The 115,343-nt window shown below is 50.5% G+C and carries 95 protein-coding genes, 2 tRNA genes and 10 pseudogenes (1 of these 107 running past the window's edge); 54 read left to right on the forward strand and 53 right to left on the reverse strand.

The annotated features are described in order from the left end of the window. Position 1: 1 nt before the first annotated feature. Positions 2 to 77: transfer RNA gene (locus tag NA330_RS18535), tRNA-Gly, on the reverse strand. A gap of 275 nt (positions 78 to 352) precedes the next feature. Between NA330_RS18535 and NA330_RS18540 the strand changes: the two genes are divergently transcribed. Then, positions 353 to 1,093: an arginine ABC transporter substrate-binding protein gene (locus NA330_RS18540; protein WP_000727897.1), complete on the forward strand. Its 741-nt coding sequence runs from the start codon at positions 353 to 355 to the stop codon at positions 1,091 to 1,093. A gap of 61 nt (positions 1,094 to 1,154) precedes the next feature. Here the strand turns inward: NA330_RS18540 and orn are convergent, their stop codons facing one another. Then, on the reverse strand, positions 1,155 to 1,700 hold the full coding sequence (orn, locus tag NA330_RS18545; RefSeq protein ID WP_001271546.1) for an oligoribonuclease: 546 nt from the start codon (positions 1,698 to 1,700) through the stop codon (positions 1,155 to 1,157). Between the two features lie 106 nt (positions 1,701 to 1,806). Between orn and rsgA the strand changes: the two genes are divergently transcribed. The 3 genes from rsgA to mscM all read left to right on the forward strand — a co-directional run bounded on the left by rsgA (position 1,807) and on the right by mscM (position 7,264). Next, positions 1,807 to 2,859 (forward strand): small ribosomal subunit biogenesis GTPase RsgA, encoded by a 1,053-nt coding sequence (gene rsgA / locus NA330_RS18550; RefSeq protein WP_023217926.1) that lies wholly within the window; start codon positions 1,807 to 1,809, stop codon positions 2,857 to 2,859. Positions 2,860 to 2,950: 91 nt separating this feature from the next. Continuing rightward, entirely contained in the window at positions 2,951 to 3,919 is a 969-nt protein-coding gene (asd, locus tag NA330_RS18555; protein ID WP_000934949.1) for an archaetidylserine decarboxylase, read from the forward strand. Between the two features lie 18 nt (positions 3,920 to 3,937). After that, positions 3,938 to 7,264: a miniconductance mechanosensitive channel MscM gene (mscM, locus tag NA330_RS18560; RefSeq protein ID WP_001236749.1), complete on the forward strand. Its 3,327-nt coding sequence runs from the start codon at positions 3,938 to 3,940 to the stop codon at positions 7,262 to 7,264. Between the two features lie 136 nt (positions 7,265 to 7,400). On the opposite strand, the gene NA330_RS18565 is transcribed toward mscM, so the two are convergent. The 3 genes from NA330_RS18565 to epmA all read right to left on the reverse strand — a co-directional run bounded on the left by NA330_RS18565 (position 7,401) and on the right by epmA (position 10,491). After that, a complete protein-coding gene (locus NA330_RS18565; protein WP_001737341.1) occupies positions 7,401 to 7,721 on the reverse strand; it encodes a hypothetical protein in 321 nt (106 codons plus the stop codon). A 64-nt stretch (positions 7,722 to 7,785) separates the two neighbouring features. Beyond that, positions 7,786 to 9,288: a glutamate/gamma-aminobutyrate family transporter YjeM gene (gene yjeM / locus NA330_RS18570; RefSeq protein ID WP_000149872.1), complete on the reverse strand. Its 1,503-nt coding sequence runs from the start codon at positions 9,286 to 9,288 to the stop codon at positions 7,786 to 7,788. A gap of 225 nt (positions 9,289 to 9,513) precedes the next feature. Beyond that, positions 9,514 to 10,491 carry an elongation factor P--(R)-beta-lysine ligase gene (gene epmA, locus NA330_RS18575; protein WP_023242530.1) on the reverse strand — a complete coding sequence of 326 codons (978 nt, stop codon included), beginning with the start codon at positions 10,489 to 10,491 and terminating at the stop codon, positions 9,514 to 9,516. A gap of 322 nt (positions 10,492 to 10,813) precedes the next feature. Between epmA and frdA the strand changes: the two genes are divergently transcribed. From frdA to NA330_RS18600, 5 genes are all read left to right on the forward strand, one after another. Beyond that, the gene (gene frdA, locus NA330_RS18580; RefSeq protein WP_001192954.1) at positions 10,814 to 12,604 is read left to right on the forward strand and encodes a fumarate reductase (quinol) flavoprotein subunit; all 1,791 of its coding nucleotides are present in this window, start codon (positions 10,814 to 10,816) and stop codon (positions 12,602 to 12,604) included. Further along, complete coding sequence (gene frdB / locus NA330_RS18585; protein ID WP_000829509.1) at positions 12,597 to 13,331, forward strand: fumarate reductase iron-sulfur protein; 735 nt, start codon at positions 12,597 to 12,599, stop codon at positions 13,329 to 13,331. The genes frdA and frdB overlap by 8 nt, the downstream gene beginning before the upstream one ends. A gap of 10 nt (positions 13,332 to 13,341) precedes the next feature. Then, entirely contained in the window at positions 13,342 to 13,737 is a 396-nt protein-coding gene (gene frdC, locus NA330_RS18590; protein ID WP_000208749.1) for a fumarate reductase subunit FrdC, read from the forward strand. A gap of 10 nt (positions 13,738 to 13,747) precedes the next feature. Then, entirely contained in the window at positions 13,748 to 14,107 is a 360-nt protein-coding gene (frdD, locus tag NA330_RS18595; RefSeq protein WP_000609650.1) for a fumarate reductase subunit FrdD, read from the forward strand. Between the two features lie 110 nt (positions 14,108 to 14,217). Beyond that, entirely contained in the window at positions 14,218 to 14,751 is a 534-nt protein-coding gene (locus tag NA330_RS18600; RefSeq protein ID WP_001221670.1) for a lipocalin family protein, read from the forward strand. Between the two features lie 16 nt (positions 14,752 to 14,767). On the opposite strand, the gene sugE is transcribed toward NA330_RS18600, so the two are convergent. Next, positions 14,768 to 15,085 carry a quaternary ammonium compound efflux SMR transporter SugE gene (gene sugE / locus NA330_RS18605; RefSeq protein ID WP_000118469.1) on the reverse strand — a complete coding sequence of 106 codons (318 nt, stop codon included), beginning with the start codon at positions 15,083 to 15,085 and terminating at the stop codon, positions 14,768 to 14,770. A 256-nt stretch (positions 15,086 to 15,341) separates the two neighbouring features. Here sugE and NA330_RS18610 point away from each other — a divergent pair, with 256 nt between their 5' ends. Beyond that, the gene (locus tag NA330_RS18610) at positions 15,342 to 15,929 is read left to right on the forward strand and encodes a helix-turn-helix transcriptional regulator (protein ID WP_000912959.1); all 588 of its coding nucleotides are present in this window, start codon (positions 15,342 to 15,344) and stop codon (positions 15,927 to 15,929) included. 30 nt (positions 15,930 to 15,959) lie between these two features. Here NA330_RS18610 and ecnB read toward each other — a convergent pair whose 3' ends face one another. The 3 genes from ecnB to efp form a co-directional block, all read right to left on the reverse strand. Then, entirely contained in the window at positions 15,960 to 16,106 is a 147-nt protein-coding gene (ecnB, locus tag NA330_RS18615) for a lipoprotein toxin entericidin B (RefSeq protein ID WP_000239598.1), read from the reverse strand. Positions 16,107 to 16,213: 107 nt separating this feature from the next. Beyond that, positions 16,214 to 16,348: an entericidin A/B family lipoprotein gene (locus tag NA330_RS18620; RefSeq protein WP_000977687.1), complete on the reverse strand. Its 135-nt coding sequence runs from the start codon at positions 16,346 to 16,348 to the stop codon at positions 16,214 to 16,216. A 60-nt stretch (positions 16,349 to 16,408) separates the two neighbouring features. After that, positions 16,409 to 16,975: an elongation factor P gene (efp, locus tag NA330_RS18625; protein WP_000257282.1), complete on the reverse strand. Its 567-nt coding sequence runs from the start codon at positions 16,973 to 16,975 to the stop codon at positions 16,409 to 16,411. A gap of 40 nt (positions 16,976 to 17,015) precedes the next feature. On the opposite strand from efp, the gene epmB reads away from it, so the two are divergent. Both epmB and NA330_RS18635 read left to right on the forward strand, forming a co-directional pair. Beyond that, positions 17,016 to 18,044, forward strand: a complete 1,029-nt coding sequence (gene epmB, locus NA330_RS18630) for an EF-P beta-lysylation protein EpmB (protein WP_000940486.1) — start codon at positions 17,016 to 17,018, stop codon at positions 18,042 to 18,044. Positions 18,045 to 18,325: 281 nt separating this feature from the next. Beyond that, the gene (locus tag NA330_RS18635; protein ID WP_023242529.1) at positions 18,326 to 19,183 is read left to right on the forward strand and encodes a YjeJ family protein; all 858 of its coding nucleotides are present in this window, start codon (positions 18,326 to 18,328) and stop codon (positions 19,181 to 19,183) included. A 47-nt stretch (positions 19,184 to 19,230) separates the two neighbouring features. On the opposite strand, the gene NA330_RS18640 is transcribed toward NA330_RS18635, so the two are convergent. The 5 genes from NA330_RS18640 to NA330_RS18660 form a co-directional block, all read right to left on the reverse strand. Continuing rightward, positions 19,231 to 19,584, reverse strand: coding sequence for a DUF4156 domain-containing protein (locus tag NA330_RS18640; RefSeq protein ID WP_000558210.1), 354 nt, complete (start codon positions 19,582 to 19,584; stop codon positions 19,231 to 19,233). A 362-nt stretch (positions 19,585 to 19,946) separates the two neighbouring features. Further along, positions 19,947 to 20,270, reverse strand: a complete 324-nt coding sequence (locus NA330_RS18645) for a hypothetical protein (protein WP_023242528.1) — start codon at positions 20,268 to 20,270, stop codon at positions 19,947 to 19,949. Positions 20,271 to 20,274: 4 nt separating this feature from the next. Next, a complete protein-coding gene (ltrA, locus tag NA330_RS18650) occupies positions 20,275 to 21,972 on the reverse strand; it encodes a group II intron reverse transcriptase/maturase (RefSeq protein WP_023242527.1) in 1,698 nt (565 codons plus the stop codon). Between the two features lie 1,091 nt (positions 21,973 to 23,063). Beyond that, complete coding sequence (gene groL, locus NA330_RS18655; protein ID WP_000729126.1) at positions 23,064 to 24,710, reverse strand: chaperonin GroEL; 1,647 nt, start codon at positions 24,708 to 24,710, stop codon at positions 23,064 to 23,066. A 43-nt stretch (positions 24,711 to 24,753) separates the two neighbouring features. Further along, a complete protein-coding gene (locus tag NA330_RS18660; RefSeq protein WP_000027827.1) occupies positions 24,754 to 25,047 on the reverse strand; it encodes a co-chaperone GroES in 294 nt (97 codons plus the stop codon). 275 nt (positions 25,048 to 25,322) lie between these two features. Between NA330_RS18660 and yjeH the strand changes: the two genes are divergently transcribed. Beyond that, entirely contained in the window at positions 25,323 to 26,564 is a 1,242-nt protein-coding gene (gene yjeH, locus NA330_RS18665) for an L-methionine/branched-chain amino acid transporter (protein ID WP_023216535.1), read from the forward strand. Positions 26,565 to 26,622: 58 nt separating this feature from the next. Here the strand turns inward: yjeH and NA330_RS18670 are convergent, their stop codons facing one another. After that, on the reverse strand, positions 26,623 to 27,099 hold the full coding sequence (locus NA330_RS18670; RefSeq protein WP_001267291.1) for an FxsA family protein: 477 nt from the start codon (positions 27,097 to 27,099) through the stop codon (positions 26,623 to 26,625). A gap of 340 nt (positions 27,100 to 27,439) precedes the next feature. Here NA330_RS18670 and aspA point away from each other — a divergent pair, with 340 nt between their 5' ends. The 6 genes from aspA (at position 27,440) to NA330_RS18700 (ending at position 33,243) form a co-directional block, all read left to right on the forward strand. Then, positions 27,440 to 28,876: an aspartate ammonia-lyase gene (gene aspA / locus NA330_RS18675; RefSeq protein WP_000069440.1), complete on the forward strand. Its 1,437-nt coding sequence runs from the start codon at positions 27,440 to 27,442 to the stop codon at positions 28,874 to 28,876. Between the two features lie 114 nt (positions 28,877 to 28,990). Beyond that, complete coding sequence (gene dcuA, locus NA330_RS18680; RefSeq protein WP_000637595.1) at positions 28,991 to 30,292, forward strand: anaerobic C4-dicarboxylate transporter DcuA; 1,302 nt, start codon at positions 28,991 to 28,993, stop codon at positions 30,290 to 30,292. Between the two features lie 120 nt (positions 30,293 to 30,412). Beyond that, a complete protein-coding gene (cutA, locus tag NA330_RS18685; protein ID WP_000887832.1) occupies positions 30,413 to 30,760 on the forward strand; it encodes a divalent cation tolerance protein CutA in 348 nt (115 codons plus the stop codon). Beyond that, entirely contained in the window at positions 30,736 to 32,439 is a 1,704-nt protein-coding gene (locus NA330_RS18690) for a protein-disulfide reductase DsbD (RefSeq protein WP_023242525.1), read from the forward strand. Before cutA ends, NA330_RS18690 begins: the two co-directional genes overlap by 25 nt. 36 nt (positions 32,440 to 32,475) lie before the next feature. Then, positions 32,476 to 33,051 carry a transcriptional regulator gene (locus NA330_RS18695; RefSeq protein WP_001188509.1) on the forward strand — a complete coding sequence of 192 codons (576 nt, stop codon included), beginning with the start codon at positions 32,476 to 32,478 and terminating at the stop codon, positions 33,049 to 33,051. Positions 33,052 to 33,167: 116 nt separating this feature from the next. Then, positions 33,168 to 33,243: transfer RNA gene (locus NA330_RS18700), tRNA-Phe, on the forward strand. Positions 33,244 to 33,322: 79 nt separating this feature from the next. Here the strand turns inward: NA330_RS18700 and NA330_RS18705 are convergent. Further along, positions 33,323 to 33,400: pseudogene (locus NA330_RS18705) on the reverse strand (helix-turn-helix domain-containing protein); the annotation flags it as partial. Positions 33,401 to 33,507: 107 nt separating this feature from the next. Continuing rightward, positions 33,508 to 33,609, reverse strand: a pseudogene (locus tag NA330_RS18710) (hypothetical protein); the annotation flags it as partial. A gap of 548 nt (positions 33,610 to 34,157) precedes the next feature. On the opposite strand from NA330_RS18710, the gene NA330_RS18715 reads away from it, so the two are divergent. Next, positions 34,158 to 36,878: a sigma 54-interacting transcriptional regulator gene (locus NA330_RS18715; protein ID WP_001805434.1), complete on the forward strand. Its 2,721-nt coding sequence runs from the start codon at positions 34,158 to 34,160 to the stop codon at positions 36,876 to 36,878. A gap of 41 nt (positions 36,879 to 36,919) precedes the next feature. Here the strand turns inward: NA330_RS18715 and alsE are convergent, their stop codons facing one another. From alsE to NA330_RS18755, 8 genes are read right to left on the reverse strand one after another with little or no spacing between them, the layout of a single operon-like run. Beyond that, positions 36,920 to 37,600 (reverse strand): D-allulose 6-phosphate 3-epimerase, encoded by a 681-nt coding sequence (gene alsE / locus NA330_RS18720; RefSeq protein ID WP_001651305.1) that lies wholly within the window; start codon positions 37,598 to 37,600, stop codon positions 36,920 to 36,922. 1 nt (position 37,601) lies between these two features. Next, on the reverse strand, positions 37,602 to 38,648 hold the full coding sequence (locus NA330_RS18725; protein ID WP_000869375.1) for a galactitol-1-phosphate 5-dehydrogenase: 1,047 nt from the start codon (positions 38,646 to 38,648) through the stop codon (positions 37,602 to 37,604). A gap of 28 nt (positions 38,649 to 38,676) precedes the next feature. Continuing rightward, positions 38,677 to 39,240 (reverse strand): SIS domain-containing protein, encoded by a 564-nt coding sequence (locus NA330_RS18730; protein ID WP_000201885.1) that lies wholly within the window; start codon positions 39,238 to 39,240, stop codon positions 38,677 to 38,679. Continuing rightward, positions 39,241 to 40,281 (reverse strand): galactitol-1-phosphate 5-dehydrogenase, encoded by a 1,041-nt coding sequence (locus NA330_RS18735; RefSeq protein WP_000866540.1) that lies wholly within the window; start codon positions 40,279 to 40,281, stop codon positions 39,241 to 39,243. Positions 40,282 to 40,334: 53 nt separating this feature from the next. Beyond that, entirely contained in the window at positions 40,335 to 41,207 is an 873-nt protein-coding gene (locus tag NA330_RS18740; protein ID WP_000257248.1) for a PTS system mannose/fructose/sorbose family transporter subunit IID, read from the reverse strand. Between the two features lie 13 nt (positions 41,208 to 41,220). Continuing rightward, entirely contained in the window at positions 41,221 to 41,970 is a 750-nt protein-coding gene (locus tag NA330_RS18745) for a PTS mannose/fructose/sorbose/N-acetylgalactosamine transporter subunit IIC (protein WP_001747728.1), read from the reverse strand. Between the two features lie 52 nt (positions 41,971 to 42,022). Next, on the reverse strand, positions 42,023 to 42,505 hold the full coding sequence (locus NA330_RS18750; RefSeq protein ID WP_000108907.1) for a PTS system mannose/fructose/N-acetylgalactosamine-transporter subunit IIB: 483 nt from the start codon (positions 42,503 to 42,505) through the stop codon (positions 42,023 to 42,025). A gap of 17 nt (positions 42,506 to 42,522) precedes the next feature. Beyond that, entirely contained in the window at positions 42,523 to 42,912 is a 390-nt protein-coding gene (locus tag NA330_RS18755) for a PTS sugar transporter subunit IIA (protein WP_001639590.1), read from the reverse strand. A 372-nt stretch (positions 42,913 to 43,284) separates the two neighbouring features. On the opposite strand from NA330_RS18755, the pseudogene NA330_RS18760 reads away from it, so the two are divergent. The 3 genes and pseudogenes from NA330_RS18760 to NA330_RS18770 all read left to right on the forward strand — a co-directional run. Then, a pseudogene (locus NA330_RS18760) lies at positions 43,285 to 43,719 on the forward strand (integrase core domain-containing protein); the annotation flags it as partial. A 579-nt stretch (positions 43,720 to 44,298) separates the two neighbouring features. Further along, a complete protein-coding gene (locus NA330_RS18765) occupies positions 44,299 to 45,051 on the forward strand; it encodes a non-specific acid phosphatase (protein WP_000842429.1) in 753 nt (250 codons plus the stop codon). 142 nt (positions 45,052 to 45,193) lie between these two features. Continuing rightward, positions 45,194 to 46,239, forward strand: a pseudogene (locus tag NA330_RS18770) (IS256 family transposase). An 88-nt stretch (positions 46,240 to 46,327) separates the two neighbouring features. Here NA330_RS18770 and NA330_RS18775 read toward each other — a convergent pair. Both NA330_RS18775 and NA330_RS18780 read right to left on the reverse strand, forming a co-directional pair. Continuing rightward, a pseudogene (locus NA330_RS18775) lies at positions 46,328 to 47,260 on the reverse strand (DUF1202 family protein); the annotation flags it as partial. Between the two features lie 406 nt (positions 47,261 to 47,666). After that, positions 47,667 to 48,551 (reverse strand): annotated as a pseudogene (locus NA330_RS18780) (IS3 family transposase). Positions 48,552 to 48,667: 116 nt separating this feature from the next. On the opposite strand from NA330_RS18780, the pseudogene NA330_RS18785 reads away from it, so the two are divergent. The 3 genes and pseudogenes from NA330_RS18785 (at position 48,668) to rtsB (ending at position 50,313) form a co-directional block, all read left to right on the forward strand. Beyond that, positions 48,668 to 48,890, forward strand: a pseudogene (locus NA330_RS18785) (hypothetical protein). A gap of 263 nt (positions 48,891 to 49,153) precedes the next feature. Next, positions 49,154 to 50,029 (forward strand): AraC family transcriptional regulator, encoded by an 876-nt coding sequence (locus tag NA330_RS18790; RefSeq protein ID WP_000921669.1) that lies wholly within the window; start codon positions 49,154 to 49,156, stop codon positions 50,027 to 50,029. Next, entirely contained in the window at positions 50,026 to 50,313 is a 288-nt protein-coding gene (gene rtsB, locus NA330_RS18795; protein ID WP_001541332.1) for a transcriptional regulator RtsB, read from the forward strand. Before NA330_RS18790 ends, rtsB begins: the two co-directional genes overlap by 4 nt. Here the strand turns inward: rtsB and NA330_RS18800 are convergent. Beyond that, the gene (locus tag NA330_RS18800) at positions 50,306 to 50,488 is read right to left on the reverse strand and encodes an ATP-binding cassette domain-containing protein (RefSeq protein ID WP_023252989.1); all 183 of its coding nucleotides are present in this window, start codon (positions 50,486 to 50,488) and stop codon (positions 50,306 to 50,308) included. The two genes, rtsB and NA330_RS18800, sit on opposite strands and share 8 nt — an antisense overlap. 19 nt (positions 50,489 to 50,507) lie before the next feature. Here NA330_RS18800 and NA330_RS18805 point away from each other — a divergent pair. The 3 pseudogenes from NA330_RS18805 to NA330_RS18815 form a co-directional block, all read left to right on the forward strand. After that, positions 50,508 to 50,607, forward strand: a pseudogene (locus tag NA330_RS18805) (hypothetical protein); the annotation flags it as partial. After that, a pseudogene (locus NA330_RS18810) lies at positions 50,577 to 50,675 on the forward strand (Ig-like domain-containing protein); the annotation flags it as partial. The pseudogenes NA330_RS18805 and NA330_RS18810, both read left to right, overlap by 31 nt. Positions 50,676 to 50,711: 36 nt before the next feature. Continuing rightward, positions 50,712 to 50,849: pseudogene (locus NA330_RS18815) on the forward strand (hypothetical protein); the annotation flags it as partial. 294 nt (positions 50,850 to 51,143) lie between these two features. Here NA330_RS18815 and NA330_RS18820 read toward each other — a convergent pair. Further along, positions 51,144 to 52,049, reverse strand: a complete 906-nt coding sequence (locus tag NA330_RS18820; RefSeq protein ID WP_001268202.1) for an SdiA-regulated domain-containing protein — start codon at positions 52,047 to 52,049, stop codon at positions 51,144 to 51,146. Positions 52,050 to 52,353: 304 nt separating this feature from the next. Here NA330_RS18820 and NA330_RS18825 point away from each other — a divergent pair, with 304 nt between their 5' ends. Further along, positions 52,354 to 53,754, forward strand: a complete 1,401-nt coding sequence (locus tag NA330_RS18825) for a CBM96 family carbohydrate-binding protein (RefSeq protein ID WP_001727344.1) — start codon at positions 52,354 to 52,356, stop codon at positions 53,752 to 53,754. 83 nt (positions 53,755 to 53,837) lie between these two features. Here NA330_RS18825 and NA330_RS18830 read toward each other — a convergent pair whose 3' ends face one another. From NA330_RS18830 to NA330_RS18845, 4 genes are all read right to left on the reverse strand, one after another. Next, positions 53,838 to 54,431 carry a TorD/DmsD family molecular chaperone gene (locus NA330_RS18830; protein ID WP_001575311.1) on the reverse strand — a complete coding sequence of 198 codons (594 nt, stop codon included), beginning with the start codon at positions 54,429 to 54,431 and terminating at the stop codon, positions 53,838 to 53,840. A gap of 75 nt (positions 54,432 to 54,506) precedes the next feature. After that, positions 54,507 to 55,280, reverse strand: coding sequence for a dimethyl sulfoxide reductase anchor subunit family protein (locus NA330_RS18835; RefSeq protein ID WP_000544929.1), 774 nt, complete (start codon positions 55,278 to 55,280; stop codon positions 54,507 to 54,509). Further along, positions 55,273 to 55,899: a DMSO/selenate family reductase complex B subunit gene (locus tag NA330_RS18840; RefSeq protein WP_000816143.1), complete on the reverse strand. Its 627-nt coding sequence runs from the start codon at positions 55,897 to 55,899 to the stop codon at positions 55,273 to 55,275. Before NA330_RS18840 ends, NA330_RS18835 begins: the two co-directional genes overlap by 8 nt. 13 nt (positions 55,900 to 55,912) lie before the next feature. Further along, positions 55,913 to 58,342 carry a DMSO/selenate family reductase complex A subunit gene (locus NA330_RS18845; RefSeq protein WP_000403482.1) on the reverse strand — a complete coding sequence of 810 codons (2,430 nt, stop codon included), beginning with the start codon at positions 58,340 to 58,342 and terminating at the stop codon, positions 55,913 to 55,915. A gap of 374 nt (positions 58,343 to 58,716) precedes the next feature. Here NA330_RS18845 and NA330_RS18850 point away from each other — a divergent pair, with 374 nt between their 5' ends. The 5 genes from NA330_RS18850 to fumA all read left to right on the forward strand — a co-directional run bounded on the left by NA330_RS18850 (position 58,717) and on the right by fumA (position 64,876). Further along, positions 58,717 to 60,348, forward strand: a complete 1,632-nt coding sequence (locus tag NA330_RS18850) for a sensor histidine kinase (RefSeq protein WP_017465945.1) — start codon at positions 58,717 to 58,719, stop codon at positions 60,346 to 60,348. Next, positions 60,345 to 61,064, forward strand: a complete 720-nt coding sequence (dcuR, locus tag NA330_RS18855) for a two-component system response regulator DcuR (RefSeq protein WP_023203287.1) — start codon at positions 60,345 to 60,347, stop codon at positions 61,062 to 61,064. The genes NA330_RS18850 and dcuR overlap by 4 nt, the downstream gene beginning before the upstream one ends. Before the next feature lie 316 nt (positions 61,065 to 61,380). Then, positions 61,381 to 61,647, forward strand: coding sequence for a hypothetical protein (locus NA330_RS18860; RefSeq protein WP_001530565.1), 267 nt, complete (start codon positions 61,381 to 61,383; stop codon positions 61,645 to 61,647). A 146-nt stretch (positions 61,648 to 61,793) separates the two neighbouring features. Next, complete coding sequence (gene dcuB / locus NA330_RS18865; RefSeq protein WP_000899149.1) at positions 61,794 to 63,134, forward strand: anaerobic C4-dicarboxylate transporter DcuB; 1,341 nt, start codon at positions 61,794 to 61,796, stop codon at positions 63,132 to 63,134. A gap of 95 nt (positions 63,135 to 63,229) precedes the next feature. Continuing rightward, complete coding sequence (gene fumA / locus NA330_RS18870; protein WP_052894882.1) at positions 63,230 to 64,876, forward strand: class I fumarate hydratase FumA; 1,647 nt, start codon at positions 63,230 to 63,232, stop codon at positions 64,874 to 64,876. Positions 64,877 to 64,973: 97 nt separating this feature from the next. Here fumA and melB read toward each other — a convergent pair whose 3' ends face one another. Together melB and melA are read right to left on the reverse strand one after the other, a co-directional pair. Next, positions 64,974 to 66,404 (reverse strand): melibiose:sodium transporter MelB, encoded by a 1,431-nt coding sequence (gene melB, locus NA330_RS18875; RefSeq protein ID WP_000028070.1) that lies wholly within the window; start codon positions 66,402 to 66,404, stop codon positions 64,974 to 64,976. Positions 66,405 to 66,487: 83 nt separating this feature from the next. Further along, positions 66,488 to 67,843: an alpha-galactosidase gene (gene melA / locus NA330_RS18880; RefSeq protein WP_001728428.1), complete on the reverse strand. Its 1,356-nt coding sequence runs from the start codon at positions 67,841 to 67,843 to the stop codon at positions 66,488 to 66,490. A 268-nt stretch (positions 67,844 to 68,111) separates the two neighbouring features. On the opposite strand from melA, the gene melR reads away from it, so the two are divergent. From melR to pmrB, 7 genes are all read left to right on the forward strand, one after another. Continuing rightward, entirely contained in the window at positions 68,112 to 69,044 is a 933-nt protein-coding gene (gene melR, locus NA330_RS18885) for a transcriptional regulator MelR (protein ID WP_000106992.1), read from the forward strand. 232 nt (positions 69,045 to 69,276) lie between these two features. Continuing rightward, on the forward strand, positions 69,277 to 71,544 hold the full coding sequence (gene adiA, locus NA330_RS18890) for an arginine decarboxylase (RefSeq protein ID WP_001651274.1): 2,268 nt from the start codon (positions 69,277 to 69,279) through the stop codon (positions 71,542 to 71,544). 296 nt (positions 71,545 to 71,840) lie between these two features. Continuing rightward, positions 71,841 to 72,602, forward strand: a complete 762-nt coding sequence (locus tag NA330_RS18895; protein WP_001217083.1) for an AraC family transcriptional regulator — start codon at positions 71,841 to 71,843, stop codon at positions 72,600 to 72,602. A gap of 139 nt (positions 72,603 to 72,741) precedes the next feature. Beyond that, positions 72,742 to 74,079: an arginine/agmatine antiporter gene (gene adiC / locus NA330_RS18900; RefSeq protein WP_000093130.1), complete on the forward strand. Its 1,338-nt coding sequence runs from the start codon at positions 72,742 to 72,744 to the stop codon at positions 74,077 to 74,079. Between the two features lie 133 nt (positions 74,080 to 74,212). After that, positions 74,213 to 75,856, forward strand: coding sequence for a phosphoethanolamine transferase EptA (gene eptA / locus NA330_RS18905; RefSeq protein ID WP_000919290.1), 1,644 nt, complete (start codon positions 74,213 to 74,215; stop codon positions 75,854 to 75,856). Further along, positions 75,853 to 76,521, forward strand: a complete 669-nt coding sequence (gene pmrA / locus NA330_RS18910) for a two-component system response regulator PmrA (protein ID WP_000697899.1) — start codon at positions 75,853 to 75,855, stop codon at positions 76,519 to 76,521. The genes eptA and pmrA overlap by 4 nt, the downstream gene beginning before the upstream one ends. A 9-nt stretch (positions 76,522 to 76,530) precedes the next feature. Next, positions 76,531 to 77,601, forward strand: coding sequence for a two-component system sensor histidine kinase PmrB (gene pmrB, locus NA330_RS18915; RefSeq protein WP_001212189.1), 1,071 nt, complete (start codon positions 76,531 to 76,533; stop codon positions 77,599 to 77,601). Between the two features lie 7 nt (positions 77,602 to 77,608). Here pmrB and pmrR read toward each other — a convergent pair whose 3' ends face one another. Beyond that, on the reverse strand, positions 77,609 to 77,698 hold the full coding sequence (pmrR, locus tag NA330_RS18920) for an LpxT activity modulator PmrR (RefSeq protein ID WP_000844399.1): 90 nt from the start codon (positions 77,696 to 77,698) through the stop codon (positions 77,609 to 77,611). 69 nt (positions 77,699 to 77,767) lie between these two features. Further along, positions 77,768 to 79,270 (reverse strand): glycine betaine/L-proline transporter ProP, encoded by a 1,503-nt coding sequence (proP, locus tag NA330_RS18925; protein ID WP_000919710.1) that lies wholly within the window; start codon positions 79,268 to 79,270, stop codon positions 77,768 to 77,770. A gap of 467 nt (positions 79,271 to 79,737) precedes the next feature. Here proP and NA330_RS18930 point away from each other — a divergent pair, with 467 nt between their 5' ends. From NA330_RS18930 to yjcO, 6 genes are all read left to right on the forward strand, one after another. Continuing rightward, positions 79,738 to 80,073, forward strand: coding sequence for a zinc ribbon domain-containing protein YjdM (locus tag NA330_RS18930; RefSeq protein ID WP_000056482.1), 336 nt, complete (start codon positions 79,738 to 79,740; stop codon positions 80,071 to 80,073). Between the two features lie 119 nt (positions 80,074 to 80,192). Further along, the gene (gene yjdN / locus NA330_RS18935) at positions 80,193 to 80,636 is read left to right on the forward strand and encodes a VOC family metalloprotein YjdN (RefSeq protein ID WP_001131303.1); all 444 of its coding nucleotides are present in this window, start codon (positions 80,193 to 80,195) and stop codon (positions 80,634 to 80,636) included. A gap of 151 nt (positions 80,637 to 80,787) precedes the next feature. After that, positions 80,788 to 81,222 (forward strand): aminoalkylphosphonate N-acetyltransferase, encoded by a 435-nt coding sequence (gene phnO, locus NA330_RS18940; protein ID WP_001673662.1) that lies wholly within the window; start codon positions 80,788 to 80,790, stop codon positions 81,220 to 81,222. Between the two features lie 257 nt (positions 81,223 to 81,479). After that, positions 81,480 to 82,388: a lipid A hydroxylase LpxO gene (lpxO, locus tag NA330_RS18945; protein ID WP_000457029.1), complete on the forward strand. Its 909-nt coding sequence runs from the start codon at positions 81,480 to 81,482 to the stop codon at positions 82,386 to 82,388. 365 nt (positions 82,389 to 82,753) lie between these two features. Beyond that, positions 82,754 to 84,901 (forward strand): formate dehydrogenase subunit alpha, encoded by a 2,148-nt coding sequence (gene fdhF / locus NA330_RS18950; RefSeq protein WP_077943751.1) that lies wholly within the window; start codon positions 82,754 to 82,756, stop codon positions 84,899 to 84,901. Positions 84,902 to 85,077: 176 nt separating this feature from the next. Then, entirely contained in the window at positions 85,078 to 85,767 is a 690-nt protein-coding gene (gene yjcO, locus NA330_RS18955) for a Sel1 family TPR-like repeat protein YjcO (RefSeq protein WP_000771454.1), read from the forward strand. A 157-nt stretch (positions 85,768 to 85,924) separates the two neighbouring features. On the opposite strand, the gene gltP is transcribed toward yjcO, so the two are convergent. From gltP to nrfA, 7 genes are all read right to left on the reverse strand, one after another. Then, entirely contained in the window at positions 85,925 to 87,235 is a 1,311-nt protein-coding gene (gene gltP, locus NA330_RS18960) for a glutamate/aspartate:proton symporter GltP (protein WP_000793278.1), read from the reverse strand. A gap of 344 nt (positions 87,236 to 87,579) precedes the next feature. After that, on the reverse strand, positions 87,580 to 88,200 hold the full coding sequence (nrfG, locus tag NA330_RS18965; protein WP_000083245.1) for a heme lyase NrfEFG subunit NrfG: 621 nt from the start codon (positions 88,198 to 88,200) through the stop codon (positions 87,580 to 87,582). Then, positions 88,197 to 90,419 (reverse strand): heme lyase NrfEFG subunit NrfEF, encoded by a 2,223-nt coding sequence (nrfEF, locus tag NA330_RS18970; protein WP_023242452.1) that lies wholly within the window; start codon positions 90,417 to 90,419, stop codon positions 88,197 to 88,199. Before nrfEF ends, nrfG begins: the two co-directional genes overlap by 4 nt. After that, positions 90,412 to 91,368, reverse strand: a complete 957-nt coding sequence (gene nrfD / locus NA330_RS18975; protein WP_023242453.1) for a cytochrome c nitrite reductase subunit NrfD — start codon at positions 91,366 to 91,368, stop codon at positions 90,412 to 90,414. The genes nrfEF and nrfD overlap by 8 nt, the downstream gene beginning before the upstream one ends. Next, positions 91,365 to 92,036, reverse strand: a complete 672-nt coding sequence (gene nrfC, locus NA330_RS18980) for a cytochrome c nitrite reductase Fe-S protein (protein ID WP_001278025.1) — start codon at positions 92,034 to 92,036, stop codon at positions 91,365 to 91,367. Before nrfC ends, nrfD begins: the two co-directional genes overlap by 4 nt. Beyond that, positions 92,033 to 92,599 (reverse strand): cytochrome c nitrite reductase pentaheme subunit, encoded by a 567-nt coding sequence (gene nrfB, locus NA330_RS18985; protein ID WP_000115064.1) that lies wholly within the window; start codon positions 92,597 to 92,599, stop codon positions 92,033 to 92,035. The genes nrfC and nrfB overlap by 4 nt, the downstream gene beginning before the upstream one ends. A gap of 44 nt (positions 92,600 to 92,643) precedes the next feature. Then, on the reverse strand, positions 92,644 to 94,080 hold the full coding sequence (gene nrfA / locus NA330_RS18990) for an ammonia-forming nitrite reductase cytochrome c552 subunit (RefSeq protein WP_023203277.1): 1,437 nt from the start codon (positions 94,078 to 94,080) through the stop codon (positions 92,644 to 92,646). A 431-nt stretch (positions 94,081 to 94,511) separates the two neighbouring features. Here nrfA and acs point away from each other — a divergent pair, with 431 nt between their 5' ends. The 3 genes from acs to actP all read left to right on the forward strand — a co-directional run bounded on the left by acs (position 94,512) and on the right by actP (position 98,670). Continuing rightward, complete coding sequence (acs, locus tag NA330_RS18995; RefSeq protein ID WP_000083877.1) at positions 94,512 to 96,470, forward strand: acetate--CoA ligase; 1,959 nt, start codon at positions 94,512 to 94,514, stop codon at positions 96,468 to 96,470. Between the two features lie 239 nt (positions 96,471 to 96,709). Then, positions 96,710 to 97,024 (forward strand): DUF485 domain-containing protein, encoded by a 315-nt coding sequence (locus tag NA330_RS19000; protein WP_000999620.1) that lies wholly within the window; start codon positions 96,710 to 96,712, stop codon positions 97,022 to 97,024. Then, positions 97,021 to 98,670 (forward strand): cation/acetate symporter ActP, encoded by a 1,650-nt coding sequence (actP, locus tag NA330_RS19005; RefSeq protein WP_023242454.1) that lies wholly within the window; start codon positions 97,021 to 97,023, stop codon positions 98,668 to 98,670. The genes NA330_RS19000 and actP overlap by 4 nt, the downstream gene beginning before the upstream one ends. A gap of 38 nt (positions 98,671 to 98,708) precedes the next feature. On the opposite strand, the gene NA330_RS19010 is transcribed toward actP, so the two are convergent. Continuing rightward, the gene (locus tag NA330_RS19010) at positions 98,709 to 99,398 is read right to left on the reverse strand and encodes an LrgB family protein (protein ID WP_001067096.1); all 690 of its coding nucleotides are present in this window, start codon (positions 99,396 to 99,398) and stop codon (positions 98,709 to 98,711) included. Continuing rightward, positions 99,391 to 99,801, reverse strand: coding sequence for a CidA/LrgA family protein (locus tag NA330_RS19015; RefSeq protein WP_000257347.1), 411 nt, complete (start codon positions 99,799 to 99,801; stop codon positions 99,391 to 99,393). Before NA330_RS19015 ends, NA330_RS19010 begins: the two co-directional genes overlap by 8 nt. 103 nt (positions 99,802 to 99,904) lie before the next feature. Here NA330_RS19015 and NA330_RS19020 point away from each other — a divergent pair, with 103 nt between their 5' ends. Beyond that, on the forward strand, positions 99,905 to 100,792 hold the full coding sequence (locus tag NA330_RS19020) for a LysR family transcriptional regulator (RefSeq protein WP_000354962.1): 888 nt from the start codon (positions 99,905 to 99,907) through the stop codon (positions 100,790 to 100,792). 94 nt (positions 100,793 to 100,886) lie between these two features. Here NA330_RS19020 and NA330_RS19025 read toward each other — a convergent pair whose 3' ends face one another. The 4 genes from NA330_RS19025 to soxR form a co-directional block, all read right to left on the reverse strand. Continuing rightward, the gene (locus NA330_RS19025) at positions 100,887 to 102,533 is read right to left on the reverse strand and encodes a Na+/H+ antiporter (RefSeq protein ID WP_001536604.1); all 1,647 of its coding nucleotides are present in this window, start codon (positions 102,531 to 102,533) and stop codon (positions 100,887 to 100,889) included. Positions 102,534 to 102,682: 149 nt separating this feature from the next. Then, positions 102,683 to 104,032 carry a guanine/hypoxanthine transporter GhxP gene (gene ghxP, locus NA330_RS19030; RefSeq protein ID WP_000106907.1) on the reverse strand — a complete coding sequence of 450 codons (1,350 nt, stop codon included), beginning with the start codon at positions 104,030 to 104,032 and terminating at the stop codon, positions 102,683 to 102,685. Between the two features lie 346 nt (positions 104,033 to 104,378). Next, positions 104,379 to 105,047 (reverse strand): glutathione S-transferase family protein, encoded by a 669-nt coding sequence (locus tag NA330_RS19035; RefSeq protein WP_001651253.1) that lies wholly within the window; start codon positions 105,045 to 105,047, stop codon positions 104,379 to 104,381. A gap of 292 nt (positions 105,048 to 105,339) precedes the next feature. Then, complete coding sequence (gene soxR, locus NA330_RS19040) at positions 105,340 to 105,798, reverse strand: redox-sensitive transcriptional activator SoxR (RefSeq protein WP_000412686.1); 459 nt, start codon at positions 105,796 to 105,798, stop codon at positions 105,340 to 105,342. A gap of 86 nt (positions 105,799 to 105,884) precedes the next feature. Between soxR and soxS the strand changes: the two genes are divergently transcribed. After that, positions 105,885 to 106,208, forward strand: coding sequence for a superoxide response transcriptional regulator SoxS (gene soxS, locus NA330_RS19045; protein WP_000019483.1), 324 nt, complete (start codon positions 105,885 to 105,887; stop codon positions 106,206 to 106,208). Here the strand turns inward: soxS and NA330_RS19050 are convergent. After that, positions 106,196 to 107,797, reverse strand: coding sequence for an EAL domain-containing protein (locus NA330_RS19050; RefSeq protein ID WP_023242455.1), 1,602 nt, complete (start codon positions 107,795 to 107,797; stop codon positions 106,196 to 106,198). The genes soxS and NA330_RS19050 overlap by 13 nt on opposite strands. 561 nt (positions 107,798 to 108,358) lie before the next feature. Between NA330_RS19050 and NA330_RS19055 the strand changes: the two genes are divergently transcribed. Beyond that, complete coding sequence (locus NA330_RS19055; protein ID WP_000719058.1) at positions 108,359 to 108,640, forward strand: YjcB family protein; 282 nt, start codon at positions 108,359 to 108,361, stop codon at positions 108,638 to 108,640. A gap of 277 nt (positions 108,641 to 108,917) precedes the next feature. Here the strand turns inward: NA330_RS19055 and siiF are convergent, their stop codons facing one another. Next, entirely contained in the window at positions 108,918 to 110,984 is a 2,067-nt protein-coding gene (siiF, locus tag NA330_RS19060; protein WP_000358577.1) for an SPI-4 type I secretion system protein SiiF, read from the reverse strand. A 39-nt stretch (positions 110,985 to 111,023) separates the two neighbouring features. Next, positions 111,024 to 115,343: the final stretch of a non-fimbrial adhesin SiiE gene (gene siiE / locus NA330_RS19065; protein ID WP_198884809.1), read on the reverse strand. Its footprint extends 12,363 nt past the window's final position; only the last 4,320 of its 16,683 coding nucleotides appear in the window; the start codon falls outside the window, past its right edge — the gene reads right to left on this strand; it ends in the stop codon at positions 111,024 to 111,026.

Below are 115,343 nucleotides of genomic sequence, written 5' to 3' on the forward strand. Positions count from 1 at the left end.
TTGGAGCGGGAAACGAGACTCGAACTCGCGACCCCGACCTTGGCAAGGTCGTGCTCTACCAACTGAGCTATTCCCGCAAATTTGTTGCTGTCGTAATTCGCATTTCTGCGTCGTTACGGGAGGCGCATTATACGAGAAATCCATTTAGCTGCAAGCCCCTGAACGCATTTTTTCGCGATTTTTGTTTGAATGCTGATTAAATCACCAAACAAGACAAAAAACGAGCAAAGCGTGCGCTATGCAACAAAAAACTTTTCACGCCACGCCTAAAGGCACAGAATCAGAATAGCACCCTGCGCCAAAAAAAGAATAGCACGGTGACCACAACATCCAATTGATATCAGGGATCAAGATGAAAAAAAAACTTATTGTCATGCTGTTAGCCAGCCTCTCCGTTCACGCCGCTTCCGTTTCCGCCAGAACATTACATTTTGGCACCTCCGCCACCTATGCGCCCTATGAGTTTGTCGATGCCGATAATAAAATTGTTGGTTTCGATATTGATGTCGCCAACGCGGTCTGCAAAGAGATGCAAGCGGAGTGCTCATTTACTAACCAGAGCTTTGATAGTCTGATCCCCAGCCTACGCTTCAAAAAGTTTGATGCGGTGATCGCCGGTATGGATATGACGCCCAAACGTGAGCAGCAGGTCTCCTTTAGCCAACCCTATTACGAAGGTCTATCGGCGGTAGTCGTCACGCGTAAAGGGGCTTATCACACTTTTGCCGATCTGAAAGGCAAAAAAGTCGGTCTGGAAAACGGTACAACGCATCAGCGCTATTTGCAGGATAAACAACAAGCCATCACGCCTGTCGCCTATGACAGCTATCTAAACGCCTTTACCGATCTGAAAAACAACCGTCTTGAGGGCGTGTTTGGCGATGTCGCCGCGATTGGTAAGTGGCTAAAAAACAATCCGGATTACGCCATCATGGATGAACGCGCCAGCGATCCTGACTACTACGGAAAAGGGTTAGGCATTGCGGTACGCAAAGGCAACGACGCGCTATTGCAAGAAATTAATGCCGCGCTCGACAAGGTGAAAGCATCGCCGGAATATGCACAAATGCAGGAGAAATGGTTTACGCAGTAATTCAATGGCGGGAGAGCTGCCGGATGAGACGCTCTGGCGTTGCCATCCGGCATGTTACGCCTCACAGCTTAATGAAATGCTCGCGGTAGTAAGCCAGCTCCGCCACCGACTCGCGAATATCATCCATCGCCTGGTGCGTGCCCTGCTTGGTAAAGCCGGCCAGAATCTCCGGCTTCCAGCGGCGCGCCAGTTCCTTGAGCGTACTGACATCCAGATAGCGATAGTGGAAGTAGGCCTCCAGTTCCGGCATATATTTAAACAGAAAACGACGATCCTGACCGATGCTGTTACCGCAAATCGGCGACTTACCCGCAGGCACCCATGTTTTCAGAAATTCAATCGTCGCCAGTTCAGCGTCTCGTTCGCCCATCGTACTTGCCTTAACGCGATCTACCAGGCCGCTGCCGGTATGGGTGCGCACGTTCCAGTCATCCATTAACGCCAGTTGCGCATCGGATTGATGTACCGCAATCGTCGGCCCTTCCGCCAGAATGTTCAGGCTGGCATCCGTCACCAGCGTGGCTATCTCAATAATGCGATCGCGCTCGGGGTCCAGACCTGTCATCTCCAGATCGATCCAAATCAGGTTGTTTTCATCGGCACTCATGCTATTTTCCACCCTTCAGAGGTCACATTCACTGTGACTATATTCATCTACAATTGCGTGTATCATAGATGTTTTGCCCACTATGGGCGACCAGGAGCCAGTACGATTGAGCAAAAATAAACTCTCCAAAGGCCAGCAGCGCCGTGTGAACGCCAATCACCAGCGTCGTTTAAAAACGTCCGCGGAGAAAGCCGACTACGATGACAACCTGTTTGGCGAGCCTGCAGAAGGTATCGTCATTAGCCGTTTTGGTATGCATGCCGATGTGGAGTCTGCTGACGGCGAGGTTCACCGCTGCAATATCCGCCGCACTATCCGTTCGCTGGTGACGGGCGATCGCGTCGTCTGGCGTCCGGGCAAAGCCGCCGCAGAGGGCGTCAACGTAAAAGGCATCGTTGAAGCGGTGCATGAGCGCACCTCGGTATTGACGCGCCCGGACTTCTACGACGGCGTGAAGCCTATTGCCGCCAACATTGACCAAATCGTTATCGTCTCCGCGATTTTGCCGGAGCTGTCGCTGAATATCATCGATCGCTATCTGGTCGGCTGTGAAACCCTACAGGTTGAGCCGCTTATCGTACTCAATAAAATTGATCTGCTGGACGACGAAGGTATGGACTTCGTTAATGAGCAGATGGATATCTACCGCAATATCGGCTATCGCGTGCTGATGGTCTCCAGCCATACGCAGGATGGTCTGAAACCGCTGGAAGAGGTATTAACCGGTCGCATCAGTATTTTTGCCGGGCAGTCCGGCGTCGGAAAATCCAGCCTGCTAAATGCTCTGCTCGGCTTACAGAACGAGATTCTGACGAACGATGTGTCGAATGTCTCCGGTCTGGGTCAACATACCACTACCGCTGCTCGTCTGTATCATTTCCCGCATGGCGGCGATGTCATTGATTCCCCCGGCGTGCGCGAGTTCGGCTTATGGCATCTGGAGCCGGAACAAATCACCCAGGGCTTTGTCGAATTTCATGACTATTTGGGACATTGCAAATACCGGGACTGCAAGCATGACGCCGATCCAGGCTGCGCCATTCGCGAAGCGGTAGAGAACGGCGCTATTGCGGAAACCCGTTTCGAAAATTATCACCGAATTCTTGAAAGTATGGCGCAGGTAAAAACGCGTAAAAACTTTTCTGATACGGACGACTGACAGATACGCTAGGCGTCGTTAGAATCGTCCCCTTTTTTCAGGATACCGGTATAACTGCCGGTTCAGGAACAACAATGGCCTGGAGGCTACCTTGTTAAACTCATTTAAACTTTCGCTACAATACATTCTGCCGAAACTATGGCTCACTCGCCTGGCGGGCTGGGGCGCAAGCAAACGAGCAGGATGGCTGACAAAACTGGTTATCGATCTCTTCGTAAAGTATTACAAAGTCGATATGACCGAGGCGCAAAAACCGGATACCGCCAGCTATCGTACGTTCAATGATTTCTTTGTTCGTCCGCTGCGTGATGACGTACGTCCGCTCAATACCGATCCTAACATCCTGGTGATGCCTGCCGACGGCGTGATAAGCCAGTTGGGTCGTATCGAAGAAGATAAAATTTTGCAGGCCAAAGGCCATAATTACAGCCTTGAAGCGTTGCTGGCGGGTAACTACCTGATGGCGGATAAGTTCCGCAACGGCACGTTTGTGACCACTTACCTCTCCCCTCGCGACTACCATCGCGTGCATATGCCATGCAACGGCATCCTGCGTGAAATGATCTACGTACCGGGCGATCTGTTCTCCGTTAACCATCTGACCGCGCAAAACGTCCCCAACCTGTTTGCCCGCAACGAGCGCGTTATCTGCCTGTTTGATACCGAGTTCGGCCCTATGGCGCAGATTCTGGTCGGCGCAACTATTGTCGGCAGTATCGAAACCGTCTGGGCGGGGACCATTACCCCGCCGCGCGAAGGCATCATCAAGCGCTGGACCTGGCCAGAAGGCGAACATGAAGGGTCTGTCGCCTTGTTGAAAGGCCAGGAGATGGGGCGCTTTAAACTGGGTTCCACGGTCATCAACTTATTTGCGCCGGGGAAAGTGAATCTGATCGCGTCGCTGGCAAGCCTGTCCGTTACCAAAATTGGCCAACCGCTGGCGACGTCGACCGAAACATTCGTCGCGCCGGAGGTAGAACCTGCTCCGCTGCCGGCAGAAGAAATTAAAGCCGAACACGACGCCAGCCCGCTGGTTGACAATAAAAAAGACGACACCTAATCAAGAGAGAATGCTGACGTGCGCCTGATTATCGCTTTTCTGATGGCCTGGTGCCTCAGCACGGGGGCGTTCGCCGCAACGGCCCCCGACGCCAAACAAATCACGCAGGAACTGGAGCAGGCAAAAGCGGCGAAGCCCGCTCAGCCGGAAGCCGTTGAGGCGCTCCAGACTGCGTTAAACGCGCTTGAAGAGCGAAAAGGCTCGCTTGAGCGCGCGAAACAATATCAACACGTTATTGATAACTTCCCTAAGCTATCCGCCACCTTGCGCGCCCAGTTGAATAATCTGCGCGATGAACCTCGCAGCGTACCGCCAGAGATGTCCACCGAAGCGTTAAATCAGGAGATCTTGCAGGTTAGCAGCCAGCTACTGGATAAAACCCGCGAGGCGCAACAGGAGCAGGAGCGCGTCAGGGAGATCGCCGACTCGCTCAGCCAGCTTCCCCAACAGCAAAACGACGCCCGCCGCCAGCTTAATGAGATTGAGCGACGGCTCGGCGCCGCAGGCGGAAGTGCCGCGCTTAGCCAGGCGCAAAGTCTCAATATGCAGGCGGAGTCCGCCAAACTAAAAGCGTTAGTCGACGAACTGGAGTTGGCGCAACTGTCCGCCAACAACCGTCAGGAACTGGCTCGTCTGCGTTCCGAGCTGGCGGAAAAACAGAGTCAGCAATTGGATGCGTATCTTCAGGCGCTGCGCAATCAGCTCAACAGCCTGCGCCAACGTGAAGCGGAACGCGCGCTGGAAAGCACTGAGCTGCTGGCGGAAAACAGCGCCGGTTTGCCGGAAGGCATCGTCGAACAATTTAAAGTCAACCGCGAGCTGTCACAGGCGCTTAATCAACAAGCGCAGCGGATGGATCTGGTCGCCTCGCAGCAGCGACAAGCCACCAGCCAAACGTTACAGGTGCGTCAGGCGCTCAATACGCTGCGGGAGCAGTCGCAATGGCTTGGCGTGTCCAACATGCTTGGCGAAGCGCTGCGCGCGCAGGTCGCCCGTCTGCCAGAGATGCCTAAGCCGCAGCAGCTTGATACGGAAATGGCGCAGCTACGCGTCCACCGTATGCGCTATGAAGAGTTACTCAATAAACAGCCGCAGCTACGGCAAATACGTCAGGCCAATGGACAGCCGCTGACCGCCGAGCAAAACCAGATTCTTGACGCCCAGCTTCGCACTCAGCGCGAGCTGCTCAACTCGTTGTTACAGGGCGGCGATACGCTGATCCTGGAGCTGACCAAACTGAAAGTCTCCAACAGCCAACTGGAGGATGCGCTTAAAGAGGTTAATGAAGCGACCCACCGTTATCTGTTCTGGACCGCTGACGTTAGCCCGCTATCGCTCTCCTGGCCTGTTGATTTGGTTCAGGATTTACGTCGGCTTATCTCATTAGATACGTTTAATCAGTTAGGTAAAGCCAGCATCATGATGCTGACCAGCAAAGAGACGCTACTGCCGTTATTCGGCGCGCTGGCGCTGGTCGGGTTTAGCCTCTATTCACGTCAACACTTCAACCGGTTCCTTGAGCGCTCGGCCTCGCGCGTCGGGAAAGTCACTCAAGATCACTTCTCGCTGACGCTGCGAACGGTGTTCTGGTCGATTCTGGTCGCCTCGCCGCTGCCGGTCTTGTGGGCGACGCTCGGCTATGGTCTACAGGAAGCCTGGCCGTATCCGCTGGCCGTCGCCATCGGTGATGGCGTGACGGCGACAGTACCGCTGTTGTGGGTAGTCATGATTTGCGCCGCTTTTGCCCGTCCTAATGGTCTGTTTGTGGCGCATTTCGGCTGGCCGCGAAACCGGGTAGCGAAAGCGATGCGCTACTACCTGATGAGCATTGGGCTGATCGTGCCGCTCATTATGGCAGTGATCATGTTTGATAATCTTAACGATCGGGAGTTTTCCGGCTCGTTGGGCCGCCTTTGCTTCATCCTGATATGCGGCGCGCTGGCGCTGGTCACGCTGAGTCTGAAAAAAGCGGGCATTCCGCTCTATCTTGATAAAGAAGGCAACGGCGACAACATGGTCAACAGCCTGCTGTGGAATATGTTGATGGGCGCGCCGCTTATCGCGATTCTGGCGGCGGCGGTGGGTTATCTGGCCACAGCGCAGGCGCTACTGGCGAGACTGGAAACCTCGGTCGCCATCTGGTTCCTGTTGCTGGTCATCTATCACGTCATTCGCCGCTGGATGCTGATCCAACGACGCCGACTGGCTTTTGACCGCGCCAAACATCGTCGGGCGGAAATGCTGGCGCAGCGCGCGCGCGGCGAAGAAGAACCGGCGCACTCCTCCAGCCTGGAAGGCGCGGTCGACATCGATGAAAGTGAAATCGATCTTGACGCTATTAGCGCCCAGTCGCTGCGTCTGGTCCGCTCAATTCTGATGCTTATCGCCCTGCTATCGGTAATTGTACTGTGGTCGGAAATCCACTCGGCATTCGGCTTCCTGGAGAATATTTCGCTGTGGGATGTCACCTCTACGGTGCAAGGCGTGGAAAGCCTGGAGCCAATTACTCTGGGGGCGGTGCTCATTGCGATTCTGGTCTTTATCATCACCACGCAGTTGGTGCGTAATCTGCCTGCGCTGCTGGAACTGGCGTTATTACAGCATCTCGATTTAACGCCTGGTACCGGTTACGCCATCACGACCATCACCAAATATCTGTTAATGCTGATTGGCGGGCTGGTCGGTTTCTCGATGATCGGCATTGAGTGGTCGAAGCTACAATGGCTGGTGGCCGCGCTCGGCGTTGGGCTTGGTTTTGGCCTGCAAGAAATTTTCGCTAACTTTATCTCCGGCCTGATTATTTTGTTTGAAAAGCCGATTCGTATCGGCGATACGGTGACCATTCGCGATCTCACCGGCAGCGTGACCAAAATCAATACCCGCGCCACCACTATCAGTGACTGGGATCGTAAAGAGATTATCGTGCCGAATAAAGCCTTTATCACCGAACAGTTTATCAACTGGTCGCTGTCTGACTCCGTTACGCGCGTGGTGTTAACCATCCCGGCACCGGCGGATGCCAATAGCGAAGAGGTGACGCAAATTCTGCTGACGGCGGCGCAGCGCTGTTCTTTGGTGCTTGATAACCCGCCGCCTGAAATCTTTCTGGTGGATCTCCAGCAGGGTATTCAAATTTTCGAACTGCGTATCTATGCCGCGGAAATGGGACACCGTATGCCATTACGCCATGAGATCCACCAATTGATTCTGGCGGGCTTCCGCGAGCACGGTATTGATATGCCGTTCCCGCCGTTCCAGATGCGTCTGGAGAGTCTCGGAGGTAAACAAACGGGGAGAACGTTAACGTCAGCGGGTAAAACCAGCCGCCCGGCGGGGAGTTTGTAGCGCATGATCCGGGCAAGAAATGCCGGATGCGACCCGTCGGGTCTTATCCGGCCTACGGGCCGGCAATTAATCTGTAGGCCCGATAAGCTTGCGCCATCGGGCATTTCATCGCAGCTCACAGACATTTTCGGACTTATTATGCGTCCAGATCGGCAGCAGGCAGGTTAATTTCGCTATAGCGCATTCGAAATAAATCGCCGTAACCCACCAGTTCTCCGCGAAATACGAGGCACCTTATAACATACGCGCAATAAATATCCGACACATGTTTCCACTTATCCTCATCGCGATCCCTTAACGTGCCAATAGTCATTCCTACTACCATCGCAACCTTTCGACGTGCAACATGAACGGAAGAAAGAATAACCTTTTCTATTTCAAGGATATCTTCCGGAGTAAAATTGAGTGCCCTAACCTCATCTTCCGTGATAATCGGGTCTCTCGAACTATCATTCATAATGTTCTCCATCGGGCAATAAACGCCGGATGCGACCCTTGGGGTCTTATCCGGCATACGGTCTTTACTCCGCCGCCCACTCCGGATCAGCGCTCATGCGGCTGCTGTAATTCTGATAAATCGCCATCGCCAGCAGCGAGAAGAAGATCGGGCCGCCGATCATCCACAAGGCGCTGTCCCAATCCCCAGCTTCAATCACCGGCTGGATGATGGTAAAGACGTTGGCAAACGTCACCACCAGCACCACAACACCCGTCGCGACCAGGGTAGAGGCTTTGGTTTTAAAGAGAACAAATGGCCGCTCCAGATCCTGACGCGCTTTAAAGAAGGGAAATGCCAGCGCAAGGAACAGGTATGGCAAGGTCATTGAGACGTTCGCCATCAGCGTGAGTTTGTTATAAAACGCCGATGCGGTGTCACCGCCAAAAGAGACCAGCAAAATAAACAGACTCACAAGCACGCACTGTAGCCACATAGCGGTCGCCGGCATACCGTTAGCGTTCAGTGTCGTCATCGGCGCGGGCCACAACGCTTTTGGCGTCCCCTGAATAATGGCTTTCAGCGGTGAATAGCTCAACGTAAAAAACGCGCCGGTATAAGCCAAAAACATAGAAAGGCCGGTGATACGCGCAAACCAGACGCCCACCGTCATCGCTGCGTCCGGAGAAAGGTTTAACGCGTTACCTAATGTCGTGCCTAAACTCGACATCAAAATGTAGGTAATATTCCCTAAGTTAACGGCGCTATTACTTAATATCTGTTGCCAGTTAGTGCTGACGCCCCATAAAAAGATCGCCAAAGAATAACCAATTGAAATCACAATAGCCGCGAAAACAATACCTTTCGCAAAATTCTTTTCCGGTTTCTCGGTTTTATCCACCAGTCCGCCGACAGCCTCAATACCGCCGTACGCAAAAATAGCAAATACCACAAATGACAACATTGCCAGGCCGGAGTGATAACCCGGATTCGGTGACGAGGTAAAATTAATTTCTTGTGCAAAATGCCCACCATTTAATAACAAAATAGCGACACTCACTAACAATAAAACTAAATTAAGACACATTACGGCAATACCTCCGACCGCCGTAATTCGCGCAATTTTATTGATCCCTCTGGCGGCGACACACGTCACCAGAATCATCCAGCCAACGGCGAGCAGCCCGACAACCTGCGTAGGCTCAAGCCCCGCAATACGCCAGTGCTGCGTCATATCGGCGCCAAAAACAAAAGTAGAAAACGGTACCCAAATTTTTGCCGCCGTACTTACCATCCATATGACATACGATGAAAACCACATAAACGTGCCAATAAACGCGTAACGTGGCCCCACGCTATTATTCATCCACGAATAGATCCCGCCCTCTTCTTTGCGATAAGCGGAACCCATTTCAGCCATCATTAAGGCGAATGGAATAAAAAACAGCAAGGCAGAAAATATATACCACGGGATTGCGCTATACCCCATTAAATAAAACGCCGACGGGCTATTCGCAAAACCAAAAACAGAAGTAAAAATCATCAGGATAAGCCCAATAAGGCTCATCTTTTTTATCGTGTGGGTCATTCAACCATCCCTTACGCTCGAGCGCGTTTGCCAGACGCCGCTCACCGATTGACGCCGCCTTCTTTTTTACAAAGGTCAGCGATAAAAAAATCAACACAGGATTGATACCTAAATGGCATCAAAGTTCCAGCCTTATATTGTGGCAAACAGAGGATAATTGAAAAAATATGCTACAAAATGGCGCTTATTGCGCCATTTTATCTCGCGAAAGAGTGAATTTCAGATTTACGCCCGATCGACCGTAAAAGCAATCACGTCCGCCAGGCTTTCTGCTCCCAGCGCCAGCATCACCAGACGATCAACACCCAGCGCCACGCCGGAACAATCCGGTAGACCGGCGGCCAGCGCATCCAGTAGATTTTGGTCAATCGGCTGCTGCGGCAGACCGCGAGCGGCGCGCTTACGATTGTCCTGTTCAAAGCGCTGTTGTTGCTCACGTGCGTCCGTCAGTTCGTGGAAACCATTCGCCAGCTCAATACCTTTGTAGTACACCTCAAAGCGCTCGGCGACGCGATGATCCTCGGTACTGATTTGTGCCAGCGATGCCTGACTTGCCGGAAAGTGATAAATAAAGGTCGGCTTTTCTTTACCTATATGCGGCTCAACCCCCATCGTGAACAACAGTTGCAGCAACGTATCACGGTCTTCTTCCGTATCGGCGATATTGCTTAAATCAAGCTTTGCCGCCGCCTCACGCAGCAGCGTTTTATCTGCTGATAACGGGTCAATCTCCAGATGGCGCTGAAACGCCTGTTGATAGGAGAGACTTTCCGCGGGTTGACAATCCAGCACTTGCTGAAGCAAATCATCCACTTCATTCATCAGGCGGTACATATCGTAATGCGGGCGATACCACTCCAGCATAGTGAATTCCGGATTATGATGTCGTCCCATCTCTTCATTACGGAAACTGCGGCATAGCTGGAAAACCGGGCCGCACCCTGCCGCCAGCAGGCGTTTCATATGGTATTCCGGACTGGTCATTAAATAGAGGTTCATCCCCTGGGAATGGCCAGGTCCGACGAAACGCGTTTCGAACGGGAACAGATGAATGTCTGTGACCGTCGCCTGACTCATGCAGGGCGTCTCAACCTCAAGCACTCCACGATCGGCAAAGAAACGACGGATTTCCGCCATAATCGCCGCACGTTTTAATAAATTGGGGATGGACGCGCTCGGCTGCCAGGTTGCCGTTTCGCTCATGATTCTTTCTCCAGTTTAAGACAAGGTCACGAAGTCTACTCGCAACGCGCGGGCGAAACAAATTTTGCGCAGGCGTATCGGGAGCCTTCTGGAGGGTAAAAAAAGTGATTTCAGATGGTTTAGTAATTAAATTAATCAAAATCAATGATAATTCATCCCTCTGATACGCTAAAAAAATCGAACACGTCAAATTTCCCTCACATCCCTGAGACTATACTGTTGTACCCATAAAGGAGCAGTGGAAACGCATTCATACTTCGCAGAACCCAGAGGCTTTATCTGGCTGCGCGAGGGTGAAATTACAATAATCTGGAGGAATGTCGTGCAAACCTTTCAAGCCGATCTTGCCATTATAGGCGCCGGTGGCGCGGGATTACGTGCTGCAATTGCTGCCGCACAGGCGAATCCCAATGCTAAAATCGCACTGATCTCAAAAGTGTACCCGATGCGCAGCCACACCGTCGCTGCCGAAGGGGGTTCAGCCGCTGTCGCCCAGGATCATGACAGCTTTGACTACCATTTTCACGATACGGTAGCAGGCGGAGACTGGCTGTGTGAGCAGGATGTCGTGGATTACTTTGTCCACCATTGTCCCACTGAGATGACGCAGCTGGAGCAATGGGGCTGCCCGTGGAGCCGCCGTCCGGACGGTAGCGTTAACGTGCGTCGCTTCGGTGGTATGAAAATCGAGCGTACCTGGTTCGCCGCGGATAAAACCGGCTTCCATATGCTGCATACCCTGTTCCAGACTTCCCTGCAGTTCCCACAAATCCAGCGCTTTGACGAACATTTCGTGCTGGATATTCTGGTTGATGACAACCATGCGCGCGGCCTGGTGGCAATGAACATGATGGAAGGCACGCTGGTGCAAATCCGCGCCAACGCCGTGGTCATGGCGACAGGCGGCGCAGGCCGCGTATACCGCTATAACACCAACGGCGGCATCGTCACCGGCGACGGGATGGGCATGGCGCTGAGCCACGGCGTTCCGCTGCGTGATATGGAATTCGTTCAGTATCACCCGACCGGCCTGCCAGGTTCCGGTATCCTGATGACCGAAGGTTGCCGCGGCGAAGGCGGTATTCTGGTCAATAAAAATGGCTACCGTTACCTGCAAGACTACGGCATGGGCCCCGAAACGCCGCTGGGCGAGCCGAAAAACAAATATATGGAACTGGGGCCGCGCGACAAAGTATCCCAGGCTTTCTGGCACGAATGGCGTAAAGGCAACACCATCTCCACGCCGCGCGGCGATGTGGTTCACCTCGACCTGCGTCATCTCGGCGAGAAGAAACTGCATGAACGTCTGCCGTTCATTTGCGAACTGGCGAAAGCCTATGTCGGCGTCGATCCGGTTAAAGAACCGATTCCAGTACGTCCGACTGCGCACTACACCATGGGCGGCATTGAAACCGACCAGAACTGTGAAAGCCGTGTCAAAGGGCTGTTTGCCGTTGGCGAATGCTCCTCTGTTGGCCTGCATGGCGCGAACCGCCTCGGTTCCAACTCGCTGGCGGAACTGGTGGTGTTTGGTCGTCTGGCTGGCGAACAAGCAATGGAACGCGCTGCTACGGCAGGCGCCGCAAATAGCGCCGCGCTCGACGCCCAGGTTGCCGATATTGAACAACGTCTGAAAAATCTGGTGAACCAGGAAGGCAACGAAAACTGGTCGAAGATCCGCGATGAGATGGGTCTGTCTATGGAAGAAGGTTGCGGTATTTACCGTACCCCGGAACTGATGCAGAAAACCGTTGATAAACTGGCCGAGCTTCAGGAACGTTTCAAACGCGTACGTATCTCCGATACCTCCAGCGTGTTCAACACTGACCTGCTGTATACCATCGAACTGGGTCATGGTCTGAACGTGGCGGAATGTATGGCGCACTCTGCGCTGGCGCGTAAAGAGTCCCGCGGCGCGCATCAGCGTCTGGATGAAGGCTGTACCGAGCGCGACGATGTGAACTTCCTCAAGCACACCCTCGCCTTCCGCGATGCTGATGGCACGACCCGTCTGGAATACAGCGACGTGAAAATCACCACCCTGCCGCCAGCCAAACGTGTTTACGGCGGTGAAGCGGAAGCAGCCGATAAGAAGGAGAAGGCGAATGGCTGAGATGAAAAACCTGAAAGTTGAGGTGGTGCGCTATAACCCGGAAACCGATACCGCGCCGCACAGTGCTTTCTATGAAGTTCCTTATGATGAAACAACATCGCTACTGGACGCGTTGGGCTACATCAAAGATAACCTGTCGCCAGACCTGAGCTACCGCTGGTCCTGCCGTATGGCGATCTGCGGCTCTTGCGGCATGATGGTCAACAACGTCCCTAAACTGGCGTGTAAAACCTTCCTGCGCGATTACACCAACGGTATGAAGGTGGAAGCGCTGGCGAACTTCCCGATTGAGCGCGATCTGGTTGTCGATATGACGCACTTTATCGAAAGCCTGGAAGCGATCAAACCGTACATTATTGGCAACTCTCGCACGCCAGATCAGGGGCCGAATGTCCAGACCCCGGCGCAAATGGCGAAGTATCACCAGTTCTCCGGTTGCATCAACTGTGGTCTGTGCTACGCCGCGTGCCCGCAGTTCGGTCTGAATCCTGAATTTATCGGACCGGCTGCGATTACGCTGGCGCATCGCTATAACGAAGATAGCCGCGATCACGGTAAGAAGGAGCGTATGGCGCAGTTGAACAGTCCGAACGGCGTATGGACCTGTACTTTCGTGGGCTACTGCTCCGAAGTCTGTCCAAAACATGTCGATCCGGCTGCGGCCATTCAGCAGGGTAAAGTGGAAAGCTCGAAAGACTTTCTTATCGCCACCCTGAAACCACGCTAAGGAGTGCAACATGACGACTAAACGCAAACCCTATGTGCGGCCGATGACGTCCACCTGGTGGAAAAAACTGCCGTTTTATCGCTTTTATATGCTGCGCGAAGGCACAGCGGTGCCGGCAGTCTGGTTCAGTATTGAACTGATTTTCGGTCTGTTTGCGCTCAAACACGGCGCGGAATCCTGGATGGGATTCGTCGGCTTTTTACAAAACCCGGTGGTAGTGATCTTAAACCTGATCACCCTGGCGGCCGCGCTGCTGCACACCAAAACCTGGTTTGAACTGGCGCCGAAGGCGGCCAATATCATTGTAAAAGACGAAAAAATGGGGCCAGAGCCAATCATCAAAGGGCTTTGGGTGGTCACTGCGGTAGTCACCGTAGTCATTCTGTATGTTGCCCTGTTCTGGTAAGGAGTCCCGGATGATTAATCCAAACCCAAAACGTTCTGATGAACCCGTATTCTGGGGACTGTTTGGCGCAGGCGGTATGTGGGGCGCGATCATCGCGCCGGTGATCGTGCTACTGGTTGGCATCATGCTGCCGCTGGGGCTATTTCCGGGCGATGCCTTGAGTTTTGAGCGCGTACTGACGTTCGCCCAAAGCTTTATTGGTCGCGTTTTTCTGTTCCTGATGATCGTGCTGCCGCTATGGTGTGGCCTACACCGTATGCACCACGCGATGCATGACCTGAAAATCCACGTGCCCGCGGGCAAATGGGTCTTCTACGGTCTGGCGGCAATCCTGACCGTTGTGACGGCGATTGGCGTTATCACTCTCTAAGTTGCCACGACGCCCTCTTATCTACCCGATAAGAGGGCGTTTTTTCTTTTCCTGCCTCTCATTTTCCCGCCAGGTTCTACACTTAGAAAAAACACTGGAAGGAAAATTTTATGCGCATTCTGCCCGTCGTTGCTGCAGTTACGGCTGCATTTCTGGTTGTCGCCTGTAGTTCGCCTACTCCGCCTAAAGGCGTTACCGTGGTAAATAACTTTGATGCCAAACGTTACCTCGGCACCTGGTATGAGATCGCACGCCTCGATCATCGATTTGAACGTGGGCTGGAACAAGTCACGGCCACCTATAGTCTGCGTGACGATGGCGGGATTAATGTCATCAATAAAGGCTATAACCCGGATCGGGGAATGTGGCAAAAAACAGAAGGCAAAGCGTATTTTACCGGTAGTCCAAACCGCGCCGCGCTCAAGGTCTCTTTTTTCGGCCCGTTCTACGGCGGCTATAACGTGATTGCGCTTGACCGGGAATACCGTCATGCGCTGGTGTGCGGCCCGGATCGCGACTATCTGTGGATACTCTCTCGCACGCCAACGCTTTCTGAGGAAATAAAACAGCAAATGCTGGCCGTCGCGACCCGGGAGGGGTTTGACGTCAATAAATTAATTTGGGTAAAACAATCAGGTTCGTAGCAATATCAGCGACGAATTAATGCGCACTGAGTTTTAGCCCAATGATACCCGCGACGATCAAGCCAAGACTGAGCAAACGCGCCGGTGAGGCAGACTCGCCCAGCAGAAGGATACCGGTGATTGCCGCCCCGACGGCGCCGATGCCGGTCCAGATGGCGTACGCCGTTCCAACGGGCAGCGTTTTCATTGCCCAGGAAAGTAACGCCATACTGATAACCATGGCCGTAATGGTGATAATACTGGGGGTCAGACGAGAAAAACCGTGGGTATACTTCAGGCCGACAGCCCATACCACTTCAAGTAAACCAGCGATTAATAGAATGATCCAGGACATAGCAGGCTCCAGATAATTAATGGGGCCGTCCCCGGTGAGAATAGCGCTTACAGGTCGTCCTGTAACGTATACGGATGAAAAGCCATTCTTGCCTGAGAGAAAATGAATTTCAACCTTTTTATTTTTTTCCGTCTAAAGGCGGGAATTGGCCCTTTTAAGCCGCGTAGTTTTCGCATTTAGCGCCCACAGGAGTTCTCTATGATGGAACGCCTTCTGGGAAAGAAAGTGCTTTATCTACTTCCGGGTGCAAAAAACTATGTTGAAAATTTTAGTGATAGACCGATGCCACTTTACCCGTACGGGCATGGAGGCCTGGCTTAATCACACTGATGTGCTCAGTTCTTCACTGCTGGTATCCGGGATGAATAACCTTATACTGGCGAAAGAACATATTCTGCAATGGAAGCCCCATCTGGTTATCGCTGATTTATATGGTTTTCTCAACGATGCCTTACCCGAGCAGCCTATCAATGCATTTTTTGCCGCCTGCAGGATGACGCCGTTGGTATTATTACAGTCAGGGAATATGCCGTACAGACCGCAATATGCCAGTCATGCGGTGTTATCTAAACACACGCCTTTACATGAGCTTGCACAACGAATTAAAGGAGCGCTATATACTCATCCACTGCAGGAAGCGCCGGAAAGCGCCACGCCATTGCTCTCTCCGCAGGAGGAAAAAGTGCTCGCGATGTGGACGGAAGGCACCAGCAATAAAGAGATTGCGTATGCGCTTGGCATTCACGGGAAAACGGTTTACACCTATAAGCGTAATATCCGTATGAAACTTCATATGGATAACCGATATTCTCCCTTTCTTATGCTTCCGGAGAAAATCGATTAACGGTACGACGCCATGCCGTACCGTTGATGATTACTGCTGAGCTCTGGTTGCAGCGCCAGAGATCGCACTACCACCGTCCGAGATGTCCTCGCCCACGCCGCGCGTGGTATTACAAGCAGTTAATACAGTGGAAAGTACCAAAACAGAAAAGATCGCTGCAATTGTCTTTTTAACCATAATGTCTTCCTTTTCTAGCCAATGTTGTTTGTGTATAGCAACTTAATAATAGACAACATCCCAGAAAATGACGGGCGATCGACTAATTTTAGGAAGACGAGAAGCGATTAGCTGGCTGCGCGGGAGATGGCGTGGCCAAGATGCTGAATATCTTCGCCGAAGCCGCGGGCGGTATTACATGCCGTTAATAATGTGCTGGTAAGAAGAACCAGCGCGACAAGACCGATAAAGCGTTTCATCATTGAGGCGCGAAAAATAGGATGGCGCAGCATACGCTGCACCATTTTTCCCGATAACGTAAATTATTTTACGCGGGATACGTATTCGCCGGAACGGGTATCGACTTTGATCACTTCGCCAATCTGCACGAACAGCGGAACTTTAACCACTGCGCCAGTAGACAGCGTGGCTGGTTTGCCGCCAGTACCTGCGGTATCGCCCTTCAGACCTGGGTCGGTATCAACAATTTCCAGTTCAACAAAGTTCGGCGGAGTGACAGAGATAGGCTGACCGTTCCACAGGGTCACGATGCATTCCGCCTGATCCAACAGCCATTTTGCGTTGTCGCCGATAGCCTTGGCATCTGCAGACAGCTGCTCGAAGGTTTCGTTGTTCATGAAATGCCAGAACTCACCGTCGTTGTACAGGTAAGTCAGGTTCATATCGACTACATCCGCGCCTTCTGCGGAATCGGTCGATTTGAAGGTTTTCTCAACGCGCGTGCCGGTCAGCAGACGGCGCAGCTTAACGCGGGCAAACGCCTGGCCTTTACCCGGTTTCACGAATTCACTGGATTCAACCGCATAAGGTTCGCCATCCAACATGATTTTAAGACCGGAACGAAAATCGTTGCTATAGTAAGTCGCCATAAGGCCCTCTGAAATTGTTAACTGGTAGCTAAGCCACAAAATGGCGCATATTGTAACCCTAAATACCCCATTGCGAGAAGATTGGTTAGCGCAACTTGCCGATGTTGTGACCAATCCCGACGAACTGCTGCATCTTTTACAGATTGAAGCTGATGAAAACCTCCGGGCAGGACAGGACGCCAGGCGCTTGTTTGCCCTCCGCGTGCCGCGCGCTTTTATTGCGCGCATGGAGAAGGGCAACCCTGACGATCCTCTTTTACGTCAAGTGCTGACGTCCCGGGATGAATTTATTGTCGCCCCCGGTTTCTCCACCGACCCGCTGGAAGAGCAACACAGCGTGGTGCCAGGATTATTGCATAAATACCAAAACCGGGCGCTATTGCTGGTAAAAGGCGGATGTGCGGTAAATTGCCGCTACTGTTTCCGTCGTCACTTCCCGTATGCGGAGAATCAAGGCAATAAGCGTAACTGGACAGTCGCGCTGGAGTATATCGCCGCACACCCGGAACTGGATGAGATCATCTTTTCCGGCGGCGATCCGCTGATGGCGAAAGATCATGAGCTGGACTGGCTGCTCACGCAACTGGAAGCCATAAAGCACGTCAAGCGGCTACGCATCCACAGTCGGTTGCCTATCGTCATCCCGGCACGCATTACTAACGAACTGGTCGCCCGCTTTGACCAGTCACGTCTGCAAATTTTGTTGGTGAACCATATCAACCACGCTAATGAAGTGGACGAGGCGTTCTGCCTGGCGATGAAGAAACTGCGCCACGTGGGCGTCACGCTTCTCAACCAGAGCGTCCTGCTGCGTGGCGTGAATGATAACGCGCGAACGCTGGCGAATCTGAGCAACGCGCTATTTGACGCCGGCGTGATGCCCTATTACCTGCATGTGCTGGATAAAGTGCAGGGCGCCGCGCATTTTATGGTCACCGATGACGAAGCCCGGCAAATCATGCGCGAACTGCTCACGCTGGTATCCGGCTATATGGTGCCAAGACTGGCGCGTGAAATCGGCGGCGAACCGAGCAAAACACCGCTGGATTTACAGCTTCGGCAGTGCTAATCCTCGCGGGCGCGTCAGGGACGACGAAAAATATTACCGCGCAATATTACGAGGAGACTCCCCCGCGATTCTCCTCACCCTTTGGCGAGGATAAACTAACCTTCGTTAAATACACCTTTCCGGTCCTCTCTTTTCAATAAAGTCCGTTTTAGGACTCGCTTAGCGTGTACTGCATTTTCGAATTATACTGGTTCTCCTTTTTATAGGACGGCATAAACAATTTATATATCAAATACATTGCAGTAAAACATTTAATTATTTTATATTTGTGGAGAATTGACATGGCCTTAACGATTAAGGGACTAAATACCGGCGTTATTCGTCACAATGATAAGTTTATCGCGCTGGCGCTTAAGGTGAAGTCACTGAGAAATAAAGAAACACTGCTTTTCTTTCCTGTGCTCGCGCTGCGAGACTTGTTGATCGGCCTTGAACACCGGCTTTATCTACAACACTCGCTTCCGGAACAAGAGCAGGAAAAACGCCAGAAAGCTAAAAGCAGTCATGTGCTTAAAATGCATGAGAATATTCCGGCAATACTCCGTGAAGAGCTGGAAAACGCCGATGTTAATCAGCGTGTTGAATCTGTAGCGTTGAGCGATAATACAGAAAAAGTATTAACCTTTACGTTAAAGCTGCACAATGGTAGCCATCTTGATTTACAGGTCGGTGAGTGGCAGGTTGAAGTTCTGGTGATGGCTATTATTCACGCCATTAATAATGCCGAAATGCGTGAGCTCGCATTGCGTATTTCTTCAATGCTGGACTTTTTACCATTATACGATGCTGACTGCCTGGAAAACGGTAATATCGAATTCGATACCTATAACCAGCCTGACTGGAAACATAATCTGTATAACCATTATTTAGCGCTCGTTTATCGTTATACGGATGAGGCAGGACAATCGCATGATTGCGGCACCATCATTAAGACCCGTAGTCAGTCAGGCTCTAAAGAAGCTGAAGCGATATCACGCCGCTTGCTGAATTTCAGCCCGCGTCTTAAAAAGCTGGAAGGAAAACCGTGTAAGGTTTTTGTCAGAACGCTTGGAACCGGTAAAGCAGCGCGTCTGACGCAAGATCAATGTATGCGCGCGTTGCATAATCTACGCATGGCGTCATCGCAGGAAAAACGCTAACCATATCGCCCTCTGAATCTTTCAGAGGGCGTTACGATTCAGACATATCAGTTCGGACATTTATAAACCTGGCCGTTCATCTCGCTGGCCGTCGGGACAAAACTGGACAACATGCCCTGCGACGGACTACTTACGCCATACAGCACGTTTCCACCCATCGCGGCCGCCTGATTACGCAGATCGTTCGCTGCGCCACGCATTGAGCCACCCTCTTCGCCGTGCTGGCCTGAAAACCAGTTACTCTGTTTACCGGTTGCCGTACCAATTAGCTGGCATTCCGCGCCTGGCTTATCTTCGACAAAGCGTACATTTTGGCCGGCAGCGGTGAGTTCGTTGCTGGAGCTACAACCCGCCATCAGCAGCGCGGCGCCAACGATCCCTGCTAAATATTTCACGTGCATGTTATTCCCCATAATCAATGAGCTGGACGTTTTGTCCGTATCTGAATCTTATACTAAAAAGATGACTAAAAGAAAAACCCCCGGTCATTTCTGCCCGGGGGTTTCTCAATTCTGGGAGATAAGCACCCAAATCATTCTGGTTGCAGGAAGGCGGCCAGTTTGTTAATCCCCAGTCACTTACTCAAGGAAGTGACTGGGGTTAGCCAACGCATCTGCAGCCTGAAGGATGCAGGGTGTGGGCAATGTCGGGTAGCAGCAGCGCATTACTGCGCCGCCGCCCCCTAAGAACCGTACGAGCGAGTTTCCCCGCATACGGCTCAAGCCTTAATAAGTTCAACCGACGGGTTGAACCGGTTGCGCGATTATTTGAAATATCCCGCAATTGTGGCAACGGAACTTAAGACAGCAGTAACAGCCACAATTACTTTCCACCAAGTTTTGAACCAGACTTTCCATGCCGATTCTTTCGGCTTAGCTGTCAGTTGATTCAGAAACTCCCGCCCTCTCAAAGTTATCTTAGGATCAAGATATTCTTTTCCATCAAAGGTACAAGCATCAATGGCCGTCACCATCCCGGAAGAAAGTAACTCTTCAAAGATGTTGATATCCATATCTGATGATTCATTTATAAAGTTACCAAATGAACCATTCGCCAAAGCTTGTAGGATAGTTTTGTGCTGTTCCATAGTATTACCTATCAACCACTGTATGTATTTCCATGTTATCACAATTCACGTGCCACTGGATGTGGCAGCCCGGATGCAGCATCACCAGATTCTCAAGCTCGTCACCGCCGCCCAGATGCTTCTGGTGCTTATGGTGAACGTGCCAGCCTGTTTCCATCGTAATTAACTGGTTACAGAGCGGGCAGCGTTTCTCCTGCCTGAGCCAGAGCGCCAGCAACTTCTTCCTGCCCTGCATGGTTTCCTTCCAGCGACGCTCAAGGCGTTGCTCAAAGTACGGTTCCCATTCAGGCAGATAAGGATTAGCCTCCGCCTTTATCTTGGTATGGCGTTTAATGACGGTGTCTTTTGCATAGACTAAAGTCACCGGATTCTCCTTATCCTCCCGCCATTGAAACGTCCAGTGCCGGTTGCCCACTGTGTGAAAGTATTTCGCCTTCACCCAGCGTTTGTAGCGGTTTTTATGCCGCCTGCAACACCAGCGCCAGAGCAGTTTCCAGACACGGTAATCGACATAGCTGAACGTCTCCTTCGCCACCACATGCCGGTGATAGTTGGCCCATCCCCGCAATACCGGGTTGAGCTGATGTATCAGCCAGTTTTGCGGCTGTGTCGGGTGACGCTTCACAATGTCCCTCACTTTCGCCAGAAACGTTCGCAGGTTCTTACGGGAAGGCTTTATCAGCATTTTCCCGCGATACTTGCGCACGTTCTGGCCGAGGAAGTCAAAACCCTGCTCAATGTGCGTTATCACCGTTTTCTCCGGCGACAGTTGCAGCCCCCGCTCCGCCATAAAGGCTTCAACGAGAGGTTTAACTTCATTCTCCAGCAACTCTTGCGAGATACCGGTGATGATAAAGTCGTCTGCATAACGCACATAGTTGACCTTGGTCTTGTAGCTGGCTTTGGTATTCTTCACCCCAAATCGGGATTCAAGCACCGCTTCCAGCCCGTCGAGCGCCATATTGGCCAGTACCGGTGAGATAATACCGCCCTGAGGCGTACCCGCACCGGTTGTATGGTAATGACCGGACTCCATGTAGCCTGCCTTCAGCCATTTACCCAGCACCTGCTTATCCATCGGGATATGCGCCAGTAACCAGTCATGACTGATGTTATCGAAACACCCTTTGATGTCGCCCTCCAGCACCCACTGCGCCGAGTTGCCCCGACTGAGCACCACAAAGCACTGTTCAATAGCATCCGCCGTTGAACGCATCGGACGAAAACCATAACTGTTGCGGTCGGCTGTTGTTTCCGACACGGGTTCCAGCGCCAGCAGATACAACGCCTGCATGGCTCTGTCTCTCATGGTCGGTATCCCGAGCGGACGCAACTTGCCGTTCGACTTCGGGATATACACCCGCCGTAGCGGTTTAGGGTGATATCCGGTTCTCTTCATATCGAAGATGGCCTCCCATTTGGTTTTCGGGGTACTCCATAACTTTCCATCTACTCCGGGGGTATCCTTGCCCCGGTTTTCCGTGACTCGCCTGACCGCTAATGCCTTAGCCGCCAGCGAACGGGTCAGCATTCGTTGCAGCACTTTTACCCGCCGCCACTCCTGCTGTTGCGCTGCCTTCGCAATGCGTACCTGTAGCTTTCTCACCGCTTCTGAGGTTTTACGCCAGTTAATGGCATGCCACCTTTCCGGGCGGGAAGATGCAGATACCGCCTGCGATTCAACTCGCGTTTCGGTATTCACCTTGCTATCCTCCTGAATGCTCTGTCGAGAGCACCCTGAGGACGAACGTGGATTTCCCCCGAGGGAGAAATCACGTTTCGCCCCTCGGGGTTTTTACATTCAATAAGCTTTACAAGCCTTATTACGATTTAAGACCAGTTGGAAGTCTGCCCCGTTTCCGGTGAAGCCCTGTTTCATGCCTCTATCCACGCCATTACAGCGCGGCATTTGCTTTCTCCAACCTCCCTTACCCGCATACCCAACAGTTCGCCTTACGGCTCCCCTGCCTCAACGAGGCGAATATACGGGCTTACCGAGTTCCGTACGGATGACACGTATCGGTTAGGTTCTGCCTATCCACCGGTGGCGCTCATATCAGCGTATCCCCAGATGTAAAAGGGATAACCTGTCCACCCACCTTTTGGTCAGAGCGTATCAACGACTTACGCTCAATGCGGCTGACGGTGTTTAACAGCAGTTCACGTACGTTAACCTTACGATACAGCCTGGCCTCTCATGATCATGTCGTTAGACCAATCCAGTTAATTTCCTCACGGATATCAACCGCCGCTTGCGCGGGAGTACGTTGTCAGGAAGCTCCGCACCCCACCGTTACCAGTGACGCACTATCCCTAGGCTACCGTTGGCTGAACAACGGGTTCTTCTTCGCTGTTTCTGCTCAGAAAAGCGACAGAACAATCACCCGTACAGCTTGCGCTGCATTCCTCTTGTGAAGATCGCGAGCAAAACGATCCCGTCCTGTTCATGAATCCATGAAAGGATGAATTGATGATGTATGGCAAGCTTCGCCATAATCGTTAAGGATGTAACGTCGATTTGGGAATCACCGACGTCTGCCCTGATGGGCACTCCGCGTAGAGTAAACTACTGCGGATAACTGAGTGAAAGTAATGGGCGCGTTACTGCTCATCACTGAAAGGTAACCCAAATATGGGTGCGTATTCCGCCGCCGAAGCGACTCCACCTTATGCTACGCTAAAGGGTTTTGGGAGCGGGGCAAGCCCCGCTCACCGGGCACGTAAGCTAACTGCAAGAGAAAAATTCTCTATTTTATTCAGTTAGTTACGCAGAGGAATGCGACTCTCGTCGCATTACATCATGCCGCCCATACCACCCATACCACCCATGCCGCCAGCAGCACCTAAATCAGGAGCATCGCTTTTCGGCAGGTCGGTCACCATGCACTCGGTAGTGATCATCAGACCAGCCACAGAAGCCGCGTACTGCAGCGCAGAACGGGTAACTTTGGTTGGGTCCAGGATACCCATATCGATCATGTTGCCGTATTCTTCAGTTGCTGCGTTGTAACCGTAGTTACCGTCGCCGCCTTTAACGGTGTTAGCGACAACAGACGGCTCTTCGCCGCAGTTCAGCACGATCTGACGCAGCGGAGCTTCCATTGCGCGCAGCGCAACTTTGATACCCACGTTCTGGTCTTCGTTCTGGCCTTTCAGGTCAGCAATTTTAGAAGCAACGCGGATCAGCGCAACGCCACCACCAGCAACCACGCCTTCTTCTACCGCAGCACGGGTCGCGTGCAGGGCATCTTCAACGCGGGCTTTCTTCTCTTTCATTTCAACTTCGGTCGCAGCGCCAACTTTGATTACCGCAACGCCGCCTGCCAGTTTCGCTACGCGCTCCTGCAGTTTTTCACGATCGTAGTCGGAGGTCGCTTCTTCAATCTGCTGACGGATCTGAGCAACACGGCCCTGGATGGCAGCTTCTTCACCCACGCCATCGATGATGGTGGTGGTGTCTTTGTTGATCACAACACGTTTCGCCTGACCCAGGTCTTCCAGGGTTGCTTTTTCCAGCTCCATACCGATCTCTTCAGAGATTACGGTACCGCCGGTCAGGGTAGCGATATCCTGCAGCATCGCCTTACGACGATCGCCGAAGCCCGGTGCCTTAACAGCAGCCACTTTCACGATGCCACGCATGGTGTTAACAACCAGGGTAGCCAGCGCTTCGCCTTCAACATCTTCAGCGATGATCAGCAGCGGTTTGCCTGCTTTTGCAACGGCTTCCAGAACCGGCAGCATTTCGCGGATGTTGGAGATTTTCTTATCAGCCAGCAGGATGAACGGGCTTTCCAGCTCTACTGCGCCAGTTTCCGGCTTGTTGATGAAGTAAGGAGACAGGTAGCCGCGGTCAAACTGCATACCTTCAACCACGTCCAGTTCATCCTGCAGACCGGTACCGTCTTCAACGGTGATGACGCCTTCTTTACCGACTTTATCCATCGCTTCCGCGATCAGTTTACCTACGGTTTCGTCGGAGTTAGCGGAGATAGTACCTACCTGAGCAATCGCTTTAGAGTCGGAGCACGGTACGGACAGGGCTTTCAGCTCTTCAACCGCCGCAGCAACCGCTTTGTCGATACCACGTTTCAGGTCCATCGGGTTCATGCCCGCAGCAACGGCTTTCAGGCCTTCGGTAATGATGGACTGCGCCAGTACGGTCGCGGTGGTGGTGCCGTCGCCTGCAGCATCGTTCGCTTTAGAGGCAACTTCTTTCACCATCTGCGCGCCCATGTTTTCAAACTTGTCTTCCAGTTCGATTTCACGCGCTACGGAAACACCATCTTTAGTGATAGTCGGCGCACCGAAAGATTTATCCAGAACCACGTTACGGCCTTTCGGACCGAGGGTTACTTTCACTGCATCTGCCAGTACGTTTACGCCGCGCAGCATTTTCACACGAGCGTCGTTACCGAATTTTACGTCTTTAGCTGCCATTTTCTCTTTCCCTTAAATTCGTATGTTCAGTGTCGTTCGCGGATTACGCTTCAACAATTGCCAGAATGTCGCTTTCAGACATGATCAACACTTCTTCATTGTCGATCTTTTCAGATTTCACACCGTAGCCATCGTTAAAAATAACGATGTCGCCAACTTTCACGTCCAGCGGCTGTACAGTACCGTTGTCCAGGATGCGACCCTTACCGACAGCGATGATTTCGCCACGAGTTGATTTACCCGCTGCGGAACCGGTCAGTACGATGCCGCCAGCAGATTTGGACTCAACTTCTTTACGTTTGACGATCACACGATCATGTAACGGACGAATACTCATTGATAGCTCTCCTTTGAGAAAGTCATTATCAGTTATGGGTGACGCCGGCCCGTAAACGGTTTCCCGGCTGGTGACCAGAGAGATGGGGATGGGGTTTTGCCCCTTCAAGGGGGGAGATGAAAAAAAATTCTTCTGAGCGAAAAAAGCGGTAAAAACGCTACTTATCTCACGTTTACCCAAGGTTTAGAACATCCTGCTATAAGAAAAGGCGTGTGTGATACGCTTAAAAATGCCTGTCGTCACCTGACGTTACAATGCCGCCGGATAATGAGCTGATGAATGAACTAAAAAAAGAGCTTGGGTTGGTTCAGGGCGTTATCTTGTTAACCACATCATTATTAGGGACTGGCGTTTTTGCGCTTCCGGAGCTGGCTGCGCTGGCGGCAGGCGACATCAGCCTTTGGGCATGGCCGCTGCTCATTATTTTGATTTTCCCTATTGCGATTGTCTTTGCTGTGCTGGGGCGTCATTTTCCACACGCTGGCGGCGTAGCGCATTTTGTCGGGATGGCATTTGGCCCGCGTCTGCAACGAGTGATCAGTTGGCTGTTTTTATCAGTTATTCCTGTTAGTTTTCCCGCAGCCTTGCATATTGCGGTGGGTTTCGGCCAGGCGCTGTTTGGCTGGCAAAGCGAACAGCTCTTATTTGGGGAGCTGGGTACTCTAGGTTTACTATGGTTTATGGGATCGCGCGGCGCCAGCTCCAGCGCCAACCTGCAAGCCATTATCGCTGGATTAATTATCGCGCTTATTGCCGCCATTCTGTGGAAAGGCGCGATTAAACCTGCAGATATCACCTTCCCAGCCGCAAACGAAATCACCTTTTCCCGGCTGTGTACCGCCCTGGCGATCATGTTCTGGGGATTTGTGGGAATTGAGGCTTTTACGCATTTGTCGTCTGAATTTAAAAATCCTGAACGTGATTTTCCGCGCGCATTGATCATTGGCCTGATGCTGGCCGGCGCCATTTATTGGACCTGTACCGCCGTGGTGCTGCATTTTGGCGTCTATAGCGACAAGATAGCGGCAACAGCCTCGCTACCGCTTATTATTGTTCATCTCTTCGGTATCCAGGCGTTGTGGGTAGCCTGCATTATTGGTTATCTCACCTGCTTTGCCAGCCTGAATGTGTATGCTCAGAGTTTTGCGCGTCTGATATGGACGCAAATGCAATATCAGCCCGATCACTATCTGGCTCAACTCTCTCCCGGGCGCCTTCCCTTGCACGCGTTAAACGTTATTCTGGTCTGTTGTTGCGTGAGTTCCCTGGTCGTCTACGCCCTGAAGATTAACCTCAATGCGCTGATCGTCTATGCTAACGGGATTTTTATTATGCTCTATCTGCTTTGTATGCTGGCGGGCTGTCGACTGTTGAAAGGGCGCTGCTATGCACTGGCGGTGACGGGTTGTCTACTGTGCCTGTTATTGCTGGCAATGCTGGGGTGGAAAAGCTTATATGCCATTATCATGCTGGCTGCATTATGGCTATTTTTACCGAAGCGAAAACGCATGGCGTAAGACGCATCCGCTGGCCGGATAGCGCCTCACGCGACTTATCCGACCAACATTTCTACCTTTAATCCCGACGATCGTCTTTATGTTCAATACGATCGCGATCGTCGTCTTTACGCTGATACTCGCCGTCAAATGTTTCGCCACCGCCAGTACCCGCGCTAAACCCGCCGCCCGGCATCCGGGAAAAACGTAAATGCGGCAGCAACTTCAGCGTCAAATGTTTTTGCACCGGCGGTAACAAAAGGAGAAGGCCGAGAAAATCGGTGAAAAACCCCGGCAACAGGAGCAGTAAGCCAGCGATGATCAGCGATACACTCTTAATCATTTCTGCCGCCGGGCTCTCACCGGCCGCCATTTTTTGTTGCATCAGCAAAAAGTTTTTAAAACCCTGGTTACGTACCAGCGACATACCGATAACAGACGTAAAAATCACCAGGATTAGCGTCATCAGGACACCAAGCACATGGGCGACCTGGATAAAGATAGAAATCTCAATGTAAACATAGAGAAAGACAGCTAAAAAGGGTATCCAGCGCAAAGGACTCTCCTGTAAGTCATGGCCGTCTGCGACGACCATTTGAATGGGGTTGCGATTCGCATCGATTCGATATGGTGGTGCGTAGCAAAATTTCAAGTGGTTTGTACACCTATTTTAGGTAGTAATACTAAAGCGGTGACCTATTTCACAAAATAATAAATAAGGGGTAAATTCCCACACTTTAAGTGATCCAGATTACGGTAGGAATTCTGAACCAGCATATGATCTCGTTTATCAGGCCGATGGAGGGGATAATCGTCGGTCAGAAAACATTCGAAATCACATATATCCTGTGTGTTTTAAAGTAAAAATCATTGGCAGCTTGAAAAAGAAGGTTCACATGTCAAACAACATTCGTATCGAAGAAGATCTGTTGGGTACCAGGGAAGTTCCAGCTGAAGCCTACTATGGTGTTCACACTCTGAGAGCGATTGAAAACTTCTACATTAGCAATAACAAAATCAGCGACATCCCTGAATTTGTGCGTGGCATGGTTATGGTAAAAAAAGCGGCGGCGCTGGCCAACAAAGAGCTGCAAACCATTCCTAAGAGTGTGGCGAACGCCATCATTGCCGCATGTGATGAAGTCCTTAACAACGGTAAGTGCATGGACCAGTTCCCGGTAGATGTCTATCAGGGCGGCGCGGGCACTTCCGTCAACATGAATACCAACGAAGTGCTGGCCAACATCGGGCTGGAACTGATGGGTCATCAGAAAGGTGAATATCAGTACCTGAACCCGAACGACCACGTGAATAAATGTCAATCCACTAACGATGCCTATCCGACAGGCTTCCGTGTAGCGGTTTACGCCTCTATCGTCAAACTGATCGATGCCATCAACCAGTTGCGTGAAGGTTTCGAACGTAAAGCGGTTGAATTCCAGGACATCCTGAAAATGGGTCGTACCCAGTTGCAGGACGCCGTACCGATGACGCTTGGTCAAGAATTCCGTGCGTTCAGCATCCTGCTGAAAGAAGAAGTGAAAAGCATCGAGCGTACTGCTGAGCTGCTGCTGGAAGTCAACCTTGGCGCAACGGCAATCGGCACCGGTCTGAACACGCCGAAAGAATACTCTCCGCTGGCGGTGAAAAAACTGGCTGAAGTCACTGGTTTCGCCTGTGTTCCGGCTGAAGATCTGATTGAGGCGACATCTGACTGTGGCGCGTATGTTATGGTTCACAGCGCGCTGAAACGTCTGGCAGTGAAGATGTCCAAAATCTGTAACGACCTGCGCTTGCTCTCTTCTGGTCCTCGTGCCGGCCTGAACGAGATCAACCTGCCGGAACTGCAGGCGGGCTCTTCCATCATGCCAGCCAAAGTGAACCCGGTTGTACCGGAAGTCGTAAACCAGGTATGCTTTAAAGTCATCGGTAACGACACCACCGTTACGATGGCGGCAGAAGCCGGTCAGTTGCAGTTGAACGTTATGGAGCCGGTTATCGGTCAGGCGATGTTCGAATCCATCCACATTCTGAGCAACGCGTGCTACAACCTGCTGGAAAAATGCGTTAACGGCATTACCGCGAATAAAGAAGTGTGCGAAGGGTACGTTTATAACTCCATCGGTATCGTCACTTACCTCAACCCGTTCATCGGCCACCACAACGGCGACATCGTCGGTAAAATCTGTGCTGAAACCGGTAAGAGCGTACGTGAAGTTGTGCTGGAGCGCGGCCTGTTAACGGAAGCCGAGCTGGACGATATTTTCTCCGTACAGAACTTGATGCACCCGGCTTATAAAGCTAAACGTTATACTGATGAAAGCGAACAGTAATCGTACAGGGTAGTACCAAAGAGGCACGTCACGATGACGTGCCTTTTTTCTTACAAGAAGTTACCAAATAACAACAATTTAATATCAACTTGTTAAACAACAAGGAAGGCTAATATGATAGTTGTCGAACTTATCATTGTTTTGCTGGCAATCTTTTTGGGCGCCAGACTTGGGGGCATCGGTATTGGATTCGCAGGTGGGCTGGGTGTTCTGGTACTTGCCGCCATCGGCGTGAAGCCAGGGACAATTCCATTCGATGTCATTTCCATCATCATGGCGGTTATCGCCGCGATCTCTGCTATGCAGGTCGCGGGCGGTCTGGATTATTTGGTAAACCAGACGGAAAAACTGCTGCGTAAGAACCCGAAATACATCACTATCCTCGCACCGATTGTGACCTATTTCCTGACTATTTTTGCTGGTACCGGGAACATTTCCCTGGCAACGCTGCCGGTTATTGCTGAAGTCGCGAAGGAGCAGGGAATCAAACCTTGCCGTCCGCTCTCGACCGCCGTGGTATCCGCGCAGATTGCGATTACCGCCTCGCCGATTTCTGCGGCCGTGGTGTATATGTCTTCTGTTATGGAAGGTCATGGCATTAGCTACATTCACCTGCTGTCCGTGGTTATCCCCTCTACGCTGCTGGCGGTGCTGGTGATGTCCTTCCTGGTCACGATGCTGTTCAACTCCAAACTGTCGGACGACCCGATTTACCGCAAGCGTCTGGAAGAAGGGCTGATTGAACTGCGTGGTGAAAAGCAGATTGAAATCAAACCGATGGCAAAAAATTCCGTCTGGCTGTTCCTGCTGGGCGTTATCTGCGTGGTTGTTTATGCGATTGTCAACAGTCCGAGCCTCGGCCTGGTTGAGAAACCGCTGATGAACACCACCAACGCTATTTTGATCATCATGTTGAGCGTCGCAACGCTGACCACCATCCTGTGTAAAGTGGAAACTGACGCCATCCTCAACTCCAGCACCTTTAAAGCAGGGATGAGCGCCTGTATCTGTATTCTGGGCGTGGCGTGGCTGGGCGATACCTTCGTATCCGCTAACATCGACTGGATCAAAGACACTGCGGGTAGCGTCATCCAGGGTCATCCGTGGCTGCTGGCCGTCATCTTCTTCTTTGCTTCCGCGCTGCTCTACTCTCAGGCGGCAACGGCGAAAGCGCTGATGCCGATGGCGCTGGCGCTGAACGTCTCTCCGTTGACGGCAGTCGCTTCCTTCGCCGCCGTTTCCGGCCTGTTCATTTTGCCGACCTACCCGACTCTGGTTGCGGCGGTACAGATGGATGACACCGGTACAACCCGTATCGGTAAATTCGTCTTTAACCACCCGTTCTTCATCCCAGGCACCCTGGGCGTCGTTCTGGCTGTCTGCTTCGGCTTCCTGCTGGGCAGCTTTATGCTGTAAGTGTTTCACCCGCGGGGCGTATCACGCCCCGCATTCTCCCGCCCTTTGACTAACATCCTGCCCTCGTCCGTTGTATAGTGACCGTTCACTTGCGGGTCTTTTTGTTCTTTCGAGGTGTTTATGCTTGATGTTAAGAGTCAGGATATTTCCATCCCCGAGGCCGTTGTGGTGCTTTGTACCGCCCCGGATGAAGCTACCGCCCAGGATCTGGCTGCCAAAGTGCTGGCGGAAAAACTGGCCGCCTGCGCCACCCTCCTCCCCGGCGCGACATCGCTGTACTACTGGGAAGGCAAACTGGAGCAGGAGTATGAAGTTCAAATGATCTTAAAAACCACCGTTTCACATCAGCAAGCGCTTATCGACTGCCTGAAGTCTCATCACCCGTATCAAACGCCTGAACTTCTGGTTTTACCTGTTACTCACGGAGATACTGATTACCTCTCATGGCTCAACGCATCTTTACGCTGATCCTGCTGCTGTGCAGCACATCCGCCTTCGCCGGATTATTCGACGCGCCGGGTCGCTCGCAGTTCGTCCCGGCAGACCGGGCGTTTGTTTTTGATTTTCAGCAAAATCAACACGATCTTACCCTCTCCTGGCAGGTAAAAGAGGGTTACTACCTTTACCGTAAACAAATCAGTATCACGCCGACGAAAGCGGATATCGCCGCAGTCCAACTCCCGGCAGGCGTCTGGCATGAAGATGAGTTCTACGGAAAAAGCGAAATCTACCGTAAGCGGCTAAACGTTCCGGTAACGGTTAACCAGGCGGCGGCTGGCGCGACATTAACGGTAACGTACCAGGGGTGCGCCGATGCGGGATTCTGTTATCCGCCGGAAACGAAAACGGTGCCGCTAAGTGAAGTCGCCGCGGCAATAGACGCCACGCCGACGCCTGCTGTCACCCAGACGAGTGAGACGTCAAAAACCGCCGCCCAGCTACCGTTTTCCGCGCTCTGGGCGCTGCTGATCGGCATCGGTATCGCCTTTACGCCCTGCGTTTTACCCATGTATCCGCTGATTTCCGGTATTGTCCTGGGGGGAAGGCAACGTTTGTCGACGGGGCGCGCACTGCTGCTGGCCTTTATCTATGTACAAGGGATGGCGCTGACCTATACCGCACTGGGTCTGGTCGTCGCCGCAGCGGGATTACAGTTTCAGGCGGCGCTGCAGCACCCTTATGTGTTAATCGGCCTTGCCATCGTGTTCACCCTGCTTGCGTTGTCGATGTTTGGCCTGTTCACACTACAGCTCCCCTCCTCACTGCAAACCCGGCTGACATTAATGAGTAATCGTCAGCAAGGCGGTTCGCCCGGCGGTGTTTTTGTTATGGGGGCGATTGCAGGATTAATTTGCTCGCCCTGTACCACAGCGCCATTAAGCGCGATCCTGCTTTATATCGCTCAGAGCGGCAACATGTGGCTGGGCGGCGGTACGCTGTATTTGTATGCATTAGGTATGGGTCTGCCGCTAATGCTGGTCACCGTGTTTGGCAACCGTCTGCTACCGAAAAGCGGCCCGTGGATGGCGCATGTTAAAACCGCTTTTGGTTTCGTGATCCTTGCGTTACCGGTCTTTTTACTGGAGCGGATTATTGGCGAGGCTTGGGGTTTACGTCTGTGGTCGCTGCTGGGCGTCGCTTTCTTTTGTTGGGCCTTTATCACCAGCCTTCAGGCCAGACGAGCGTGGATGCGTATCGTACAGATTATCCTGCTGGCGGCAGCGCTCATTAGCGTGCGGCCTCTACAGGATTGGGCGTTCGGATCGCCATCCGCGCAAGCTCCAGCGCACCTCAATTTCACGGCTATTTCTACCGTGGACGAACTCAATCAGGCGCTGGCGCAGGCCAAAGGCAAACCCGTTATGCTGGATTTCTACGCCGATTGGTGCGTGGCCTGTAAAGAGTTTGAAAAGTATACCTTCAGCGATCCGCGGGTCCAGCAGGCGCTCGGCGACACGGTGCTCTTGCAGGCTAACGTCACCGCTAACAATGCGCAGGACGCCGCGCTGTTAAAGCATCTGCAAGTCCTCGGGCTGCCCACCATTCTGTTCTTTAATGCCCAAGGCCAGGAACAGCCGCAATCGCGAGTCACCGGCTTTATGGACGCCGCCACCTTTAGCGCGCATTTGCACGATCGCCAACCGTGAGCGACACTTGCAAAAGCAAAGACGGAGGAGAATACCGTGCAACGTGAAGATATTCTGGGAGAAGCCCTGAAATTACTGGAGACGCAAGGGATAGCCGATACTACGCTGGAAATGGTGGCGGAGCGCGTAAATCGCCCACTCGACACATTACAGCGTTTCTGGCCAGATAAAGAAGCCATTTTATATGACGCGCTACGTTATCTGAGTCAGCAGGTAGATATCTGGCGACGCCAGCTTCTTCTTGATGAGACGCTTTCTGCTGAACAAAAGCTACTGGCACGCTACAGCGCGCTTTCGGAATGTGTCAGTAATAACCGTTATCCTGGTTGTCTGTTCATTGCCGCCTGTACGTTTTATCCCGATCCAACCCATCCGATTCACCAACTGGCTAATCAACAAAAACGCGCGGCACATGATTTTACCCATGAGCTACTGACCACGCTGGAAATTGACGATCCGGCGATGGTTGCAAGGCAAATGGAGCTGGTGCTGGAAGGTTGTCTCAGCCGAATGCTGGTCAACCGCAGTCAGGCTGATGTAGATACCGCTCAGCGGTTGGCGGAAGATATTCTGCGTTTTGCACAGTGCCGCCAGGGTGGGGCGCTCACCTGACGGGGTACTGATTTTATGCATTTTGCCTGAAAAGCAGGCAGTCAGCGCGCTTTTATCACTTTTTTCGTGTAAAGCCGTTGACGACCGCGCCCCTTTACGGTTTAATGCGCCCCGTTGCCCGGATAGCTCAGTCGGTAGAGCAGGGGATTGAAAATCCCCGTGTCCTTGGTTCGATTCCGAGTCCGGGCACCACTTATTCAGAAAACCCAGCCTGTGGCTGGGTTTTTGCTTTTCTGGGAATGGAAATCCATAGCCCCCATCTCCGGCCTGACTAGCTATAACGAGAAGGCCAGATTTTCTCTGGCGCAACGCCCAGCGCTTCGGCGATCAGCTTTTCCCCTTTGGGCCAGGGTCACCACCACTTTTGGGAATTTCCACCCGCCGAACTGGCGGTGGGAAGTAGCTCCCGGATGCCATTCGGTTCCAGAGTTTATAGAGGTTGACCGTCAGGTCATTGAATGAATCTTCATCTTTACGCTCGAATGCCCCTTTTCCAGACTCGGCATCAGCTAAGCTATTACGCCAGTATGAAGTGAATCCCTGAGTATTGCTGTCCATTCTCCATCCCATAACTTCAATAAAACTATCGATTTCATTGATATTGATATTGATATAACTCATGGCTCAACATTGTTCACGATGCGAGCGCGATCACAATGATTTATTTGTGTCTGAAAGGTACTCAGTGCTACTGACAGGATTTAAGAGATCAGTATTACTATTTTATTAACTCGTTTTTTTGCTATGTTCTATTGTTCATCAAGAAGTAATTGGTCCGGGAAGAAGCGAAACGTTTTAGTTGCGCCGGGTTATTGCAACCTTACCTACCAGCAACAAAAAAATAGCAGACTGATTGTCATAGTAAAAATTCCTCTTTAGGTGTATATCTATTGTAGAAATCCCATTGAAACGAAGTGCCGCTTTCAATGTGGTTGTGGTATGTAGCATCAACTTATTCGTTTCATTGTTATGAAATGATCGGTTGTTGATTATAACAATGTATATCATTCCCGTTTACACGATTGGCGTGCTCAATATAGAAATTGCGCTAAAACAACACAAAAGCGCGCGCCAAACATAATACCCTACAAAAAATGTGATCTCCGATGAACAGAAAAGAGAAAATATTTCAGGCAGTTTGTGAGCTTTGTATCACTTTTCCTAATGGATTGACAACTGAGCAGATTGCACTATATACAAATATTGCCAGGCCCAATGTTAGTAATTATTTAAATCAATTTATTAAAGAGAATAAAATAGTCAAATCCGGCACTCGCCCAGTACTTTACTCTATCAAAAAAGAAAACCTTAAAACCATTCATCAGAGTGCTAATCTGCCTGTGCATGATGTACAAAAAGAGCCTTTCCAGTATTTTCTGGGGTATAACGGAAGTATTAAAAAACAAATCAATCAGGCTAAAGCTGCTGTTATGTATCCTCCGCATGGATTGCATACGCTGTTAACGGGGGACACTGGTGTAGGGAAAAGTCTTTTTGCCAGTCTGATGTATAATTACGCTGTTTATCAGAATGCGCTTGATAAAAATTCACCGTTTATCGTTTTTAACTGTGCTGATTATGCCAGTAATCCGCAATTATTGGTTTCTCATATCTTTGGCCATGTAAAAGGCGCTTTTACCGGTGCTACCAGAGATAAATTTGGCCTACTCAGTGAAGCAGATGGTGGAATGTTATTTCTTGATGAAGTTCATCGCTTGCCGCCTGAAGGGCAAGAAATGATATTTTATTTTATGGATACAGGCACTTATGGGTTGCTAGGGGAGACACAGCGTAGTCGTAAGGCACAAATATTACTTATTTGCGCCACCACCGAAGAGCCTAATTCTACGCTGCTTTCCACTTTTCTGCGGCGTATCCCAATCAAAATCAATATTCCTAATCTTGCCGAACGTTCACCTGGCGATCAGGTCGATCTGTTAAAATATCTGCTGGAAATCGAAGCCAGAAAAATCAACTGCGCCATAACTATTGATACCGACAGTGCTAAAGCAATCATCGGCTCGTCTTTCTCTGGTAACGTGGGTAAATTAAAATCGACTATCCAGTCCGTATGCGCCCACTTTTTTATCGAAGATAATAATCCTAACCAGCTTAATATTACTTACGATAAACTCATCTCTGATATCAAAGTGGGAATTTTTAATCTGGCGCGTGACAACGATTATCTGGTTGGGTTGCAGCATGCACTGGCTGGTACTATCACGATCATGCCTGATAACTCACATTCGGGCCTGGACTTATACACAGATATTGATGTAAATAAACATAATACTCCTTTTCAGGTCTATGATGTTATTGATAAGAAAATCCAATTCATGCTGGAGCAAAATTTTTCAGATACTGATATAAATAATTACATCACTTCTGAAATCAACCAGTATATCGACTTGCGTTTACCCAAAAAGCTTGAACATGTTGATCACGGTTTACCGAATGCGACTCTAGTCTTCTGTCAGTCGTTAAAAAATGAATTAGAGCTTCAGTTGAATAAAGAGTTCAGCCATGGATTTCTGCTGTCTTTGGGGTACCATCTGAATAATATTATACAAAAAAGAACCCGCTCACGCACGAATACCTGGATAAGACATTATCGCGTTGATAACCTTGAAGAATATGAATCTGCGCTGACAATCAAAAAACGACTGTATAAAGAATTTGATATTGATATTAATGATGATGAAGTTGTCTATCTGACCATTCTTTTGGCCTCGCTGGTGGTTCGTGAACGTGATAAGCATATCCACGTTATCGTTGCGACCCATGGTGATATGATCGCCAGCAACATGGTCGACATAGCAAAAATATTAATTGCTGAAGATAATATATCAGCCGTCAATATGCCGTTGGATATCCGCCCGAACCAGGCCATTGCGCAAATCAAGCAAACCATCACAGCTTACTCAAATGCAAAAGGATTTTTATTATTAGTGGATATGGGATCGCTCATCCAGGCGGGATATCTCTTATCACAAGAGTGTAATGTCCCCGTCAGAACTCTGGACATGGTTTCTACTCCCTTAGTGATTGAAGCACTTAGACGCTCGGCACTGCTGGATGCCGATCTGGATGACATTTATTTGAGCCTGCAACATTTCAAAGGTTACGGCGTCAGTGAACACAATGCGGTAGTTACTGGCAATAAACCATTGGCAGTACTGGCTATTTGTTCGTCTGGCGAAGGGATTGCCCGGAAACTTAAAAATTTATTAAGCTCAGTACTGGAAGAGATGAATCGTAAAGATATCCATATCATTAACCTGTCGGTTGAAGAGGTGCTCAATACGAAGCATAAAATCACTACTGAATATCAGGTGTTGCTTTCAATTGGCGTGATTAACCCCGGACTGGATGTACCCTATATTTCACTGCCAGATTTCTTTTCACCAAAAGGTGAATTGACATTCCAGACCATTATCGGTGGGGCTTTTCCGGTGATGGTTGAAAATAAAAATCCGGTAACGCTTACTAAACTGGCTGAACAATATCTACAAGAGTTTTTAACTTACCTGAATCCGAAAAAAATCGTGCCCATCGTCATGCTTTTTCTGCAGCAGTTGAAAGAACAACGTCACTTTGATGAATTCGGTTCCAATTTACTCAATATGATTGTGCATACCTGCGTTGCGATAGAGCGTTCGGTTCGTAATGAAACCATAACGTATAACAAACTTAATCGGGAAGCATATTTGATGAGCGAATTATTTAAAATATATCAAAAGGCCAATGAGATATTGGAGGATAAACTTGATGTCAAACTCAATGATGACGAGCTACTTTTCATTATTGATATGCTGGAAAAAGAGTAAAAAGATTATCAGGCGTCGGGATGCCAACGCCTGTTAGAGTCTTATGCCAGCGCTTCTGCCAGATCTCGTTGCATAATCTGCCAGGCTTCACCAATATCTTCTGAGTGACCGAAAAGACCACTGGAACCGACAATCAGCACATCAGCCCCGGCTTCCACTAATGCACTATAGGTGTTTTTATTACAAGAGCCATCAACTTCAATTAAAAATTCCAGTTGATGCTGCTGCCGATATTCTGCAAAGGCAGCAATCTTTTTCAGCATTGCGGATATAAATGCTTGTCCGGCAAAACCCGGATCCACCGTCATAATAGTCACTTTATCCACACGATCCAGATATAACGTAACGATGTCGAGTTGGGTTTCCGGGTTTACAACTAGTCCACATTTCATTCCCGCTGAGCGAATATTGTCAATCAGACGGAATGCCTGCCCATTTGCCGTTTCAGCATGAAAGCTCACCATGGATGCGCCGGCGTCGGCCAGGGTACTGATATAATCTTGCGGGTTAGTCACCATGAGATGGCAATCAATGGGGGCGCTTGCCACCCGCTTCATCTGCGATACAAAAAACGGTGACAGTGTCAAATTTGGAACATAGTGACCATCCATAATATCGACATGGAAATAACCGATTTTATCGTTCAGAAAACTAACTTGCTCTTCAAGCCGTAATAAATCCATGCACATTAGCGAGGGGGCGATTAAAGGGGACTTCATCATATTACTCCTTTGTAACCATCATACCTTTACAGGTAAAACCACGACGATGGTGGAATGTGTCAAAAAGATCTATAACGCTGTCGATTTCTACCTGATGAGAAATTAAGTCATTGACCTGTAATTTCCCTGAACTAATCGCAGCGGCTGCATCAGCCCATTCGTCGTGCGGCATTTGTTTATAAACTGAGTTATAAACACTGGCGATAACCGCTTCTTTACGCATTACTTTGTCATATACTTCACGTGGAATTTGCATATCACCATGCGGATTGCCCATCAGCATCACTTTGCCGTAAACACGACAGGCTAACAGCGCCTGGGTTAATCCGGCGCATGAACCACTTCCTTCAATCGTGACATGCGCACCAAAACCATCAGTCTCTTTCAACACCCACTCAACCGCATCCTCTTCAGTGGCGAGGCACACATGTTCGAATCCCAGTTCGCGGCAGAACTCGACTTTTTTCGGATTCACATCAATCAGCATGACTTTTTGCGCACCGTAAATCGTCGCCCAACGCGCTGCCATTAGCCCTATCGGACCTGCGCCAATAATGACGATACTGTCATTCAGATCCAGGTTAGCACGCCGTATGACATGCAAAGCAATGGTAGCCGGTTCAAGCATAGCCGCTGCGCTGTAGCTGACATGATCAGGGAATTCGACGAGATTAAATTCCGGAACCGTTAAATATTCACTAAAACCACCGTCACGACGGGAACCGTAAGAGCTGTAGTTCAGGCAGCGAGGATAGTGGTGCTGCTGGCAAAACTCGCACGTCATGCACGGTACAATTGGGAATACGGCCATCCGCTTGCCAATCAATGCAGGATCGCCGCCCAAACCAACCGCCTCAACCCGACCGGCGAACTCATGCCCCAGTACGCGCGGAAAACTCAGCGTGCCTGTTTGATACGCCCTTGGCACATCCGAACCACACAACCCGGAAGCCATCACTTTCAGCAACACCTCACCCGCTTGAGGGACTGGCATGTTACGTTCCTGTAACTCGAGGTGACCAATGGCCGTCAATGCAACTACTTTCATTCTGCTTCTCCTCCGTTTTCAACGGCGATTATTCAAGGTTTGCATGATTAAGCTTCACATTAGCCAGCGATAATTGCTTGATAGCCATAATTTCAAGACAAACAAGATCGCCAAACAGGACCAAAGATTGTTCAAATAGCGTGGTCATAGGTTGAATCGAAATATATTCCCCTGTTCCACCTTTTGAGCCACAGTGAAAATCGACAATAACGTCCGCAAGCTGAGCAATTGAACTTGTCGGGCTGGAAGTCAGATGAACAATTTTTGCATCATAGCGTTTAGCGCAGGCAGTAATATGCTTTGGAAAGATTGATTCACCAGACCCCGAGCCCACTACCAAAATATCTTTAGGTCCAATAGGGGGTTCATTAACTGCCCCAACGACACAGGCGTTGATGCCCAGATGGTTAAGACGCTTGACGGTCATTTCAAGTGCGAGTAAAACGCGCCCTACGCCGACAAAGAAAACTTTTTCAGCCTGCAATAGTGTCGAAATATATTCATCAATTTGCCGTTCATCAATTCTGCTCAGAACCATTGAGAGTTCTTTTTCGATTATTCCGACATTTTCACGATAATTTTTCGTTGCCATTTACATCACCATCATTCCCTTACAAAAGGGGACTTTACTGTCGCGAATAAGATTAAATAAGGCAGACAACTCTTCCATCGGAACGGCATGGGTGATCAGATCGCTCACTTTTAGCTTGCCGGACTGAATAGCCGCAGCAGCATCTTTCCACTCATCATGTGGCCGTTGTGAATAAATAGAGTTAAAGACGCCCATAATCTGCGCTTCTTTACGCATAAATTTATCGTAGATTTCGCGCGGAATATTGACGTCAGTGTGTGGGTTCCCCAGCATCAATACTTTGCCAAATACCCGACAGGACATCAGAGAGTTAATGAATCCCGAGGAGGAACCACTGCCCTCAATACAGACATCAGCACCATAACCTTCTGTCTGTTGCATCACCCACTCGACAGGATCTGTCTGGCTTGCGTCGCAGATATCTGTGAATCCCAGGGCGCGACAAAACTCTATTTTCTTCTGGTCAATATCAACCAGCAATACTTTCTTAGCACCATAGATCGCCGCCCAGCGTGCAATCATAATCCCGATGGGCCCCATGCCATAAATCACGACGCTATCATTAAGATCCAGATGTGCGCGACGCATTACATGTAAACCAACAACAGCCGGTTCGAGCATAGCGGCTTCACGTAAATCTGCATCATCATCAAGCAATACCAGGTTAAATTCAGGCACGCTGAGGTATTCGCTAAACCCACCATCCTGACGTGAGCCAAAATAGCTGTAATGTGTACATTTCGCATAGTAACGCTCTTTACAAAATGCACATTCATTACAAGGAATAAGTGGGAAAATAGCAGTTTTACGACCGACCAGATCCTCTTTAACCCCTTCGCCGACTGCCACAATATGACCAGAAAATTCGTGTCCCAAAACAATAGGATAATGATAAGGACCATTGACAAATGCTCTTGGAATATCAGATCCACAGATACCTGCCGCACCTATTTTAACTAAAACCTCTCCAGCTCGTGGCGTAGGAATAGCTCTTTCCTGCAACTCGAATTTACCGAGTTCAGTTAATGATAACACTTTCATACTTTTTTCCTCGGAGACTAGTGCCCGCAGGCACTAGTATTAGTAGTAATCAATTATTTTGTAACAGGCACTGCCAGTATCCCCAGATAAGAGGAGATAATACCGACAATAAAGATAACCGCGATTACAGTATTAGGCTTCATTTTTCTATTTACCATTTTCAGGATACCTAGCGTTATCAATAATGGAATCAGCGATGGCAGCAATGTATTTAAAATATCCTGGAAGACTACCGTAACTCCGTTTAAGTTAATTGAGGCCGGAGTGATAATATTAACTCTGGATGCCGCCATACCACCAACCACCATCAGACCAATGAGTCCAAATGCGTCGGTTAATTTATCCATTAATCCTTTTTTCAGAATATCAAGGATAACGGTACGACCTTTACTGTATCCCAGAAAGAACATATTCAGGCTACAGAATATCATGATGAATTTATAGAAAACTTCAAACAGTATCGGACCCGCTATATTTCCCTGTATAGCAAGATTACAGGCAATGGCCGCCAGAATGGAATATACGATTGCTTGCAGAGTATCACCAATACCGGCTACCGGCCCCATTAAGCCTGAGCGTAGTGACGTAATGGCCTCTGGTGGTAGCTGGGCACCATTGGCCCGTTGTTCTTCCATTGCAACTGAAACACCGGTGATCACATGACCACAAAATGAAGGCTCGGTATTAAAAAAGTTAAGATACTTTTTTAACTCTTGTACTTGCCTGGCTTTGTCATTTGGATACAGTTTACGGATAACCGGCACCATGGCGCTGGTTTGTCCAAGAGCCTGTAAACGTTCATAGTTATAACAGGTTTCGGATGAATAGTTTAAAGCCCATGTTTTAAGCAACTCTTTACGGGTAAGCGTAGAGGTATTTGGAGTTTCGTTGGGCTGAGATTCATTTAGAGTCTGATATGTTGCCATTTTAATTTCTCCCTTATCCCTTCGTTGCAGAAACTTTTTGTTCAGCATTGATGTTCATAATCACCGCAGCGATAACCGCAAATACAGCAATTGCCATGATTCCCAGATTCAGATATGCAACCAGGAAGAAACCAAGAAAGAAGAATGGCATCAGACGTTTTTTACCGAGGAAAGAGACCAGCATTGCAATACCCAGCGCTGGCATAATACCGCCGATAACCTCAAATGCATTAACCAGGCTCTGCGGAATCATCGTCAGCATGTTCTTCATAAAATCCGCGCCAAAATAGACCATGCAGAATGCAGGAATACCGACCAGCACCATATTTACAAAAAAGGATGGGATATAGTTCATCATCCGCATACCGGTAATATTGCCGCGATCCAGCATCGCTTCTGCTTTGTGAACCCACAGGGCGTTAAAACTCATCGATGCCTGAAAAGTCAGGATCCCCAGCAGAGAAAATGGGACGGCAAATACCACTGCGGTTGAAGGCGCGGCACCACTTAAAATGGTCATCGCCGTACCAAAAACCGATGCTACCGGCAGGTTACCGGGCATCGTACCGCCCACTGTCATCCACCCGAGGTAGGCAAGGTTAATGTAGGCCGCGGCTTTCATCCCCTCGATAGGGGAACCAAGTGCAAGTGCGACAAGAAAACCCGATATAATTGGATAAAGCCACGAACGAGTCAGCAAATGGCTAACCCACCAATTGCTGAGAATAGCAATGAGGGCGACTAAAATAGCTGAGAGAAGCATAATATATTATCCTTTATATTTGTAGAGTATATTTGCGTTATTATGATCGTACTTATAAGTAAGGTATTAGCTCCATTGGGGCATCGCTGGGCAATACCTTTATATTAATTGGTACTCCTAACTGATTGATTTCTCTAAATGCCGCACGTTCAACGTCTGACGCTGCCAGATTACGATATAGTCGAGAGCGCTTTTCATTTACACCCATGCCACCAACGATTAATTCTTCAAAATTAACACCGCCTTGTAGTAGTGCCAGTACCGGAATCGGACTTTTTACAAGAATAATAATTTTGTCATCTTCGCCATCGTCTTTAACATTACTCAGCACGTCGATTGCCTGGGCAACATTAAAAATGTTCAGTGTCATATGGTTGGGTACAGCCATTTCCAGTACAGAAATCATAAAATCATCATGGACGAGCTCATCATCAATAATAATAATTTTAGTTGCATTGATATGTTTTACCCAGCCAGTCATTACCTGGCCGTGAATTAATCTGTCATCAATGCGAAGTAAGGATACAGTAGACATTTTCTGGCCTCTTGGTTTTACAATGGTTTAATTGAAGATTGTCCCACGGTGATGGCAATATCCACGAGGTGATCAAGCGATGTAGACTCCTGACGTTCAAGGAAAATATTAACAAGCATAGGAATATTTACACCTGCGACAACCCTGGTGTTTTTTCGTTGCTTAACAAAGTAAGTAGATGCATTAAACGGACTCCCTGAGAACATATCTACCACAAACAAAACTGGCATATCCCCGGGAACGGCATCCACCACACGTTTCATTTTTAAAATAAGACCTTCAACATTTTCTCCGGGCATAAAATCAAGCGTCCTAACGTCTTCATAACGCCCTACCAGCATTGCGACTGTTTCAATCAATTCGTTTGCCAGCTTTCCATGAGTTGCCACAATTACCGTACAATCCATTCTAATGCCCTCTTTATCTGTCTCTACTTTACCTGACTCATTTAATTGATGGTCTATGGCAAAAGATACTGCTACACGCTGTTCAGCATTATGCGTGCCAACTTTTTTATTTTTATATTTATCATATAGATACGAGTTAGTGTTTCACTGTGTATTTTGTGTATCACTTGGCTAGATGACAGTGTTTCGACAGTTTTGTATCACCTCATAACTGATTTGGTTGATAACAATAACGAAGAATCCTTTTAGGGTCAGAGAGTAGCGGGTCGTGGTGACATTTTTGCTGAAGGCTTACCGTATCAGCGTCGGCGGGGATGCGGGCTGCTGATGCAGAGCAGAACCGTTTACCAGTGGCAGAGCCGGCGTGATGATCGGGCGCTAACTGTAGTGGATAATTTTAGTCGGGAATGCCTGGCGAGCCATGCCGGAAAATCGTTAAAAGGCGAGGATGTGGTCAGAATAATGGAGGCACTGCGGGTGTCGGATAAGCGGGTGCCGGTACGAATCCAGACGATTAACAGCAGCGAGTTTATCTCAAAAAGTCTGGATAAATGGGCGTATGAACACGGCGTCACAATGGACTTCTCGCGCCCCGGAAAGCCGACAGATAACCCGTTTATTGAATCATTTAACGGCAGTCTGCGGGATGAATGCCTGAACATTCACTGGTTCCTGTCACTGGAAGATGCGCAGGAAAAACCCGACAACTGGCGCAGGGAATACAATCATGAGAGAACGCATTCATCATTAAATGACATGACTCCGGCTGAATTTATCCGAAGTCTCCGGAAAGACGAAGATCTCTGATTTAGCACTGTACTGATTTTGGGCCAGGGTCAAAAGCTTACTTAGCTACAGGGAGATTATTATCAGTAATAACGCGTATCACTCCATCTGACGGTTCGCTAGCCTCGACAAGTGAATCCAATATTTCCGCCATGAACTTTTCCATCACTGACAACAATAATCCCTTCGCCAATTTTGGCATTTTTTCTTTTTCGGTTTCTTTATTCTTAAATATTGTTTACGACTCTTGTTCATAATCATGAATTAATACTCAGCACATCATGACTGGTGGTAGTTGTCGGGGTAACAGGGCACATAGCTTAAAATACTTATTCATAGTTTGTTATTACGTAAACATTTTAACCTAATGCGTGTCAGTCAGGCACGCAGATAAAAAACAACCGGGGAGAAAAGTTAAACAAAATGCTGTTAGCCGGAAGTACCAGTATTGTTCTGTTGTCCGTTGCAGTCAGTCCGGTATGGACAGACGATAATGCCAGTACAGCGTCCTGCTTTTTTACCTGTATGTTGAATAACCATTGCAATAAATCATTATAGGATTACATCTGTTTATTATTGCCTGATCCGGAGTGAGTCTTTATGAAAAGTCGTTATTTAGTATTTTTTCTACCACTGATCGTAGCTAAATATACATCAGCAGAAACAGTGCAACCCTTTCATTCTCCTGAAGAATCAGTGAACAGTCAGTTCTACTTACCACCACCGCCAGGTAATGATGATCCGGCTTTCCGCTATGATAAGGAGGCTTATTTTAAGGGCTATGCGATAAAGGGTTCCCCACGATGGAAACAAGCTGCTGAGGATGCAGATGTAAGCGTGGAAAATATAGCCAGAATATTCTCGCCAGTAGTGGGTGCTAAAATTAATCCCAAAGATACGCCAGAAACCTGGAATATGTTACAGAATCTTCTGGAAATGGGCGGCTACTACGCTACTGCTTCGGCAAAAAAATATTATATGCGTACTCGTCCCTTTGTCTTATTTAATCATTCTACCTGCCGTCCTGAAGATGAGGATACTTTGAGAAAAGATGGCTCTTACCCTTCCGGGCATACTGCTTATGGTACACTTCTGGCATTAGTATTATCCCAGGCCAGACCGGAACGCGCGCAGGAGCTCGCCAGACGAGGATGGGAGTTCGGGCAAAGCAGAGTGATATGCGGTGCTCACTGGCAAAGCGATGTTGATGCTGGCCGTTATGTGGGAGCAGTAGAGTTTGCAAGGCTGCAAACAATCCCGGCTTTTCAGAAGTCACTGGCAAAAGTCCGTGAGGAGCTGAACGACAAAAATAATTTATTGAGTAAAGAAGAACGCCCCGAACTTAATTACTGAAGGTGAAAGTCTTCCCGCAAACTGGCCACAGCAAATGAAAGGAAGTGCAACTGCGTAGGGACGACCGGGCGTGAGACTGTAATTAAAATTGTGTAATTGCCTGTTTTTGATATGTTCACTCCAACAACAGAGACAGGCAATTATGGACGAAAAGAAACTTAAAGCCCTTGCGGCTGAAGTGGCTGAAGGCCTTAAAACCGAAGCCGATCTCCATGCTTTTTCCCGCATGTTGACGAAGCTTACCGTCGAAACAGTGCTCAATGCGGAGCTGGCTGACCACCCCGGGTATGAGAAAAATGCGCCCAAAACAGGCTCAAACACCCGCAATGACTACTCGTCAAAAACGGTGTTATGCAATAACAGCGAGATCGAACTGAACACGCCGCGTGACCGTGAAAATACCTTCGAACCACAGCTGATTAAGAAGCACCAGACGCGCATTACGCAGATGGACAGCCAGATTTTATCCCTCTGCGCCAAAGGCATGACTACCCGCGAAATCGTTGCCACCTTCAAAGAAATGTACGACTCCGATGTGTCGCCCACGCTGATATCTAAAGTCACCGACGCCGTAAAAGAGCAGGTCACTGAGTGGCAAAACCGACAAATGGATACGCTGTATCCCTTTGTTTATATGGACTGTATGTTGTCAAAGTTCATCAGAATGGCAGTGTGATAAACAAAGCAGTTTTCCCTGCGCTGGGGATCAATACCGAAGGTCAGAAAGCGTTGCCGGCATGTGGCTGTCCGGAAATGAAGGCACAAAGTTCTGGCTAAGCGTGCTGACGGAGCTGAAAAAGCGGGGCCTTCAGGACATCCTGATTGCTTGTGTGGACGGTCTGAAGGGCTTCCCGGATGCGATAAACAGCGTCTTCCCGAAATATCCGCAAATCAGCAAAAGCTGGCGTGCGCACTGGGAAAACCTCAATACGCTCTTCAGTTATCCGCCGGATATCCGCAAGACCATCTACCATCTACACTACAAACGCAGTCGAATCCCTGAACAGCGTGATCCGTGCCACGATTAAGAAACGCAAAGTGTTCCCGACGGATGACTCGGTACGAAAAGTTATTTATCTGGCAATCAAGGATGCATCAAAAAAATGGAGTATGCCGATCCAGAACTGGCGACTGGCGATGGGCCGCTTTATTATCGAATTCGGTGACCGCCTGAGCAATCACCTTTAATATATTGGCAGTTATATAGAATTACTGACAGGCTCAAAAAAAGAGACCAGATTTCAGTCTCTTTTTTATCACTCATAATAATAGTCAGTTATTTTCTTTTATTTAGCTCTTCCATAAAATTTACCCAATTTTTATATTGATAATCAAGATTGCGAATCTCGTCTGAGATGGTTGATTGCTGCTGTATGAGACCACGTTTCTTTGCTATCAACTCTTGTAAACCATCATCGAGCACCTTCATTTTCGCTTTTATCTTCTCATTAATTTCATTATATTTTACGGAGTATTCTTCTTTATGTTTTTCTAATACAGCACGTTTCTCCGCCCTTATGTCATCAAAATCACTCAACCTGTAATTCTTTAATTTTTCCCGGCGAGCCTTCATTGCTGGGTCGAAAACTTCAGTATTGTACTTCTTCTCAAAATAATAAGGAGCATTTTCTTTATTAAAGAGTTCCAGCTCTTTATTCAAATCACGCTGAACAAAATAACGGCTTTGTGTTTTTCCATCTTCCCCTTTCCCCCAATACTCATCGATTTCTTTATTAATAACTAATATATTAGTTTTAATTTTTGCGATATCATTATTTAATTCGTTTAGTTTTGATTTCTTCCTGGCATATTCATCTTTAATTGCATTTATTTTATCATCAAAACCTGCTCCATCCATGATGATATATTTACCGTCAGTTTCAACATTAGGAATTGGATTGCCTTTTGGTGTTTCTGACATTTGTAATGAAGAAAATATTGTTTTCCATCCAGTATCTTTATTACCAAGACTGTTCAAAGTTGCTGAGAATTTAATATCTTTGCCTTTATCCCACGATTTTTGAACAACAATATAATCAGTTAACGAGGCAACTGGCGTATACAGATCGTAGCCAGTAGAAAGTAAGCCATCAGCAGCATATGTTCTCTTATTTCCATCAACCGATGTTTCCTTGATATCAATTGAATCAAGGATAAGACGCCCATGAAATTGATTACTAAATTGTTCTTTCAAGACTTTCTCTGTAGGGGTGTTATCGTCACCGCATCAGCTAATTAATAGCGAAACCAATAAACCACACAAAAATTTTCCATTCATAACATTCATCCCAGAAATTAATAATATGCAATAAAATCATTTCAGCATCACACAACGAGTTAGCAAATTCAATATTTAATGATGTGTTATTTTCATTATAATACTGTGTCTTTATTTTTAAACCACCAGGACTCGCTATCTTAATGAAAGACAATACCTCTAATAAATCAGATAGTTGGAAAGTAATTTTTTAATGGGCTGGCTGAAGCCATTAAAATGATTTTTTCAATCATCCTTACTGTAGCCGGAGGTAAAGCTGTTACTTCAACTGACGATGAAGAACAACAGGCAGACTACAGAAATGGACTGATCCTACCCGCGTAATATGGACACAACCCTAAGCAAGGTTCTGGTTTTCAAATTGTTCCGGACTGAGACTGCCACAGGCACTGTGACGACGCCATTGATTGTAATCACACTCGATATCATTAAACACTGCTGTCCGCATTATTTCCCAGCTGGCAAAGTCCTCTCCGTGGATACGTTCCACCTTCAGCGTGTGAAAGAAGCTTTCTGCACAGGCATTGTCATAACAACAGCCTCTGGCGCTCATACTCCCCCGCAGATTATGTCGTTTCAGTAAGCTCTGCTAATCCGTTGAATAGTACTGACCACCTCTGTCTGTATGCACGCTGACTTTTCCCAGTCGTTTACGCCGCCATTGCACCATCTGTAACGCATCTCAGGCTGGCCGCCACGGTTTTTATGTTATACATCCGTCAGGCGTGGCGCACCATAGCGCTGTTTGCGTCACTGAATGCCTCCCGGACGACGTTATCACAGACAAGGCGGAACTGCTGACGCTGGTTTATCTGATGACGACGCTGATGCCAGACGTACCAGCCACTACGGGCAACCTGAAGTACACGGCACATGGCTTTGATACTGAATTCAGCCTGATGTTTTTCGATGAAGACATACTTCATTTCAGGCGCTTCGCGAAGTATGTCGCGGCCTTCTGGAGAATGGCCAGTTCCTCATCCCCTTCTGCCAGTGGACGTTTTAGATGGGCGATCTCTGCGGGCATCGCCTGTTCGCGGTCAGAAGAAGAGAGCTGATTTTGCTGTTTGCTTCGTCAGTTATAGAGTTGTGATTCATACAGGTTAAGCTCGCGGACGGTAGCGGCCACCCCAATGCGTTCAGCCAGTTTCAGGGCTTCCTGACGAAATTCAGGCGTGTGCTGCTTGCGTGGCTTTTTGGTGGTTGATGCTGGTTTTTTCATATGAGTCACCTCTTGCTTGAGAGTTTACTCACTTAGTCACGTGACCACTATTGCTGGGTAAGATCAAAGATCCTCAATAACGTGTTACACCGTTTTTCATAAAGCCAACCATACGATTGAATGCTTCCCCTCCCCCTCAAACTTCCGGATATCGCTACACCGTCTATCCGCCGCAGTATATATTTACCGCGTTGTATGCCTTTCCTGGCCGAGAGCGTTAATATTTACCTCCAGGATAAACCTTATCACAAATTAACATCAGATCTTATACCTTATGCTAACTACCTCCATGAAATTAAAGAGCTATTCTCTAAAAGATTAAAGGCAATTATTACTTAATTCAAATTTTAAAGAGATAATTTGATAATAACATGAGCCAATTCTTGTAAATTTCCATCTTTTTTTTATACGCGACATAGTTTTTTAACGATACTATAATATGTAGAAATGCAATATAAAATAGCATTTTCCATAGAAAATGAAAAGATCGCCACCTGATACCTTAAGTTCGCAAATAATTATATAGCTATATATTAGTTTTTTTGAAATATTTTTCAGAATAATTTTTGATATACACGCACATTTAATAAAAGGAAATTATCATGCTAAAAGTATTTAATCCCTCACCTGTCCAGGTGGGGAGCATTGAATGTTTACAATCAGCGCAAAACTGGCAGAGGAAATCCTTATCACTCCAGGGATTAAATTTACTGCAGTCCGTACTCATCAAGCTCACCACGGGTAAAATTTCAATTTCGACATCGTCCGGGGAGTATATTACGGCATCAGGGCCAATGTTAATATTTTTAGCTAAAGATCAAACTATTCATATCACTATGGAAGAGACTCATGAACAGTTAAATTATAATTTAATTGAATTAGATTCAGCATCAATAAAAAATGCTTATAATTTTTTTCTGTATGAACATGCAGACTTTTCGGCCCCATTAACAAAACCGATGACAAAACATCTGTTAGCGCCAATAGAAACAGGCGTAGCAAGAGTATTCAACCTCTTACACTCTTCAAATAAAAGCCAAAAACTATCCCAAGATAAAAAGGAATATTTAATAAGATTTCTACTTTCAGAGTTCATCTATGAACCCGAAGCATTTGCTCTCTTCAGAGAACTATCGCAAAATACATTAGCCGAAAACATTTATAATATTATTATAAGCGACATAAGTCGAAAATGGGCACTCAAGGATATTTCTGACTCACTCTATATGAGTTGTTCCACATTAAAAAGGAAATTGAAACAAGAGAACACCTCATTCAGCGAAGTTTACCTTAATGCGCGAATGAATAAAGCGACAAAACTTCTACGCAATAGTGAATATAATATTACCCGAGTGGCTTATATGTGTGGTTATGATAGTGCTTCTTATTTTACATGCGTTTTTAAAAAACACTTCAAAACTACACCATCAGAATTTTTAGCGTTTTTATCTTCCTCTCGTCATCAATATGTTAATTGAGATATCTGACAATGCAGTATAAGAACAAAGCAAAACATATTAATATAAAAGATGGAATTCTGTTGCTCGCTAAAAAATTCGATCTAACATTGAGTGAGAAAAAAGTTATTTATTACGTGGCAGCAGGATTATCTGTTAAAAGTTGCTCAAATTTATTAGATCGAAATATAAAAACGATTTCAACACAAAAGAGATCAGCCTATAAAAAAATGGATATTACTACTGATGTTGAATTAATCCATTTGATGCTGAATGAGTTTTACATATCAGTCGATATTACGTAATTTTTTCTAAAATGTTGCCAGAGTGGTAGGCAAGGCAATTCTGGATATCATCTTCAGAGATCGGTGTGATATCTATGTTGTTTAATTTAACTGTTCCCGTATAGCAATGACTGGAATTTGATAGTGCTTTGATTAAAGAAGATTTACCTGAACCTGATGTACCGATAATACCCATAAAATCTCCGGGAACAGCAGTGAATGAAAGCTGTTCAATCAGTGTTCGTTCCGCAAACGCTATGGGGTAATTCTTCGCTGTCTATCGGCTGGCTGACGAGCGACTCTACTCCGCCAGTGTTGATAACGATACCGGTAACTGGCATGTTTCTGTTCCGCAATCCGCTATTCTGTCGGGGGCGAATCAGTACACCATAACGGCCACCGATCCCGCCGGTAATAGCGCCACAGCCAGTGGAACATTTACAGGTACATCGCCGACGGAAAACCCGGTTAACAAGAGTTCCGGCGTAGATGAAATGATTTCGCTTAGCGAGGCGACATGGCATTCGGTAAGTGTTGATGAAGAATATTATGCCTGATAACTAAACATCACCATGCGAGGTCTCTTCGGAGGCCTCCTGAAAAAAACAGAATAATATTTATTGTCTGTTAATTATTACAGAGAGAGTTAATTTATAAAAAAAAGCGGCAGACTACGCTGCCGCAAATATGAGGAGGACAATTACCGTTACGCTACACCACAAAGTAATCCGTTACTGAGGTAAGTAAAACATAAATATCCCCAACAATGAATCAACGAATCAAGCAATCGTCAAATCATGGTATTAATAACCTTGTTCTGTTTTAGCATACTGTGACAGTAAAAATACATTTTAGTCATTCTGTATATCACACGAAAATTTATAAAACAGATTTGGTTCACTCACAATATACAAATTATTTTCATTATCCATGGCAATCCCTTCTGGTTGGGGGATATCATCTCTGAGCCCTGACCACTCCGCCGTCAGGAACAATCGATCGCGCACCCGCCACTCGGAACTGACCTCCAGAATCATTTTTGACTCGTCCGACAACACCAGCAGCGAATCCGTTGGGGCATGGTATTCAAGTCCGGAGACATCGCTCACACTTGCAGTGATGGCAGAAGGCAACGCTCTGGTGATACCATTTTTGCTCATCTCTACTTCTTTGATCATAATGGGTTTTCTTTCTTTTGCGACATATAATCTCTCATTTTTCGCATCCCATGCCGTACCTTCCAGCCCTTTATTTTTTGCTTTGTCATAACCCTCAAGCTTCACCATGGAGATTATCTGCATGGTGCCGCGCTGAATATCCACCTGTGTTTTATAAACCGCGCCATCTTTCTCACTGCCTATCTGGAACTGGTTGCCCCCACTCCATGCAATAGACTCCGGGTCGTGGATGCCCTGGAGCGGCATCCGCCCTACCAGCTGCCCTTCTGTCGTTAACCAGACCAGTTCAGGGGGATTATTAATAACGGCGAAAAGCATCCTGTCTTCGGCGGAGTAGGTCAAACCTGAAAGGTTACTCTTAACTCCTGCGACTGGTTTTTGCTGAATAACCGCTTTATAGCTACTCAGTGCTAGCGCCGAGGGTTTATCACCATATTTGAGGATCAGTTGATAAACATAGCGTATATCGTCCCTGACCATAAATAAAATCACGCCCAAGAGTACAACCACAATAACGCGTTTTAGTAATCTCATAAAAAATCCATAGCAGATCGCGTCACGACTGATGTCGTAACGCATTTCTTAAAAATAAAGCCGATGTCCGATAGAATCGTTATTCGGTTATGGCGAGCGCCATTAGCATAGGCAAAATGAAATAGTGAGGGTTATCACAAAAAGCCCGATTTTAATCACTAACGTACCCTTTTTGTAAATTGACATAATCAAGAGGAGGGTAGTTTCGGCTAATTATTTAAATAGTACGTCTGCAAATTCGCCCCTGTATGCAGGGCAAATGACAAAAAGTGATAATTAATGAGATGTAACACCGCAATTTGATCTGCTATTGCTGCTCCCACTTCTATTCAACCGGGCAGCAAAAAAAATGAAACTCAACCTTATTACCGTCAGCCTGGCTACGCTCGTTGCCGCTGGCGCATTCCCGGCCCATGCCGGTCCTCAGGCGCATGTCGTGTGCGGCTATCACCACACGCTGGGCGATGACGCGATTATGATGTTTGGTAAAGCGAATCAGGCGATGTGGCATGACTTTTTTGGCAACACCCACACCGACGCGGTCTCTACCTACCAGACGTTGCGCGCGCAACCCGATACCACCTGTGATAATAAAGCCGACAGCTCCGCTTACTGGGCGCCGTCCATGAAATTACCTGATGGTGAAATCGTAAATCCGGCCTACCAAAAGACCTATTATCAATCCACAAATGTAGCGCAATATCCGCTCCATCCATTCCCGGCCGGGCTGGAGTTACTGGCAGGCGATCATCACGGTACTGGCCCCAGTTCCGCAATCACCTTTTTATGTGCCAACGGCAAAGGTTACACCAACAAGGTAGGCGAAATATGCGGCCTGCGTAAAGCGGGCGATGCCGTCCAGTTTAATATCGGGATCGCTTTCCCCAACTGTTGGGATGGCGTCAACCTGAAACCGACCCATAGCCACAATAACGCTATCTATGCCGACCACGGGAAATGTTCCGCAGACTATCCGGTAAAAATCCCAACGGTGAATATGAACATCGCCTGGGTACTCCCGCAGATCTCCTCGCTGGATACGTCTAAAGTGGAATTGTCGATGGACCCGGTAATGCATGGCGAAACCCGGGAAGAGCGCTGGGGAAGTCTTTATACTGCCCATGCCGATTTTATGAATGGCTGGACGGAAGATGGCGCGCAGTTTATGACGGATCTGTGTATGAATCAGGGACTGGATTGCGGCACTACGGTTCCTTACGCCTACAGTAAAGCGGAAGAAAATACCTGGGTAAGCAGCGAAGACGACAAGCCTCATGCCAGCGTCGATACCTTGTACGTACAGGATGACTGGACAAATGGCGGACGCACGCAGCACCCGGAAACGCTCACGCTGGTGAAATTTAAGATCCCGCCCCTGCCTGCCAATATGGACGCTTCGCTATTCAAATACCGTATTCGCCTTTTTGGCGGCAAAACGGAAACGAACGGCGCCGATCAAATTTTCTTTTACCCGACCAGCAGTGACTGGCACGTCAGTACCGTGTCCTGGAACAATAAACCGGCGATCAACTACCGTTCCGATGCCGTGTTATATCTGGACCATTCACATGAGTATCGCATGGTTGATGTCGATAAAGCGGTGCGCAAAGCGCTGGCGGAAGGGAAAACGGAAATATCCTGGTATATCGGCGGCGACCGTCAGGGAAATCACTACGACTTCACGCCAGCGGACTCAAAACAGAGCCTGGTGCTGATGCTGACCGGTTTCAAAAAGACGCCGGAGCTGTAATAGTAAACTGTGCCCGCTGACGCAACAGCGGGCACAATGGCGGCACAAGTATTACGGCACGTCATCAAAACCTGACCAATACCTCAGAAAAACAACCGTTTATTCTCAGGCTGTAGTCCCTGTTGCTGCTGAACATCCTGCAGATAACAGGTCGCTACGACGGCAAGCCGGGCATAGAAGGCGCTAACGGTATTGCGTTGCAGCAATTCCAGATAGCGGAATCCCCAGGGCAGCAGATGCGCCTCCAGTAACCGGTTGGCCGCCACGTTGTCGCCTCGTGCCAGCAGATCGCTACAGGCCAATAGCATCAGGCCAAACTGATCTTCCGGCTCGCGTTCACGGCCAGTGAATACCATTCCCTGCGACTGTAAAAAAGCTCGATAATCGGCGGTGGTTTCCCCCATCAGCAAATTATCTTTTTCCAGATAGACCGATCCCCAGGGCGGGACGGGCATCTTTCCCTGGCCTTCAAACAACACAGAAAATTGCCATGTAAGCGCATCATCATCCGGTAGCGACCATGACGCACACAGTGATTCAATATGTCCGCGATCGCGCCAGGGGTAAAGCTCAGGCAACGTTGGCAAACAATCGAACAACGCTTTCACCTCCGGCCTCTCAGGGGAGTAGTAAAACAGTGCGCCGAGGATACGCGGCAAAACAGCACGGGAAAGCATAGCAATAGCTCCTGAAATATTTCGCCTGATGACGCTACGCTGATCAGGCTTACATGGCATAAACCGGGCAAAAAACTACATTGGCAGCGTCCACAGATTGTAAAACGCAATCCTACCCGCCAACTCCGCCGCGATAACCACCACAGCCGTCATGGCCAGCACCGCAGCGCTCGATTTCAGGCGCGCGCAGACCACCACCCCGACCACGCCCGCCGCCAGCAATATCGCCTGGGCGGTAAACCAGCTATGCTGCGCGGCGGTCAGAGCGCTATCGGCGCTCATCAGCGTCGCCATATAGCCCGGGCGCAGACAAAAGCTCACCAAAATCGCCAACACGCTGACCAGTAGCCCCAGACGGCGCACGCCAAACAATGCCGCCAACGCGCCGCCGCCAATCAACGGCGTCAATATCATCATTGCCGTAGTGTAAGATGAACGCCAGGTCGCCACCGTCGGCAGTTGGTAAATCTGCGGAACGGCGTATAAGAAGACAACTCCGACTATCGCCGCCAACCAGACCAACGCGTTACACAGCGGCGTCGCCCGGTTCAGCAACAAACCGAGCGCCCCCAGCCCGCCGAGCGCCGCAAAAGCCGCCGACAAGACAATCTCGTTACTCATCGGCGAATGTCCGACGCGCAGCAGCATATTCAGCGCACGCAGCGGTTGCCCGACGTGGAAGGTGCCGACAATGACGCCAAGCCCAAACAGGCACATCACCGAGAACAGACCAATAGCCTTGCGCCGCGGCGCGACCAGCCCCATTGCGCCGCCAATCAGCAGCAGAATAAACGCGCCGACCGCGCTCTGGGTAAAGACCGTAAAAAAGACCAGCGGTAACTCATGCATGGCGCACCTCCCGAATGTTCATGATTGCGCCTTCCGTATCGCCCGTGGGTCTCGCTTTCGGATGCGGTTTAATAATGAGGTTAGGATGGGTGAACGACGCTGAAGGCAGCGGCGCGATTTGATTCTCCGTGCCATATTTTGCCCGTAATTCATCGACAGGGCCAAAATCCAGCGCTCGCTGCGGGCAAGAATCCACACAAATAGGGCGCAGATTGTTCTCCAGTCGGTCAAGACAACCGTCGCATTTACGCATCACGTTCGCCTGCGTATCAAACTGCGGCGCGCCGTAGGGGCAGCGCATTTCACAATAGCGACAGCCGACGCATACGCTGTCATCCACCACGACCAGACCATCTTCTTTGCGTTTATGCATCGCCCCGGTCGGACAGCCGGAGACACATACCGGCTCATCGCAATGGTTACAAGCAATAGAGAGGTAGTAGGTAAAGGTGTCGTGATGCCAGCTTTCCCCCTCTTTCACCCAGCTTCCGCCGCCATATTCATAGACGCGGCGCAGTTTCGGACCGACATCCAGATCTTTATTATCCTTGCAGCTTACCTGGCAGGTTTTACAGCCTGAACAGCGCGAGGAGTCAACATAAAAGCCATACTGTTTCATCGTACATCACTCCTTAAGCGCGTTTAATTTCAACCAGATTGGTATGCTGCGGATTGCCTTTCGCCAGCGGCGAAGGATGGTGGCTGGTCAGCGTATTGATACAGCCGCCGACATCAACGCCGTTGCCGTCAAGCCGCGTCCACGCGCCCTGCGGCATCGCCGCCACGCCGGGTAAAATGCGCTGGGTCACTTTACAGGGAAGCTCCACCACGCCGCGGTCATTGAATACATGCACCCGATCGCCGGACTTCAATTGGCGGGCGCTGGCGTCAATCGGGTTAATCCAGACTTCATCCGGCACTGCCTCATGCAGCATCAGCACATTGCTGTAGGTCGAGTGGGTATGCCCTTTGGTATGGAAGCCGCTTAACTGTAACGGATACTTCGCCGTCAGCGCTTTGTTAAGATGCGACTCTTTCGCCGGACAAAATTCCGGCAATGCGGGAATTCGCTCGCCTTCTGGCAACGTCCACGTTTGCGCCAGATCCGCCAGCGCCTGGGAGTAAATTTCAATTTTGCCCGACGGCGTGGAGAGTGGATTAGCCTCGGCGTCGGCGCGGAAATCGGCAAACGCAAGGCTCTGCTGCTCGGTAGCGATACGCTGGTCAATCACGCCCATCTCTTTCGCCACGCTCCACTCCGGCAGGTATGGACGTTTTTCACGGATCTGCTGATAGTGCATCTCCGCCCACTGCGCCTGAGTTCGGCCCTCGGTATATTGCTCGCGCAGTCCAAGATGCCCGGCGATATCCGCGCAGATGTCATACGTGCTGCGCACTTCCCACATCGGTTTAACGGTTTTCTGAATCGCAATCATATAGTTATGCGATCCCGCCGCATAGGAGCTGTCCACCAGGTCTTCCGCCTCAAGATAGCTGGTCTCCGGCAACAGCAGATCCGCATACATCGCGCTGGGCGTCATATGGTTTTCAATCACGATAATGGTTTCACACAGCGATTCATCCGCGAGAATTTGTCGGGTGCGGTTCGTTTCGCCGTGCTGATTCAGCAAGGTATTACCGGCCTGGTTGAAAAACAGCTTAATTCCGGTTTTTAGCCTGTCCGCGCCTTTCACACCCATTGTCGTCGCGGTCATTTTCTCCGGATGCTGAATGGCGTCCGTCCACAGATAGCAAGGAATAGAGGTTGTGATCGGATTCTTACCGACGGGCAACAATGGCACGCCATACGGCGTACCGTAAGGCCAGTTGCCATTGTTGGTGCCGGGCCGCCCGAAGTGGCCGGTTAACGCTGGCAGCGTCTGAATAGCACGCACGGTTTGTTCGCCGTTGGCATGACGCTGCGGCCCCCAGCCCTGGCAAATATAGCAGGCGCGCGCCGAGGCGATTTCGCGCGCCAGTTGGCGAATACGCGTTGCCGGAATACCGGTGATATCCGCCGCCCATTCCGGGGTTTTCGCGATACCATCATCGCCCGTGCCAAGAACATAATCTTTATAGCTGGCGTTAGGCGCAGCCGTGTCCGGCAAGGTGCTACGGTCATAGCCGACGCAATAGCGGTTTACCAGCGCCTCGTCGAGAAGCTGTTCGGTAATCAGCGTATGCGCTATGCCGGCGACTAACGCAGCGTCCGTGGTTGGGCGAATCGGTAGCCATTCGGCGTGTTCGGTAATCACCGAATCGGTATAGCGCGGATCGATAATAATGACCCGGGCTTTTGAGGTTTCCAGCGCCCGGCGCAGCTCTTCAACCTGACCGCCGCCGGACATCCGCGTTTCTGAGAGATTCAGGCCAAATAGCACCACCAGATCGGAATGCGCGATCTGCGTAAAATGGCTACCGACATAATCACCGTGGGTATAAGGCGTGGCGGTGGCAATTTGCGCCGTGGAATAGGTGTTGTGATAATTTAAATAACCGCCGGTGAGATTTAGTAATCTTATCCAGGCGGGTCTGCCCTGCGTGTGATAATACGCGCCGGATTGATAATTATAATAAATAGCTTCCCGGCCATATTTTTCGCTAACGCGCGTTAATTCCGCCGCAATAAAGGCTGTGGCCTCATCCCATGAAATACGTTTAAATTTTCCTTCGCCGCGTTTTCCCACTCTTTTCATCGGATACTTAATGCGATCCGGGCTATAGACGCGCCAGCGACTGGAACGCCCGCGCAGGCAGGGACGAATCTGATGCTCGCCGAATACCGCGTCATCTTTCGCGTCTTCCGGTTCAATACGCACAATGCGATCATTTTTCACGATAACCTTAAGCGGGCATCGACTGCCACAGTTGACCAGACAGGCGCTGTGCCTGACGGTTTCGCCGTTGGCATCCTTCGGTATCGGGGTATCCTGCGCCTGGGCAGTGGTAGCAAAAGGCAGCGTAATCGCCTGACTTAGCGTCACCGCCGCCCCTACTTTTGCAGTAGCGACAATAGCATCACGTCGGGTTATGGTTGTGTTCAGCCATTTTTTTATTTCCATTTTTTATTTCTCACATTGCTTCCATAATTATTAATAATATGTAATGAAAACTAATCATAATAGATTAAATATTTGTGCTGATTGATTGTGATCAAACGCATTCTGAACGTCAGTAAAAATAAAATGTGATACCGCATACGTTATTATAAAAATTAATGAAAAATTATTTTATGTAATTCTGATGAAAATAAATTACCCATCACGGTATCCGGCGATATTAATTAACGACATGACGTTTGCCAGTCGACATGAGCAGGTAGCGCCCCCTGCAAGGCAAGACGGGCCTTTCAACACTGGAGCAACATCGCCTATGCCTTTGAATTAGACGCCTCATCAGGGATAATAACCTTACGATTCGTCCGCTCAGGTCCACTATGAAACACTCCCTGCCATGCCGGGCGTTACGCAAACGCCCCATGAAACTCGGCACTACCGTCATTCTGATGGTCAGCGCCGTTTTGTTTTCGGTGCTCGTTGTGGTCCATCTGATCTATTTTTCGCAAATCAGCAGCATGACGCGCGACGCGCTGGCAGATAAAGCGCTGGCGGTGGCGCGCTCGCTGGCGGACTCTCCGGCAGTTCGCGAGGGGCTGAAAAAACCGCCTGCGGAAAGCGGCATTCAGACGCTCGCCGAAGCGGTGAGCCAGCATAATGGCTTTTTGTTTATTGTGGTGACCAATATGCAGGGCATCCGTTATTCGCACCCAGAAACGCAGCGAATCGGCCAACCGTTCAAAGGCGATGATATTCTGCTCGCGCTGCAGGGAAAGGAAAACGTTGCCATTAATCGCGGCTTTCTTGCCAAAGCGCTGCGCGTTTTCACACCGGTTTATGATGAACGCCACCGGCAGATCGGCGTGGTAGCGATTGGCCTGGAACTCAGTCACGTTACGCAGCAGATCAACAATAGCCGCGGCAGTATTATCTGGTCCATTCTGTTCGGCGCTCTGGTGGGGTTATTAGGCACGTATGCGCTGGTCAAGGTGCTAAAACGTATCCTGTTTGGCCTCGAACCCTATGAGATCTCAACCCTGTTTGAACAACGCCAGGCAATGCTGCAGTCAATCAAAGAGGGCGTTATCGCCGTGGATGATAGCGGCGAAGTCACGTTGATTAACCATGCGGCGCAGGCGCTGCTCGATTATCGAAAAACGCAGGATGACGCCAGATTATCCACCCTGAGTCATGCCTGGTCGCAGGTGGTGGACATTAGCGAAGTGTTGCGTGACGGTACGCCGCGCCGCGATGAAGAGATCATCGTCAAAGGCCGCCTGCTGCTGGTGAATACCGTTCCGGTGCGCAGCAACGGCGAAATTATCGGCGCGATATCCACCTTCAGGGATAAAACAGAAGTTCGCCAACTGATGCAGAGGTTGGACGGGATGGTGAACTACGCGGATGCGCTCCGTGAACGATCCCACGAATTCATGAACAAATTACATGTGATTCTGGGATTATTGCACCTGAAGAGTTATAAGCAGCTTGAAGCGTATATTATCAAGACGGCCAATAACTATCAGGAAGAGATCGGTTTGCTGCTGGGTAAAATAAAGTCGCCGATTATCGCTGGCTTTTTGCTCAGTAAAATTACTCGCGCCTCTGATTTCGGGCACAGCCTGGTGATAAGCAGCGACAGCCAGTTACCGGATAATAACAATGAAGATCAGGTTACGGTGCTGATTACGGCGCTGGGTAATTTGATTGAAAACGCGCTGGAAGCATTGAGCCAGGAATCCGGCGGCGAAATCAGCGTCTCGTTACACTACCGTCATGGCTGGCTGCATTGCGAAGTGAGCGATGACGGTCCGGGTATCGAACCTGAGCGCATCGAGGCGATTTTTGAAAAAGGCGTCTCGTCGAAAGGCGCCGAACGCGGCGTCGGTTTAGCGCTGGTTAAACAGCAGGTTGAAGCGCTTGGCGGCGTAATTTCCGTGGAGTCCGAGCCTGGGATCTTCACACAATTTTTTGTACAGTTACCCTGGGATGGAAAAAGGACCAGCCTATGATCAATGTATTAATTGTCGATGACGATGCGATGGTCGCGGAGTTAAATCGCCGCTATGTCGCGCAAATCTCCGGTTTTCATTGTTGTGGAACCGCTTCGACGCTGGAAAAAGCGAAAGAGTTTATCTTCAACAGTGAAAATCACATTGACCTAATCCTGCTGGATATCTACATGCAGCAGGAAAACGGATTGGATCTGCTGCCTGTCCTGCACAGCGCAGGCTGCAAAAGCGACGTTATTGTCATTTCTTCTGCCGCTGACGCCGCCACCATTAAAGATTCGCTTCACTACGGCGTGGTGGATTATCTGATCAAGCCTTTTCAGGCCACGCGCTTTGAAGAAGCGTTGACCGGCTGGCTACGTAAGAAAACGGCGATGGAAAAACGCCAGTATTACGAACAGTCTGAGCTTGACCTGCTCATTCACGGTAATTCATCCAACGAGCAGGAGCCTCGTCGGCTGCCAAAAGGGCTGACGCAGCAAACGCTACGCACCTTATGCCAGTGGATTGATGCGCATCAGGAGCAGGAATTTTCTACCGACGAGTTGGCCAACGAAGTGAATATCTCACGCGTCTCCTGCCGTAAATATCTTATCTGGCTGGTGAATTGCCATATCTTGTTTACCAGTATTCATTACGGCGTGACCGGCAGGCCGGTTTACCGCTACCGCGTTCAGCCGGAACATTACTCTTTACTGAAACAATATTGTCAGTAAGGATACCGCATAAAGCCGACGCGAAGCGTTATATCCTGGTAACATTTATTATAACAATGCCAATAAAAACGCTATCACATTAATAACAAACCTGGGAAATTGTGTCAGATCAAATATACTCAACCCAGGCCTGTTAACGTTATTTTCTATTATTACAGCGCTCTGCGCTGTTTTTAATTTCAAAACGCTAACAAAAGTTAATTAAGTATTATCCCATGCCGAGAGTGTGTATTTTTATTAAAAAAGGGATTTGTCCGGAATTTTCCTGACACTTAAATAAAATTATGTTTGTAGCAATGGAGCTTGTGCTACGCCTATGGACAATACGTATATTGGTGAGCAGATACGCGTCTCCACACGCCATACTAATAATTTAAAAAAATGGCGTGACAATGATCACATAAGTCACATTCTGTTCGCTTTATCTCGTGATTTACCTGATGGCGAGACACAAAAATTAAAGAATAAACGCCTGTTTTTAAAACAGACAAATCATAATTTACTGCTCTCGCTGACTCCACCTGCCCATCGCCAGAGGGTACTCCCCTCTGAACATCACCATCGCAAGAAAATAATTACTTAAAGCAACTCTGTAAAAAGCTTAATCGTTAATCGTCGCCACTGGCGCATTGAATATTCGCCATTTCCTGATGCTCATTCACACAAATCAGAAGATGGCTGTGATCCATTTATCAAAATTGACTTGGTTTATCGCGAGGATAAATAAAAATGTTATTTAGTATACAGCTTCTCATAATATTAATATGTCTGTTTTATGGCGCCCGAAAGGGCGGGATCGCGCTCGGGTTGTTGGGCGGTATTGGTCTGGTCATTCTGGTGTTTGTTTTCCATCTCCAGCCAGGTAAACCGCCCGTTGACGTAATGCTGGTCATTATCGCGGTAGTCGCCGCGTCGGCGACGTTGCAGGCGTCAGGCGGGCTGGATGTGATGCTGCAGATTGCCGAAAAGCTGCTGCGTCGCAACCCCAAATACGTCTCTATTGTGGCGCCGTTCGTCACCTGTACCCTGACGATTCTGTGTGGGACAGGCCACGTGGTCTACACCATTTTGCCGATTATCTATGATGTGGCGATCAAGAATAATATCCGTCCGGAACGTCCAATGGCGGCCAGTTCTATCGGCGCGCAAATGGGCATCATCGCCAGTCCGGTTTCCGTCGCCGTTGTTTCTCTGGTAGCGATGCTGGGCAACGTGACATTTGACGGAAAACATCTGGAGTTCCTCGATCTGCTGTCGATCACCATCCCGTCAACCCTGCTCGGTATCCTGGCAATCGGTATTTTTAGTTGGTTCCGCGGTAAAGATCTGGATAAAGACGAAGCGTTTCAGAAATTTATTTCCGTACCGGAAAACCGTCAGTACGTGTACGGCGATACCGCGACGCTGCTGGATAAAAAACTGCCGAAAAGCAACTGGCTGGCGATGTGGATCTTCCTGGCGGCGATTGCCGTGGTCGCTCTCCTGGGCGCGGACTCCGACTTACGTCCAACCTTCGGCGGCAAACCGTTGTCGATGGTGCTGGTCATTCAGATGTTTATGCTGCTGACCGGAGCGCTCATTATCATCCTGACCAAAACCAATCCTGCGTCTATCTCAAAAAACGAAGTTTTTCGTTCCGGTATGATTGCGATTGTCGCGGTATACGGGATCGCCTGGATGGCGGAAACCATGTTCGGCGCGCATATGTCGGAAATTCAGGGCGTGCTGGGCGAAATGGTCAAAGAGTATCCGTGGGCCTATGCCATCGTTCTGCTTCTGGTCTCCAAGTTTGTTAACTCCCAGGCAGCGGCGCTGGCGGCGATTGTTCCCGTCGCGCTGGCTATCGGTGTCGATCCGGCGTATATCGTGGCCTCTGCGCCGGCATGTTATGGCTACTATATCCTGCCGACCTACCCAAGCGATCTGGCGGCGATTCAGTTTGACCGTTCCGGCACAACCCGTATTGGCCGCTTCGTCATTAACCACAGCTTCATTCTGCCGGGTTTGATTGGCGTGAGCGTCTCCTGCGTCTTTGGCTGGATCTTTGCCGCAATGTACGGATTCCTGTAATGGCCGCGCGCGCCGCCCGGCTATGCGCGGCGCGCGACTTAGAGCCTGGCCCATGAGGCTCTTAATACATTTTCTTACTATTAGGCTGGAAGCACATGTCGAAAAAAGAGTTTATCTATCAGGCGCCTTTCCCGATGGGAGAGGACAAAACAGAGTATTATCTGCTCACCTCCGATTATGTCAGCGTCAGTGAATTCAATGGAGAATCTATCCTCAACGTTGAGCCGCAGGCGTTAACGTTGCTGGCTCAGCAGGCCTTCCATGATGCGTCTTTTATGCTCCGTCCTGAACACCAGCAGCAAGTCGCCGCCATTCTCCATGACCCCGAAGCCAGCGAAAACGACAAATATGTGGCGTTGCAATTCCTGAGAAACTCCGAGATCGCCGCCAAAGGCATTCTGCCGACCTGCCAGGATACCGGCACGGCGATTATCATGGGTAAAAAAGGCCAACGCGTCTGGACGGGCGGCGGCGATGAAGCCGCGCTCTCCAAAGGCGTGTTTAATACCTATATCGAAGATAACCTGCGCTACTCGCAGAACGCGCCGCTGGATATGTACAAAGAGGTCAATACCGGCAGCAACCTGCCAGCGCAAATCGATCTCTATGCCGTCGACGGCGACGAGTACAAGTTCCTTTGCGTGGCGAAAGGCGGCGGTTCAGCAAACAAAACGTATCTCTATCAGGAGACCAAAGCGCTGCTCACCCCAGGCAAGCTGAAAAACTTCCTCGTTGAGAAAATGCGCACGCTGGGCACCGCAGCCTGTCCGCCATACCATATCGCCTTTGTCATTGGCGGCACCTCGGCGGAAAGCACGCTGAAAACAGTTAAACTCGCCAGCACCCACTATTACGACGCGCTGCCGACGGAAGGTAACGAGCACGGCCAGGCATTCCGCGATCTCCACCTGGAACAGGAACTGCTGGAAGAAGCGCAAAAACTTGGCCTCGGCGCCCAGTTCGGCGGGAAATATTTCGCCCACGATATTCGCGTCATTCGCCTGCCGCGTCACGGCGCTTCCTGTCCGGTGGGGATGGGCGTCTCCTGCTCGGCCGACCGTAACATCAAAGCGAAAATCAACCGCGAAGGCATCTGGATCGAAAAACTGGAACACAATCCGGGCCAGTATATTCCGCCAGCGCTGCGTCAGGCGGGCGAAGGCGACGCGGTGAAAGTCGATCTCAACCGTCCGATGAAAGAGATCCTCGCCCAGCTATCGCAGTACCCGGTCTCGACTCGCCTGTCGCTGACGGGCACCATTATCGTAGGTCGCGATATCGCCCACGCGAAGCTAAAAGAGCGTATTGAATCCGGCGAAGACCTGCCGCAGTATATTAAAGACCATCCCATCTATTACGCAGGTCCGGCAAAAACCCCGGCAGGTTATCCATCTGGCTCATTAGGCCCCACCACCGCAGGCCGAATGGACTCTTATGTCGATCTGCTGCAATCCCACGGCGGCAGTATGATCATGCTGGCGAAAGGCAACCGTAGTCAGCAGGTCACGAATGCCTGTAAAAAACATGGCGGCTTTTATTTGGGCAGTATCGGCGGCCCGGCGGCGGTTCTGGCACAACAGAGCATTAAGCATCTGGAGTGCGTCGAGTATCCGGAACTCGGCATGGAAGCTATCTGGAAAATTGAAGTAGAAGATTTCCCGGCCTTTATCCTGGTGGATGACAAAGGCAACGATTTCTTCCAGCAGATTGTCAGCAAACAGTGCGCTAACTGCGCGAAATAACCTGGCAGGCCCGGCGTTCTCCCGGGCCGCGTTATCGGTTAATTGCCGGATGGCGCTACGCTTATCCGGCTTATCCGGCCTGCACGAGAGACCATGCTCACGCTTTTACATCGCTGGTCGCTACCACAGAAATCGCCGGGCTATCCGGCTGTTCGACGAATGGCGGCGTTTTCCGGTATTTATCCAGCAGGTGGATCTGAATCTTGCGCAACATATCGCCGTTCAAACGGTAGTAGCGGAAGTAGAGAACCAGCGTCATCATGAAAAACAGTACCGGCAGGACAATCATAATAAACTGCATCCCCTGCAGGGTTTGCGCAGACTGCGCCACGTTCGGCGTGTAGCCAATCAGCCCCAGCACCAGAGCGATAAAGAACGCCGCAAACGCCGAGCCGCCCTTCACGACCATCGTCTGTACGGAATAAGCGATACTCTCGCAGCGAATATTGAGCTTAAATTCCCCATAATCGACCGTATCCGCCACCATGATTACCTGAAGCACCCAAAAGAGCGCGGTCCCGATATTCAGGAAAATACCCGCCGCCACGATTAAAGCGGCATTATGGACATCCGCCAACGCCATCGCGAAGAGCCCTGCGCAACTCAGAACGGGCATCACGGAGGCGCCCGCCCACAATATCCGCCGCGATAACATTTTCACCAGCCGGGGGAAGACAATCAGCGTCAGCAGATTCGCCGCGCCGGCGTAAGAAAGGTAATAGGGAAAAAGATCGGCATCGCCAATCACATAGGTGAAGTAGTAGATCGCAAAGCCATTGATAATATTGGAGGCAATGTTATACGCCAGCGCCATTCCCAACAGGCAAGAGAGCTGATCGTTTTTGTATATCAATCCAACGATCGTTTTTAACGTCAGATGTGGGCGGCCCGCCGTTACACCGTTGTCGGAGGAGTACACCTCATGTACGTTGCGTAATGTCACGATAGTCGAGGCGATAAAAAACGCAATCAGTACCAGCGTAAACATCTGAAAGCCGAACCCACGATCCGCTCCGCCAACGTAGTTCACAAACGGCAGCGTTATACCGGCAGTGACGAAGCCAGCCAGACTGGCGAAGAAACGCGGGAACGGCACCAGTTGTTCGCGTTCTCGCTTATCAAGCGTAATGGTCGGCACCAGCGACCAAAATGGGATATCCATAATGGTATACGTCATGCCCCACAGGATGTAAGTTACGCAGACAAATACAACCTGCGCGGTTCCCTCAAAAAGATGGGCGCTGAACAGCAGGAAAAGCACCAGCGAATTGGTTAAGGTGCCGATCAATATCCACGGCTTAAATTTCCCCCACCGCGAACGCGTGGCGTTGACAATCCAGCCCATGATGGGATCGTTTATCGCATCCCAGATTCGCGCGACCAGAAAGAGGGTGCCGACGAGGCCGACCGAGAGTCCCACCACATCGGTGTAGTAATACATCAGGTACATATACACAATGCCGATGGCGAAATCCTTACCAAACGCACCGAACCCGTAACTCAGCTTTGTTGTCAGAGAGATGCTCATAGGGTACCGGGTCGCTGTTACCAGCGCCCGCCTTCTGTTAGTAGAGGTTAAACGCCGGATCTGCCGTCCAGCGCGGCTGGAGATTAACGGCGTAACCAGGCCGGAAGCCAGTCGCCATGCGCGGCGATCAGATCGTCAACCAACGCATAGATTTCTTCGATACCCAGCACCGCTGCGGTATGAGGGTCCATCATCGCCGCGTGATACACGCGATCGCGGTTTTCCGTGAGGATGGCTTCGGTCAACAGCGTTTGCACGTTGATGTTGGTCTGCATCATCGCCGCCAGATGAGAAGGGATCGTCCCCACCTTCGTCGGTTGAATGCCGTTGGCATCCACCAGACAAGCCACTTCCACGCAGCTTCCCTGCGGCAGGTTATCAATCAGCCCCTCGTTACGCACATTGCCGTAAATCACGCTCGGCTCGCCGGTCCACAGAGCGTTCATAATGGTGCTGGCGTACTCGCGGGACGGTTTGATGTCGATACGCTCGGCGGTTTTATACTCCTCCAGCTCTTTATGCCAGTTCGCCAGTTGTTCTACGCAGCGTTTCGGATATTCATCCAGCGGCACCTTGTAGCGCGCAATCAGATCCTCGCGTCCCGGTTTAATAAACCACGGCGTGTACTCGGCAAAATGCTCTGATGACTCGGTGACGAAGTAGCCCAACTTTTTGAACATCTCATAGCGCACAATGTTCTGGCAGCGTTCATTGCCGTGAATATTGGGCTTCGGTGCCTGTCCGGCGTCATAGGCCGCCAGCAATTCAGGATAGAGATCGACATAAGTCCCGTCAGCCGTTTTGCGCTCCAGTTCGAGGTAAAACGCCATGTGGTTAATGCCGGCGCAGCGGTAGCGCAGCGAGGCGGGATCGATATTCAGGTCGCGCGCCAGTTCTTCCGCCGTTCCCTGTACCGAATGGCACAGGCCGACCTGTTTGATATGCGGATAGCGGGCATACATCGCCCAGGTATTCATCGCCATCGGGTTGACGTAATTGAGCATAGTGGCTTTCGGACAGACTTCCGTCATGTCTTCGCAAATCCGCCACAGATGCGGGATGGTCCGCAGCGCGCGCATAATGCCGCCCGGCCCCAGCGTATCGGCGATCGTCTGTTCCAGACCATGACGCTTACAAACCTCAAAATCGGTCACGGTGCAGGGTTCATAGCCGCCAATCTGAAAGGCGACCACCACGAAATCCGCATCCTGTAGCGCCGCTTTCTGGTGGGTATGGCAGGTAATCCGGCCAGAAGCGCCCGCTGAGTCCATCAGTTTCCGTACCACAATGTGCGACTCTTCCAGCCGGGTTTCGTCAATATCCATCAGGGCGACATGCGCTGATTTTAGCGCCTCGCGATGAAACACATCGCCGAGGATATTTTTAACGAAAATCGTAGAACCTGCGCCGATAAAGGTAATTTTGGGTGCCGTCATCATGACTCTCCAGAACAGTAGTGAACACCTTCATGGTGGCACGCGTTCCCGGTGAAAACCTCCGTCTTCCCCGATGAGCATTCCCGAAAACTCAGATCGTATGCTGGCGCGCGGAAGATCTGAGTTTTTGGGACAAAATGGCGTAAAAAGCAGAGTATTCGGCCTGAAAGTCAGGCTACGCTCTACAATATCGACGGATTCTGTGTCCGGATTCCCGGTTTCCTCCCAGCTAAAGGGGCATAATTCTGATAATTCAGGAAATGGAGTGACGATGAGTACGCAAGCAATATCCCTCCTCCCGCCCGACCCGCACATGTGCAACGGCGATGAAAAGCAAACCCGTAGCCCGCTGTCGCTCTATTCCGAATATCAACGACTGGACGTTGAACTGAGGCCGCCGCACAGAATGGCCAGCAGCCACTGGCATGGGCAAGTAGAAGTGAATGTTCCGTTTGACGGCGATGTGGAGTATTTAATCAACAATGAAGTCGTGCAGATAAAGCAGGGACACATCACCCTGTTTTGGGCCTGTACGCCACACCAGCTTACCCGCCCCGGCAACTGCCGCCAGATGGCGATTTTCAGTTTGCCGATGCACCTGTTTCTCTCCTGGCCGCTGGATCGCGATCTTATCAACCATGTCACGCACGGGATGGTGGTTAAATCACTGGCGACCCAGCAGCTTAGCACCTTTGAAGTGTTGCGCTGGCAGCAGGAAACAAGCAGCCCGAATGAGCAAATTCGCCAGTTGGCGATCGATGAAATCGGCCTGATGCTTAAACGCTTTAGCCTTTCCGGCTGGCAGCCCATTTTGCTCAATAAAACATCACGCACCCACAAGAATAGCGTCTCACGCCATGCGCAGTTTTACGTAAGCCAGATGCTGGGATTTATTGCCGATAACTACGATCAGGCGCTCACCATTAACGACGTCGCGGAGCATGTCAAACTCAATGCTAATTACGCGATGGGAATATTCCAGCGGGTTATGCAATTGACGATGAAGCAGTACATCACGGCGATGCGCATCAATCACGTACGTGCCTTATTGAGCGATACTGACAAAACGATCCTCGATGTCGCTCTGACTGCCGGGTTCCGATCCAGCAGCCGTTTTTACAGTACTTTTAGCAAATTTGTCGGCATGTCGCCGCAACAATACCGCAAGCTTAGCCAGCAACGACGCCAGACGATGCCCGGCTAAAGCCGGATACCACTATCAGCCAAAAAAATAATTCACCTGTCGATAAACGGCGGGTGAAATCGCTCGATATCAATAATTAACCCATTGTTTATTAAATAATAATATCAATAACTGACCATTATTCCATCACTTTACACCCCCTATTTGACGGGGTAATACTTGCCCACGTCACATTCATACGGCGGGTCGGCAAGGCGTAAATTGCACGGCCTCCACAACCGGGTAAAAGATGATGAAAGTATTAATTGTTGAAAGTGAGTTTCTGCATCAGGACACCTGGGTTGGCAACGCGGTTGAGCGTCTGGCGGATGCCTTGAGCCAACAAAATGTTACCGTCATTAAATCGACATCCTTCGATGACGGCTATGCCATCTTGTCCGCGAACGAAGCCATTGACTGTCTGATGTTTAGCTACCAAATGGAACAACCGGATGAGCACCTGAGCGTCAGGCAATTGATCGGTAAGCTTCACGAGCGTCAGCAAAACGTGCCCGTTTTCCTGTTAGGCGACAGGGAAAAAGCGACGGCATCGCTGGACCGCGACCTGCTGGAGCTTGTCGATGAATTCGCCTGGATTCTGGAAGACACCGCTGACTTTATCGCCGGACGCGCCGTTGCCGCCATGACCCGGTATCGCCAGCAACTGTTACCGCCGCTGTTTAACGCGTTGATGAAATACAGCGACATTCATGAATATTCATGGGCGGCGCCGGGACACCAGGGCGGCGTCGGTTTCACTAAAACGCCTGCCGGTCGCTTTTATCACGATTATTATGGCGAAAACCTGTTCCGCAGCGATATGGGGATTGAGCGTACCACGCTCGGTTCACTCCTCGACCATACCGGCGCGTTTGGCGAAAGCGAGAAAAATGCCGCCCGCGTATTCGGTGCTGACCGCTCCTGGTCCGTGGTTGTCGGGACCTCCGGTTCTAACCGTACTATTATGCAGGCCTGTATGACGGATAATGATGTCGTTGTACTGGATCGTAACTGCCATAAATCCATCGAGCAGGGGCTGATCCTCACTGGGGCCAAACCGGTATATATGGTGCCAAGCCGTAACCGTTACGGCATTATCGGGCCAATCTACCCGCAGGAAATGCAGCCTGAAACCTTGCAGAAAAAAATCAGCGCCAGCCCGCTGACCAAAACCAAATCCGGACAGAAACCGTCTTACAGCGTGGTGACCAACTGTACCTATGACGGCGTATGCTATAACGCCAAAGAGGCGCAGGATCTGCTGGCAAAAACCAGCGATCGCATTCACTTCGACGAAGCATGGTACGGCTATGCGCGCTTCAACCCGATTTATTGCGATCACTACGCGATGCGCGGCGAGCCAGGCGACCATAACGGTCCGACCGTGTTTGCCACCCACTCCACGCACAAACTACTGAATGCGCTTTCACAAGCTTCCTACATTCACGTCCGTGAAGGCCGTGGCGCGGTGAATTTCTCCCGCTTCAACCAGGCATATATGATGCATGCCACCACCTCTCCGTTATATGCCATCTGCGCATCCAACGATGTGGCGGTATCGATGATGGACGGTAACAGCGGTCTGTCCCTGACTCAAGAGGTGATTGACGAAGCGGTTGATTTCCGTCAGGCGATGGCGCGTCTTTATAAAGAGTTTACCGATGAAGGCGACTGGTTCTTTAAACCGTGGAATAAAGACGTCGTCACCGATCCACAAACCGGTAAAACATATGACTTCGCTGACGCGCCGGCAAAACTGCTGGCAACCGACCAGAACTGCTGGGTCATGCGCCCCGGGGAAACCTGGCACGGCTTTAAAGACCTGCCGGATAACTGGAGTATGCTGGACCCGATTAAAGTCAGTATCCTGGCGCCGGGTATGGGCGACGATGGCGAACTGGAAGCATCCGGCGTACCTGCTGCGCTGGTCACAGCATGGCTTGGCCGCCACGGTATCGTGCCGACCCGCACCACCGACTTTCAGATTATGTTCCTGTTCTCTATGGGGGTAACTCGCGGGAAATGGGGAACGCTGATCAACACGCTGTGCTCCTTCAAACATCATTACGACGCGAATACGCCGCTGGCGCAGGTGATGCCGGAACTGGTGCAGGATTATCCTGACACTTACGCGAACATGGGTATTCATGACCTGGGCGATAAAATGTTTGCCTGGCTACGTGAAAATAACCCGGGCGCCCGTCTCAACGCCGCCTATTCCACCCTGCCGGTTGCGGAGATTACCCCGCGCGACGCCTACAACGCGATCGTGAACGACAATATTGAAATGGTGGCGATTGAAAATCTACCGGGTCGCATTGCGGCGAACTCCGTTATTCCTTACCCGCCAGGCATCCCGATGTTGCTCTCCGGTGAAAACTTTGGCGATGAAAACAGTCCGCAGGTGGGTTACTTACGCTCACTGCAATCCTGGGATCATCACTTCCCTGGCTTTGAGCATGAAACCGAAGGCACGGAAATTATTGATGGCGTATATCACGTTATGTGCGTGAAAGCCTAATCACAAAGAGTCTTTTTTTGAGGATGGCATGTATTCCCTGAGTATTGCTGCAAAACAATAATACTGTCATACCTTTTTGCGCGGGCCCCATCCCGCGCTTTTTTTATACAAAAATGACAAGTTGCCACTCGCGTACAACTTTTTGTACACCCTAATTCATCGTACAAATATTGTAATATTATTCAGGAAAGTTATTTTAGTGCAGTTTCAATTCATCACACAATTGACTCAGTCCCCGTTATCTCTCCCGTTTGGCGAGATCCGGTCTTTTATGTTCATATTCCAGGAGTTCGGGTATGAGGATTTGCAGCAACGAGCCTTGCATAGTGTTATTAACCGAAAAAGATACATGGTTACGAGTAAATGGTAAGGAGCCAATCAGTTTAAAAGCGAATTATATGGCCATTCTGGCTTGTGAAAATAACGTTATTGACATTTCATCATTAAATAGCGTGCTAGTAATACAAGTGAGTCGCAATAATATTAAAGACTATCTACAATTCCTGAATAAAGATCTCTCACACCTTCCCGTCTGGCAACGCAACGCCGATCCCTTATTGACCGCCAACTGTCTGACGCCGGATATCTTCAGGGTCGCCGCCCGCTACAGCGCGATGGAAACACCGGATGAAATTGTTAGTGAACGTACCCGTGCGCTCCTTTTCACCGTTTTATCCCGCTTTCTTGACCACAAAAAATTTATTTCTTTGTTAATGCACATGCTGCGCAGCCGCATCAGTGACAGCGTTTACCACATCATTCAGAGCGATATTCATAAAGACTGGAATCTGAGCGCCGTTGCCAGCTGCCTGTGCCTGAGTCCAAGCTTGTTAAAGAAAAAGCTCAAAAACGAGAATACCAGTTATAGCCAAATAATCACGACCTGCCGAATGCGTTATGCCGTAAACCAATTATTAATGGACGGAAAGAATATCTCTCAAGTCTCACAGCTGTGTGGGTATAACAGCACATCGTACTTTATTTCCGTGTTTAAAGAGTTTTATGGTATGACCCCCCTGCATTATGTTAGCCAACATCGGGAACGATCGGCTGCCTAATTTTTCTACACTCAACGATAAGACACGATAATAACAGCATTGGCGATAACCCGTCTCCGACATAATTCAGCGGCATTCTGAGGGGGTATGATACGACGTAATTTATCGTAACGAAGTCACCTTTTCAGGAGTCCAAATTATGTCTTCGGATGCTGATGCTCACAAAGTGGGCCTAATCCCCGTCACCTTAATGGTATCGGGGAATATTATGGGTTCAGGGGTATTCTTACTCCCTGCCAACCTGGCGGCCACTGGCGGGATTGCAATCTACGGATGGCTGGTCACTATCATCGGCGCCCTGGCGCTGTCGATGGTTTATGCCAAAATGTCGTCCTTAGATCCCAGTCCCGGCGGTTCTTATGCCTACGCACGCCGCTGCTTCGGGCCGTTTTTGGGCTATCAAACGAACGTGCTGTACTGGCTGGCATGCTGGATCGGTAATATCGCGATGGTCGTTATCGGCGTCGGCTATCTGAGCTATTTCTTCCCGATTCTGAAAGATCCGCTGGTATTAACGCTTACCTGCGTCGCGGTGCTGTGGATTTTTGTTCTGCTGAACATCGTCGGGCCGAAAATGATTACCCGCGTACAGGCCGTCGCCACCGTACTGGCGCTGGTGCCTATCGTAGGGATTGCGGTCTTCGGCTGGTTCTGGTTTAAAGGCGAAACCTATATGGCGGCCTGGAACGTGAGCGGCATGAATACTTTCGGCGCAATTCAAAGCACGTTGAACGTTACGCTGTGGTCATTCATCGGGGTAGAAAGCGCCTCCGTTGCGGCCGGGGTGGTAAAAAACCCGAAACGCAACGTGCCTATCGCCACCATCGGCGGGGTACTGATCGCCGCCGTCTGCTATGTACTCTCCACAACGGCGATTATGGGGATGATCCCCAACGCGGCGCTGCGTGTGTCGGCATCGCCTTTCGGTGACGCGGCGCGTATGGCGCTGGGCGATACCGCAGGGGCTATTGTTTCCTTCTGTGCGGCAGCGGGTTGCCTGGGCTCTCTCGGCGGCTGGACGCTGCTTGCCGGTCAAACCGCAAAAGCGGCGGCGGACGATGGTCTCTTCCCGCCAATCTTCGCGCGGGTTAATAAAGCCGGTACGCCAGTGGCTGGGTTGCTTATCGTCGGCGTGCTGATGACTATCTTCCAGTTCAGCAGTATGTCGCCGAACGCCGCGAAAGAGTTTGGTCTGGTCTCCTCCGTGTCGGTTATCTTCACCCTGGTGCCTTATCTTTACACCTGTGCCGCGCTGTTGCTGTTGGGTCACGGCCACTTTGGTAAAGCGCGCCCGCTGTATCTGCTGATTACCTTCGTCGCGTTTGTGTATTGCATCTGGGCGGTCATCGGTTCCGGCGCCAAAGAAGTGATGTGGTCGTTCGTCACGTTGATGGTGATCACCGCGCTGTATGCGTTGAACTACAACCGCATTCACAAAAACCCGTATCCGCTGGATGCGCCGGTTAAACAGGATTGACCACGTGTAGTTAATGTTATCGCAACAGGCCGGATAGCGCAGGTTATCCGGCCGCCTCCAACATTAAGTTCTTAAGGTTCACTTAATTTTACTTTGTCACGATTAGCGTCACCGAATCGATGGACGCATCAACATGTTAAAGCGCTTTCTTAAAAGACCTGTTCTTGGGCAAATTGCCTGGCTTCTGCTTTTTTCCTTTTATATTGCCGTCTGCCTGAACATTGCGTTCTACAAGCAGGTACTACAAGACCTACCGTTAAACTCGCTGCGCAATGTGCTGGTGTTTATTTCCATGCCGGTCGTCGCGTTTAGCGTGGTCAATAGTGTGCTGACGCTGGCCTCATTTATTTGGCTAAACCGACTGCTGGCCTGCGTTTTTATTCTGGTCGGCGCTGCCGCGCAGTATTTTATTTTGACTTACGGCATCATCATCGATCGTTCCATGATCGCCAATATGATGGATACCACGCCCGCGGAAACCTTTGCGCTGATGACGCCGCAAATGGTGCTGACGCTGGGATTAAGCGGCGTTCTGGCAGCCGTGATTGCCTTCTGGGTCAAAATCCGTCCGGCGACGCCGCGCTTACGTAGCGGGCTTTACCGCCTGGCCAGCGTCCTGATCTCTATTTTATTAGTTATTCTGGTCGCCGCCTTTTTCTATAAAGATTACGCCTCGCTATTTCGAAATAATAAACAGTTGATCAAAGCGTTAAGCCCATCGAACAGTATTGTCGCCAGTTGGTCATGGTATTCGCATCAACGGCTGGCGAATTTGCCGCTGGTACGCATTGGCGAGGATGCCCATCGCAATCCATTAATGCTGAAAGGCGATCGCAAAAACCTGACGATTCTCATCGTTGGCGAAACCTCGCGCGGCGATGATTTCTCTCTTGGCGGCTATCCGCGCGACACCAATCCGCGGCTGGCGAAAGACGATGTGATCTACTTCCCGCATACCACCTCTTGCGGTACGGCGACCGCGATCTCCGTTCCCTGCATGTTTTCTGATATGCCGCGCAAACATTATGACGAAGAGCTGGCGCATCACCAGGAAGGGCTGCTGGATATTATCCAGCGCGCGGGGATTAACGTACTGTGGAATGATAATGACGGCGGCTGTAAAGGCGCATGCGATCGCGTTCCGCATCAAAATGTCACCGAGCTAAACCTGCCCGGACAATGTATCGACGGCGAGTGCTACGATGAGGTGTTATTTCACGGTCTGGAAGACTATATCGACCATTTGAAAGGCGATGGCGTTATTGTATTACATACCATCGGCAGCCACGGCCCAACCTATTACAACCGTTATCCACCGCAGTTTAAAAAATTTACCCCAACCTGTGACACTAACGAAATTCAGAACTGTTCCCAACAGCAGTTGATCAACACCTATGATAATACCGTGCTGTACGTGGACTATATTGTAGATAAAGCTATTAACCTGCTGAAATCTCATCAGGATAAATTCACCACCAGCCTGGTCTATCTTTCCGATCACGGCGAATCATTGGGTGAAAATGGCGTTTATTTACACGGTCTGCCGTATTCCATTGCGCCGGATACGCAAAAACATGTCCCGATGCTCATTTGGCTTTCTAAAGATTATCAACAGCGTTATCAGGTGGATCAGGCCTGCCTGCAAAAACGGGCGAGCACGCTGGATTATTCACAGGACAATCTTTTCTCAACCATGCTGGGATTAACCGGCGTACAAACGACGTATTACCAGGCCGCAGATGATATTCTGCAACCGTGCAGGAGACTAAGCGAATGAAGATACTGATTGTTGAAGACGACACGCTATTATTACAGGGGTTAATACTCGCCGCGCAAACCGAAGGCTATGCGTGTGATGGCGTTTCGACAGCGCGTGCCGCCGAGCATAGTCTGGAGTCTGGTCATTACAGTCTGATGGTGCTGGATTTAGGGCTGCCCGATGAGGATGGCCTGCATTTCCTGACGCGAATCCGACAGAAAAAATACACCCTGCCGGTACTCATTCTGACCGCCCGCGATACGCTCAACGATCGCATTACCGGGCTGGATGTCGGCGCAGATGATTATCTGGTTAAACCCTTCGCCCTGGAGGAGTTGCACGCCCGCATCCGCGCGCTGCTGCGCCGCCATAATAATCAGGGTGAAAGTGAACTGACGGTTGGCAATCTGACGCTCAATATAGGCCGCCATCAGGCATGGAGGGATGGACAGGAACTGACCCTGACGCCTAAGGAGTACGCGTTGCTCTCACGGTTGATGCTCAAGGCAGGCAGTCCGGTGCACCGGGAAATTCTTTATAACGATATCTACAACTGGGATAACGAACCCTCGACCAACACTCTGGAAGTGCATATACATAATTTGCGCGACAAAGTCGGCAAGTCGCGCATTCGCACGGTTCGCGGGTTTGGCTACATGCTGGTTGCCACTGAGGAAAGCTAAGTGAGCCTGATGCGTTTTCAGCGAAGAGCGATGACCCTTCGCCAGCGTTTAATGCTGACAATTGGTCTTATTCTGCTGGTGTTCCAGTTAATCAGTACCTTCTGGTTATGGCATGAAAGCACTGAGCAAATCCAATTGTTCGAGCAGGCGCTGCGGGATAATCGCAATAACGATCGCCATATCATGCACGAAATTCGCGAGGCGGTCGCCAGCCTGATCGTCCCCGGCGTATTTATGGTTAGCCTGACGCTGCTAATTTGTTACCAGGCGGTACGGCGTATTACCCGTCCGCTCGCCGAACTGCAAAAAGAGCTGGAAGCGCGGACGGCGGATAATCTGGCGCCGATCGCCATTCACAGCTCCACGCTTGAGATTGAGTCCGTCGTCTCGGCGATCAATCAACTGGTTACGCGTTTGACCACCACGCTCGACAATGAACGCCTTTTTACCGCCGATGTGGCCCATGAGCTACGCACGCCGCTGTCGGGGGTGCGTTTGCATCTGGAATTATTGTCAAAAACCCACAATGTTGATGTCGCGCCGCTTATCGCCCGTCTTGACCAGATGATGGATAGCGTCTCCCAGCTTCTGCAACTGGCGCGCGTGGGCCAGTCATTCTCTTCCGGGAATTATCAGGAAGTAAAACTGCTGGAAGATGTGATCCTCCCCTCCTACGATGAGCTGAACACCATGCTGGAAACGCGCCAGCAAACTCTGTTGCTGCCGGAAAGCGCGGCGGACGTGGTGGTGCGCGGTGACGCGACATTACTGCGTATGCTGTTGCGAAATCTGGTGGAAAACGCGCATCGCTATAGCCCTGAAGGAACCCATATCACTATCCACATTAGCGCCGACCCCGACGCTATTATGGCGGTCGAAGACGAGGGGCCGGGTATTGATGAAAGCAAATGCGGGAAGCTAAGCGAAGCGTTCGTGCGGATGGACAGCCGTTATGGCGGAATTGGCCTGGGGCTGAGTATCGTCAGCCGCATCACCCAACTACATCAGGGACAGTTTTTCCTGCAAAACCGTACGGAAAGAACAGGCACCCGTGCCTGGGTGCTGTTGAAAAAGGCATAACAGGCGTTTAATACGTCGTGACCCACACATAGATAAAACTGCTGACAATCAGCACACTACACAGGGTCGTCAAACTTTTATAAATATAGCTTTTCATGACGCTCTCCTCCAAAGGTATGGAGGAGAGTATGCCCGCGAGAGATTAAGCGAACCTTAAGCGCGAAAATTATTCATCGATACGCGGATGTTGCTGTACCAGACGCGAACGTTTGACCTGCAGCTCCGCAATTTCCTGATCGATGTCGTCGATTTTCTGCTCAATATTATCGTAATGCTCACCCAGAATTTCCTTCGCTTCCTGGATGTCCGACGCCGCTGGCGTTGCGCCTTTTAGCGGACGATTGGCCGTCTCTTTCATGGAAATACCGGTAATCAAACCTATCACCGCGATGACCATCAAATAATACGCCGGCATCATCAGATCCTGCGAGCTTTCCACCAGCCAGGCCGCCAGCGTTGGCGTCAGACCGGCAATCAATACAGAGATATTAAAAGCCGCCGCCAGCGCGCTGTAACGAATATGCGTCGGAAACATCGCCGGCAACGTCGAGGCCATCACCCCGGTAAAGCAGTTCAGAATCACCGCCAGCATCAACAAACCGGCAAAAATCAGGCCAATAACGTTACTGTTAATCAGGATAAAGGCCGGGATCGCCAGCGCAAACAGCGCAATGCTGCCCATAATCACAAATGGACGTCGACCGAAACGATCGCTCAGCAGCCCCATCACCGGCTGCACAAACAGCATCCCGATCATAATGGCGATGATAATCAACACGCCGTGATCTTCAGAATAGTGCAGGTTATGCGACAGGTAGCTCGGCATGTAGGTGAGCAGCATGTAGTAGGTCACGTTGGTGGCAATAACCAGACCGATACATGACAACAGGCTACGCCAGTGTTTGGTGGCAATCTCTTTAAAGGAGACTTTCGGCCCATCCTGCAACCCTTCGCGGTCGCCCTGCTCCAGTTTATCCACGTGCTGCTGAAACGCTGGCGTCTCTTCCAGCGCATGGCGTAAGTAGAGACCGATAATTCCCAATGGCAAGGCGATAAAGAACGGAATACGCCAGCCCCACTCCAGGAAATTCTCCTCGCCGACAATCGTTGAGATTAAGACCACCACGCCCGCGCCCAGCACGAACCCGGCGATGGAACCAAAATCCAGCCAGCTTCCCATAAATCCGCGTTTACGATCCGGCGAATATTCCGCGACAAAGATCGACGCGCCGGTATATTCCCCGCCAACCGAGAAGCCCTGCGCCATTTTACACAGCAACAACAGTATTGGCGCCCAGATACCGATCGTCGCGTAAGAAGGGATTAACCCGATACAGAAGGTACTGATCGACATAATCACAATCGTGATCGCCAGGATCTTCTGGCGCCCGTATTTATCGCCGAGCATACCAAAGAATAACCCGCCGAGCGGACGAATCAGGAAGGGAACGGAAAATGTGGCCAGCGCGGCAATCATCTGGACGCTGGGATCGGCGCCGGGGAAAAAGACTTTACCCAACGCGTAGGCAACAAATCCATAAACACCAAAATCAAACCACTCCATCGCGTTGCCCAGCGAGGCGGCGGTAATCGCTTTGCGAAGTTTACCATCATCAATGATGGTCACATCGCCCAGTGTAATCGGTTTTATTTTTTTCCTTTTCAGCATAGCTGTCCTCATAGGCTAAGCCCTGTAGCGCTATATACGGCGGGCACTGGCATACCGCGCCAGCGTCGCCGTCGAGCGGAGGGAGGGGCGCGAACGCTATCCCTCATACAAGCGTAGCAGGTTTACTTACACTGTCCGGTTACGGACTGTACAACCGAACCTGTTGACGCCTGAATGGGCAGTTAATGACCTTTTTACCCTAACAGGGTTTAAATATGTGATCAACTTCACACATATATGTCAATTCGGTCAAAAGGTGTAAATAAGGACGCCCTAATGCGCTGTGGTGACAGTAAAAAAGCGGTTATTCGAGTGTAAACCATTGCTGACTGGCGTGGCGCAGACCCTTTTATAAAAGCGGCAATAGTCCCGACAACGCTAAGGATTTTGTGTATAATTGCGGCCTTTTTCGGCGATCTGCCATTTTTGGGCGCGTTTGCCCCCGCTGACTTTTTGAGGATACCAACATGTCATTACCCCACTGCCCGCAATGTAACTCCGAATATACCTACGAAGATAACGGCATGTTCATCTGCCCGGAATGCGCTCACGAATGGAACGATGCGGAACCCGCTCAGGAGAGCGATGAGCTGATTGTCAAAGACGCCAACGGCAACCTGCTGGCAGACGGCGATAGCGTCACCATCGTGAAAGATCTGAAAGTAAAAGGCAGCTCTTCCATGCTGAAAATCGGCACCAAAGTGAAGAACATTCGTCTGGTTGAAGGCGACCATAACATCGACTGCAAAATCGATGGTTTTGGCCCGATGAAACTGAAATCCGAGTTCGTGAAAAAGAACTGATTTACCGTGTCATTGCCCGGTAGCGCCTTGCTTACCGGGCCTGAGCGGCCCTGCCACCGACAATATTGTGCCAATTTCGAACTACACTTAACGAGCATCTCTTACCTGAGGTAACCATCATGCCGTTAAGTCCCTATCTCTCTTTTGCCGGCAACTGTGCCGACGCCATCGCGTATTATCAACAAACGTTAGGCGCAGAACTGCTTTATAAACTCAGCTTCGGTGAAATGCCCCCCTCGGCGGCGGATAACGAAGAGGGCTGCCCGTCAGGAATGCGCTTTCCCGATACTGCTATCGCCCACGCCAACATGCGCATTGCTGGCAGCGATATCATGATGAGTGATGCCAGCCCGTCGGGAAGGGCGCATTATTCCGGCTTTACGCTGGTGCTTGATACCCAGGATGTAGCAGAAGGGAAGCGCTGGTTTGATAACCTTGCCGCACAAGGGCAAATCGAAATGGACTGGCAGGAGACTTTCTGGGCGCAGGGTTTCGGCAAGGTCAGCGATCGTTTCGGGGTGCCGTGGATGATTAACGTGGTTAAACATCAGCCTGCCACCTAACTCCCCGGGAGGCTCGCCCTCCCCCTTGCCATCAGATTGATCTTTGGCTGCACGTTATCCGCCGTTTAGCTGCCATAGAATAAATAATGACGGTAGTTTGCTACAGTCTGGCGAAAGATGGTTGATCCTGATGAAGCGTCGGGAGGACATTATGCCAGTCTGTGAATTACGCCACGCGACAACAGAGGATACCGATTCTGTTTACGCGCTTATCTGTGAGTTACTTAAAAATGAGCTTGATTATCAGGCTTTCAGGGATGGGTTCGCCGCTAATTTACTGGACCCCAACCTTCATTATCGTTTAGCGCTACGCAACGGAGAGGTAGTCGGCATGATCAGCCTGCATATGCAGTTTCATCTCCATCATGCCAACTGGATTGGCGAAATTCAGGAGCTGGTGGTATTACCGCCGATGCGGGGACAAAAAATTGGCAGTCAGCTTCTGGCCTGGGCAGAAGAAGAAGCACGTCAGGCGGGCGCCGAGCTAACGGAGCTTTCCACAAATATTAAACGCCGCGATGCACACCGTTTTTATCTTCGCGAAGGTTACAAGCAAAGTCATTTTCGGTTTACGAAAGCATTGTGATCGGGCAGCCGTCATCAGGAGATAAGGCATAACGTAATCAGCCGTCACCGGGTGAAGTAGCGGAGCCATCTCAATTCTACTGTCGGCAAGCCTGGATAAAGGTTAAACGGGCTGACTCGCTTCTTTAGCAAAAATGGCCCTTTTAAGTTGTAGAAATGTAAATTTATTGTCAACGAACTACACTTTTCTCTTTGGCATCACCGGGAGGGTTGCCTGAAAATCCCGGGATGAGGTTTTCTTAGAAGGACAGTGACGTTATGTTCGCAGCAATCATTATCGGTATTTTTATTATCAGCGTCATTTATGCGCATTCACGCGGGGTGGAAAAACAAAAACTTTCCCGTCAGCTCTTTGACCACTCGACGTTTATGGCGCCGATCAATATGTTCATGACTCGCTTCTCAACGTTACCGGCAAAGCAGCCGTACTTTGATACCACGGCATTTCCAGAGCTGCAGAAGCTGACGGAAAACTGGCAGGTGATTCGCGAAGAGGCGCTACGGCTTCAGCATCACATAAAAGCCGCGCAGGCCAATAACGACGCCGGATTCAATACCTTTTTCAAGCGCGGCTGGAAACGGTTTTACCTTAAATGGTATTCCGATGCCCACCCGTCGGCGGAAACGTTATGCCCGATAACGACAAAGCTGGTCAACAGCATCCCCTCTATCAAAGCGGCGATGTTCGCCGAGTTGCCTCCCGGAGCCTATCTGGGAAAACATCGCGACCCCTATGCCGGTTCAGTACGTTACCATCTTGGATTAAGCACACCGAATGACGACCGCTGTTTTATTGAAGTTGATCGACAGCGCCATAGCTGGCGCGACGGCGAAGCCGTCATCTTCGACGAAACCTACGTTCATTGGGCGGAAAATAAAACTGAGCAGACACGTATTATCCTCTTTTGCGATATTGAGCGCCCAATGAAATGGCGCTGGGCGCAGAGCGTAAACCATTGGGTCGGCGCATCGTTGATGTCCGCCGCCAGTTCGCCAAACGACGAGAACGATCGCACCGGTGCGATTAATCGCATCTTTAAATACGTTCACGCAGCACGCGATGCCGGGCAACGGCTGAAAAAGAAAAACCGCACTCTCTATTACGCGCTGAAATATCTCGTTATTGCCGCTATTTTTGCCGCGATAATCCTTTTCAGCCTCCTCTGAAGCCGGGCCGCGGTATGGAACTGCCTGCCGCGGCCCGTTCTATCCTGGCGTTAGTCTCAACGCGTTCCCTGGCCTTGAGTCTATCCATCCGGACAATTTATTAAAAACCCCCACTTCAGGCAGAGCAGATTGCCGGATGGCGGCTCCGCCCTATCTGGCCTGCGCTCAGCGTTTCTCCCCATAATAAATGTCATGCGGCATTTTCTTTCGACACGTCAAAACTGACGATAGCCTGTTTTTCGTCAGGGTTTTGAACAAAATTCGCCCGTAATATCAGGGAAAGCCCATACTAAAAAAGTGGCATAAAACATGCATACTGAGGGCGACAGCGCGTATGCGCGATTTGATTAACTGGAGCGAAACCGATGAAAAAAGTCGTCACGGTTTGCCCGTATTGCGCATCAGGTTGCAAAATCAATCTGGTGGTCGATAACGGCAAAATCGTCCGGGCTGAGGCGGCGCAGGGGAAAACCAACCAGGGTACCCTGTGTCTGAAGGGCTACTACGGCTGGGATTTTATTAATGATACCCAGATCCTGACCCCGCGCCTGAAAACCCCAATGATCCGTCGCCAGCGTGGCGGCAAACTGGAATCTGTTTCCTGGGATGAAGCGCTCAATTACGTCGCTGAACGTTTGAGCGCCATCAAAGCGAAGTACGGTCCGGATGCAATCCAGACAACCGGCTCCTCTCGCGGTACCGGAAATGAAACCAACTATGTAATGCAAAAATTCGCACGCGCCGTTATTGGTACCAATAACGTTGACTGCTGCGCTCGCGTCTGACACGGCCCATCGGTTGCAGGTCTGCACCAATCGGTCGGTAACGGCGCAATGAGTAATGCGATTAACGAAATTGATAACACTGATTTAGTGTTCGTCTTCGGGTATAACCCGGCGGATTCCCACCCTATCGTGGCGAATCATGTGATTAACGCTAAACGCAACGGGGCGAAAATTATCGTCTGCGATCCGCGCAAAATTGAAACCGCGCGCATCGCTGACATGCATATCGCGTTGAAAAACGGCTCGAATATCGCGCTGCTCAACGCCATGGGGCATGTCATTATTGAAGAAAACCTGTACGACAAAGCGTTTGTCGCCAGCCGTACCGAAGGTTTTGAAGAGTACAGTAAGATTGTCGAAGGCTATACGCCGGAGTCCGTCGAAGAGATCACTGGCGTGAGCGCACAGGAAATTCGTCAGGCGGCGCGGATGTATGCCAGCGCGAAAAGCGCAGCGATCTTGTGGGGTATGGGCGTCACCCAGTTCTATCAGGGTGTGGAAACCGTGCGTTCACTGACCAGCCTCGCGATGCTGACCGGCAACCTCGGCAAGCCAAGCGCGGGCGTTAACCCGGTTCGCGGCCAGAACAACGTTCAGGGCGCGTGCGATATGGGCGCGCTCCCGGATACTTATCCGGGCTACCAGTACGTTAAGTTCCCGGAAAACCGCGAGAAGTTCGCTAAAGCCTGGGGCGTAGAAAGTCTGCCTGTGCATACCGGCTATCGCATCAGCGAGCTGCCGCACCGTGCGGCGCATGGCGAAGTGCGCGCGGCGTACATTATGGGTGAAGATCCGCTGCAAACCGATGCGGAACTCTCTGCAGTACGTAAAGCGTTTGAGGATCTGGAACTGGTCATCGTGCAGGATATCTTCATGACCAAAACCGCGTCGGCGGCGGATGTGATTTTACCCTCCACCTCCTGGGGCGAGCATGAAGGCGTCTTCTCTGCGGCTGACCGTGGCTTCCAGCGCTTCTTTAAAGCCGTTGAACCGAAGTGGGACCTGAAAACCGACTGGCAGATTATCAGTGAAATCGCCACCCGGATGGGCTATCCGATGCACTACAACAATACCCAGGAAATCTGGGATGAGTTGCGTCATCTGTGCCCGGATTTCTACGGCGCCACTTACGAGAAGATGGGCGAACTGGGCTATATCCAGTGGCCATGCCGCGACACGTCGGATGCCGATCAGGGAACCTCGTACCTCTTTAAAGAGAAGTTCGATACCCCCAACGGTCTGGCGCAGTTCTTCACCTGCGACTGGGTAGCGCCTATTGATAAACTCACCGAAGAGTACCCGATGGTACTGTCGACGGTGCGCGAAGTCGGCCACTACTCCTGCCGCTCAATGACCGGTAACTGTGCGGCGCTGGCCGCGCTGGCCGATGAACCGGGCTATGCGCAAATCAATACCGCCGACGCCGCGCGTCTGGGCATTGAAGATGAAGCGCTGGTGTGGGTTCATTCGCGCAAAGGTAAAATCATCACCCGCGCGCAGGTCAGCGATCGCCCGAACAAAGGGGCGATTTACATGACCTACCAGTGGTGGATTGGCGCCTGTAACGAGCTGGTGACTGAAAACCTCAGCCCGATTACCAAAACGCCGGAGTACAAATACTGCGCCGTACGCGTTGAGCCGATCGCCGATCAGCGAGCCGCCGAGCAGTATGTGATTGATGAGTACAACAAGCTGAAAACCCGCCTGCGCGAAAGCGCAATGGGTTGATCTGCCGGATGGCGGCATCAGAATGCTTTATTCGGCCTGCGTCTACTGTAGGCCTGATTAGATGCATTAGCATCGCCATCAGGCATTTTCCCTATAACAGCCTCCGCCCGGAGGCTGTTTTTTTATCCATACGATCTCTTTATACTGTCTTTTCCGTACCCTAAATAAAATTCAAAATGAAACTACTTCTTGCATTGATGTTGTTTATGACATTCTTTGCCCATGCCGCAGATCCTGAGCCGGGTAGCCAGTATTTGCAGGCAGCAGAGGCAGGTGACAGACGCGCGCAATATTTTCTGGCCGACAGTTGGTTGAGCTATGGCGATTTGAACAAAGCTGAATACTGGGCGCAAAAAGCCGCCGACAGTGGCGACGCCGACGCCTGCGCGCTACTGGCGCAAATCAAAATCACTAATCCGGTAAGCCTGGATTATCCCGACGCGAAAAAGCTGGCTGAAAAGGCGGCTAACGCGGGCAGTAAAGCGGGCGAAATTACGCTGGCGCGGATCCTGGTCAACACCCAGGCCGGGCGCCCGGACTACCCAAAAGCCATCTCGCTGCTGCAAAAGGCCTCTGAAGATCTGGATAACGACTCCGCGGTGGATGCGCAAATGTTGCTTGGCCTGATTTACGCCAACGGCGTGGGCATTGCCGCCGATGATGAAAAAGCCGCCTGGTATTTCAAACGCAGTTCCGCTATTTCCCGTACCGGCTATTCAGAATACTGGGCGGGAATGATGTTTTTAAACGGAGAACCGGGCTTTATTGAAAAGAACAAGCAGAAGGCGTTGCATTGGTTGAATCTAAGCTGTCTGGAAGGGTTTGATACCGGTTGCGAAGAGTTCGAAACGCTAACAAATGGCTGATGTTTATTGCCGGATGAACGTAGTCGTTGTAGGCCTGATAAGCGTAGCGCCATCAGGCAAACCGGAGCAGGTTGTCGGATGGCAGCGTGAACGCCTTATCCGGCCTACATTCTCTTTCGCTGTAGGCCGGATAAGCAAAGCGCCATCCGGCAATCCGTTATTGGGCGGTCTTATCAAATTTGCCCAGCACATCGCGCTCATAGGCCAGCGCTTTTTTGCGGTCAAACTTGTGTTCCCACTTGGCGATCACCAGCACCGCCAGCGCATTCCCCACCACATTTAGCGCAGTACGCGCCATGTCGAGGATACGGTCGACACCAGCGATAAACGCCAGCCCTTCCAGCGGAATGCCCACGCTTCCCAGCGTTGCCAGTAACACCACGAAGGAAACGCCTGGCACGCCGGCAATCCCTTTCGACGTCACCATCAGCGTCAGCACCAGTACAATTTCCTGCCACAGCGACAGGTCGATACCGTATAGCTGCGCGATAAAAATGGCGGCGATGCTCTGGTATAACGTGGAGCCGTCGAGGTTAAATGAGTAACCGGTCGGTACCACGAAACTGGTGATAGAGGCTGGCGCGCCGTAAGCTTCCATCTTCTCGATAATGCGCGGCAGTACGCTCTCGGAGCTGGCGGTCGAGTACGCCAGAATCAATTCATCTTTCAGAATGCGAATCAGAATCCAGATACTTAACCCGCACAGGCGCGCCACGATGCCCAGCACTACAAGCGCAAAGAAGATAATGGCAAAGTGTACCAGCAGCACCAGTTTCGCCAGCGGCCACAGCGACGCGAAACCAAAATTCGCCACCGTGACGGCGATCAGCGCAAAAACGCCCACTGGCGCATAGCGCATCACCATATGGGTGACTTTAAACATGGTCTCAGAGATGGAACGAAATACCGTCACCAGCGGTTCGCGGTGCGTTGCCGGCAGGGATGACAACCCCAGCCCAAACAGGACCGAGAAAAAGATAATTGGCAGCATATCCCCTTTGGCCATCGATGCGATGATATTGGTCGGCACCAGCGACAGTATCGTCCCCATCAGCCCATGCGCATGACTTTGTACTTCCGCCGTGGTGTTCTGGTATTTCGAAATATCGACGGTCGCCAGTTGCGACATATCAATGCCTGAGCCTGGCTGAAAGACATTCGCCAGCGTAATGCCGAGGATAATCGCCACCGTGGTGATCAGTTCAAAATAGAGAATGGTTTTGGCGCCGATACGGCCTAGCTGTTTTGCATCGCCAACGCCGGCGATGCCGACAATCAGAGTCGAGATCACGATCGGCACGACGATCATTTTAATCAGATGGATAAAGATATCGCCAGCAGGCGACAGCAGGTTGGCAATCAGCCATTCACGACTGTCACTGTGATAATGCAGATAGCTGCCCAACAGAATGCCCAGCACCATAGCCAGCAAAATTTGCCAGGCCAGGCTGACTTTCAAATTTTTCATAACAACAGACTTCCTCGATGAAGCGTTGCTCTCCGCCGAAAGCATGAGAGCAATACATACTGAAAGGGTATGATTTGTGTTGCGTTGGTTTGTAGAGTTTTTTAACGCGCATAATCAGTATCATTTGCATAGCGTCTTGCGCAACCCTTTCATAACAGGGCTTTTGGCTGTTTTTATGCATAATAACGCGAGTTTATGGCGTTAATGATGAATAACTATTTGTTATGGAAAGTTTTTTACTTCGTCAAAAACGAATAATACACTGAGGTAATTAATTTTTACCTGTGTCTCATTCGCCGTTTTTTTAAACAGCACACATGACAAAAGTCACAAAAAAGAAAAAATTATTTCTGCCGATTTTGTAACAATTTAGCCAAATTAATGGCCTCTACCAGCTGCGTGCGATTCACTCGCGGCGAGTTGGCATCCAGTAAGGTTTGCCACAGCGACACGGCTTGCGCATAATCCGCCTGCATAAACGCATCCGCCGCCAGCAGCATCTGCGCGGTCACTTCTGTCGCATCCAGCGCTAACGCTTTATTAATCATTTCACGCGTCGCAGGCGTCATATGTTGCCCGGCCTGGTAATACAGCACCGTTGCCAGCGCGGCGAAAAGCTGCGCGTTATCGCCTCGCAGACGCAACGCCTGACGATATGCCAGCAGCGCATTGTCATACGCATTGCGATAGAGATAATACTCGCCCAGCCGCGCCCATTGCTCGCTATCCTGCGGATTGGCGCGGATTTTTTCTTGCAGCCTGGAAAGCTGCGCCTCTGGCGTTTGCGGGTTCGTAAAGTCACGTAGCGGATCGGCCAGACGCTGTTGCTCGCTACGCACAGCCTGCCATTTCGGCGTCAACAGATAGCCGCCGACACAGGCAGCCACCATCAACACCGCCGCAGCCGCCAGACGCTTTACGGGCATGGGACGTAACGGCACAGTGGAGTGTTCAGACTGGCTCATTGTTCCCCCTCTCCTGCGTGCTGACGCTTTCTCACCCGCCAGGCCACCACGCCCACCAGCAATAACAGCAGGTACGGCAGCGTCCACAACAGCAGCGTTTGCTCATTCAACGGCGGGTTGTAGCGTACGAAATCACCATAACGGTCGGTCATCCAGGCGGTGATTTCCGCTTCGCTTTTACCTTCGGCCACCATGCTGTAAACCTGATGGCGCATACTGACCGCCACGGGCGCATTGGATTCCAGCAAATTCTGGTTCTGACACTGCGGACAGCGCAGTTGACCGGCAATAGACAGCGCTTTTTCCTGCTGTTGTGGATTGTCAAAGCGCCAGGTATCCACCACCTGGGCGTGGGTGCTAAAAGGCAGAAAAATCAGAAAAGCCACAAGTAACATCGTCTTGCCGGATGGCGGCGTAAACGCCTTATCCGGCCTACCATGCTTTTCACTCGTAGGCCTGATAAGCGCAGCGCCATCAGGCAATAACTCAGGATGCTTCCTCCCTCGCCATCCGCTCAGCAGCGCGCCACACACCATCAACAATCCCCCACCCCAGATCCAGCGCACGCCGGTCTGCACGTATAAGCGCATGGCGTAACGATCCGCTCCGGTTTTTTCGCCCATCACCGCGTACCAGTCATGTAGCAGGTTCCAGTGAATCCCCGGCTCCATCATCTGTTGACGACGCGCGGCATAGAAGCGCCTTTCAGGCTGCAGGCTGCCAATGCGTTTTTCATTCCGCCACAACGTGATCCGCGCTTTTTCACTGGTGTAGTTGCCTTTGGCTTCCAGATCCAGACGCTCGAAACGAAAGGTATAGCCCGCCAGTACTACCTGCTGACTGGGGCTGAGGTTAAGGCTGATTTCATGCCGACTGCCGCTGGAAACCATGATCCCGGCGGCGAAGATAAATACGCCCGTATGCGCCAGCAACGCCGGAAGCTGACGATGCACAGAGACTTTGCGGCTTCTGATTGTCGCCAGCACGATAACCACCAGCATCAGCAGGCCAAACGGCAGCGTGACGCGATTAAAATAGGGCGCGCCCACCGAAAGCCTTCCCCAGCCCATCAAACCATAAATCATGGGATAGAGCGTCCCGACCAGCACGATCAACAAGACGGCGCTAAAGAGCAGCAGCGTCGCCAGAATGAGCGTTTCGCACTTTCCGCCGTCCAAACGCGTCGCCGGATACGGCTCCCGCGCCCGCCAGCCGTACAGAGCAAGCGATGCCAGACTTAACGCGGCAAAAAGGATAAACAGCGGCACCGCGCGCACGTTATCCAGCGCAAAGGCATGTACCGAAACAAGAATGCCGGAACGCACAATCAGCGTTCCCAGCAACGAGAGGATCAGCGTCAGTATCGCCAGCAGCAACGACCAGTGACGGAAGCTCCCGCGCTGGCGGCTGACATACAGACTGTGCAGCAAGGCGCTGGCGGCAAGCCACGGCAACAACGAGGCATTTTCCACCGGGTCCCAGAACCACCAGCCGCCCCAGCCCAGTTCGCAATACGCCCACCACGATCCGAGAATGATCCCCAGCGTCAGAGCGCACCAGCCGGGTAACGCCCAGCGCCAGCACACCCAGGCGGTTGCCGCGTTAAAGCCGCCGCACAGTAGCGAGGCCAGCGCTACGCTCGCCGCGGTCATCAGGCCGCCATAACCCAGATAGAGCAGTGGCGGATGTAAGATCAGCCCCAGATGTTGCAGCATGGGATTAAGGTCGCGCCCTTCCATGGCAGGAGGGAAAATACGCAGGAACGGATCGGACCACAGCACAATAAATAGCAGCAGCGAAGCCATAATGAGGGACAAGATGCTCAGGGTCAGCGGAAAAAGCGCGTCAGATTCATGCCGGGAGCGCCAGGCGAATAGCGCCGTCCACCCCGAAAGAAGCAGCGCCCACAGCAGGAGCGAGCCTTCATGACCGCCCCATACCGCCGCCAGTTTCAGTCCCCATGACAACTGACTATGGCTATGCTGCGCAACATAAACGACCGAAAAATCGCTGGTCAGAAAACAGCTAACCAGAATCGCAAACGCCAGTAGCAGCAGCGTGAACGCCGTCCACGCGCCGCAGGTCGTCAGGCGCATGACGCCGCGCCAGTGCAGCCCCATCCCGCACCACGTCGCCAGCGGGGTCAGCACGTTGACCCCGAGACTCAACAACAGCGCCAGAAATCCGGCTTCAGGAAGGAAGATGTCCAGATTATGCAACCGTTAGCTGTCCCGCATAAAGAATGAAAAAGCGCAGCAGCAACACGCCGGTCAAACTGGCGCCGCAAACGGCCAGCACGCCGTGAAACGTGACGCTACGGTTTGCCCAGGGCTTCAGCAGCAGCGGGATAATCAATCCCAGCCCTACGACCCCAAGCCAGAACCACCAGCTCCAGAATCCGCCGCCCAGCGCCGCCGCCAGCGCGCGCATTTTGCCGTCATCGCCCAGCGCCAGCCCGATAAAAAAGGCCGCCAGCAGGAAGATCTCCAGCCATACTACTGGGGTTTCCATGCGATGTACAAAGCGCGCCTCGGTGCTGTGCGGGTTGCTACGATGGCGTAACGCCATAGCGATCAGCGCCACCGCCGCGCCGGAGGAGATGCCGGAGAACAGGAACAGCACCGGCAGGATCGGGTTATTCAGGAACGGATAGGATTTCAGCGCCGACAGCAGAAAGCCGGTGTACGCCCCGAGCAGGACCGCCAGCACCAGCATTAACGTCTCCAGCGCGCGATGAAACGGCGTTATTAGCGCCAACACTTTCTGCACGATCTCTAACCGCGGCAGCCAACGCTGCTGCAGGGCAATCACCTCTTTTTCAAAGATTTTCGCCAGCCACAGCACCAGCACTACCATGTACAACTGGAACAGCATCACCCCCATCGACATCACCGAGGTAAAGCTGTAGTGGAACATCAGCTTCCAGAAGGTCCATGGCCGCGTCAGGTGGAAGACCAGAATCAGCAGACCAAGAATAATCGCCCCCGGCCCTAACACCAGCGTAGTGCGCAGCAGCGTACTGTCCGAACCGCCCGCCTCCGGATGGAAGCGGCGCAGCAGAATCGCCAACGTAACCAGTCCGGCGGAGATGCCAATCAGAAACAGATAGATGGCGATGGGCCAGTCCCACACCAGTGATGCAAAATGAAATGCAGAAGCGGATGTCATTGGCTCACCTCCCCATAGTTAAAGGGAACGCGGTAGACCTTCGGTTTTGTGCCCAGCGCCAGCTTGTAACGATAGGTGGTTTTTTGCCGCAACAAACGGGAGATATCGCTGTTGGGATCGTCCAGATTACCAAACGTCAGCGCCTTCGTCGGGCATGACTCAACGCAGGCGGGCTGTTTGCCCGCTTTCAGGTTGGTTTTCCGGCAGAAATCGCACTTATCCGCCGTCTTACTGACCGGATGGATAAAGCGCACGCGGTAGGGACACGCGGCAATGCAGTACTGGCAGCCGACGCAAAGGTCCGGGTTCACGTCGACAATACCGCTGGCGGCATCGCGGAATGATGCGCCGGTCGGGCAGACGTCAACGCAGGGGGCATGGTCGCAATGCTGGCACGAGTGGCGGAAGAAGCGATATTTCACATCAGGAAACGTCCCCTGCGGCTCGCTGCGAATAATCGTCAGGCGCGATACGCCTTCCGGCACGTTGTTGACTTCCCGACAGGCATCCATGCAGGCCGTGCAGCCGATGCATAATGACTCATCGTGTACCATGCCATAACGCACGCCGTTAATATTCAACGTGTTCGCTACAACGCGTCCTGCCATCCCACTGACCGCCGCCAGCGCGCCGACGCGGGTAATAAATTGACGTCGGGTGCAACTCATGGCTGCTCCTTAAGCAACGGAACGGACGCCGGATTAAAGTGCGGGTTAGTACGCTGATCGCTGTGGCAATCCACGCATATTTTGATCCGCCCTTTATCGCTTAGCGTCTGCATCGTGTCTTGCTGCGGATGCAGGGAATGGCAACTGGCGCAGGTCACTTTAGTAACATGAACATCGTGCGGCCAGAACGCTTTTTGCAGTTGTTCAGGCAAGTGGCAGGACATACAGACGCTGTTCTGCTGCTCTACCGTATACATCGGGTCGTTAAAACGCATCACATCTTTCACCCCTTCACGGTGGTGAAGCGACGGTTGGCCGTGGCAGTTGGTACAGGTTATCGGCAATTTATTGTTCGGGTTGATAGCGCCCGTATGTTTACCGTGCATACCTTCGGTGTCCGGTTTGTGACAGTCCAGACAGGCAGCATCCGGATTACGCTGCTGGGTGACCGTCCAGCGTTGATCCGACTCCTGCGGCGTTGGCGTGGCAGTGATTCCACTCAGGCTCCAGAACAGGCCTGACGCCAGCACCCCAGCAGTTAATAACGAACGTAATACGCTCATATTCACTCCGTTGAGTTATCCGCCCCTTACGGGGCGGAATGGGGTTATTGGCTTAACAGACCGTTTTTACGCGCCTGATCTTCCCACTGCGGTACGACCGTTTTCAGGAAGTCCTGCTTCTCCGCGTTGATTTGTTGCATATTCAAACCAATCGCTTTCTGCGCCTTCTCTTTCGTCGAAATATCCGGCAGCGGAATTTCATGGGTAATGCCTTTGGTCGCCAGCAGTCGCGCCAGTTTAGTTCGGGCATCCGCGGCTTTATCCATCGCACTGCCTAACATCCGTAGACCTTCTTCCGGGGCATGCATATGAATACCGTGTGACGCAATCGCCAGATCCCAACGCCACTGCGCGTGGCGAATATCGTTCAGAATCGGTTTCATTTCCGCGTCTGTCGCCCCCGCATCCCATGCGGCTTTCGCTTCGAAGTGCGCATGTACCAGCTGATCTTCAACCTTGATTTTCAGGTCATGAATCGCCTGTTTACGCTCGGCGACCACTTTTTGCAGGGACGCTTTGTCCTGGGTGTGGCAGTTGGCGCAGGTTTGCGCGAAATTGTCGAACGGGTTGCCGATTTTATGGTCGGTGTAGAGCTTGCCTTCGGCGTTCTGTACTTTCGGCATGTGGCAGTCGATACAGGTCACGTTGTTCTTACCGTGAATGCCCGCGCTCCAGGTTTCATATTCCGGGTGCTGCGCTTTGAGCATTGGGGTTTTGGACAGAGAGTTAGTCCAGTCAGAGAAGGCGATAGTGTCGTAGTATTGCTCCATATTTTCGACCTTCATGCCCTCATCCCACGGGAACTTAACGGCTTTGTTTTTACCGTCAAAGTAGTACTCCACGTGGCACTGGCCGCAGACCATCGATTGCTGATCAAATCGTCCCGCTTTATCAAACGGTTTGCCGATAGCCTCCATCGCCCGTTCAGCATAGGGGCGCGACAACGTTAACGCTGGCTTCCCCTGGGCGAAATCGTCCGACGCGGTGTTATGACAGTCGGCACAGCCCAAATCGTTGACAATTTCCGGGCCGCCGCGCGCCCATTTGCCATGGAAGTAGCCGTCTTCGCCTTCTTGTTGGATAAGGCGCGCGACATCGGGGCTTTTACAGCTCCAGCAGGCCATCGGCAGCGGGCCGTCTTCCGCCGTTTTTGGCGCGCCGGTACGCAGCGTTTCGCGCACGTCAGTTACCGCATACGCGTGGCCGCGTGGTTTGTTATAATCACGGGAGAAGGGATAGCCCGCCCACAGGATCACCAGACGAGGGTCTTCCGCCAGCGCATCTTCACGGGCAGACTGTTCTGACGTCGCTTTCCATGACTGATATTGGTCGGGGTGTTGAGGCGCGAACGTTTCATTTTTCGCTTCAACAGTAACGGTTTTTGCGGATACAGGCGTTTGATCAGCGTAAACAGAGGTAATGAAGAAAAAAGGAAATATAAGGCTGAAGAAACGGCGTGCGCGTAGTGTTTTCCTTGCCATAGAGGTCTCATCCAGATTGCGCCATTATCTTTAATGGCGATTTTTTATCGTTTTCCATAACAGCAACCGCACAAATACTGTTATTACATTGCTCTCCTCTATGTGTAACAAATAACCACACTTAAAATGTTGTCTTTAATCAATTGTAAGTGTATGTAAAATACCACTTTAGAGTTAGTAACCTGGACAAAACTCCCTCTCTTTTCTGATTTCCGGACACGGATCACTTTTTTTAAAAATTTCATATAACGTCATGTTATCCCGAAAATTTATCTAATTTTGCGGGACACAATCAAAAAATAGATTGCTGCTTATTTGCACAGTTCCCTTTTTGCGTGATCTGTCGCCCAAATACTAAACAAAACTTATTAAGACCCTACATTTAACGTTTATGCGACATATTATTAACATCCTACAAGGAGAACAACAGCATGAGCCAAACACATAAACACGCCATTCCCGCCAACATTGCGGATCGTTGCCTGATAAATCCAGAGCAGTATGAGACTAAATATAAACAGTCTATTAACGACCCCGATACGTTTTGGGGCGAACAGGGAAAAATTCTCGATTGGATCACGCCGTACCAAAAAGTGAAAAACACCTCTTTTGCGCCAGGCAATGTGTCGATTAAATGGTACGAGGACGGCACGCTGAATCTGGCGGCGAACTGTCTTGACCGCCATTTGCAGGAAAATGGCGATCGCACCGCCATTATCTGGGAAGGCGATGACGCGTCGCAGAGTAAACATATCTCTTATCGCGAACTGCATCGCGATGTCTGCCGTTTCGCGAATACACTGCTGGATCTGGGCATTAAAAAAGGCGATGTGGTAGCGATTTATATGCCGATGGTGCCGGAAGCGGCGGTGGCAATGTTGGCCTGCGCCCGCATCGGCGCGGTGCATTCGGTGATCTTCGGGGGCTTCTCGCCGGAAGCCGTCGCCGGACGCATTATCGACTCCAGCTCGCGGCTGGTGATCACCGCTGACGAAGGTGTACGTGCCGGACGCAGTATCCCGCTGAAAAAGAATGTCGATGACGCGCTGAAAAACCCGAATGTCACTAGCGTTGAGCATGTGATCGTCCTGAAGCGCACCGGTAGCGACATTGACTGGCAAGAAGGCCGCGACCTGTGGTGGCGCGATTTGATTGAAAAAGCCAGCCCTGAGCACCAGCCTGAAGCGATGAATGCCGAAGATCCGCTGTTTATCCTTTATACCTCCGGCTCCACCGGCAAGCCGAAAGGCGTGCTGCACACCACCGGCGGCTATCTGGTCTACGCCGCGACCACCTTTAAGTATGTCTTTGATTATCACCCTGGCGATATTTACTGGTGTACCGCCGATGTGGGTTGGGTGACGGGGCACAGCTATCTGTTGTATGGCCCGCTGGCCTGCGGCGCGACCACCTTAATGTTTGAAGGCGTGCCGAATTGGCCAACGCCCGCTCGCATGTGCCAGGTGGTCGACAAACACCAGGTCAACATTCTTTATACCGCCCCGACGGCCATCCGCGCGCTGATGGCGGAAGGCGATAAAGCCATTGAAGGCACCGACCGTTCTTCACTACGCATTCTGGGTTCCGTCGGCGAGCCGATCAATCCCGAAGCGTGGGAATGGTACTGGAAGAAGATCGGCAAGGAAAAATGTCCGGTCGTCGACACCTGGTGGCAGACTGAAACAGGCGGTTTTATGATCACGCCGCTACCGGGCGCTATCGAACTGAAAGCCGGTTCCGCCACCCGTCCTTTCTTTGGCGTACAGCCTGCGCTGGTGGATAACGAAGGTCATCCGCAAGAAGGCGCGACGGAAGGCAATCTGGTCATCACCGATTCCTGGCCGGGCCAGGCGCGCACTCTGTTCGGCGATCATGAACGTTTTGAGCAGACCTATTTCTCTACCTTTAAGAATATGTATTTCAGCGGCGACGGCGCGCGTCGCGATGAAGACGGCTATTACTGGATCACCGGTCGCGTGGATGACGTGTTAAACGTCTCCGGCCACCGTCTGGGTACGGCGGAAATCGAGTCAGCGCTGGTGGCGCATCCGAAGATCGCCGAAGCGGCGGTGGTGGGTATTCCACACGCTATCAAAGGCCAGGCGATTTACGCTTATGTGACGCTCAACCACGGCGAGGAGCCGTCGCCAGAACTGTACGCGGAGGTGCGCAACTGGGTACGTAAAGAGATTGGCCCACTGGCGACGCCGGACGTGCTGCACTGGACCGACTCACTGCCAAAAACCCGTTCCGGCAAAATTATGCGCCGCATTTTGCGCAAAATCGCGGCGGGCGATACCAGCAATCTGGGCGATACCTCGACTCTCGCCGATCCTGGCGTGGTGGAGAAACTGCTCGAAGAGAAGCAGGCCATCGCGATGCCGTCATAACCATAAATGCCGGATGGCAACGCGAAAGCGTTTTATCCGGCCTACGACCCTACCCCTGCCCTCTCTCAAACCGGGAGAGGGAAATATAAAAAAACCTCCCCCAAAGGATTTCGTGTTACAGGAAGGCGGCAAGCGAGCACACCCGCAGCAGCATAGTTCACTATGTGGCTGGGGCGCGCGAGTGCGGCCAACGCGCCTGTAGCGCGAAAGACGCAGGGGGACCTCTGGAGAGCTCTGTGATGAATGACCAAATTTATCAGCGGATAGAAGACAGTGCGCGTTTCAGGGAATTAGTTGAAAAACGGCAACGGTTTGCCACGATTCTGTCGGTTATCATGCTGGCGGTTTATATCAGCTTTATTTTACTGATCGCCTTCGCGCCTGGCTGGCTGGGCACGCCTCTACATGCGGGAACCAGCGTCACCCGAGGAATTCCCATTGGCGTCGGGGTGATTGTGATTTCTTTTGTGTTAACCGGAATTTATATCTGGCGGGCGAACGGCGAATTCGATCGTCTTAATAACGCCGTACTGCATGAGGTGAAAGCATTATGAAGAGAGTTCTGACGGCGCTTGCCGCCGCACTCCCCTTCGCCGCTCATGCGGCGGATGCCATTAGCGGCGCGGTTGAACGCCAGCCCACCAACTGGCAGGCGATTATCATGTTTTTGATTTTCGTCGTGTTTACGCTCGGTATTACCTACTGGGCCTCTAAACGCGTACGTTCCCGTAGCGACTACTACACCGCAGGCGGCAATATCACCGGGTTCCAGAACGGCCTGGCGATTGCCGGCGACTATATGTCCGCCGCGTCATTTCTCGGCATTTCCGCTCTGGTGTTTACCTCCGGTTATGACGGGCTGATCTATTCGCTGGGCTTCCTTGTCGGCTGGCCAATCATCCTGTTTTTGATTGCCGAGCGCCTGCGTAATCTGGGACGTTATACTTTTGCTGACGTTGCCTCTTATCGCCTGAAACAGGGGCCAATCCGTATTCTTTCGGCCTGTGGCTCCCTGGTAGTGGTGGCGCTTTATCTCATCGCCCAAATGGTCGGCGCCGGTAAACTGATTGAACTGCTGTTCGGCCTCAACTATCACATCGCCGTAGTGCTGGTCGGCGTGCTGATGATGATGTACGTGCTGTTCGGCGGGATGCTGGCGACAACGTGGGTGCAAATTATCAAAGCCGTCCTGTTGCTGTTTGGTGCCAGTTTTATGGCCTTTATGGTGATGAAACACGTCGGCTTTAGCTTCAATAATCTGTTTACCGAAGCCATGACGGTACACCCGAAAGGCACGGCGATTATGAGCCCAGGAGGGTTGGTGCAAGATCCGATTTCGGCGTTGTCGTTGGGTCTGGGACTGATGTTCGGCACCGCCGGCTTGCCGCATATTCTGATGCGTTTCTTTACGGTCAGCGATGCCCGCGAAGCGCGCAAGAGCGTGTTCTATGCCACCGGTTTTATGGGCTATTTCTACATTCTGACCTTTATTATCGGCTTCGGCGCTATCATGCTGGTGGGGGCGAATCCCGCCTATAAAGATGCGGCGGGCGCGCTGATTGGCGGCAATAACATGGCGGCGGTACATCTGGCCAACGCGGTAGGGGGCAACCTGTTCCTCGGCTTTATTTCGGCAGTGGCGTTTGCCACCATTCTGGCGGTGGTCGCCGGTCTGACGCTGGCGGGCGCATCGGCGGTGTCGCATGACTTGTACGCTAACGTGTTCCGCAAAGGCGCAACCGAACGTGAAGAGCTGAAGGTGTCGAAAATCACCGTCCTGGTGCTGGGCGTGATCGCCATTATCCTCGGCGTCCTGTTTGAAAATCAGAACATCGCCTTTATGGTGGGCCTGGCGTTTGCTATCGCCGCGAGCTGCAACTTCCCCATCATTCTGCTTTCCATGTACTGGTCAAAACTGACCACGCGCGGCGCTATGCTGGGCGGCTGGTTAGGTTTACTGACAGCGGTGGTGCTGATGATTCTTGGCCCTACCATTTGGGTGCAGATCCTCGGCCACGAAAAAGCGATCTTCCCGTATGAGTATCCGGCGCTGTTCTCTATCAGCGTGGCGTTCCTGGGGATCTGGTTCTTCTCGGCCACCGATAACTCGGCAGAAGGCAACCGTGAACGTGAGCAGTTCCGCGCTCAGTTTATCCGCTCCCAAACGGGATTCGGCGTACAACAAGGGCGTGCGCATTAATCTTACCGTTTCCTCCGGCCCTGTGGGTCGGAGGAAAATCAGAACATCACCCTCGCCACCAGCGGGGCTGCCAGCACCATCACCACGCCGGACAGCATCATGACCAGACTGGCGACGACGCCCTCCTGCTGACCAAGTTCATAGGAACGCGCCGTGCCCGCCCCATGTGACGCCGCGCCGAATCCTGCCCCTTTTGCCATGCCTTCCCGGATAGAGAGACGCAAAAATAGCGCGTCGCCGACCGCCATGCCAAACACGCCAGTGACGACCACGAACAGCGCCACCAGATCTGGCTGCCCGCCCAGGGGTTCTGCCGCCGCCAGCGCAAATGGCGTGGTAACGGAACGTACCGCCAGACTACGCTGAATCTCATCCGATAACGTGAACAGACGCGCCAGCCAAACGGAACTGGTGACCGCCACCACCGTCGCCGTCACTACGCCCGCGGTGAGCGACATCCAGTGACGTTTGATAATCGCGAGGTTATCGTACACCGGCACCGCAAAGGCAATAGTCGCCGGGCCGAGCAGCCACAATAGCCAGTGCGATTCACCAATGTAGTTTTGCCAGGAGATATGACCGAACACCAGCATTAACACCAGCAGTGCCGGCGTCAACACTAATGGCATCAACGGCAATTTGCGAAAACGGCGATACAGACGCTTATTGGCGAAGTAAATTCCCAGCGTAATCACCAGGCACAGTACGCTTAACTGAACGTTATTCACGGTTTAGCCTACTCATCTCATAGCGATACACTTTATCCACCACCCACGCCGTCGCGCCGAGTACCATTAAGGTACTGATCGCTATCACCGAGAAAATGCGCCAGCCGTCCACCAGTAACAGATGGGCATAGTTCACTACCGCCACGACGGCGGGAACAAAGAATAACAGCATCTCCGCCAGCAGCCAGCGTGCGCCTGCGCGTACCCAGCTAAGCGGAATAATCCGGCAAACGATCAGCGCCAACATAAGCACCATGCCGACCAGATTCGCGGGCAACGGCAGGTGCAGCCAGGAGACAAGATATTGGGAAAAAATGAATAAACCTGCATAGAGCAGTACCTGAACCGGTACCTGGAGTCGTTGCACAACGGCAGGCGTAACGCGGCTTATCGCCACAGCCATGAGGGAATGTCCTGAAAAATAATACGGAGCGCCAGTATAGAGAACCTCCGTCACGGGCAGAAATGAATTAAAATCATTGCAGGCATAGTCGGAAGGAATAATCATGGATATCAGAACGCTGCGTTATTTTGTCGAGGTGGTGCGCCAGCAAAGTTTCACCCGCGCAGCGGAGAAGTTATTTGTCACCCAGCCCACCATTAGCAAGATGCTGAAGAATCTTGAAGATGAGCTTAACTGTACGCTACTGATCCGCGACGGACGTAAGTTATTGCTGACCGATACCGGACGCGTGGTGTTTGAACGCGGTCTGGCGATCCTCGCTGAGTTTCGCCAGTTAGAGGCTGAGTTGAGCGATATTAACCATCTCAATAAGGGCGTGCTGCGGCTGGGTATTCCCCCGATGGTCGGCATGTTGATGGCCGGGCCAATCAGTTTGTTTCGACAACGCTACCCTGGCGTTGAACTCAAAATTTCGGAGTTTGGCGGCCTGACGGTACAGCAGGCGGTAATGAATGGCGAGCTGGATGTTGCGATGACCGCGCTCCCGGTGGAAGAAGCGAGCGGGCTGACGACGTTATCGCTGTTCAGCCATCCGCTGTGCGTGCTGGTTCCCCGTTCCGGTCAGTGGACAACCTGCGACTCCATCGCGCCTGAAGCTCTGGCGGAGCATCCTCTTCTTATCTATAACGAAGACTTTGCCCTGAGCCGCCAGTTGATGACCTTATTTAGCCAGCATGACGTAAAACCACGGATTGCCGTGCGCAGCGGGCAATGGGATTTTCTCGCCGCCATGGTGCAAGCGGGCGTCGGCATCGCCATTTTGCCGGAGCCGATTTGTCAGCGTCTGGATAAGGCCACGCTGCGCTGGCTACCGCTGGAAAGCGATCTCCGCTGGCAGTTGGGCATGATTTGGCGAGAGGGCGTGTATCTGTCGCACAGCGCCCGGGCATGGTTAACCTGTTGCGAAGGGTTTTGGCTGAAACAACCGTAAACCATGGGTTAAAACCCTTGCCGGATGGCGGCGCAAGCACCTTATCCGGCCTACTTGTAGGCCCGGTAAGCATGGCGCCACCGGGCCACAAGGACTACTGATTTTCTATCAGTAGCGCTTCCATCAAATCCAGGTCGTGCAGCAGCTTTTGCAATGTTTCATTGCTGATTTCTCGCGTGGCGCGCAGATGATACAACTCGGCGCGTTCGGAACGCAGCGCCGCCAGACGGAAACGTCGCTCCAGGTTTTCTTCCTGTATGGAGCTTTCGACATCGTTTCGCCCATCGGCACGGCGACGCAAGTTACCAATGACACGCGAGCTTACTTCAGTAAGCAACTGATTATCGATGTTTTCTTCGGTATCCGCCGCCAGACGCTCTTCCATTTTCTGAATGGCGACAATCGCCACTTCCGCCGTCGCCGCGCGGGCGATACGCTCCTCTTTCAACTGTTGCGCATGATCGGCGACTTCCAGATGTTGCAACAGCAGCGGCAGCATGATCACGCCGACAAATAACGAGAACAGAATGACGCCAGCCGCCAGGAATACCAGTTCATAACGCGCCGGAAATCCGCTACCATCCGGCAAAAGTAACGGTATAGAGAGCACACCAGCCAGGGTGATCGCCCCACGAACGCCAGCGAAGGAGGCAATCAGAATTTCACGCGACGTCCAGCTGGCGAACTCCATCGGTTTCTTCTTCAAAAAGCGCAGGCTGAACTTTTTCATGGTCCACAGCCAGCCGAAGCGAACCAGCATCAATGCCGCATAAATCAGCACGATATCGGTAAAGAGCATCCAGGTTTCGACATTCGGGTCAGCTTCCGCCGCCGCCAGCGAAGATTCCAGAATACCCGGCAATTGCAGTCCCAACAGCAGAAAGACCATACCGTTAAAGACAAATTCCAGCATCGCCCAGGTACTGTTCGCGCGCAAACGCATTGCCAGCGGCGCGCGGCGCATTACGCCAGAACGGGTGATGGTCATCCCGGCGGCAACCGCGGCCAGGATGCCTGAGACGCCAATATGTTCGGCAATCAGGTAAGACGCGAAGGGCAGCAGAAACAGCAGGACGATTTGCGTCGCGGGCTCATCGCCGCCCCAGCGGCTCAAAAAACGCAGCGAGCGGCCATACAGCCAACTGACCACAAAACCCGCCAGAATACCGCCGATAGCGACCTTAAAAAATTCCAGCGTCGCGCCGCCGACGGTAAAGACCATCGTCCCCATCGCCACCGCGACGGCGAATTTCAGCGATACCAGACCGGAGGCGTCGTTCATTAACGCCTCTCCCTGCAGAATGCCCATGATTTTTTTCGGGATGCGCCCCTCGCCCACAATTCCGGAGAGCGCTACCGCATCGGTCGGCGACAGCACGGCGGCCAGCGCAAAGGCGGGGATCAGCGGAATGCCGGGCACCAGCCAATAAATCAGGAAGCCGATTCCCACGACCGTTACCAGGACCAGCGCCAGCGCCAGCCCGAAAATCTCTCGTCCATGCTCAAGAAATTCACGAGTCGGCGTCTTCCAGCCATCCGCAAACAGCAGCGGCGGAATAAACAGCACCAGGAAGAGTTCCGGGTCGAATTCCACATGCAAACCAAACGTCGGCCACGCCAACAGCGCGCCAACGGCGATCTGCATAAGGGGTAAAGGAAGCTGGAAGGGTAATACACGCGTAAATACCCCCGACAGCGAGACCACAAGGGTCATGATGAGTATTGTGAAGAAAATTTCCATGCGTTCCCTGTTTGCGATGTTTTTTATGATGGAGAGAGGCATCATGCCTCGGTTTCACCTTCTTCAGATTAACGCAAAAGGTAACGTGATGTGTCCTGAAAATGAAAACGGGCGACCAACGCCGCCCGTTTTTCAGAATGAAGGCAGAACTAGATAGCCCAACCGCCGGCATAAAAAGCGACCAGCGCGACCGCAATGACGACAGTTCCGATATTCAGCTTACGCCATTCGCCGGAAACCAGACGCCCGACGACCAGCGTGGCAAAGCCGATCATAATCCCGGTGACAATGTTACAGGTCAGTACAATAAATACAGCCGTTACCAGCCCCGCCATCGCATCGACGAAATCAGCAAAATCGATTTTCGCCACGTTACTCAGCATCAGCAGACCGACATACATGAGCGCCGGGGCGGTTGCGTAGACGGGAACGAGATAAGAGAGCGGCGAAAGAAACAGGATCAGCAAAAACAGCACGCCCACGGTAATCGCCGTCAGGCCCGTTTTACCGCCCGCCGCCGTACCGGCCGCAGACTCGATATACACCGCGGCTGGCGCCGCCCCGACCAGGCCGGAGAAAACGCTACTCAGGGAGTCGGTGGTTAGCGCTTTGCCGCCATCGATAATTTGTCCGTCTTTGTCCAGCAGATTAGCCTGCCCTGCGACCGCACGGATCGTGCCGGTCGCATCAAACACCGCCGTCATCACCAGCGCCAGTACGCTTGGCAGAACGACAGGGTTTAACGCGCCCATAATATCCAGGCTGCCGATCAGTGAGTTGCCGTTTTCATCGCTCAACGAAGGCATGGCGAAAATGCCGGAAAAATGGACGTTAGGATCGAAGAGCAAACCCACAATAGAAATGCCAATAATGGTCAACAGAATGCCGCCGGGGACTTTCAGCTTTTCCAGACCGAGAATAACAGCCAGCCCTACAAGCGACATAATCACCGGGAAGGTGTCGAAATCGCCCAGCGCGACCGGCAGGCCATCCAGCGGGTTTTTAATGACCAGGCCGACGCCGTTGGCGGCAATCAGCAACAAAAACAGGCCAATACCGATACCGGTTCCGTGGGCCACGCCCTGTGGCAAGTTACGCAAAATCCAGCTACGAATGCCGGTGGCGGAGATAACGGTAAACAGTACGCCCATCAGGAATACGGCGCCAAGCGCGACCGGGACGCTAATATGCTGCCCCAGGACCAGGCTAAACGCGGTAAACGCCGTCAACGAGATAGCACAACCGATAGCCAGCGGCAGATTCGCCCATAGCCCCATAACAATAGAGCCGACGCCTGCGACCAGGCAGGTCGCTACAAAGACGGCGGCAGGCGGGAACCCGGCTTTACCCAGCATCCCTGGCACCACGATGACGGAGTAAACCATCGCGAGAAACGTGGTTAAGCCAGCAACGACTTCCTGGCGAACGGTGCTCCCGCGTTGTGAAATTTTAAACCAGGCGTCGAGTGAACCGCCGGTACGCGCTGAAGGCGTAGACATAGAAAACATCCCCTGAGAATTTATTATTCGTCGGTATACGTGGGAGGTAATCCACTAACAGCGCAACGTTATCTCCTTGTGCTACATTTACGACAACCGGGGCGCCGCAAAAAAGCAAACGTTTAGCTCCACGTATACAAAACGGGTGGCAAAAAAAAGCAAACGATTACCCAGCGATCATCAACGCTTTTTCAACTGAACTTTGCCGCTTTTTATGCTTTTCTGCTTAGTATGCTCAATAAATCGCCAGACGATGCGCAAACGTTATCGTCCCTGCGCAATCCAGCAACAATTTTTCGCATCGCTGTTAGCAAATACGTTGCGCAATCTGCTCACAAAAACGCCATTATCCGCCGGGAATGGTAAACGGACCGCCCTGCTGAATCGCTCGCTGCCAGGCTGGACGCATTTCTACCCGCGCTTTCCATGCGTTGATATGGTCGAGATGAGCGATCCCGCCTCGGGCAAGCAGCGCAAATAGCGGGAAGCTCATCTGGATATCCGCCATACTTAACTGCTCTCCGGCAAACCAGGGGTGATTTGCCAGATGCCCGTCAATAAAGCGCGCATGGGTTTCCAGTTGCGGATTGAGGTACGCTTTTTGCGCGCCCTTACCGATAACGCCGCCCAACGTTCGCAGGCCCAATGGTACCGGCGGTTTACCCAGAGAGGTAAAGAGCAATCTCATCAATAGCAAGGGCATGAGCGAACCTTCAGCGTAATGTAGCCAGAATCGATAGTGTTGTTTCCCCTGCGCATCCGCAGGTTTAAAGCGTCCGATACTGTCGTAAGTGTCCTGCAAATATTCCAGGATGGCGCCCGATTCCGCAATAACCATACCGTGATCTTCGATAACCGGAGACTTGCCCAGCGGATGCACTTTTTTCAATGTCGGCGGCGCCAGCATGGTCTTTTCACGCTGGTAACGCACAATCTGGTAAGGCAACGCCAGCTCTTCCAGCGCCCAGAGGATGCGCTGCGAACGAGACTGATTTAAATGGTGCACCGTCAGCATGGCTGTCTCCTGTAAGGTATGCCAACTAACTATAGAAAATTATGGCAGTTGCCGTAAAAATTTCGGCTAAAAAATGAGCATTTCGCTGGCGAACAGGGCGTCGTCGCTTACACTTACAGTATCAACACAAACCGGAACCTCCACCACGTGCTCGATATGAGGGGTGTTGACGTCGGGGGAAACCCTCCTGTAATCAGCGGGATAGAGCGAAAGACAAAGACCGGAAACAAACTAAAGCGCCCTTAGCGGCGCTTTAGTTTTAGGTGAACTCAGCCCGATGGCCGAGTGCATGTTAATCATCTTCAAGCAGCCGGGCACCCGTCCCGTGTTCGCCAAGCCTGTCGCCTGGATTTCGCAGCGGACAGTCGCTACGCGATAAACAGCCGCAGCCGATACAACCGTCCAGCTCATCGCGCAACGCCACCAGCGTATGAATACGTCGGTCTAACTCTTCGCGCCACTGCGAGGAGAGCTGCTTCCACTCTTTCGCGCTTAACGTATGTCCTTCCGGCAAGATACCAAACGCGTCGCCGATAGTTGCCAGCGGGATGCCGATACGCTGGGCGATCTTGATAATCGCGACATAACGCAACACGTCACGCTTGTATCGCCGTTGGTTACCGCTATTGCGGATACTGGTAATTAGCCCTTTGCTTTCATAGAAGTGCAGGGCGGACACAGCAACACCGCTACGTTTCGCAACTTCCCCCGGCGTCAGTAAGGCTTTTAAACGGGGAGATTTTTTTTCCATAAATCGCTTTACCTCAAGTTAACTTGAGGAATTATACTCGCCCGCAGACAAAACGACGAATCGAATACTGTTTAAGAGGCAACAATATGTCGCATCAGCAGATAATTCAGACCCTTATCGAATGGATTGATGAACATATCGACCAACCGCTAAACATTGATGTGGTGGCAAAAAAATCGGGCTACTCCAAGTGGTATTTGCAGCGGATGTTTCGTACGGTAACGCATCAAACATTAGGCGAGTATATTCGCCAGCGCCGTCTCCTGTTGGCGGCCGTTGAGCTACGAACGACCGAGCGCCCGATTTTTGATATCGCGATGGACCTGGGCTATGTATCGCAGCAAACCTTCTCGCGTGTATTCCGCCGCGAGTTCGATCGCACTCCCAGCGATTACCGTCACCGCCTGTAGGGCGTCTGCCCGCGTATCGTCAGAGGCGCGGGCGTTTGTTGTAGCCAGGCGATGAATTCCTGCGGCGGTAACGCCTTCGCAAAGTGCCATCCCTGACAATACTGCACGCCGCGTTTTAGCAACCAGCTAACCTGTTCAGCCGTTTCAACCCCCTCAGCAATGATTTTTAGCCGCAAACTTTGCGCCATTTCAATAATATGTTCCACAATCAAATGGCTGGCGCTATTAGTGGTTAGCGTATCGACAAAAGATTTATCAATTTTTAAAAGGTCGACATTTAATGAGTACAGGTTATGCAAGTTCGAATAGCCGGTACCAAAGTCATCAATTGCCACCTCGTATCCCGCCTGGCGAAACGCCTGAATAATCGGCGTCATTTTAGGCACATCAATAAATCCGCGCTCGGTCACTTCAACCTTTATCTGTTGCGCAAGCACTGAATGCTGACGCGTTTTTTCATGAATCATCACAATTAGCCGGGAAGAGAGAAAATCAGCGGCAGAGAGATTGATAGAGACATAAAGATGCGGGTGCGCGGCCAGAAAACCACCTAAATCATTAAATACCTCTTCGACGACATAATCGGTGATCTGCTCAATCATCCCCTCTTTTTCCGCCAGCGGAATAAATTCGCACGGGCTCATCACCGGACCGTGATAGCCCGGCCAACGCAATAGCGCTTCGGCACCTACACATGTCCCGTTTTGGATATCAATGATCGGCTGATAATGAAGGCAAAGCTGGTGCCTGGTAATGGCCCGTTGCAGCAATCGACGCGGTGAGTAATATGCCTGCCGGGATCGTGACCACATAAATAAGACGATAAAGCTACAGATGATCCCTAACGGTAGCGTTAACGTAAGCTGATGAAAGAGGTTCTGGTAAAAGCGTTGCTTTGAGGTTGACACAATCGCGGCAACCGGTCGTTTTGCTGATTTAACCAGAGTATAGAAACGCTCACCCTGTTGGAACACAGGTTCACTCCGTCGTACCAAAGGTAATAGCTGATCAGCCTGCGCCTGTTCACTCAGGGAGAAAAAGGTGTTGGTCACCGTATCATACATTCCCCAGGCCAACGCCGGATCGTCTGACATCACCTCGCTATAAGATAAGGGATTGATAACCGCGACATAGTTTCCCCGCTGCATATATGTCATTTTATAACCGTTGAAAAAAGGCGTATCACGATAGTAATAAATAGCGATGTCAGGCTTTCGTTTATAGTCAGCGCGGGGAATAAAATAAGGACTTGTTGGCGTCATAACCGTAGAGCATAGAAAACGCTGGCCCTTAGCATAAATCAACTCATTAATGTACAAACGACCGCGGATAATATTCAGCATTCGCTGTTGATGGGCTGGCGTACAGGCTTGCCCCTGATATTGTTCAGCGGCATCGCGGGCTAAATCTGCTTGCAGGATAACCCGCTCCGTTTTATCTAATACCAACTGCGCAAATGAATGTAACTGATTTCTAGTTTCAGAGACTGCCCGGATATGAGCAAACCAGATCGCCAGCAATACAGGAAGTAACACCACAATGATCGTTCCGAGAAATCTCAACACCTTGCGTCGTGTGCTTTGACTCATTTTCAGCCTATTTCCCTGCATTATTTGTGACTATTGTTGGCAAAATAAGACGTGAACCAAATGGAGGTTTACGGTGCATGAATTTATCAATATTAGCAACAGACTTTTACCGATCAACATTTATCATTAATAACTACGCGCAATCTCTTTCGCATACCAGGCAGGACGCTAAATATTTTTGATAATATCAGATTTATACTCAAGTAAACGATGGGGTATACATCTTTACTCCTTTCTTTTGATAAATAACTTGATATTTTTATCAGGTCTGAATTTCACGAAAAAAATAAAAGAGTAGTAATAATACATCTTTGCTTTCCGGCAGTTTCTCTACGGACGCACAGAAGTCACACAAAAAATAAGGTTATAAAACGCACAAAAAATACATTGCCGATCTGGCGAATAAGCCTGTTTTTGTGATATAGTTCACAAAAACAATGAAACAGAAACAATGTTTCATTCGATGTTGATGTGACGTCCGTTGATAGCCAGAATGTCCCACGTTTCCCGGGAACAACGCCGTGCTGTCCTGGACAAAGGTCTATTCAGAGGAAATGTTTCATGGCTGCCATAACCACTGGTGTCGTTCTTCTCCGCTGGCAACTGCTGAGCGCCGTGCTCATGTTTTTAGCCAGCACGCTCAATATCCGTTTCCGTAAATCAGATTATATTGGTCTGGCGGTGATCAGTAGCGGTCTGGGCGTGGTATCCGCCTGCTGGTTTGCCACCGGCTTACTCGGTATTACCATGATGGATCTCGCTGCGATCTGGCATAACATTGAAGCCGTAATGGTCGAAACGATGAGCCAGACCCCGCCAGAATGGCCGATGGTGCTGACCTGATACGCCATCGCTGCCGCTGAAGTCGCCCACCGGTTATCTCAACGCGGAACCGCGCGCCAGGGGTAGCCTTGCGAACCATCACGTCCCTCGCATTGCCGTTGATGAGGGCCGCCAGGTGTGGTTATCCAAAAATGGCAAGTGGAATAGCCCTAACAGAATCGAGCTAAACTTATTGAAGACATTGCCGACTCGTTAAATGACAAAAAAGACCCGTTTGTGCAACGGGTCTTTTTTATTAAGCAGTACCACCTGATAACAGCGACAAGCGCTGCTTATTTTACATTAATAATTTATCCGGAGAACAATCACGGATTATTTTTCCACCTTTCATTACCAGAACCCGGTCAAAATACTTTATCAGATATCGACGATGCGTCACCATGATCAACGTTTTCCCATGAATAAACTCATCTAAGTTATCAAAAATTTGCTTCTCGGTATTCTCATCCAGATTTGATGTTGGTTCATCCCATAAAAAGACGCTGGCGTTACTGCTCAGACTACGTGCTAATAATAACTGCTGCTGCTGTCCGGATGACAGGTTTTTAGCCATAAAATTCACCGGAAACTTCAGCCCCATAGGATGTTGCAAGATAAAACCACAGTTCGCCAGATGAAGCGCCTTGAGTACCCGGCCCCTGTCGTTTTGCGGTTTTAACGCGAAATTACTTTCAATGGTTCCGGTGAATAAAACATCATGTGTCGTCACCACACTTAAATGCTGAGAAAAAAAGTTCTGCGATAAATGTCCTAAGTTATATCCATCATATAAAATGGCACCGTCTGTTGGCGAAAGGTAGCCAGATAGCATTCCCAGTAATGAGCTTTTTCCTGCTCCGCATTCGCCTACCACCGCGACACGTTGCCCCGCAGGTATGTCTATAGACAGTCGGTTAATAATCATCGGAGATTGAGCATCATACTGATAACTCACGCCCCGGATAGAGATATCGCCATTGCACTTTGATATTGACTGTAATGCCGGTGTTTTTTCTGCCTGATCTTCATCAAAAAAAGAAAGCAGATCCTTACCGGTTTTTTCTGCTGATAAAATAGAGATTAATGTAGAAGAAAAATTCGAAATGATCCCGGAAATACGGCCAGAGACAATGACAGATGAAACAATTGCGCCAGTGGTAACATCACCCTTGATTACCATAAAAAAGGCTATTACCATAATAGTTATTTGGGTAATAGATGACATACTCCCCAATATAGATTGATAGATAAGATTTAATTTCCTTATCTTCAGGTTAAGATACGACTGTTCATTTGATGTGTTGACCCAATCAAAAAGTAAACCTTGATTATTTAAGGTATGGATCATTTTAATAGATAAGAAAACTTCTGAGATAAAAATATTCCTGTTCTTCTGTCCTTCTTTTTGTTTGTTCATTAACTCATTAGTATAATGGTGGTTAACGAGGGAAATAATAATAGAGACGATAAACATGGTAACAGGGACAATAACGACCAGACCTAAATTTACATATATAACAATGAGAAATATAATAAATATTGGAATATCGGCTATACGTTGAAAGATCGAGTTTAATAAAACGGGTTTAATTTTTTGAAACTCATTCCATAGCACAAATGCTGATGACATGGATCTGCCATTTTTCTTTTTACTATAAAGTACCGCTTCAAGAAATGCGATATCAATATCGACGTCATCCTGCCTTGCTGTGATAGACTGATAAATATCTTTCGAAGTACGAAGGATAAACTCAAAAACAATAAATACAGCAACAATTATAGCCACGCCAAATAAAGATGAAACCGAAGCACTTGGAACAAGCTTATCATAGAACAGATTACTAAATACTGGGATAGTTAACGCAAAAATTGCCATAAAAAGAGATGAAAAGAAGTATTTAGTATAAAAAATCTTGTTCATCGATAAAGAGTTTTTTATGATATTTTTTACTCTTATACTATCAACAACTTTATTTAAAGGTAGTATACTAAATGCAGATAACTCTTTTAAATATTCATCTTCAATTTCAACATAACAGAGTTCACCGCGCGCGTTTACCAACTTTATTTTTTGCCCGCCACTCACACACACCATCCACTTCATTTCTGGTGTTAATAGTAAAATCGGCATAGGCTCATTTAGTAAATCCTCACCATTATTAAATAATATATCCTGTAGAGAAAGCCCTAACGACAAAAAGAAATTCTTCATTTGTATAGAGTCATCAGTGTTATTTCTGTCGTATTTTTTAAATCTTAAATTTATATCATCCTCTTTGATGTCAATTTTTATGTTGAATTTTTTAGACACTATAGATAATGCCGTTTCCGCACTTAAATAATAAGGTTCTAGTTTTTTATCCATAAGTAAACCCCCTCACCCAAAGGTGAGGGGTCTCCGTTATTATGCGTGTTCTTCTTGATTATCTACAGGTAGCGTAACTTCATTAACGGCGAAAACATCAATAGCGCCGTTATTGTTGTGCCCTACAGAACTCGTGGAAGGGGAATCATTAATATCGTCCTCGGTCTTTCCTCTTGCATTCATTGTGTTCACAATATCCGCCGAGGAGTGATCGACTGAGAATGTTTTCTCCTTAATCAGGAAATCATCGTCCTTATCAATGAATTTCACGTCCATAGTATATTCACCATCTTCCAAAGATAGCGGAACTTCGAATATTGCTTTCTGGTTAGTTATCGGCAGAGTAAACTCTTCTCCTTCAAACATAACACTGACATTAACAATATTCTCAGGTACTGATATTTCAAAAGAAGGTGTCTGACTAATTGAACGATCTATTTCATCCCCAGAGTCAGCGTTTAACAATGTAATACTATAGGCTGTCTCCTTCACCACGCTTTCTTCCGCCGCAGACGGCACTGTACGAAGATGCGTAGCGCTTTCAGCATTCACTGTTTCAGACTCCGGTGGAGTAACCGCTGTTGCCGTGGCGTCATCGCTCGCATCGTTATGCTGGCTATCCGCTGTTACCGCCACCGTTGAGTCAACCGTCACCTCCAGCGAAGCAGATTGCTGTGAATTCCCCGCGCGATCCACCACCGTCACGCTCAGCGTGTAGGTACCATCATTCCAGGCGGCTGGCGGCGTGAAGGTCCAGCCATCCGCGCCTTGCGTCGCCTGATAGATGTCTGTCACGCCATTATGCGTCACGTTTACAGTCACCCCGGTCACATCAGCATCAATATGCTGCAGCGTGAACTTAGGCTGGGTGTGATTGTGATTCGTCACGTTATCGCTGTCTGAAGCGCCATTGTCTTCACCTGCTGCCAGCGCAATCTCCGGCACGGTCAGCGTACTGTCGATCGTAACGGTAATGGGTAACGAGTTTTTCTGATTACCCGCGGCATCGCTTGCGATTACCGATATCGTGTAGGAACCATCAGCTAACGGTGTACCTGGCGTAAAGAACCAAACGCCATCGGCATTTTTTTCAGCATTATATACGGTCCCATTGATATCGACCTGAACGACCACAACATCGCTTTCCAGATTCCCGATAATAAAGGTAGGCTGATTATCTCGCGTAATATTATCGCCCGCCGTACCACTGTCTGAGTCTGGAGATAATGAAATAACAGGAGTCTCTTTCATGATATCGAGAGGGACATCATCACTCCGGTTACCAATCGCATCCACACTCGTAATGGTAAACTTCCCTTCCGATGGATACGGGATCGCCATACTCCATTTACCATTATCAGGAACGGTTAACGTATAAGTATTCCCATTACTATCGGTTATTATTAGCTGAGATTTGGCTTCCGCCGTCCCCTGCATAATAATTAGATCGTTGACAATATCTGAATAAGTTACGACCGGAGCGTTTGGCGGCGTTCGATCAATAAATATTTCATGTACCTCTTCCTTACGGTTGCCTGCGTTATCCTCAATACTCAACGTGATATCGTATTTCCCTTCCGGAAGCTGATCGGTCGATAACTCCCACTGCCCATTAGCCGCAACGACAGCGGTTGCCAGCGTGACCCCTGCCACGATTAATGATACCGTAGCGCCAATTTCCCCCATACCTCTCATGGTAATAGTGGAGCTATTACTCCACCAGTCCGTTTTCGATGATGATTTATTGTCATCAAGCTCGCTGGTAAATACCTGGATATGCGTATCGACCCAAATGGAATACTTTTCCTGATTGGCGTTACCAGCACGGTCCGTAGATTTAACAGTGATATCCAGCTGGCCTTCTGTGAAATAAAGCGGGTTCACCGGCATCTGCCAGTGGCCTTTGTCATTAACCCAAACTTCCCCCACATTTAAGCCATTAATGATGATTTCTATTTTACTATTGGGCTCGGCACTGCCACTAAACAATAAGTTACGTGTCGTGTCTGTTATATATATTTTGCCATCACTACCGGTCATCTCTGCTAACGTTTGTCCGCCGATAGAATCAATGGCGACAGGCGTCGTATTAAAGGTATCGATAGTAAAGTTTAGCGTTTTCGAGGTAGCCGTGTTGCCTGCTTTATCGGTGATAACATAATAAATGCTATGGGAACCATCGCCCAACGGTGACTCAGGTCGATAAACTTGATTTCTGTCCGTCACCGTGATCGTATCGACTAACACCCCATCAATGAAAATCTGAACACTCTGGTTCATTTCTCCATAAATACTAAACGCAGGCCGGGTTTGACTCGTTATACTATCATTACTGAAAATACCGTTATCAGAACCTGCCATCATAACAGGATTATCGATAAACGTACTGGTATCTATCGTGACGAGTAAGCGAGGCGATTCTGCCGTATTACCTGCCGGGTCTTCGGCAACCACTCGGATAGAATATTCACCATCTTTTAACGCATTATCAAACTGATAGGACCAGGTTCCATCTTCAAGCACAAGCACATTTGCCACGATCTTTTCATCCACATAAATATGGATTGTGGCTCCCGCTTCTGCGGTGCCAACTAACACAGGCTTGTTGTGACTAGTAATCAGATCGTCAAGTGAACCAGAGTTGCTCGCATCTTCAAGGTTGAGCGTTGGGAAGTCGGTTGATGAATCGACATCCACGCTATAATCCTTGCTCACTTCAGAGTTGCCAGCAACGTCAGTAATGCTGAAATGAATATTAAACTTACCATCATCTTGCAGCAGTATCGGCGCGCGCCATGTGCCATCAGCCTCAACCATAACAACGTTGACTAATTTACCATCGACAAAGATGCTGACCTGAGAACCAGCCTCCCCGACACCTGAGACTGACAACGCCCGGTTATTAGAGAGGGCCGGTAATGAATCTTCATCAATGTCAAAGACAGCAATTTTAGAATCGATTGTCACGGTTGTAATCGCAGACTCAACCCGGTTACCAGCAGTATCCGTAGCAACAAATTGCACCTGATACTCGCCGTCGGCGCTATTTGCCGGCATGGTATAGCTAATATTACCTGACGAACTCGCCTCTACTGTGCCTTGTAACACACCATTAATATAAACCTGTACCGTCGCGCCGGGATCGGTCATGGCAACCAGTACCGGAGACTTATTATTGGTAATCAGATCATATTTATCACCGCTATTAGTATCCCGACTTAATGAAATATCGCTGATTTCAATCTGCGTATCATGTTCTATCAGAATATCTTTTTGTTGACTGTTGCCCGCTTTATCTTCCGATACCACGACAAAGGCATTACTACCTTCATGCAGATCTAATTCTGCGCTCCATCGACCATCATTGCCTACCACCAGGGTAGCAATAACCACCCCCTGCGGATTCCTGATGGTTAAAGTACTTCCGGCTTCGGCTGTACCATCGATGGTGACATGAGATTTATTGGTGATCCAGTCGCCAACTTTGCCACTGTCATCAGCTTCGCGTAATACCACGGTTAACGGCGAAATTACTGTATCCAGTATTACATTCTGCGGACCAAACTCTCTGATATTGCCGGCAACGTCTTCAACTTTAAACGTTAATTCATAATTACCGTCATTACCCAAAGCGGGTAATACTACGCCCCAGTGTCCTGCGCCTGTCGTATAAGCAATCGCTTTTTCAACGCCATTCACAAAGATAGTGATTTTGCTGTTTGGCTCACTGGTGCCGCCAATCTCCGGCGTCACCGTATTGATATATCCGCCCTCATGCATTCCAGATATATTCCATACCAGTTCAGCAACCTCGGTATCGATAGTGACATCAACGGCGGTGGAACGCAGTTCGCTATTATCGCGAGGGTTGACGATACCCACCTGGACGACATAATGGCCATCTTTCATTTCCGATAACTGGAAAGTATATCGACCCGCTGTATCCGCTGTCGCCTCGCCGACCTTCACGCCATCCACATAAATACTCACAATCGCATTAGGTAACGTGTTCCCAACCAGGGTCGGCGTTTTATTATTCGTGGTAAAGTCTCCTAAGGCACCACTATCGCTCTCCTCGCTGAGCTTTATGGTTGGAGGCGTGACATCAATAACAGGTATTACGACAGGAAAGTCGACCTGCGACGATTCATTACCCGCTTTATCTTTGGCAACAATGCTCACAACATAGGAGCCTGGCGCTAATACTGATGGCGGCGTCCAACTCCATTCGCCATTCGCATTGGCGTTTGCCGAGCCGACCACTTTCCCATCCCACTGAATCATAATCGTCGAGAACGCTTCGGCGAGCCCTTTGAACTCAGGACGCAGGCTGGTTGCCTCATACTGATCATCAATAGA

It is taken from the genome of Salmonella sp. NW722, from assembly GCF_051702785.1.
Taxonomy (GTDB): Bacteria; Pseudomonadota; Gammaproteobacteria; order Enterobacterales; family Enterobacteriaceae; genus Salmonella; species Salmonella enterica.

What these genes read in the sequence shown, in the direction of transcription:
- ghxP (WP_000106907.1), bottom strand. Translation starts at nt 104,032, where the DNA reads ATGTCTACGCCTTCAGCGCGTACCGGCGGTTCACTCGACGCCTGGTTT.
- NA330_RS19015 (WP_000257347.1), bottom strand. Translation starts at nt 99,801, where the DNA reads ATGGCTGTGGCGATAAGCCGCGTTACGCCTGCCGTTGTGCAACGACTC.
- dcuA (WP_000637595.1), top strand. Translation starts at nt 28,991, where the DNA reads ATGATAGTTGTCGAACTTATCATTGTTTTGCTGGCAATCTTTTTGGGC.
- frdC (WP_000208749.1), top strand. Translation starts at nt 13,342, where the DNA reads ATGACGACTAAACGCAAACCCTATGTGCGGCCGATGACGTCCACCTGG.
- NA330_RS18660 (WP_000027827.1), bottom strand. Translation starts at nt 25,047, where the DNA reads ATGAGTATTCGTCCGTTACATGATCGTGTGATCGTCAAACGTAAAGAA.
- eptA (WP_000919290.1), top strand. Translation starts at nt 74,213, where the DNA reads ATGTTAAAGCGCTTTCTTAAAAGACCTGTTCTTGGGCAAATTGCCTGG.
- dcuB (WP_000899149.1), top strand. Translation starts at nt 61,794, where the DNA reads ATGTTATTTAGTATACAGCTTCTCATAATATTAATATGTCTGTTTTAT.
- NA330_RS19055 (WP_000719058.1), top strand. Translation starts at nt 108,359, where the DNA reads ATGGCTGCCATAACCACTGGTGTCGTTCTTCTCCGCTGGCAACTGCTG.
- NA330_RS18690 (WP_023242525.1), top strand. Translation starts at nt 30,736, where the DNA reads ATGGCTCAACGCATCTTTACGCTGATCCTGCTGCTGTGCAGCACATCC.
- siiF (WP_000358577.1), bottom strand. Translation starts at nt 110,984, where the DNA reads ATGGATAAAAAACTAGAACCTTATTATTTAAGTGCGGAAACGGCATTA.
- NA330_RS18830 (WP_001575311.1), bottom strand. Translation starts at nt 54,431, where the DNA reads ATGCTTTCCCGTGCTGTTTTGCCGCGTATCCTCGGCGCACTGTTTTAC.
- nrfC (WP_001278025.1), bottom strand. Translation starts at nt 92,036, where the DNA reads ATGAGTTGCACCCGACGTCAATTTATTACCCGCGTCGGCGCGCTGGCG.
- NA330_RS18790 (WP_000921669.1), top strand. Translation starts at nt 49,154, where the DNA reads ATGCTAAAAGTATTTAATCCCTCACCTGTCCAGGTGGGGAGCATTGAA.
- NA330_RS18840 (WP_000816143.1), bottom strand. Translation starts at nt 55,899, where the DNA reads ATGAAACAGTATGGCTTTTATGTTGACTCCTCGCGCTGTTCAGGCTGT.
- melR (WP_000106992.1), top strand. Translation starts at nt 68,112, where the DNA reads ATGAGTACGCAAGCAATATCCCTCCTCCCGCCCGACCCGCACATGTGC.
- NA330_RS18750 (WP_000108907.1), bottom strand. Translation starts at nt 42,505, where the DNA reads ATGTCTACTGTATCCTTACTTCGCATTGATGACAGATTAATTCACGGC.
- NA330_RS18635 (WP_023242529.1), top strand. Translation starts at nt 18,326, where the DNA reads ATGGCCTTAACGATTAAGGGACTAAATACCGGCGTTATTCGTCACAAT.
- frdB (WP_000829509.1), top strand. Translation starts at nt 12,597, where the DNA reads ATGGCTGAGATGAAAAACCTGAAAGTTGAGGTGGTGCGCTATAACCCG.
- sugE (WP_000118469.1), bottom strand. Translation starts at nt 15,085, where the DNA reads ATGTCCTGGATCATTCTATTAATCGCTGGTTTACTTGAAGTGGTATGG.
- fumA (WP_052894882.1), top strand. Translation starts at nt 63,230, where the DNA reads ATGTCGAAAAAAGAGTTTATCTATCAGGCGCCTTTCCCGATGGGAGAG.
- NA330_RS18540 (WP_000727897.1), top strand. Translation starts at nt 353, where the DNA reads ATGAAAAAAAAACTTATTGTCATGCTGTTAGCCAGCCTCTCCGTTCAC.
- pmrA (WP_000697899.1), top strand. Translation starts at nt 75,853, where the DNA reads ATGAAGATACTGATTGTTGAAGACGACACGCTATTATTACAGGGGTTA.
- NA330_RS18645 (WP_023242528.1), bottom strand. Translation starts at nt 20,270, where the DNA reads ATGGAACAGCACAAAACTATCCTACAAGCTTTGGCGAATGGTTCATTT.
- NA330_RS19050 (WP_023242455.1), bottom strand. Translation starts at nt 107,797, where the DNA reads ATGAGTCAAAGCACACGACGCAAGGTGTTGAGATTTCTCGGAACGATC.
- epmA (WP_023242530.1), bottom strand. Translation starts at nt 10,491, where the DNA reads ATGAGCGAAACGGCAACCTGGCAGCCGAGCGCGTCCATCCCCAATTTA.
- nrfD (WP_023242453.1), bottom strand. Translation starts at nt 91,368, where the DNA reads ATGACATCCGCTTCTGCATTTCATTTTGCATCACTGGTGTGGGACTGG.
- alsE (WP_001651305.1), bottom strand. Translation starts at nt 37,600, where the DNA reads ATGATGAAGTCCCCTTTAATCGCCCCCTCGCTAATGTGCATGGATTTA.
- NA330_RS18895 (WP_001217083.1), top strand. Translation starts at nt 71,841, where the DNA reads ATGAGGATTTGCAGCAACGAGCCTTGCATAGTGTTATTAACCGAAAAA.
- NA330_RS19035 (WP_001651253.1), bottom strand. Translation starts at nt 105,047, where the DNA reads ATGCTGACGGTGCACCATTTAAATCAGTCTCGTTCGCAGCGCATCCTC.
- groL (WP_000729126.1), bottom strand. Translation starts at nt 24,710, where the DNA reads ATGGCAGCTAAAGACGTAAAATTCGGTAACGACGCTCGTGTGAAAATG.
- NA330_RS18860 (WP_001530565.1), top strand. Translation starts at nt 61,381, where the DNA reads ATGGACAATACGTATATTGGTGAGCAGATACGCGTCTCCACACGCCAT.
- frdD (WP_000609650.1), top strand. Translation starts at nt 13,748, where the DNA reads ATGATTAATCCAAACCCAAAACGTTCTGATGAACCCGTATTCTGGGGA.
- NA330_RS19000 (WP_000999620.1), top strand. Translation starts at nt 96,710, where the DNA reads ATGAATGACCAAATTTATCAGCGGATAGAAGACAGTGCGCGTTTCAGG.
- orn (WP_001271546.1), bottom strand. Translation starts at nt 1,700, where the DNA reads ATGAGTGCCGATGAAAACAACCTGATTTGGATCGATCTGGAGATGACA.
- dcuR (WP_023203287.1), top strand. Translation starts at nt 60,345, where the DNA reads ATGATCAATGTATTAATTGTCGATGACGATGCGATGGTCGCGGAGTTA.
- yjeM (WP_000149872.1), bottom strand. Translation starts at nt 9,288, where the DNA reads ATGACCCACACGATAAAAAAGATGAGCCTTATTGGGCTTATCCTGATG.
- NA330_RS18565 (WP_001737341.1), bottom strand. Translation starts at nt 7,721, where the DNA reads ATGAATGATAGTTCGAGAGACCCGATTATCACGGAAGATGAGGTTAGG.
- nrfB (WP_000115064.1), bottom strand. Translation starts at nt 92,599, where the DNA reads ATGAGCGTATTACGTTCGTTATTAACTGCTGGGGTGCTGGCGTCAGGC.
- NA330_RS19020 (WP_000354962.1), top strand. Translation starts at nt 99,905, where the DNA reads ATGGATATCAGAACGCTGCGTTATTTTGTCGAGGTGGTGCGCCAGCAA.
- NA330_RS18930 (WP_000056482.1), top strand. Translation starts at nt 79,738, where the DNA reads ATGTCATTACCCCACTGCCCGCAATGTAACTCCGAATATACCTACGAA.
- nrfA (WP_023203277.1), bottom strand. Translation starts at nt 94,080, where the DNA reads ATGGCAAGGAAAACACTACGCGCACGCCGTTTCTTCAGCCTTATATTT.
- NA330_RS18850 (WP_017465945.1), top strand. Translation starts at nt 58,717, where the DNA reads ATGAAACACTCCCTGCCATGCCGGGCGTTACGCAAACGCCCCATGAAA.
- NA330_RS18600 (WP_001221670.1), top strand. Translation starts at nt 14,218, where the DNA reads ATGCGCATTCTGCCCGTCGTTGCTGCAGTTACGGCTGCATTTCTGGTT.
- NA330_RS18825 (WP_001727344.1), top strand. Translation starts at nt 52,354, where the DNA reads ATGAAACTCAACCTTATTACCGTCAGCCTGGCTACGCTCGTTGCCGCT.
- aspA (WP_000069440.1), top strand. Translation starts at nt 27,440, where the DNA reads ATGTCAAACAACATTCGTATCGAAGAAGATCTGTTGGGTACCAGGGAA.
- NA330_RS18735 (WP_000866540.1), bottom strand. Translation starts at nt 40,281, where the DNA reads ATGAAAGTGTTATCATTAACTGAACTCGGTAAATTCGAGTTGCAGGAA.
- NA330_RS18730 (WP_000201885.1), bottom strand. Translation starts at nt 39,240, where the DNA reads ATGGCAACGAAAAATTATCGTGAAAATGTCGGAATAATCGAAAAAGAA.
- soxR (WP_000412686.1), bottom strand. Translation starts at nt 105,798, where the DNA reads ATGGAAAAAAAATCTCCCCGTTTAAAAGCCTTACTGACGCCGGGGGAA.
- cutA (WP_000887832.1), top strand. Translation starts at nt 30,413, where the DNA reads ATGCTTGATGTTAAGAGTCAGGATATTTCCATCCCCGAGGCCGTTGTG.
- melA (WP_001728428.1), bottom strand. Translation starts at nt 67,843, where the DNA reads ATGATGACGGCACCCAAAATTACCTTTATCGGCGCAGGTTCTACGATT.
- NA330_RS18845 (WP_000403482.1), bottom strand. Translation starts at nt 58,342, where the DNA reads ATGGAAATAAAAAAATGGCTGAACACAACCATAACCCGACGTGATGCT.
- NA330_RS18740 (WP_000257248.1), bottom strand. Translation starts at nt 41,207, where the DNA reads ATGGCAACATATCAGACTCTAAATGAATCTCAGCCCAACGAAACTCCA.
- yjcO (WP_000771454.1), top strand. Translation starts at nt 85,078, where the DNA reads ATGAAACTACTTCTTGCATTGATGTTGTTTATGACATTCTTTGCCCAT.
- melB (WP_000028070.1), bottom strand. Translation starts at nt 66,404, where the DNA reads ATGAGCATCTCTCTGACAACAAAGCTGAGTTACGGGTTCGGTGCGTTT.
- NA330_RS18715 (WP_001805434.1), top strand. Translation starts at nt 34,158, where the DNA reads ATGAACAGAAAAGAGAAAATATTTCAGGCAGTTTGTGAGCTTTGTATC.
- efp (WP_000257282.1), bottom strand. Translation starts at nt 16,975, where the DNA reads ATGGCGACTTACTATAGCAACGATTTTCGTTCCGGTCTTAAAATCATG.
- adiC (WP_000093130.1), top strand. Translation starts at nt 72,742, where the DNA reads ATGTCTTCGGATGCTGATGCTCACAAAGTGGGCCTAATCCCCGTCACC.
- NA330_RS18755 (WP_001639590.1), bottom strand. Translation starts at nt 42,912, where the DNA reads ATGGATTGTACGGTAATTGTGGCAACTCATGGAAAGCTGGCAAACGAA.
- nrfG (WP_000083245.1), bottom strand. Translation starts at nt 88,200, where the DNA reads ATGAGCCAGTCTGAACACTCCACTGTGCCGTTACGTCCCATGCCCGTA.
- phnO (WP_001673662.1), top strand. Translation starts at nt 80,788, where the DNA reads ATGCCAGTCTGTGAATTACGCCACGCGACAACAGAGGATACCGATTCT.
- NA330_RS18610 (WP_000912959.1), top strand. Translation starts at nt 15,342, where the DNA reads ATGTTGAAAATTTTAGTGATAGACCGATGCCACTTTACCCGTACGGGC.
- NA330_RS19025 (WP_001536604.1), bottom strand. Translation starts at nt 102,533, where the DNA reads ATGGAAATTTTCTTCACAATACTCATCATGACCCTTGTGGTCTCGCTG.
- NA330_RS18765 (WP_000842429.1), top strand. Translation starts at nt 44,299, where the DNA reads ATGAAAAGTCGTTATTTAGTATTTTTTCTACCACTGATCGTAGCTAAA.
- NA330_RS18640 (WP_000558210.1), bottom strand. Translation starts at nt 19,584, where the DNA reads ATGCACGTGAAATATTTAGCAGGGATCGTTGGCGCCGCGCTGCTGATG.
- yjdN (WP_001131303.1), top strand. Translation starts at nt 80,193, where the DNA reads ATGCCGTTAAGTCCCTATCTCTCTTTTGCCGGCAACTGTGCCGACGCC.
- NA330_RS18725 (WP_000869375.1), bottom strand. Translation starts at nt 38,648, where the DNA reads ATGAAAGTAGTTGCATTGACGGCCATTGGTCACCTCGAGTTACAGGAA.
- NA330_RS18745 (WP_001747728.1), bottom strand. Translation starts at nt 41,970, where the DNA reads ATGCTTCTCTCAGCTATTTTAGTCGCCCTCATTGCTATTCTCAGCAAT.
- NA330_RS18820 (WP_001268202.1), bottom strand. Translation starts at nt 52,049, where the DNA reads ATGCGTTACGACATCAGTCGTGACGCGATCTGCTATGGATTTTTTATG.
- epmB (WP_000940486.1), top strand. Translation starts at nt 17,016, where the DNA reads ATGGCGCATATTGTAACCCTAAATACCCCATTGCGAGAAGATTGGTTA.
- gltP (WP_000793278.1), bottom strand. Translation starts at nt 87,235, where the DNA reads ATGAAAAATTTGAAAGTCAGCCTGGCCTGGCAAATTTTGCTGGCTATG.
- soxS (WP_000019483.1), top strand. Translation starts at nt 105,885, where the DNA reads ATGTCGCATCAGCAGATAATTCAGACCCTTATCGAATGGATTGATGAA.
- adiA (WP_001651274.1), top strand. Translation starts at nt 69,277, where the DNA reads ATGAAAGTATTAATTGTTGAAAGTGAGTTTCTGCATCAGGACACCTGG.
- pmrR (WP_000844399.1), bottom strand. Translation starts at nt 77,698, where the DNA reads ATGAAAAGCTATATTTATAAAAGTTTGACGACCCTGTGTAGTGTGCTG.
- pmrB (WP_001212189.1), top strand. Translation starts at nt 76,531, where the DNA reads ATGCGTTTTCAGCGAAGAGCGATGACCCTTCGCCAGCGTTTAATGCTG.
- NA330_RS18835 (WP_000544929.1), bottom strand. Translation starts at nt 55,280, where the DNA reads ATGCATGAGTTACCGCTGGTCTTTTTTACGGTCTTTACCCAGAGCGCG.
- lpxO (WP_000457029.1), top strand. Translation starts at nt 81,480, where the DNA reads ATGTTCGCAGCAATCATTATCGGTATTTTTATTATCAGCGTCATTTAT.
- NA330_RS18800 (WP_023252989.1), bottom strand. Translation starts at nt 50,488, where the DNA reads ATGGGTATTATCGGTACATCAGGTTCAGGTAAATCTTCTTTAATCAAA.
- ecnB (WP_000239598.1), bottom strand. Translation starts at nt 16,106, where the DNA reads ATGGTTAAAAAGACAATTGCAGCGATCTTTTCTGTTTTGGTACTTTCC.
- yjeH (WP_023216535.1), top strand. Translation starts at nt 25,323, where the DNA reads ATGAATGAACTAAAAAAAGAGCTTGGGTTGGTTCAGGGCGTTATCTTG.
- actP (WP_023242454.1), top strand. Translation starts at nt 97,021, where the DNA reads ATGAAGAGAGTTCTGACGGCGCTTGCCGCCGCACTCCCCTTCGCCGCT.
- NA330_RS18620 (WP_000977687.1), bottom strand. Translation starts at nt 16,348, where the DNA reads ATGATGAAACGCTTTATCGGTCTTGTCGCGCTGGTTCTTCTTACCAGC.
- acs (WP_000083877.1), top strand. Translation starts at nt 94,512, where the DNA reads ATGAGCCAAACACATAAACACGCCATTCCCGCCAACATTGCGGATCGT.
- proP (WP_000919710.1), bottom strand. Translation starts at nt 79,270, where the DNA reads ATGCTGAAAAGGAAAAAAATAAAACCGATTACACTGGGCGATGTGACC.